100 protein-coding genes and 1 riboswitch (2 of these 101 cut by a window edge) are annotated in these 115,343 nt (G+C 35.3%); of the genes, 41 read left to right on the top strand and 59 right to left on the bottom strand.

Features of this window, described 5'->3' with window-relative positions; genetic code table 11:
• Nucleotides 1-236 carry the beginning of a hydroxyethylthiazole kinase gene (thiM, locus tag PBT89_RS10040; RefSeq protein WP_270061779.1) on the bottom strand. The gene continues 559 nt to the left of window position 1, outside the view, so only the first 236 of its 795 coding nucleotides appear in the window; the start codon lies at nucleotides 234-236; the stop codon falls past the left edge of the window.
• Between the two features lie 64 nt (nucleotides 237-300).
• Nucleotides 301-394: riboswitch (TPP riboswitch) on the bottom strand.
• 197 nt (nucleotides 395-591) lie between these two features.
• Here thiM and PBT89_RS10035 point away from each other — a divergent pair.
• Entirely contained in the window at nucleotides 592-1,476 is an 885-nt protein-coding gene (locus tag PBT89_RS10035) for a sugar phosphate isomerase/epimerase family protein (RefSeq protein ID WP_270061778.1), read from the top strand.
• A gap of 81 nt (nucleotides 1,477-1,557) precedes the next feature.
• Here PBT89_RS10035 and PBT89_RS10030 read toward each other — a convergent pair whose 3' ends face one another.
• The gene (locus PBT89_RS10030; RefSeq protein WP_270061777.1) at nucleotides 1,558-2,205 is read right to left on the bottom strand and encodes a DUF2652 domain-containing protein; all 648 of its coding nucleotides are present in this window, start codon (nucleotides 2,203-2,205) and stop codon (nucleotides 1,558-1,560) included.
• A gap of 186 nt (nucleotides 2,206-2,391) precedes the next feature.
• Here PBT89_RS10030 and PBT89_RS10025 point away from each other — a divergent pair, with 186 nt between their 5' ends.
• From PBT89_RS10025 to PBT89_RS09995, 7 genes are all read left to right on the top strand, one after another.
• A complete protein-coding gene (locus PBT89_RS10025; protein ID WP_270061110.1) occupies nucleotides 2,392-2,742 on the top strand; it encodes a winged helix-turn-helix transcriptional regulator in 351 nt (116 codons plus the stop codon).
• Nucleotides 2,743-3,097: 355 nt separating this feature from the next.
• On the top strand, nucleotides 3,098-3,742 hold the full coding sequence (locus tag PBT89_RS10020; RefSeq protein WP_270061776.1) for an HD domain-containing protein: 645 nt from the start codon (nucleotides 3,098-3,100) through the stop codon (nucleotides 3,740-3,742).
• Between the two features lie 62 nt (nucleotides 3,743-3,804).
• Complete coding sequence (locus tag PBT89_RS10015) at nucleotides 3,805-4,437, top strand: Crp/Fnr family transcriptional regulator (protein WP_270061775.1); 633 nt, start codon at nucleotides 3,805-3,807, stop codon at nucleotides 4,435-4,437.
• A 78-nt stretch (nucleotides 4,438-4,515) separates the two neighbouring features.
• Nucleotides 4,516-5,331 (top strand): sulfite exporter TauE/SafE family protein, encoded by an 816-nt coding sequence (locus PBT89_RS10010; RefSeq protein WP_270061113.1) that lies wholly within the window; start codon nucleotides 4,516-4,518, stop codon nucleotides 5,329-5,331.
• Between the two features lie 210 nt (nucleotides 5,332-5,541).
• Nucleotides 5,542-6,843, top strand: a complete 1,302-nt coding sequence (locus tag PBT89_RS10005) for a cytochrome ubiquinol oxidase subunit I (RefSeq protein ID WP_270061774.1) — start codon at nucleotides 5,542-5,544, stop codon at nucleotides 6,841-6,843.
• Between the two features lie 2 nt (nucleotides 6,844-6,845).
• On the top strand, nucleotides 6,846-7,889 hold the full coding sequence (locus tag PBT89_RS10000) for a cytochrome d ubiquinol oxidase subunit II (protein WP_270061773.1): 1,044 nt from the start codon (nucleotides 6,846-6,848) through the stop codon (nucleotides 7,887-7,889).
• A gap of 78 nt (nucleotides 7,890-7,967) precedes the next feature.
• Entirely contained in the window at nucleotides 7,968-9,023 is a 1,056-nt protein-coding gene (locus tag PBT89_RS09995; protein ID WP_270061772.1) for a glycoside hydrolase family 43 protein, read from the top strand.
• 51 nt (nucleotides 9,024-9,074) lie between these two features.
• Here the strand turns inward: PBT89_RS09995 and PBT89_RS09990 are convergent, their stop codons facing one another.
• Both PBT89_RS09990 and PBT89_RS09985 read right to left on the bottom strand, forming a co-directional pair.
• Entirely contained in the window at nucleotides 9,075-9,269 is a 195-nt protein-coding gene (locus PBT89_RS09990; RefSeq protein WP_084841532.1) for a helix-turn-helix transcriptional regulator, read from the bottom strand.
• Nucleotides 9,266-9,679, bottom strand: a complete 414-nt coding sequence (locus PBT89_RS09985) for a hypothetical protein (protein ID WP_270061118.1) — start codon at nucleotides 9,677-9,679, stop codon at nucleotides 9,266-9,268. The genes PBT89_RS09990 and PBT89_RS09985 overlap by 4 nt, the downstream gene beginning before the upstream one ends.
• A gap of 174 nt (nucleotides 9,680-9,853) precedes the next feature.
• Here PBT89_RS09985 and PBT89_RS09980 point away from each other — a divergent pair, with 174 nt between their 5' ends.
• The 3 genes from PBT89_RS09980 to PBT89_RS09970 all read left to right on the top strand — a co-directional run bounded on the left by PBT89_RS09980 (nucleotide 9,854) and on the right by PBT89_RS09970 (nucleotide 14,935).
• Complete coding sequence (locus tag PBT89_RS09980; RefSeq protein ID WP_270061771.1) at nucleotides 9,854-10,885, top strand: MBL fold metallo-hydrolase; 1,032 nt, start codon at nucleotides 9,854-9,856, stop codon at nucleotides 10,883-10,885.
• A 39-nt stretch (nucleotides 10,886-10,924) separates the two neighbouring features.
• On the top strand, nucleotides 10,925-14,326 hold the full coding sequence (locus PBT89_RS09975) for a VIT domain-containing protein (RefSeq protein WP_270061770.1): 3,402 nt from the start codon (nucleotides 10,925-10,927) through the stop codon (nucleotides 14,324-14,326).
• Between the two features lie 63 nt (nucleotides 14,327-14,389).
• Nucleotides 14,390-14,935, top strand: coding sequence for a hypothetical protein (locus tag PBT89_RS09970; RefSeq protein WP_270061769.1), 546 nt, complete (start codon nucleotides 14,390-14,392; stop codon nucleotides 14,933-14,935).
• Nucleotide 14,936: 1 nt separating this feature from the next.
• Here PBT89_RS09970 and PBT89_RS09965 read toward each other — a convergent pair whose 3' ends face one another.
• Both PBT89_RS09965 and PBT89_RS09960 read right to left on the bottom strand, forming a co-directional pair.
• Complete coding sequence (locus PBT89_RS09965) at nucleotides 14,937-16,499, bottom strand: M1 family metallopeptidase (protein WP_270061768.1); 1,563 nt, start codon at nucleotides 16,497-16,499, stop codon at nucleotides 14,937-14,939.
• Between the two features lie 101 nt (nucleotides 16,500-16,600).
• Nucleotides 16,601-17,593 carry an aldo/keto reductase gene (locus tag PBT89_RS09960; protein ID WP_270061767.1) on the bottom strand — a complete coding sequence of 331 codons (993 nt, stop codon included), beginning with the start codon at nucleotides 17,591-17,593 and terminating at the stop codon, nucleotides 16,601-16,603.
• A 203-nt stretch (nucleotides 17,594-17,796) separates the two neighbouring features.
• On the opposite strand from PBT89_RS09960, the gene PBT89_RS09955 reads away from it, so the two are divergent.
• The 9 genes from PBT89_RS09955 to PBT89_RS09915 all read left to right on the top strand — a co-directional run bounded on the left by PBT89_RS09955 (nucleotide 17,797) and on the right by PBT89_RS09915 (nucleotide 27,023).
• Nucleotides 17,797-18,678, top strand: coding sequence for a sterol desaturase family protein (locus PBT89_RS09955; RefSeq protein WP_270061766.1), 882 nt, complete (start codon nucleotides 17,797-17,799; stop codon nucleotides 18,676-18,678).
• Nucleotides 18,679-18,694: 16 nt separating this feature from the next.
• Nucleotides 18,695-20,032 (top strand): MBL fold metallo-hydrolase, encoded by a 1,338-nt coding sequence (locus PBT89_RS09950; RefSeq protein WP_270061765.1) that lies wholly within the window; start codon nucleotides 18,695-18,697, stop codon nucleotides 20,030-20,032.
• A gap of 304 nt (nucleotides 20,033-20,336) precedes the next feature.
• Nucleotides 20,337-20,822 (top strand): acetyl-CoA carboxylase biotin carboxyl carrier protein subunit, encoded by a 486-nt coding sequence (locus PBT89_RS09945; RefSeq protein ID WP_270061764.1) that lies wholly within the window; start codon nucleotides 20,337-20,339, stop codon nucleotides 20,820-20,822.
• Nucleotides 20,823-20,849: 27 nt separating this feature from the next.
• Nucleotides 20,850-22,304 (top strand): acetyl-CoA carboxylase biotin carboxylase subunit, encoded by a 1,455-nt coding sequence (accC, locus tag PBT89_RS09940; protein WP_270061763.1) that lies wholly within the window; start codon nucleotides 20,850-20,852, stop codon nucleotides 22,302-22,304.
• Between the two features lie 127 nt (nucleotides 22,305-22,431).
• Complete coding sequence (locus PBT89_RS09935; protein ID WP_270061762.1) at nucleotides 22,432-23,976, top strand: acyl-CoA carboxylase subunit beta; 1,545 nt, start codon at nucleotides 22,432-22,434, stop codon at nucleotides 23,974-23,976.
• 308 nt (nucleotides 23,977-24,284) lie between these two features.
• Entirely contained in the window at nucleotides 24,285-24,851 is a 567-nt protein-coding gene (locus PBT89_RS09930) for a helix-turn-helix domain-containing protein (RefSeq protein ID WP_270061761.1), read from the top strand.
• A gap of 140 nt (nucleotides 24,852-24,991) precedes the next feature.
• A complete protein-coding gene (locus PBT89_RS09925; protein ID WP_270061760.1) occupies nucleotides 24,992-25,894 on the top strand; it encodes an NAD(P)-dependent oxidoreductase in 903 nt (300 codons plus the stop codon).
• Nucleotides 25,895-26,045: 151 nt separating this feature from the next.
• A complete protein-coding gene (locus PBT89_RS09920) occupies nucleotides 26,046-26,606 on the top strand; it encodes a YeeE/YedE family protein (RefSeq protein ID WP_270061759.1) in 561 nt (186 codons plus the stop codon).
• A gap of 3 nt (nucleotides 26,607-26,609) precedes the next feature.
• Nucleotides 26,610-27,023, top strand: a complete 414-nt coding sequence (locus tag PBT89_RS09915; RefSeq protein WP_270061758.1) for a DUF6691 family protein — start codon at nucleotides 26,610-26,612, stop codon at nucleotides 27,021-27,023.
• A 226-nt stretch (nucleotides 27,024-27,249) separates the two neighbouring features.
• Here the strand turns inward: PBT89_RS09915 and PBT89_RS09910 are convergent, their stop codons facing one another.
• Nucleotides 27,250-27,879 carry a trimeric intracellular cation channel family protein gene (locus PBT89_RS09910; RefSeq protein ID WP_270061757.1) on the bottom strand — a complete coding sequence of 210 codons (630 nt, stop codon included), beginning with the start codon at nucleotides 27,877-27,879 and terminating at the stop codon, nucleotides 27,250-27,252.
• Nucleotides 27,880-28,063: 184 nt separating this feature from the next.
• Between PBT89_RS09910 and trxB the strand changes: the two genes are divergently transcribed.
• Nucleotides 28,064-29,044, top strand: a complete 981-nt coding sequence (gene trxB / locus PBT89_RS09905) for a thioredoxin-disulfide reductase (protein ID WP_270061756.1) — start codon at nucleotides 28,064-28,066, stop codon at nucleotides 29,042-29,044.
• Nucleotides 29,045-29,225: 181 nt separating this feature from the next.
• Here the strand turns inward: trxB and PBT89_RS09900 are convergent, their stop codons facing one another.
• The 5 genes from PBT89_RS09900 to PBT89_RS09880 form a co-directional block, all read right to left on the bottom strand.
• Entirely contained in the window at nucleotides 29,226-30,044 is an 819-nt protein-coding gene (locus PBT89_RS09900) for a GIN domain-containing protein (protein ID WP_270061755.1), read from the bottom strand.
• A gap of 362 nt (nucleotides 30,045-30,406) precedes the next feature.
• On the bottom strand, nucleotides 30,407-32,140 hold the full coding sequence (locus tag PBT89_RS09895) for a PspC domain-containing protein (RefSeq protein WP_270061754.1): 1,734 nt from the start codon (nucleotides 32,138-32,140) through the stop codon (nucleotides 30,407-30,409).
• On the bottom strand, nucleotides 32,133-32,477 hold the full coding sequence (locus tag PBT89_RS09890; RefSeq protein ID WP_013071826.1) for a PadR family transcriptional regulator: 345 nt from the start codon (nucleotides 32,475-32,477) through the stop codon (nucleotides 32,133-32,135). Before PBT89_RS09890 ends, PBT89_RS09895 begins: the two co-directional genes overlap by 8 nt.
• Nucleotides 32,478-32,547: 70 nt before the next feature.
• A complete protein-coding gene (locus PBT89_RS09885; protein WP_270061753.1) occupies nucleotides 32,548-32,943 on the bottom strand; it encodes a hypothetical protein in 396 nt (131 codons plus the stop codon).
• 5 nt (nucleotides 32,944-32,948) lie between these two features.
• On the bottom strand, nucleotides 32,949-33,443 hold the full coding sequence (locus PBT89_RS09880; RefSeq protein WP_270061752.1) for a DUF4870 domain-containing protein: 495 nt from the start codon (nucleotides 33,441-33,443) through the stop codon (nucleotides 32,949-32,951).
• Nucleotides 33,444-33,726: 283 nt separating this feature from the next.
• Here PBT89_RS09880 and PBT89_RS09875 point away from each other — a divergent pair, with 283 nt between their 5' ends.
• From PBT89_RS09875 to PBT89_RS09865, 3 genes are all read left to right on the top strand, one after another.
• On the top strand, nucleotides 33,727-34,188 hold the full coding sequence (locus tag PBT89_RS09875) for a DUF4442 domain-containing protein (protein WP_270061751.1): 462 nt from the start codon (nucleotides 33,727-33,729) through the stop codon (nucleotides 34,186-34,188).
• 68 nt (nucleotides 34,189-34,256) lie between these two features.
• Nucleotides 34,257-35,057: a TIGR00266 family protein gene (locus PBT89_RS09870; RefSeq protein ID WP_270061750.1), complete on the top strand. Its 801-nt coding sequence runs from the start codon at nucleotides 34,257-34,259 to the stop codon at nucleotides 35,055-35,057.
• 124 nt (nucleotides 35,058-35,181) lie between these two features.
• Nucleotides 35,182-35,379, top strand: a complete 198-nt coding sequence (locus tag PBT89_RS09865; protein WP_270061141.1) for a hypothetical protein — start codon at nucleotides 35,182-35,184, stop codon at nucleotides 35,377-35,379.
• Nucleotides 35,380-35,438: 59 nt separating this feature from the next.
• Here PBT89_RS09865 and PBT89_RS09860 read toward each other — a convergent pair whose 3' ends face one another.
• The 8 genes from PBT89_RS09860 to PBT89_RS09825 form a co-directional block, all read right to left on the bottom strand.
• The gene (locus PBT89_RS09860) at nucleotides 35,439-36,401 is read right to left on the bottom strand and encodes a LysR family transcriptional regulator (protein WP_270061749.1); all 963 of its coding nucleotides are present in this window, start codon (nucleotides 36,399-36,401) and stop codon (nucleotides 35,439-35,441) included.
• Nucleotides 36,402-36,568: 167 nt separating this feature from the next.
• The gene (locus PBT89_RS09855; protein WP_270061748.1) at nucleotides 36,569-36,997 is read right to left on the bottom strand and encodes a DUF2141 domain-containing protein; all 429 of its coding nucleotides are present in this window, start codon (nucleotides 36,995-36,997) and stop codon (nucleotides 36,569-36,571) included.
• Nucleotides 36,998-37,271: 274 nt separating this feature from the next.
• The gene (locus PBT89_RS09850) at nucleotides 37,272-38,600 is read right to left on the bottom strand and encodes a DUF58 domain-containing protein (RefSeq protein WP_270064256.1); all 1,329 of its coding nucleotides are present in this window, start codon (nucleotides 38,598-38,600) and stop codon (nucleotides 37,272-37,274) included.
• A gap of 2 nt (nucleotides 38,601-38,602) precedes the next feature.
• Nucleotides 38,603-39,616, bottom strand: coding sequence for an AAA family ATPase (locus tag PBT89_RS09845; protein ID WP_270061747.1), 1,014 nt, complete (start codon nucleotides 39,614-39,616; stop codon nucleotides 38,603-38,605).
• 55 nt (nucleotides 39,617-39,671) lie between these two features.
• A complete protein-coding gene (locus PBT89_RS09840) occupies nucleotides 39,672-40,910 on the bottom strand; it encodes a DUF4350 domain-containing protein (protein ID WP_270061746.1) in 1,239 nt (412 codons plus the stop codon).
• Nucleotides 40,903-41,670 carry a DUF4129 domain-containing protein gene (locus PBT89_RS09835; protein WP_270061745.1) on the bottom strand — a complete coding sequence of 256 codons (768 nt, stop codon included), beginning with the start codon at nucleotides 41,668-41,670 and terminating at the stop codon, nucleotides 40,903-40,905. Before PBT89_RS09835 ends, PBT89_RS09840 begins: the two co-directional genes overlap by 8 nt.
• Complete coding sequence (locus tag PBT89_RS09830; RefSeq protein ID WP_270061744.1) at nucleotides 41,667-42,530, bottom strand: hypothetical protein; 864 nt, start codon at nucleotides 42,528-42,530, stop codon at nucleotides 41,667-41,669. Before PBT89_RS09830 ends, PBT89_RS09835 begins: the two co-directional genes overlap by 4 nt.
• A complete protein-coding gene (locus PBT89_RS09825; protein WP_270061148.1) occupies nucleotides 42,520-43,485 on the bottom strand; it encodes a stage II sporulation protein M in 966 nt (321 codons plus the stop codon). The genes PBT89_RS09830 and PBT89_RS09825 overlap by 11 nt, the downstream gene beginning before the upstream one ends.
• A 38-nt stretch (nucleotides 43,486-43,523) precedes the next feature.
• Between PBT89_RS09825 and PBT89_RS09820 the strand changes: the two genes are divergently transcribed.
• The gene (locus PBT89_RS09820) at nucleotides 43,524-44,237 is read left to right on the top strand and encodes an RDD family protein (protein ID WP_270061743.1); all 714 of its coding nucleotides are present in this window, start codon (nucleotides 43,524-43,526) and stop codon (nucleotides 44,235-44,237) included.
• Between the two features lie 106 nt (nucleotides 44,238-44,343).
• Here PBT89_RS09820 and PBT89_RS09815 read toward each other — a convergent pair whose 3' ends face one another.
• Nucleotides 44,344-45,102, bottom strand: coding sequence for a peptidylprolyl isomerase (locus PBT89_RS09815; RefSeq protein ID WP_270061742.1), 759 nt, complete (start codon nucleotides 45,100-45,102; stop codon nucleotides 44,344-44,346).
• Between PBT89_RS09815 and PBT89_RS09810 the strand changes: the two genes are divergently transcribed.
• Together PBT89_RS09810 and PBT89_RS09805 are read left to right on the top strand one after the other, a co-directional pair.
• A complete protein-coding gene (locus PBT89_RS09810; RefSeq protein WP_270061741.1) occupies nucleotides 45,101-45,739 on the top strand; it encodes an NUDIX hydrolase in 639 nt (212 codons plus the stop codon). The genes PBT89_RS09815 and PBT89_RS09810 overlap by 2 nt on opposite strands.
• 100 nt (nucleotides 45,740-45,839) lie before the next feature.
• Nucleotides 45,840-46,652, top strand: coding sequence for a lysophospholipid acyltransferase family protein (locus PBT89_RS09805; protein WP_270061740.1), 813 nt, complete (start codon nucleotides 45,840-45,842; stop codon nucleotides 46,650-46,652).
• Between the two features lie 29 nt (nucleotides 46,653-46,681).
• Here PBT89_RS09805 and PBT89_RS09800 read toward each other — a convergent pair whose 3' ends face one another.
• Together PBT89_RS09800 and PBT89_RS09795 are read right to left on the bottom strand one after the other, a co-directional pair.
• Nucleotides 46,682-47,323: a hypothetical protein gene (locus PBT89_RS09800; RefSeq protein ID WP_270061739.1), complete on the bottom strand. Its 642-nt coding sequence runs from the start codon at nucleotides 47,321-47,323 to the stop codon at nucleotides 46,682-46,684.
• A 3-nt stretch (nucleotides 47,324-47,326) separates the two neighbouring features.
• On the bottom strand, nucleotides 47,327-47,821 hold the full coding sequence (locus tag PBT89_RS09795; protein WP_270061154.1) for an RNA polymerase sigma factor: 495 nt from the start codon (nucleotides 47,819-47,821) through the stop codon (nucleotides 47,327-47,329).
• 126 nt (nucleotides 47,822-47,947) lie between these two features.
• Between PBT89_RS09795 and PBT89_RS09790 the strand changes: the two genes are divergently transcribed.
• From PBT89_RS09790 to PBT89_RS09760, 7 genes are all read left to right on the top strand, one after another.
• Complete coding sequence (locus PBT89_RS09790; protein ID WP_270061738.1) at nucleotides 47,948-49,255, top strand: NAD(P)/FAD-dependent oxidoreductase; 1,308 nt, start codon at nucleotides 47,948-47,950, stop codon at nucleotides 49,253-49,255.
• A 152-nt stretch (nucleotides 49,256-49,407) separates the two neighbouring features.
• The gene (locus PBT89_RS09785) at nucleotides 49,408-51,558 is read left to right on the top strand and encodes a TonB-dependent receptor (protein ID WP_270061737.1); all 2,151 of its coding nucleotides are present in this window, start codon (nucleotides 49,408-49,410) and stop codon (nucleotides 51,556-51,558) included.
• A 100-nt stretch (nucleotides 51,559-51,658) separates the two neighbouring features.
• Complete coding sequence (locus PBT89_RS09780) at nucleotides 51,659-52,279, top strand: hypothetical protein (protein ID WP_270061736.1); 621 nt, start codon at nucleotides 51,659-51,661, stop codon at nucleotides 52,277-52,279.
• A gap of 56 nt (nucleotides 52,280-52,335) precedes the next feature.
• Nucleotides 52,336-53,673, top strand: coding sequence for a 2TM domain-containing protein (locus PBT89_RS09775; protein ID WP_270061735.1), 1,338 nt, complete (start codon nucleotides 52,336-52,338; stop codon nucleotides 53,671-53,673).
• 8 nt (nucleotides 53,674-53,681) lie between these two features.
• Nucleotides 53,682-53,954, top strand: a complete 273-nt coding sequence (locus PBT89_RS09770) for a 2TM domain-containing protein (protein WP_270061734.1) — start codon at nucleotides 53,682-53,684, stop codon at nucleotides 53,952-53,954.
• Nucleotides 53,955-53,969: 15 nt separating this feature from the next.
• Nucleotides 53,970-54,266, top strand: a complete 297-nt coding sequence (locus PBT89_RS09765; RefSeq protein WP_270061733.1) for a 2TM domain-containing protein — start codon at nucleotides 53,970-53,972, stop codon at nucleotides 54,264-54,266.
• A gap of 9 nt (nucleotides 54,267-54,275) precedes the next feature.
• Nucleotides 54,276-55,028, top strand: coding sequence for a LytR/AlgR family response regulator transcription factor (locus tag PBT89_RS09760; RefSeq protein ID WP_270061732.1), 753 nt, complete (start codon nucleotides 54,276-54,278; stop codon nucleotides 55,026-55,028).
• A gap of 277 nt (nucleotides 55,029-55,305) precedes the next feature.
• On the opposite strand, the gene PBT89_RS09755 is transcribed toward PBT89_RS09760, so the two are convergent.
• From PBT89_RS09755 to PBT89_RS09725, 7 genes are all read right to left on the bottom strand, one after another.
• Nucleotides 55,306-56,112, bottom strand: coding sequence for an anti-sigma factor (locus PBT89_RS09755; protein WP_270061731.1), 807 nt, complete (start codon nucleotides 56,110-56,112; stop codon nucleotides 55,306-55,308).
• Nucleotides 56,112-56,642 (bottom strand): RNA polymerase sigma factor, encoded by a 531-nt coding sequence (locus tag PBT89_RS09750; protein ID WP_270061730.1) that lies wholly within the window; start codon nucleotides 56,640-56,642, stop codon nucleotides 56,112-56,114. Before PBT89_RS09750 ends, PBT89_RS09755 begins: the two co-directional genes overlap by 1 nt.
• Nucleotides 56,643-56,743: 101 nt before the next feature.
• Nucleotides 56,744-57,355, bottom strand: coding sequence for a superoxide dismutase family protein (locus PBT89_RS09745; RefSeq protein WP_270061729.1), 612 nt, complete (start codon nucleotides 57,353-57,355; stop codon nucleotides 56,744-56,746).
• Nucleotides 57,356-57,576: 221 nt separating this feature from the next.
• Nucleotides 57,577-58,632 carry a sugar phosphate isomerase/epimerase family protein gene (locus tag PBT89_RS09740; RefSeq protein ID WP_270061728.1) on the bottom strand — a complete coding sequence of 352 codons (1,056 nt, stop codon included), beginning with the start codon at nucleotides 58,630-58,632 and terminating at the stop codon, nucleotides 57,577-57,579.
• A gap of 18 nt (nucleotides 58,633-58,650) precedes the next feature.
• A complete protein-coding gene (locus tag PBT89_RS09735; protein ID WP_270061727.1) occupies nucleotides 58,651-59,790 on the bottom strand; it encodes a Gfo/Idh/MocA family protein in 1,140 nt (379 codons plus the stop codon).
• 15 nt (nucleotides 59,791-59,805) lie between these two features.
• Complete coding sequence (locus PBT89_RS09730; RefSeq protein ID WP_270061726.1) at nucleotides 59,806-61,032, bottom strand: nucleoside permease; 1,227 nt, start codon at nucleotides 61,030-61,032, stop codon at nucleotides 59,806-59,808.
• A 14-nt stretch (nucleotides 61,033-61,046) separates the two neighbouring features.
• A complete protein-coding gene (locus PBT89_RS09725; protein WP_333474132.1) occupies nucleotides 61,047-62,012 on the bottom strand; it encodes a sugar phosphate isomerase/epimerase family protein in 966 nt (321 codons plus the stop codon).
• Nucleotides 62,013-62,196: 184 nt separating this feature from the next.
• Here PBT89_RS09725 and PBT89_RS09720 point away from each other — a divergent pair, with 184 nt between their 5' ends.
• Both PBT89_RS09720 and PBT89_RS09715 read left to right on the top strand, forming a co-directional pair.
• The gene (locus tag PBT89_RS09720) at nucleotides 62,197-63,903 is read left to right on the top strand and encodes a GMC oxidoreductase (protein WP_270061724.1); all 1,707 of its coding nucleotides are present in this window, start codon (nucleotides 62,197-62,199) and stop codon (nucleotides 63,901-63,903) included.
• 9 nt (nucleotides 63,904-63,912) lie between these two features.
• Nucleotides 63,913-64,566, top strand: coding sequence for a gluconate 2-dehydrogenase subunit 3 family protein (locus PBT89_RS09715; protein WP_270061170.1), 654 nt, complete (start codon nucleotides 63,913-63,915; stop codon nucleotides 64,564-64,566).
• A 262-nt stretch (nucleotides 64,567-64,828) separates the two neighbouring features.
• Here PBT89_RS09715 and PBT89_RS09710 read toward each other — a convergent pair whose 3' ends face one another.
• The 7 genes from PBT89_RS09710 to PBT89_RS09680 form a co-directional block, all read right to left on the bottom strand.
• On the bottom strand, nucleotides 64,829-65,722 hold the full coding sequence (locus PBT89_RS09710) for a hypothetical protein (protein WP_270061723.1): 894 nt from the start codon (nucleotides 65,720-65,722) through the stop codon (nucleotides 64,829-64,831).
• A 3-nt stretch (nucleotides 65,723-65,725) separates the two neighbouring features.
• A complete protein-coding gene (locus tag PBT89_RS09705) occupies nucleotides 65,726-67,066 on the bottom strand; it encodes a vanadium-dependent haloperoxidase (RefSeq protein WP_270061722.1) in 1,341 nt (446 codons plus the stop codon).
• A gap of 2 nt (nucleotides 67,067-67,068) precedes the next feature.
• Nucleotides 67,069-70,338 carry a VCBS repeat-containing protein gene (locus PBT89_RS09700; RefSeq protein WP_270061721.1) on the bottom strand — a complete coding sequence of 1,090 codons (3,270 nt, stop codon included), beginning with the start codon at nucleotides 70,336-70,338 and terminating at the stop codon, nucleotides 67,069-67,071.
• A complete protein-coding gene (locus PBT89_RS09695) occupies nucleotides 70,338-73,682 on the bottom strand; it encodes a VCBS repeat-containing protein (protein ID WP_270061720.1) in 3,345 nt (1,114 codons plus the stop codon). The genes PBT89_RS09700 and PBT89_RS09695 overlap by 1 nt, the downstream gene beginning before the upstream one ends.
• A 108-nt stretch (nucleotides 73,683-73,790) precedes the next feature.
• On the bottom strand, nucleotides 73,791-75,332 hold the full coding sequence (locus PBT89_RS09690; protein ID WP_270061719.1) for a RagB/SusD family nutrient uptake outer membrane protein: 1,542 nt from the start codon (nucleotides 75,330-75,332) through the stop codon (nucleotides 73,791-73,793).
• A gap of 9 nt (nucleotides 75,333-75,341) precedes the next feature.
• Nucleotides 75,342-78,425 carry a SusC/RagA family TonB-linked outer membrane protein gene (locus tag PBT89_RS09685; protein ID WP_270061718.1) on the bottom strand — a complete coding sequence of 1,028 codons (3,084 nt, stop codon included), beginning with the start codon at nucleotides 78,423-78,425 and terminating at the stop codon, nucleotides 75,342-75,344.
• A 284-nt stretch (nucleotides 78,426-78,709) separates the two neighbouring features.
• The gene (locus PBT89_RS09680; protein WP_270061717.1) at nucleotides 78,710-79,606 is read right to left on the bottom strand and encodes a diacylglycerol/lipid kinase family protein; all 897 of its coding nucleotides are present in this window, start codon (nucleotides 79,604-79,606) and stop codon (nucleotides 78,710-78,712) included.
• A gap of 48 nt (nucleotides 79,607-79,654) precedes the next feature.
• Between PBT89_RS09680 and PBT89_RS09675 the strand changes: the two genes are divergently transcribed.
• Nucleotides 79,655-80,623, top strand: a complete 969-nt coding sequence (locus tag PBT89_RS09675; protein WP_270061178.1) for an App1 family protein — start codon at nucleotides 79,655-79,657, stop codon at nucleotides 80,621-80,623.
• Between the two features lie 74 nt (nucleotides 80,624-80,697).
• Complete coding sequence (locus PBT89_RS09670) at nucleotides 80,698-82,824, top strand: Tex family protein (RefSeq protein ID WP_270061716.1); 2,127 nt, start codon at nucleotides 80,698-80,700, stop codon at nucleotides 82,822-82,824.
• 63 nt (nucleotides 82,825-82,887) lie between these two features.
• Here the strand turns inward: PBT89_RS09670 and PBT89_RS09665 are convergent, their stop codons facing one another.
• The 6 genes from PBT89_RS09665 to PBT89_RS09640 form a co-directional block, all read right to left on the bottom strand.
• Nucleotides 82,888-84,084 carry an IS256 family transposase gene (locus PBT89_RS09665; RefSeq protein ID WP_270061650.1) on the bottom strand — a complete coding sequence of 399 codons (1,197 nt, stop codon included), beginning with the start codon at nucleotides 84,082-84,084 and terminating at the stop codon, nucleotides 82,888-82,890.
• A 146-nt stretch (nucleotides 84,085-84,230) separates the two neighbouring features.
• Nucleotides 84,231-85,115, bottom strand: a complete 885-nt coding sequence (locus PBT89_RS09660) for a hypothetical protein (RefSeq protein WP_270061715.1) — start codon at nucleotides 85,113-85,115, stop codon at nucleotides 84,231-84,233.
• Between the two features lie 33 nt (nucleotides 85,116-85,148).
• The gene (locus tag PBT89_RS09655; protein ID WP_270061714.1) at nucleotides 85,149-85,346 is read right to left on the bottom strand and encodes a hypothetical protein; all 198 of its coding nucleotides are present in this window, start codon (nucleotides 85,344-85,346) and stop codon (nucleotides 85,149-85,151) included.
• 318 nt (nucleotides 85,347-85,664) lie between these two features.
• Nucleotides 85,665-87,017, bottom strand: a complete 1,353-nt coding sequence (locus PBT89_RS09650; protein ID WP_270061713.1) for a M28 family metallopeptidase — start codon at nucleotides 87,015-87,017, stop codon at nucleotides 85,665-85,667.
• Between the two features lie 227 nt (nucleotides 87,018-87,244).
• Entirely contained in the window at nucleotides 87,245-87,535 is a 291-nt protein-coding gene (locus tag PBT89_RS09645; RefSeq protein WP_270061182.1) for a YtxH domain-containing protein, read from the bottom strand.
• A gap of 125 nt (nucleotides 87,536-87,660) precedes the next feature.
• On the bottom strand, nucleotides 87,661-89,868 hold the full coding sequence (locus PBT89_RS09640; protein WP_270061183.1) for a bifunctional alpha,alpha-trehalose-phosphate synthase (UDP-forming)/trehalose-phosphatase: 2,208 nt from the start codon (nucleotides 89,866-89,868) through the stop codon (nucleotides 87,661-87,663).
• Between the two features lie 95 nt (nucleotides 89,869-89,963).
• On the opposite strand from PBT89_RS09640, the gene PBT89_RS09635 reads away from it, so the two are divergent.
• Nucleotides 89,964-91,763, top strand: a complete 1,800-nt coding sequence (locus PBT89_RS09635; RefSeq protein WP_270061712.1) for a glycoside hydrolase family 15 protein — start codon at nucleotides 89,964-89,966, stop codon at nucleotides 91,761-91,763.
• 21 nt (nucleotides 91,764-91,784) lie between these two features.
• On the opposite strand, the gene PBT89_RS09630 is transcribed toward PBT89_RS09635, so the two are convergent.
• The 9 genes from PBT89_RS09630 to PBT89_RS09590 form a co-directional block, all read right to left on the bottom strand.
• The gene (locus tag PBT89_RS09630) at nucleotides 91,785-92,882 is read right to left on the bottom strand and encodes a mechanosensitive ion channel family protein (RefSeq protein ID WP_270061711.1); all 1,098 of its coding nucleotides are present in this window, start codon (nucleotides 92,880-92,882) and stop codon (nucleotides 91,785-91,787) included.
• Between the two features lie 20 nt (nucleotides 92,883-92,902).
• Entirely contained in the window at nucleotides 92,903-94,672 is a 1,770-nt protein-coding gene (locus PBT89_RS09625) for a mechanosensitive ion channel family protein (protein WP_270061710.1), read from the bottom strand.
• A 106-nt stretch (nucleotides 94,673-94,778) separates the two neighbouring features.
• Nucleotides 94,779-96,587, bottom strand: a complete 1,809-nt coding sequence (locus PBT89_RS09620) for an acyl-CoA dehydrogenase family protein (protein ID WP_270061709.1) — start codon at nucleotides 96,585-96,587, stop codon at nucleotides 94,779-94,781.
• A gap of 56 nt (nucleotides 96,588-96,643) precedes the next feature.
• Complete coding sequence (locus tag PBT89_RS09615) at nucleotides 96,644-96,997, bottom strand: four helix bundle protein (protein ID WP_270061708.1); 354 nt, start codon at nucleotides 96,995-96,997, stop codon at nucleotides 96,644-96,646.
• 51 nt (nucleotides 96,998-97,048) lie between these two features.
• Nucleotides 97,049-98,242, bottom strand: a complete 1,194-nt coding sequence (locus PBT89_RS09610) for an acetyl-CoA C-acyltransferase (RefSeq protein ID WP_270061707.1) — start codon at nucleotides 98,240-98,242, stop codon at nucleotides 97,049-97,051.
• Nucleotides 98,243-98,290: 48 nt separating this feature from the next.
• Nucleotides 98,291-98,647, bottom strand: a complete 357-nt coding sequence (locus PBT89_RS09605; RefSeq protein WP_270061706.1) for a four helix bundle protein — start codon at nucleotides 98,645-98,647, stop codon at nucleotides 98,291-98,293.
• Between the two features lie 56 nt (nucleotides 98,648-98,703).
• Nucleotides 98,704-101,109: a 3-hydroxyacyl-CoA dehydrogenase/enoyl-CoA hydratase family protein gene (locus PBT89_RS09600; RefSeq protein ID WP_270061705.1), complete on the bottom strand. Its 2,406-nt coding sequence runs from the start codon at nucleotides 101,107-101,109 to the stop codon at nucleotides 98,704-98,706.
• Nucleotides 101,110-101,160: 51 nt separating this feature from the next.
• Complete coding sequence (locus tag PBT89_RS09595; protein WP_270061704.1) at nucleotides 101,161-101,619, bottom strand: MarR family winged helix-turn-helix transcriptional regulator; 459 nt, start codon at nucleotides 101,617-101,619, stop codon at nucleotides 101,161-101,163.
• A gap of 162 nt (nucleotides 101,620-101,781) precedes the next feature.
• On the bottom strand, nucleotides 101,782-103,560 hold the full coding sequence (locus PBT89_RS09590; RefSeq protein ID WP_270061703.1) for an AMP-dependent synthetase/ligase: 1,779 nt from the start codon (nucleotides 103,558-103,560) through the stop codon (nucleotides 101,782-101,784).
• 313 nt (nucleotides 103,561-103,873) lie between these two features.
• Here PBT89_RS09590 and PBT89_RS09585 point away from each other — a divergent pair, with 313 nt between their 5' ends.
• Nucleotides 103,874-104,479: a DUF4136 domain-containing protein gene (locus PBT89_RS09585; RefSeq protein WP_270061702.1), complete on the top strand. Its 606-nt coding sequence runs from the start codon at nucleotides 103,874-103,876 to the stop codon at nucleotides 104,477-104,479.
• Between the two features lie 69 nt (nucleotides 104,480-104,548).
• Here the strand turns inward: PBT89_RS09585 and purL are convergent, their stop codons facing one another.
• From purL to PBT89_RS09570, 3 genes are all read right to left on the bottom strand, one after another.
• Complete coding sequence (gene purL / locus PBT89_RS09580) at nucleotides 104,549-108,214, bottom strand: phosphoribosylformylglycinamidine synthase (protein ID WP_270061701.1); 3,666 nt, start codon at nucleotides 108,212-108,214, stop codon at nucleotides 104,549-104,551.
• A 167-nt stretch (nucleotides 108,215-108,381) separates the two neighbouring features.
• Nucleotides 108,382-109,800, bottom strand: a complete 1,419-nt coding sequence (locus PBT89_RS09575; protein ID WP_270061700.1) for an endonuclease — start codon at nucleotides 109,798-109,800, stop codon at nucleotides 108,382-108,384.
• A gap of 256 nt (nucleotides 109,801-110,056) precedes the next feature.
• On the bottom strand, nucleotides 110,057-111,271 hold the full coding sequence (locus PBT89_RS09570; RefSeq protein ID WP_270061699.1) for an RsmB/NOP family class I SAM-dependent RNA methyltransferase: 1,215 nt from the start codon (nucleotides 111,269-111,271) through the stop codon (nucleotides 110,057-110,059).
• Between the two features lie 83 nt (nucleotides 111,272-111,354).
• On the opposite strand from PBT89_RS09570, the gene PBT89_RS09565 reads away from it, so the two are divergent.
• Nucleotides 111,355-112,431, top strand: coding sequence for a WD40/YVTN/BNR-like repeat-containing protein (locus PBT89_RS09565; RefSeq protein WP_270061698.1), 1,077 nt, complete (start codon nucleotides 111,355-111,357; stop codon nucleotides 112,429-112,431).
• 99 nt (nucleotides 112,432-112,530) lie between these two features.
• On the opposite strand, the gene PBT89_RS09560 is transcribed toward PBT89_RS09565, so the two are convergent.
• The 4 genes from PBT89_RS09560 to PBT89_RS09545 all read right to left on the bottom strand — a co-directional run.
• Complete coding sequence (locus tag PBT89_RS09560) at nucleotides 112,531-112,977, bottom strand: hypothetical protein (protein ID WP_270061198.1); 447 nt, start codon at nucleotides 112,975-112,977, stop codon at nucleotides 112,531-112,533.
• A gap of 5 nt (nucleotides 112,978-112,982) precedes the next feature.
• Nucleotides 112,983-113,513, bottom strand: a complete 531-nt coding sequence (locus PBT89_RS09555; RefSeq protein ID WP_270061697.1) for a hypothetical protein — start codon at nucleotides 113,511-113,513, stop codon at nucleotides 112,983-112,985.
• A gap of 32 nt (nucleotides 113,514-113,545) precedes the next feature.
• On the bottom strand, nucleotides 113,546-114,091 hold the full coding sequence (locus PBT89_RS09550; RefSeq protein WP_270061696.1) for an RNA polymerase sigma factor: 546 nt from the start codon (nucleotides 114,089-114,091) through the stop codon (nucleotides 113,546-113,548).
• Between the two features lie 188 nt (nucleotides 114,092-114,279).
• A protein-coding gene (locus PBT89_RS09545; protein ID WP_270061695.1) for an ABC transporter ATP-binding protein crosses the window boundary here: on the bottom strand, nucleotides 114,280-115,343 show its 3' portion. Its footprint extends 766 nt past the window's final position; the window shows 1,064 of its 1,830 coding nt (coding positions 767-1,830); its start codon lies off the right edge, out of view; the stop codon is at nucleotides 114,280-114,282.

The following is a 115,343-nucleotide window of genomic DNA, read 5'->3' as shown; positions in this document are numbered from 1 at the left end:
GCTTTAATCATGCTAATGCTCCAGTACTCATCTAAAGTTCCTATGTTAATCACTAGCGCCTGGCAGATGCTTACCATATCTTCAATTTCAGATTGGGCATGGGACATAATAGGAGAAGCTCCAGCTGCCAATAAAGCGTTTGCAGTATTATTCATCACTACATAATTAGTAATGTTGTGAATTAATGGCACCGATTTTTTTAAATCTTGAATATGTTGCCAAAGAATTTTTTTCATAGTTGGGTCAGTTTTTGGCTTTAGAGAAAACTGCTTAGAAAAAATAAAGGCAAGTACACGAGCCTAAGTTTGGCAAACTTTTTCCTACGACGATTTTATCGTATCAGGTTCAAAGGGACTCTCTCAATTCTTCTTTCAGAATACCCCTAAAGCATCGTAAAATTAAGGTAAAAATGAGGGCTGATAAAATTTTTGATGAATTAAGTTTACCAGGTTTATTTTTTGAGCAACGTTTCTTTATTAAACATTAAATATTCTATATTTAGCAAGAATATTCGTTAAATTAGGTAAACCGGAGCACTAGTTCAATATTTAAAATGGTATTGCGGGCATCCTTTTTCTAAAATGTAATTATATGAAAACTCTTAAAAATCTTCGCAGTACTTTACTAATTTTATCGCTACTTGCTTCTTTCCCGATTTTGGTGCAGCGACAATTTGGTGCAGCTACGCTTTATACGGTTAGGGAAGAGATGGCAAAATCGCCAGAGGAAACTATCGATGAAGTTGCAGATATTGGATATTTATATATAGAAGCTGCTGGTTATAACGATGGTCTGTTTTATGGAATGAAGCCTAAGAAATTTAAAAAATTATTAGGTAAATATCACACCAAACCATTAAGCTCCCATCAAGGTGGCGTAACCATGGAAAATGTAGATCAGATGATAGCTGATGTGAAAAAAGCCGGCTTTCAATATTTTGTGATTCCTGTACCGCCAATGGGTAAGTTTACTTTTGATGAGCAAACTCAGACTATGGGAATGGACGATGATCTTGATTTTTTAGTCGATATCTTTAATACTATAGGTGAAAAATGTAAAAAAGCCGGGATAGAATTATTGTATCATAATCACGATTTTGAGTTTAAGAAAAACGAAAATGGAATAGTACCAATAGAATATTTCTTAGAGAATACAGATCCAGATTTGGTGAATTTTCAGATGGATTTATTTTGGGTAACAAAAGCTGGTGCAGATCCTGTAGCTTATTTCGAGAAATATCCTGGCCGTTTTAAATTATGGCATGTAAAAGATATGGATGAAGCAGGTAATTTTACTCCGGTAGGAGAGGGAACTATAGATTTTGAGAGGATTTTAGAAAAAAGAAAGGAATCTGGGATGAAGTATTATATCGTAGAGCAGGATAATACATTCGATTTAGAACCTCTTGAAGCCATTAAAATTAGCCATGAAAATCTTCGCGATTTTGGATTCGACAAAGTGAAATTTAAAAAATAAGATTTTGATACATATAACTAAAAACCCTCTGACATTCTCAGAGGGTTTTTCTTGTTGTAATAACTTCAAAAAAAATGTAAGCTATTCCAAAAGGTATTTCTTACTGCGATTATTTTCAAAGTCAAAAAAGGTATAGCAAATTTCCTTAAAACCGTCATAGATCTCACAAATTGTATTTTCTATAAATTGGCTGATATTCTTTAATTCTGAATTTTCTTCGGAATTTAATAATTCTTCTGAAAGTAATACATAGCTTTTACTTTCAACAGAATTTTTGAGTAAGTGATGAGCTTCAACAACAGTTTGTCCATATAGCTTTTCGAATTTACCTATATTATATTGAGCAAGTGGCCCGTAATGTGCAATTAATTTTAAGGATAAATCGATGTCTAACTGAAATTCTTCTTCTAAAAAAACAATTTCTTGATGGAATCCTTCTTTCATCAAACAAAATTGATGCAGAATCTCTTTTGCGGTAATACGTTTACCGTATTTAAAGAAAAGAACAGCATCACCTTCAATTTCTGAAATTTTAAGATCAAGAGTGTTACTCTTAATAATCGCGTTGAGCAATTTCGAAATTATAAGTTTTCCGGTTTCAAAATCTGTATTTTCAACAAAACGACTAAAACCACTTATATCTGGGATAATAACAGTTCCTTTTAAGACTTTTGGTTGATAAACTCCAGGATTAACAATATAGGGTAGTTGTGTGATTTTGTTTTTCATTATTGATTTTTATACAAACAGGCTAAACTCATATTTTAGCTCAAGCTGTTTACCTCATTTTGGTCTATTTTAAAGGTCCAAGCTTACAGTGCTCGCAAAAAATACTGCTAAAAATAGTATATTTGCTTTACTAAAGTTAGTTAATTAATAAAAAACAAATAAAGCTATTTTGCAAACGTCAATTTTATGGGACAATTATTAGAAAAAAAGGCTTGCGAAAGCAAGCTTGGAGCAATAGATGATGCGCTTTATGCAATTGGCGGGAAGTGGAAATTGAAAATCATAATCGCGCTTAAGGAAGGTAATAAACGTTTTAACGAATTACAACGAGCTTTAAATATTTCAGCAAGAATGTTATCCAGAGAGTTAAAAGATTTAGAACTAAACGGCTTTGTAGACCGAAAGGTTTATACCGAGGTTCCGATTGTGATTGAATACGAATTGACAGATTACAGCAATTCTCTTTCTGAAATACTGGAAGCATTAAGTTCTTGGGGAATCAAACATCGTCAAAAACTAATTGATGAACGTTCTTAAATGTATTGAATCATCATTTTTTTTGAAAATAATTTTGGTACTATATAATAAACCGTAAAAATTACCGTTATTTTTTGAAGAGTTCATATTGGTGAATTTTTCATTATAGATTAACCACAATTAGCCTAATCAAAAGTGGTATTATAAAGCCTTTCTATAAGAAAGGCTTTTTTTGAATATAAAGTAAATCTTGCGATGAATTTTTTTTAATAAAATTTAATAATATTGATTAAAATTCCTCCTAATTTTCAAATTTATTTTTGGTGTTACAATAATTTCCTTAATTTCAACCTTATTAAATCTTTGCATAATATTTTGGCAAAATACTTGTTATAGATAAGTCCCAAATTACCCAATGATGTTGCTAGAAATGCTGAATTATAGATATAAGGAGGATACCTCTGTGATAAGAGAAGCGATGGATTATTGCCATAAGCTTTTAAAAAATAGTAGATGTTCTAAGCTGCCTTATCATAATATTCAGCATACCTTCGAGGTTTATCAGTATACAAAGAGGATTGCAGATTATGAGAATTTGTCTGAGGAAGATCGAGAAATTGTGATTTTAGCCAGCTTGTTTCACGATACGGGAAATAGTAATTCTTTTAAAGAACACGAAAAGATTAGTGCTAAAAATGCCGAAGAGTTTTTATCGAAAATAGATTACCCGCAGGAGAAAATTGATCAAGTGGTTTCTTGCATTTGCGCTACCCAAATGCCGCAGGCTCCTAAAAATAAAATTGAAGAGGTGTTATGTGATGCAGATTTAGCTCATTTAGGGACTAATTCTTTTCGGTCAAAAAATAAATTGCTGAGATCAGAATGGTTTAAATGCTTCAATAAAAATTATAGTGATATCGAATGGTTACAAAATAATATTTGTTTTCTAGAATCTCATTCTTACTTTACAAACTACGGGAATGATATTTTACTTCCGAAGAAAGAAAAAAATCTGAAGTTAGTAAAAAAGGCTTATGCCAGATTAATTGCCAACAAATAGTATCTGAAGTTGAGTAAACTTATTGCTATTAGCTTTTCTAATATTTAAATTTCTAGAATAAAATGTTTGAAGAATTAAAAGAAGCTTATCATTTTGTTTTTGAAAAGGAATTATTGGAAGAAATTAACAAATCTGGTTACCTGAAAGAATTTAAAGAAGGCGATGTGATCATCGAAATAGGGGATCATTTAAAATCTATGCCACTTCTTTTAAACGGAGCAATTAAGATTTTACGCGAGGATCAAGACGGTGACGAACTTTTACTTTACTTCTTGGAACGTGGAGATACCTGCGCAATGACGCTAAGTTGTTGCCTTGGAAATACCAAAAGCCAGATAAGAGCAGTTGCAGAGAGAGATACCAGTTTAATTATGGTTCCTATTCAAAAAATGGATGAGTGGACTGCCAAATTTAAAAGCTGGCGATATTTTGTATTTGAAAGTTATCAAATGCGTTTAACTGAAATGCTCGATACCATAGATACCATCGCATTTTTAAACATGGATGGACGAATTTTAAAATACCTTCAGAATAAAGCTAAAATAAATCAAGATAAAAAAGTTAACAGCACGCACCAACAGATAGCCTACGATCTGCATACTTCTAGAGTCGTGGTTTCCAGAATTCTAAAAAAAATGGAGATTGAGAACAAAATTAAATTATTTAGAAATCAAATCGAAGTTTTAGAATTATAGCTAAAAAAGTTAATTTTTGTAACAAAGGTTACCGCTTACTTCCAGTGTGACTAGTATATTTGCCGACAAATTGCAATAATGGAGCTAGTTCAGATTATAGGATTTATAGGTGCATTAATTATTGGTTTGGTATTGGGACTAACCGGTGGTGGTGGCTCCATTCTTACCGTACCTGTATTTGTATACATTTTACATATAAATCCAGTAACAGCTACGGCTTATTCTCTTTTTGTAGTGGGATCCAGCTCTGCTGTGGGGGCTATAGATAATTTTAATAAAGGAAGAATCGATTTTAAAAGTTCTGTGATTTTCGCACTTCCTGCGGTAATTGCAATATTTTGTACTCGTAAATTCTTATTACCAGCTATACCACATCATATTCTAAATATAGGAACTTTCGAGCTTACAAAAGATTTGATGATCATGATCTTTTTTGGAATATTAATGCTATTGGCTTCCTTTTCCATGATATTCAAAAAAGACAAAACTTGTAAAGATGAATCTGATAGCAACTCTAATCCTATAAATTTATTGATGATAATTTTGGGTGCTTTAACTGGTATTGTTACCGGTTTAGTTGGTGCTGGCGGAGGTTTCATTATCGTTCCTATTTTGGTTTTCTTAGCAGGATTAAGGATGAAAGAAGCTGTAGGTACTTCGCTTTTTATAATTTCAATAAACTCTATTATCGGTTTTCTTGGGGATTTAGGGCATTTACGGGTTGATTGGGTTTTTCTTTTAATCTTTACATTTTTATCAATAATCGGTATTTTTTTCGGAATATATTTGAGTCGGTACATTAACTCTCGGAAGTTGAAAAAAGCTTTTGGATACATGGTTTTGGTGATGGGTATTTATATTCTTTGGAAAGAACTTACCGCCAGTAGCATTTAATATATTAAGTAGTTCTATACAAAATCGTCTACCAAATTCTCACAATTTTTGGATCATAAGTTAGAATATATGATTTAACAAAAATCACTTTAAATTTTCTGCTCTCCAATAATGCTGTAGGAGTATTATTACTTAAATTTAAGGGTAATTATAAAGCTTTTCATTATCACGATAACACGCTATTTTAAAGGCTGTTTCAAAAATTACTAAATGGAAAATTTAGATTACGCTCGTCTTCAGATGGCCTTTACTTTAGGCTTTCATATTATTTTTGCTTGTATAGGTATGGTCATGCCATTTTTTATGGTTGTGGCTCACCATAGGTATTTAAGAACCCGTAATCCGGTTTATTTAAAACTTACCAAAGCCTGGCTTAAAGGAGTCGCTATTTTCTTTGTGACCGGTGCCGTTTCGGGTACCGCCCTTTCTTTTGAATTGGGAATGTTATGGCCAGAATTTATGAAACATGCCGGCCCAATTATAGGAATGCCTTTTTCGCTGGAAGGAGCTGCCTTTTTTGTAGAGGCCATAGCATTGGGATTCTATCTGTATGGCTGGGACAAACTGCCAGAAAAATTTCACTGGTTTACCGGCGTAATCATAGGAATTTCAGGTGTGCTGTCTGGTATTTTGGTGGTGGCGGCAAATGGCTGGATGAATGCTCCAAGCGGATTTGAATATATTAATGGAGAATTTACCAATGTAGATCCAGTTGGCGCGATGCTAAATCCTGCATGGTTTACCCAAGCCCTGCACATGACGTTGGCAGCTTTTGTAGCAACTAGTTTTGGAGTTGCCGGGATTCATGCGTTTCAAATATTAAGAGGCAAATCTTTGGAAGTGCATAAAAAGGCATTTCAAATTTCTATATTTTTTGGAGCAATTGCCGCGCTTTTACAACCGCTAAGTGGAGATCTTTCTGCCAAGGATGTAGCTGAACGACAACCAGCTAAATTAGCCGCGATGGAAGCTCATTTTGAAACCGAAAAAGGTGCACCACTGTTTGTAGGCGGAATAGTAGATGAAGAAAATAAAGAAGTAAACTATAAAATAGAAATCCCAAAAGCACTTTCTTTCCTTGCTTTTGGAGATTTTGATGCTGAAGTAAAAGGGCTAAACGAATTTCCTGAAGACGAAATTCCACCTGTTGCTATCGTACATTATGCTTTTCAGGTGATGGTGGGGATCGGCACTTTGCTCGCCTTAGCCGGTTTGCTATTTTTTATAAGTTTAAAAAAGAAATCCTGGATGGATAGCAAAAAATACTGGTGGTTTTTTATGCTTTTGGCTCCCCTTGGATTTCTAGCCTTAGAAGCAGGTTGGGTAGTTACTGAAGTTGGTCGGCAACCCTGGATTATTTACCAGATCATGAGAACCAGTGATGCCGTTACACCAATGCCGGGAATGAAGTTTAGTTTTTTTATGTATGTCGCCGTTTATATTTTATTGGCGATTACGGTAACCTGGTTAATGCAACGACAAATTAAAGCCCTAAACACCCAAAAAGATTAAGTATGTTATACGTAGTTTTATTTTTCTTACTGTTTTCGCTCTTGCTGTATGTTCTTTTGGGAGGAGCCGATTTTGGCGCCGGTATAGTAGAACTTTTTTCTTCCAGAGAAAATAAAAAAGTAAATCGTGATACCATTTATAGAGTAATGGGACCAATTTGGGAAGCCAACCATATTTGGTTAATTATCCTTATTGTTATTTTATGGATTGCTTTTCCAATATACTTCAATATTATTATTATCTATTTGCATGTGCCTTTAACTTTAGTGCTTTTGGGAATTACCATGCGTGGTGTTTCATTTATTTTTAGGCATTACGATGCATTCGAAGATAAATCTCAACTGGTTTATAATAGTTTATTTCGATTCTCAAGTTTTGTAACACCGGTTTTTTTAGGGATGTGTTTCGCTGCGCTTGTTGGTGGGGAATTGATAGTTACTGAAGATTATACCAATTACGGCTTTTACGATCTTTTTATGCAGCCTTGGTTTAATGGATTTAGTATTTTGATGGGATTATTTTATGCTTCACTTTGTGCATTTTTAGCCTCAACTTTATTAATAGGCGAAAGTAAAGGTGATATAAGAAATATGTATATCCGAAAATCAAAAATCTTTACAGGTATTCTAGTAATTCTTGGGTTTATTTTAATCGCTTACGGATTTTTTAATGAGATTGCTTTTATAAGGGATTTTGTAACAAATCCAATCTCTATTGTTTGTATTATACTTTCAGGAATTTTATTATTTCCATTGTGGAAATATATACGTTCTGGTCGTAGAGTTCTAAGTAGGTATTTTGCCGGTCTTCAAGTGGTTTTAGTACTTTTTGCAGCATTGATCGCTCATTTTCCGTATGTTATCATTACTTCAGAAGAAGAAATCAGTCTATTAGAAAATATATCACCAGATAGTGTAATTATGGTTTTAGGAATATCTTTGATTATAGGAGGTGGAGTGATATTGCCGGGATTATTTCATTTAATGAAATCTTTTAAAATGATTAAAATTTTTGAAAGAGATGAGCAGCAATTTCAAGAAAAATAATTAAGTGTAAAAACTGCACTTAACTTTTGTTTTTTGTCAAAATGTTAGATATTAGACAATAAATCTATAATCTTTCAAATGTCATTTAAATTTAACATTTCAAGCTATCTTTTACTAGGGATTGTTTTTGCTTCATTTAGTAGTTGTAAAAATGCTGAAGTTTCAGATCAGCAAAAAGCTGATATAAAATCAGAATCTCAACAAATCACCTACCATAATCCAATTGTAGCGCAGCGTGCCGATCCATGGGTTTTAAAAGCTGCGAATGGTACTTATTATTTTATTGCTACATCGCCAGAGTACGATCGTATAGAAATGCGCCAGTCTAAAACGATAAATGGGCTAGGAACTGCCGAACCCAAAGTAATCTGGACAAAGCATGAAACCGGTAAAATGGGAGCTCATATTTGGGCTCCGGAGCTGCATAAAATTGACGGAAAATGGTATGTCTATTTTGCTGCAGGAGAAGTAGAAGATGTATGGAAAATAAGAATGTTCGCGTTGTCTAATGACTCAGAAGATCCTATGGAAGGCGATTGGAAAGAAGAAGGACAAATACAAACCAATAGAGATTCCTTTTCTTTAGATGCAACTACTTTTGAGCATAATGGAGAACATTATTATGCATGGGCACAAGCCGTTAGAGAAGAAGGAGGAACTTCAATTTTGTTATCTAAAATGGAGTCTCCCACTAAACTTAAAGGTGAAGAAATTGAAATCACAAATCCTGAGTATGATTGGGAGCGTATAGGTTACCTGGTTAATGAAGGACCGGCGGTTATTAAAAGAAACGGAAAAATTTTTATGACTTATTCTGCAAGTGCAACAGATGCGAACTATGCGATGGGGTTGTTATGGGCAGAGGAAGACGCCGATCTAATGAATCCAGATTCATGGCACAAATCTGAAAAGCCTGTTTTCTCTACAAATGCTGAATTAAGACGATTTGGTCCCGGCCATAGTTCATTTACAGTTGCTGAAGATGGTGAGACCGATGTTCTAATTTATCACGCAAGAGTTTACGAAAAAATAAGAGGTAATTCTTTATATGATTTTAATCGTCATACAAGAGCAAGAATCTTTACATGGGATGAAAATGGTTTCCCGGATTTCGGGCAGGATATAACAGACTAATTTTTAATATGATAATAAACAAAAAATCGCCATTCGGCGCTTTTTTTGTTATTACTCTTCATCCTGAAAAATGTCTTCAATTTTCAGATTAAATAATCTGGCGATTTTAAATGCCAGTGGCAAACTGGGATCAAATTTGCCTTTTTCGATTGCATTTATGGTTTGCCTAGACACTTCAACGCGATTGGCCAATTCTGCCTGCGTAATGTTTTGCTCGGCTCGTAATACTTTGATTCGATTTTTCATTTGTAACGAGCATTTCCAATTAACATTGCAACCAAATAAGTGATTCCCATGACGAAAACCAAATGAGAGATTTCAGCATTAAAGGAGATCAGGTTAGTGGTATCTAACATAGAGTAACTAATTCCAACGATCAATGTAATTCCTAAAGTTATAGCCATAGCATCCATACTTATTTTACGCTGTAAGGGATCCTGGCTGTTAAGATGTTTTCGATTGATTAATATCATACCAAACCCTACAAGAGCGTTTATTATGATCATTACAATGGTAATGATTTTATTTTCGTTCCAGATAAATTTTGGGCCAAAGGCAACAAATGCCAAGGTGAAAACCCATAAAAATGTCCATACAGCCAAAGCATTAGTGTTCTTTTTTAATTCACTGCGCCAGTTATTTTGTTTTGCTTTCATAAGTAAAATGTATTTAACTAAAAGTAAAGTTTGTTTTACAAATATAGGCTGGTTTTTTAAAATGTCAAGTTTTGTTTACATTTTTATTTTTTCTGAAATATTTAATAAGTCAATCCAACCTTAATAAATACCTTTATACAACAACTTCAGATTCATTGTTATACCCTATAAATTATGATCAAGCAATTTGGAAAAGCCCCATCTGGTAAGCGATTAGCAAGAATGCAAGAATGCAAAAATTTTAAAGATGGAAGATTTCAGAACATAGAAGAAACCTCGGTAAACCCTAATAACGTATCGATGTTCGCAATGATGGAGGATATGCGAAATCGCCCAAAATCGGTAAATCCTTCAAACAAAATCCCTTCTGTAAAGACCAATCTTAACACTATAGAAGCTGAAGAGCCTTCTTTTGTATGGTTTGGACATTCTTCTTATTTACTGAAAATAAAAGAGTATACTATTTTGGTAGATCCTGTATTTAGCGGAAATGCTTCACCGGTTTCTTTCTTCGGAAAAGCTTACGATGGCGCCAATGAATATGGAGTAGAGGACATGCCTGAAATTGATATTTTACTGCTTACGCACGATCATTACGATCATTTAGATTATCCAACGATAGAAAAGCTAAAACCGAAGGTAAAACGAGTGGTTTGTTCCTTAGGAGTTGGTGCGCATTTAGAATACTGGGAATATTCAGAAAGAATGATTACCGAATTAAATTGGTGGGAATCTGAAAAAATTAATAACAATTTTAAAATTACCGCTACGCCTGCCCGTCATTTTTCAGGGCGTTTATTTAAGCGTGGCAATACGCTGTGGTCGTCTTTTGTTTTTGAAGTTTTCGGATACAAATTATATTTAGGTGGTGATTCAGGATATAGTCCGCAGTTTAAAGAAATAGGAAATAGCTTTGGAGGTTTTGATTTGGCAATTATGGAATGTGGACAATACGGGAAAAACTGGCCGCAGATTCACAATTTTCCAGAAGAAATGGTAAAAGCTGCAAACGATCTACAAGCCAAAAAAGTAATTCCTGTTCATTGGGCAAAATTCACCCTTTCTACCCATCCATGGAATGAACCTATAAAACGTTTTACAAAAGCGGCTAATAAGGAAAAGCTTGCTTATGTAAGTCCGAAAATTGGCGAATTATATCAATTGAATCAGGAATTTAAGCAGGAAGTTTGGTGGGATTTTGAATAATTTCGATTAAATTCATAGGATATATCATACTCCTTACCTATGAAAAAATTGATATTATTTTCTTTTCTGATGTTTCAGGCAAGCCTGACATTGTTTTCTCAGAACCCACCAGAAATTAAGGTTGGCAAGAAAAAACTGGATCTTGCAAAACTAAACTTAGATGTGAAAATTGCCGGAAACCTAGCCACCACAACATTCGAATTATTTTTCTACAATCCAAACGATGAAAGACTGGAAGGTGAGTTAAATTTCCCACTAGGCGAAGGCCGGGAAGTAAGCCGGTTCGCCTTAGATATCAACGGAAAGCTAAGAGAAGCGGTAATTGTTGAAAAGGAGAAAGCTCGCGTAGCTTTTGAAAGTACGGTTAGACGACGTATCGATCCTGCATTGCTTGAGAAAACACAGGGAAATAATTATAAAGCACGAATTTTTCCTATTGAAGCGAAATCTTATAAACGTGTAGTTTTGGCTTATGATGAAGAATTGATTCTGAATAAAGGTGAGTTATTTTATCAATTACCGTTAGAATATGATTTAAAACTCGATAATTTCAACTTAAAAATTAGCGTGGCCGGTATTGATGATGCTTCTATTTTAAAATCAAACTTGAAATTTGAGAGTTCTGGTGGAAATTTAGTTTCAGAAATTGAGAAGGAGAACTTTAAATTAGATCAGGATTTTATTTTCAGAATTGCTAAAAATGATTCAAAACCAACATTTGTAGCTCAGGATGACTTTTTTTACTGGTATAATTCTATTGAAGCCAAAGAGCGCATCAGGCCAAAACCTTCAAAAATCAGTATCTTTTGGGATGTTTCGTATTCAGAAAAAGATAGGCAAATTCAAAAGGAAATCGATCTTCTAAAAAGCTATTTTGAGTATTTAAGAAAAGTAGAAGTCGAGATAATTACTTTCGACTATAAAGAGCGAAAAAAATCTACTTTTAAAGTCGAAAACGGAGACTCTAAAGCACTTTTCGAATTTTTAAAATCTCTAATTTATGACGGTGGCACGGCTTACAATAAATTAGATTTTAATAGTGAAGATAGTGAGGCTATTTTATTATTTAGCGATGGTTTAGACAATTTTGGAGGTTTTAAGGAGGAATTTAATAGTCCAATTTTCGCTATAAACAGCAAAACCTCAGCAGATCATAAAGAGCTTCAACAGGTTTCTTTGCAATCTGGCGGAAATTATATCAATCTTAAAAATTCGGGCTTAGAAGAAGCAATTTCAAAACTGAAAAATCAGCCTTTGTTATTCTTAGGAGCAACTTCAGAAGATAATTCGCTTGAAATTTATCCAAAAGAGAAAAAAATACTCAATAAAGATTTTACACTAACCGGTAAAGGTTTTGAAAATACAACGATCACTTTAAAATTTGGGTTTGGTAATGAAGTAGTGAATACGATCGAGATTAATCCTGTGGATGCGATCGATGTTAAAGATTGGGGAATCGATAAGAAATGGGCGAATCAAAAAATTGATTTCTTAAATGTCCAAAATGAGGATTTAGAAGCCAAAATTGTTGAAGTTAGCGAAGATTATCAGGTACTTTCAGATTATACATCCTTGTTGGTTTTAGATCGACTTTCAGATTATATCGAGTACGAAGTCACGCCACCAGACGAAATGTTAGCGGAGTATCAGGATGCGATGCGTCGTAAAAAATCCAGTCTTGCAAATCACCAAAATAACCTGAAAGCAAAACGTTTATTGATTATTGATGGATATAACGATATTCAAAAATGGTACGGGAAAACGCCCAAAATCGATATTTCAAAAGATACTATTTCTCAAAGAACCAACGATCCTGTGACTAACGTAGTAGATTCAGGCGAGGAAGCTCCAGATCGTGAATCAAGTTTAAATTCAACATCTAATTCAAATTCAGGAGAAGATATTCCCGGTAATGAGAATTCAAATCATTTAGTAAAAGGAAACGTAAAGGCGGCAGGAGATGATTTTGCTTTACCGGGTGTGAATGTTATTGTTAAAGGAACCTCAAACGGAGTTCAAGCCGATTTTGACGGAAATTATCAAATTTATGTAGACGAAGGTGAAAAATTGATTTTCAGCTATATTGGTTTTGAAACTCAGGAAGTAGTTGTTACAGGAGATCTAATTGATGTAGAATTAGAAGAAAATGCTTCAACTTTAAATGAAGTAGTGGTTATGGGTTATGAGAGCGAATCGTCAAATACTAGGACGAGTGCTGTAACCGAGTTACAGGGTAGGATTGCAGGAATTCAGGTAGTAAACGATGAAGAAGAAATTGTAAGTATAAGAGGTGCTGCTAGTTTATCTAATAAAAACCCAATTTATATTGTAAATGGAAATTTAGTTAGTGAAATGCCCAATTTGGATGCTGATGATATAGCCGAGTTTTACAATATAAATTCAGAAAATGCCACTAAACTTTATGGTGCTCAAGCGGCCGGCGGTGTAGTTGTTATTAAAACCAAAGAGCTTTCAAAAAAGGAAAAAGATAAAATAACTGAATTAGAATTAAAAATTAAAGACGAACTGGAATTAAAAGGATGGAATCCAAATTCAGCATATATTAGGCAACTCAAAAGAACAAATTCTGCGGAAGAAGCCTATCAATTATATCTCCAATTAAGAGAAGAATATAATAATATGCCATCTTTCTATATGGATGTGGCCGATTATTTTCTGAGCCAAAAAGAAACTGAAAAAGCCTTCAGAATTATTTCTAATATAGCTGAAATCGAATTGGATAATTATGAGTTGAGCCGAGCCTTAGCTTATAAACTGGAAGCGGAAGGAAAAACAGGAATGGCCGAGTATATTTATACCAAAGTTTTAGAATTGCGCCCTGAAGATATCCAGTCTTATCGTGATATGGCATTAATTAAAATTGAAAATGGGCATTTTCAGGAAGCTTTAGAATTGCTTTACAAAATTGTAAGTGGTGAATTAGTAGAAAAAGATGAAGCACGCAGATTTTCTGGAATCGAGGACATTTCTTTTGTTGAAATGAATAACCTAATCACGCTTCATAAAAATGAACTGGATTTATCGAATATTGATAAAAAGTTTATTAGTCCAATGAAAATGGATCTTCGCGTGGTGGTCGACTGGAATCACAACGATACTGATATTGATCTTTGGGTGATCGATCCTAAAAATGAAAAATGCTGGTACAAAAGTAAAAAAACAAAAATAGGCGGGAAACTTTCTGATGATATGACCGAAGGCTTTGGACCTGAGTCTTTTAAATTAAAAGAGGCTATAAGCGGTAATTACGAGATGTTTATTGATTATTATAGCGATAATGTTCAGAAAATATCTGGGCCAACATTTTTAAAAATCACAGTTTTCAAAAATTACGGAACCAAAGATCAGCAAAAAACATTAAAAGTTTATAGATTAGAAAATAGTGACGACGAGCTAAAAGTCGGCGAAATAAACTTCTAAAATTTGCTAAAAACTAGGTATTTAACTGGATTGGGATTTTTGGCTATCGGTTTTTTGCTTAAAATGCTTTTTACGCATTTAATAGATTACTGGGCATTAATAAAACATGTAAGTGTTATTTTTATTTTTTTAGGCTTATGCTTTTTATTTGCAGGAATTTTTGTGCGATCTGAAAATATAGAAAAAGGAACTTTCAAAAAAGATCCTGTAACCTATAGCATGGTAACATTAATGCAAATACTACTTATAGTTGGGGTAGCTGGCTTTGCAATTGTAACAGAGCACATTGCCGAAGGAGCAAATTACTATCTTACTAAGGCAATTATTAAAAATTCTTACCAAAAAACAACAGCTAGCGTTACAGGCGAGCAAGCAATCAAAACAAATATTAGTGACAAAGGCTACGAAAAGTTTGCAGTTTTCCAATACCCGAATAATTACGGTACCATCGAAAACCAGGGCATTAAGTTAAATCCTAAACTTCGGAAGAAATTAATACGAAGATCTATCAATTATCGAAATGGTCAATTTAGTACGAGATTGCAGGGACAGCAGTTTGTGATACACTATTCCACCAGGTTTCCTTCTATGTTTATAATCGCTGAATAACTTACAGTGCTTCCTCAAATAGTAAATTAGTGTTTGGATCTAAATCTATCGATACCGGTTTTTCTGAAACTTCAATCTCAAAAGTTTCTTTCTTTTTAGTAATATCAAATTCGATAGTTTTTGGCTCCTTTGTGGCAAAATTTAGTTGAAGCTCTAACGGAAATTTAAATTGATTTTTCTGAAGCTGTATAACCGTAATTTTAAGTGTTCCATTTTTAAAACTTTGATCGATTTTCAATTTCGGCTGGCCGTATTGCGTGGTCCATTGCTCAAAAAATAGATCTAAATCTTCTCCTGAAGCTGCTTCAAATTCAGCTTGTAGATCTGCTGAAGTCGCATTACTGAATTTATATTTTTGATAATATTCTCTAATAGCATTCCAAAAATTATCGTCGCCAACTTTTCTGCGAAGCATATGCAACACCCATGCACCTTTTTGATAGGAGTTTGGATTCAGCAATTCCATTAAATCGGTTCTGGAACTATCGATTACCGCCGTTTTTGTCGTTTGACTAAAACCGATTACCTGACGTCGTTCTTCCTGTAATTTCTCGTCTAATTTTGATTTTCCGTATTTATGCTCAGCATACAGATCGGTAAAATAAGTGGCAAAACCTTCGCTTAGCCAAAGATGCGACCAGTCAATTTCGGAAGCGGAATCTCCAAACCACTGATGTGCAATTTCGTGTGCTAAAAGAAATTCTGATGAACGTTTCCCATCAACCGAATTTTCAAAATAAAAGATATTTCCGGCGTTTTCCATTCCGCCATATCGAGTGGTCGATTGTACATTTGCCAATTTTGTAAACGGAAAAGGCGCAATATTTTCAGTAAAAAATGATAAGATTTCTTCTGCTTGTGCATAATCGTAAAAACCAGCTTCCTTATTTTCAGGGTACACCCAAGATGAAAGCGGAATTTTATCAATTTCTCCCAAATGCTGTACGGCAAATTCAGCCACGCCAATCACCATCACTTTGGTAGGTAAGTTTAATGGCGAAGAATATACATAAAGCGTTTTCTCTTCGTTAAGATTGGTCATTTCTTGAAGTGTTCCTGTAGCCACAACCTGATATTTTGAAGGTGCAGACACATAAAAAGAAACCTTCGCTTTATCTGAAGGATGATCGATTACCGGCAACCATAGATGTGCTCTATTTGGCCAGTTATCACCAAAAAAAGTACGGTCTCCATATTTATTTTCACTAATTATGAGTCCGTCTTTTGGCACCCCATGATAATAGATCGTAATTTCTTCTTCAGAAGTAGTTCTGATGCTTAATTTCTCTTCGGAATGTTTGAAATCTAGAATTTTACCATTTTGAAGAATACTGTCTACACTCATTCCTTTACCATTTTCTTCCGAAGCAAAATCCAGCGCTAAAACATCTGAATCTTCTGTGTATTTAAAATCGATAAGTGTTTTTCCTTTAATGACATCATTATTATCATTCAGGTCCAGATGAAATTCATATTCTAGGATATCTACTTTTGGGTTCTGAGCTAATAAGAGAGCAGGTGCCAGAATATTCAGAAAAGAGAGAAGAAAAAAATTACGTTTCATTTTATCGATTTTGGTCGTTAAAATTAATGTTTTCATAGTAGCTAGAAAATAAAAAAGCCGTTTCATTACTAAGAAACGGCTTTTTCGAGATTAATTATTTTTTAGAATTGCGGAGTTTCACAACGCTCGTCAATTAATCCTTCGCTTTTAAGATCTACCCAAAAGTCTTTTGGGATTTTCGCATTAAAAGCTTTCATGTTTTCGATGGTTTGGTAAGGCTTGCTGGCTCCGGCTAAAACGGTGTCGACAACCTTTGGTGCATAAGAAAACTGTATCGCAGCTTTCGCAAGATCAACATCGTAATTATCTGCAATTTTGATCATCTTTTTATAGCGAGCGTCAACATCTTCCGGCATTTCCCCAGCATAGTTGTAGCGCTTTTGTCCGCCTAACAACCCTGCATTAAAAGGAGCTGCTACAATTAGACCAACACCGCTTTCTTCAACTTTAGGAAATAAACGGTCTAAAGAATCTTTATGGTCGATCAAGGAATATTGTATTGCAGATAGAAACAAATCTGGATCTGCATAATCAATTGTTCTTAAAATAGGTTCTAACGTGTTTACGCCGAGTCCCCAACCTTTAATTAATCCTTCTTCGCGCATTTTGCTAAGTTCTGGCATGGCACCTTTTTTAGCAATTTCAAAATGCTCTTCCCAATCGCCAAGATCGGCATTGTTATCTGGAGAAAGATCGTGGATAAATGCATAATCTATACTTTCTACGCCAAGTCGCTGCAAACTATCCTCTACAGATCGTCGAACAGCTTCCGCCGAATAATCATAGCGATAATCAAATGGAGAAGGGTCTACCCATTGTGTATCTGGAATATTTTTGGTTGGAGTAAACAAACGACCAACTTTGGTCGATAAAATATAATCTTCTCGTTTCTTATTTTTTAGAAAATGCCCTATACGGCGCTCGCTTAAACCCAAACCATACCAGGGAGAGGTGTCGTATTGTCTAATGCCGCATTCCCAAGCAGCTTCAAGCGTTTCCCAGGATTGTTTGTCACTCACTTTTTCAAAACCGTTACCAACAGCAACGCCACCAAATGCCAGTTTTTCAAGTTTTAAATTTTTCTTCTTACTCATTTCCTTCTTTTCTTTAATCTGAATTTAGCGGGAAATTACTAAAGAATATTTTTATAATGCCTATGTTTAACGGCTTATAACACTAAAAGCTTTTCGCGTGTTAAGATTTCGTTGACTTCTATAACTGTATAAAACAGCATTGTAACAAAAGTTACTGGTCTTGCTTAAGGTTTTATTTACTTTTGCTCTGGAAGAAATTAAAAATGGACAAATACGTAAAAATAATTCAGGATTCGTTTACCGGGTATTTTGATTATCTGGTGCAGGAGATCATTAATCCTTCCTGGACCAATTATTTTTATTGGTTAATTGCCATTTCGTTATTTGTCTGGATTTTGGAAATTGTACTGCCCTGGCGTAAAGATCAGCCGATCTTAAGAAAAGGTTTTTGGCTGGATGGTTTTTATATTTTATTCAATTTTTTCCTGTTTTCGTTGATTGGTTACAATGCCTTATCAAATATTGGTGTAGCGCTTTTCAATGATTTTCTGGGACTTTTTGGAGTTGAAAATATAGTGGCCTTAAATATCCAAAACCTTCCTGTTTGGGGGCAGTTGATGATTATGTTCGTGATTGCCGATTTTATTCAGTGGAATGTTCACCGCCAGTTGCATAGGCGTTCCTGTTTATGGCAATTTCATAAAGTACATCATAGCGTAAAACAAATGGGGTTCGCAGCGCAGTTCAGGTTTCATTTTATGGAAACGATTGTTTATAAAACCGCACAGTATATCCCGTTGGCGATGATAGGTTTTGGGATTCAGGAGTTTTTTATAGTGCATATGTTTAGTGTCTTGATTGGGCATTTAAACCACGCAAACGTGGGCTGGAATTATGGATTTTTAGGCTATATTTTTAATAACCCAAAAATGCATATCTGGCATCACTCCAAAGCTTTACCAAAGTCACATCCCTATGGAATGAATTTCGGACTCAGTTTGAGTATTTGGGATTATCTTTTTAAGACAGCCTATATTCCGAAGAGCGGAAAAAATATCGAATTGGGTTTTGAAGGAGACGATAATTTCCCGGAAAGTTTTAAAGAGCAAATGGTTTTTCCGTTTAAAAATAAAGAAGTGAAATAACGAAAGAATATAAAAAATGATTATAAAACAGTTTAATGACGAGGCTTTAGCACATTATTCGTATGCAATTATAAGTGAAGGTGAAATGGCGCTGGTAGATCCGTCTAGAAATCCCATGGTGTATTATAAGTTTGCTGAAGAACACAATGCGAAGATAGTAGCGGTTTTTGAAACCCATCCTCATGCCGATTTTATTAGCAGTCATTTACAAATTCATGAAGAAACTGCAGCAACTATTTTTGTAAGTAAATTGGTAGGTGCAGATTATGATCATAAAAGTTTTGACGAAGGCGATACGTTCGAATTAGGAAAAGTTACTTTTAGCGCTTTAAACACGCCAGGTCATAGTCCAGATAGTATTACGGTCGTTGCCAAGGATGGAGAAGACACTGCGCTATTTACCGGAGATACCTTATTTATAGGAAATGTTGGCCGGCCAGATTTGCGTGAAAACGCCGGGAATATGAAAACCAAGCGTATCGATCTTGCCAAGCAAATGTATAACACCATGCAAACTAAATTTAACGATCTGCCAGATGATGCTTTGGTATATCCGGCACATGGAGCAGGCTCGTTGTGTGGTAAGAATATGAGTAGCGATTCTTCCAGTACCTTAGGAAATGAACGTATGGGAAACTGGGCGTTCAAAGAACAAACGGAGGATGAATTTGTAGACGAAATTCTAAAAGATCAGCCGTTTATACCATCTTATTTTGGTTTTGATGTAGATATCAACAAAGCTGGAGCTTTAAACGTACAGAAAGCAAAATATAATGTTCCGGTTTTTCTAAATGTAGATGAAGTTGAAGAAGGTTTAACGATCGTGGATACACGAAGTGTAGACGATTTTAAAAAATCCCATTTACCGGGAAGTATCAATATTATGGCGACATCGCCTAAGCAAAAGTTTGAAACATGGTTAGGAGCGATCATTCAGCCAAAAGAAGCTTTTTATTTAGTGGTGGCTTCAGTCGAGGATATTGATGTCTTATTAGAGCGTGTTGCAAAAATTGGTTACGAAAAATATCTAAAAGCGATCATTACTGTTGCTGAAGATCTTGAAGGTTCTACCGAATTTTTAGATGTAGAGGCTTTTAAAGAAAATCCCTCAGCATATACCATTTTGGATATTAGAAATATTTCTGAAGTTGAAGAAGGAAAGTTTTTTGAAAGTGCGATTGCCATTCCACTAAACGAATTAAGAGATCGTACCGAAGAAATCCCTACCAATAAACCAATCGTTGTGCATTGTGCCGGTGGTTATCGATCTGCAGCCGGTAGCAGTATTGTAGATAAACAATTAAGCGGAATTAAAGTTTTTGATCTAAGTGATGCTGTAAATGATTTCAAATAAATAAAATTGATATTTTCTTTTATAAAATTTTGAGGTAGTCCCAATTTCTAATTGAAATTGGGATTTTTCTTTATACTGAAATTCGATATTGTAATTTCTATATTCGTCATTCCGGACTTGATTCAAAATCTCATTCAGATTTTAAAATAGCACTCTGAGGATGAGACCCTGAATCAAGTTCAGGGTGACGGTTCTTGCATGGTTTGTTATAATTTTAATAAATTATTATTCATTAATTAAAAACCTTATTAATTTTCTATATTTACAAGGCTTGTTGCTTAAAATGAGTAATAATTGATAACGTATGAGGAAAAAGTTTAAGATTAAAGTGAATGAAGCATCAGAATTTGAATTTACCGAAGACCAGATTTCAGATTTAGACATTCAAACTACTGATAATGCAAGTTTTCATGTACTTCATAAACATAAATCTTTTAAAGCTTCCGTAGAAAAAAGCGATTTTCTAAAAAGGCAATATTCGATAAAAATCAACTCCAATATTTACAATATCAATATCGCAAACGATTTAGATCTGTTAATCGAAAAGATGGGGCTTTCACTGGGGTCTGCGCAATTGATCAATAACATTAAAGCGCCTATGCCGGGATTGATTCTGGAAGTGAACGTTCAAGAGGGCGCAGTAGTGAAAGAAGGTGATTATTTACTGGTTTTAGAAGCTATGAAGATGGAAAATACAATTACAGCGCCAAGAGACGGAGTAGTAAAAAGTATCCAGATCAAAAAAGGCGAAACTGTAGAGAAAAATCAATTGCTTATCGAAATGGAGTAATCTCTATTCCCCTAAAACCCATGATAAATGAAAAAAATATTAGTAGCAAACCGTGGAGAGATTGCTCTTCGAGTACTTAAAACTATTCAGAAAATGGGCATTAAAACCGTGGCTATTTTTTCTGAAGCAGATAGAAATGCGCCGCACGTAAAATTTGCTGATGAGGCGGTTTGTGTTGGCCCTGCACCTTCTAATCAGTCTTATTTATTAGGAGATAAAATTATTGAAATTTGTAAAGAATTAAATGTTGATGGTATTCATCCCGGCTACGGATTTTTAAGTGAAAATGCCACTTTTGCCGAAGCAGTAGAAGATGCCGGTATCACGTTCATCGGTCCGCGTAGTAAAGCTATACGAATCATGGGCAGCAAGCTCGCAGCCAAAGATGCGGTAAAGAAATACGATATTCCGATGGTTCCCGGAATCGATGAAGCGATCAGAGATACCGTAAAAGCTAAAAAGATCGCTGCAGAAATTGGTTATCCTATTTTGATAAAAGCTTCCGCAGGTGGCGGCGGAAAAGGAATGCGAGTGGTAGAGCAGGAAAAAGATCTGGAAGATCAAATGAAACGTGCCATTAGCGAAGCCGAATCTGCCTTTGGGGATGGTTCTGTTTTTATCGAAAAGTATGTAGCTTCTCCACGACATATCGAGATTCAGATTTTGGCCGATATGCATGGGAATACATTGCATTTATTTGAGCGAGAATGTTCGGTACAACGTCGGCATCAAAAAGTGATAGAAGAAGCTCCATCTATAGTTTTAGATGAGAAACTTCGTGACGAAATGGGAAAAGCAGCCGTTCGCGTTGCAGAAGCCTGTGATTATGTTGGAGCGGGTACCGTGGAGTTCTTATTCGATGAAAATCGAAACTTTTATTTTTTAGAGATGAATACAAGACTTCAGGTAGAGCATCCCGTAACCGAATATATCACAGGAGTAGATCTAGTTGAAGAGCAAATTAAAATTGCAAGGGGAGAGGAACTCAACATCAAACAGGATGATCTGAAAATTACTGGTCATGCGCTAGAGTTGCGTGTTTATGCTGAAGATCCTATGGATAATTTTCTACCAAGCGTTGGAAAATTGGAGAAATATAAAATTCCTAACGGAGAGAAAATTCGGGTGGATAATGGATTTGAAGAAGGGATGGATGTACCGATCTATTACGATCCTATGCTGGCAAAATTAATTACCTACGGAAAAAATCGAGAAGAAGCGATCCAATTAATGATCAAAGCGATCGATGATTACCAGGTGGAAGGTGTTTCTACAACGCTGAGTTTCGGGAAATTTGTTTTTGAACATGAAGCTTTTACTTCAGGAAATTTTGATACCCATTTTGTAAAGAAATATTATTCCCCTGAAAAGCTTCAAAATGAAATTGAAGAAGAATCCAAATTGGCCGCTTTAATTGCTTTAAGACAATATTTAAAAGATCAGGAAAAACTAAGATTACCAATTACTGAAGCCAGAGAGTAAGCGCAGTAGGCAGTTATCAGTTAGGGTAAATTTGAAAATGTGCTAATTTGTCAATTTGGAAATTCTAATCGATAGCATTACTACTGAAAGCTGAATGCTAGCAGCTGACAGCTAAACATTAAAACCCATGAGTAAGAAAAATATAGAGCAATTAAATCAAAGAATTGAACAGGCGCATCTTGGCGGTGGTGAAAAACGAATAGCGAAGCAGCACGAAAAGAAAAAGCTTACTGCAAGAGAACGGGTTGATTATCTGCTAGACGAAGGTTCTTTTGAAGAAATAGGGATTTTGGTAACACATCGTACAACCGATTTTGGAATGCAGGATCAAAAGTTCTATGGCGATGGCGTTGTTACGGGTTACGGTACGATTAATGGCCGACTGGTTTATGTTTTTGCTCAGGATTTTACGGTTTTTGGTGGAGCGCTGTCTGAGACTCATGCTGAAAAGATCTGCAAAGTAATGGATCTGGCGGTTAAAACCGGCGCGCCGATAATTGGTTTAAATGATTCTGGTGGAGCGCGAATTCAGGAAGGTGTTAGATCTCTTGGTGGTTATGCCGATATTTTTCATCGTAATGTTAAAGCTTCAGGAGTGATTCCGCAGATCTCCGCTATTATGGGCCCTTGTGCCGGTGGAGCGGTGTATTCTCCCGCAATGACCGATTTTACAATCATGGTAGAGGATACCAGTTATATGTTTGTGACCGGGCCAAATGTGGTGAAAACGGTAACTAATGAAAATGTAACTTCAGAAGAGTTGGGCGGTGCGAGTACGCATTCCACAAAATCTGGTATTACTCATTTAACGGCCAATAACGATATTAGCTGTTTAGAGGATATCAAAAAGCTGATTAGTTACATGCCTCAAAACAACAAACAAAAGACCGAAAAGTTGCCTTTTGAACCACAGGATGAGATTCGTCAAAAACTGGACGAAATTATTCCCGATAGTTCTAATAAACCTTATGATATGCATTTGGTTATTGAAGGGATTATCGATGCGGATTCTTTCTTTGAAATTCATAAGGCTTATGCCGATAACATCATCGTTGGTTTTGCAAGATTAGGTGGTAGAAGTATTGGTATTGTTGCTAATCAGCCAATGAGTTTAGCCGGAGTTTTAGATGTGGACAGTTCTAAAAAAGCGGCTCGTTTTACACGTTTTTGCGATTGTTTTAATATTCCGATATTGGTTTTAGTTGATGTACCTGGATTTTTACCGGGAACCGATCAGGAATGGAATGGGATTATTCTAAATGGTGCTAAATTGTTGTATGCGCTGAGTGAAGCGACCGTGCCAAAAGTAACCGTGATTACCAGAAAAGCTTATGGTGGTGCTTACGATGTTATGAACAGCAAACATATTGGTGCCGATATGAATTTTGCCTGGCCAAGTGCTGAAATTGCCGTTATGGGAGCCAAAGGTGCAAGTGAAATAATTTTCAGAAAAGAAATTAAAGAAGCTGAAGATCCCGAACAAAAATTAACCGAAAAAGAAGCTGAATATGCAGAAAAATTCGCTAATCCTTTTGAAGCTGCACAACGCGGATTTATTGATGAGGTAATTATGCCAAAAGACACGCGCAGAAAATTATTAAAAGCCTTTAGTATGCTCGAAAATAAAGCGGTTCTAAGACAAGATCGTAAGCATGGGAATATCCCATTATAGAGTTTAGACGGCTAAGCTGTTAGATTTGAGATATTAGATCGCTCTGTTTTTAGAATCTGGATTTTTTTATTTTGAATGCTGAATGCTGAATGTAATCTCGACCTTGTGGAGAGATCTCTTTTATAGCAAAAGAATAATATAAATTCAATACTTTAATTATAACCATAAATTAAAAACTCAGGATTTGATCTAGCTTAAACCCTTAATTTTACTGGTATTGGCAAATATGACGTAGATATGTCGTAAGCTCGACGCAAGCCTTTTTAATCCCTGAACATAGATTTGCTGAAAGATTTAACTTTGTAATTATGAAAAACAGCAAACTCTCTGAAAGAGTAACCGAGCTACGTAACCGAAAAGGATTTTCACAAGAAGTTTTAGCCGAAGAATCTGGATTAAGTTTGCGAACCATTCAGCGCATCGAAAATGGCGAAACAGCGCCACGCGGTGATACTTTACAGCGAATAGCAAAAGGACTCGGGGTTACTTCCGAAGATCTTATCGATTGGAAACTTCAAAAAAACGATAGTTATTTAGCGATTCTTAATGCGTCGGCACTAACATTTATATTCTTTCCTCTTTTAGGGATTTTGATTCCTATGCTCATGTGGATTTCAAAAAGGAAAGAAATCGCTAATGTTGAAAAAATGGGAAAGCTTGTTCTTAATTTTCAAATTAGTTGGTTTATAACTTATTGCGTATTTTTTTTAATAGGTGTTATGAGTAAAATTATGCACTATAGTTTTGCCAATAAAGCGCTAATTTTCATTGGTGTTTTATACGTTTTCAATGCTATTTTGATCTTATTCAATGTAAAAAGAGCTAAAAATGGTAAAAATGTAAACTATTTTATTTCAATACCTTTTCTACGGTAGTTATATATTAAGTTTCAGGAGCAACTGCTGTAAACCGTCAATCGTGAACTATTTCTTTTCATTCCACAGCTGTCAGCTAAAAGCTGAATGCTAATGGCTAAAAATCTTCGAATTTTTCTTATGTTCCCAAAAAATTATAGATGAAATTCAAAAAAATCGCCTGTGTCGATTATACAAAAATGAACGATGAAGCTATTGCTCAGCTTCAGGAATATTCCGAAGAAAAAATAATTCATCCTGATGATTTCCCGGAAACCGATGAGGAAATTTTAAATAGAATTGGTGATGCTGAGGTGATCTTTGTTTCCTGGAAAACGCAGATCACAGAAGAAATTATTCAAAAAAGCCCTAATCTTAAATATATTGGGATGTGCTGTAGTTTATTCGATGATGCGTCAGCCAATGTTGCAGTAGATTATGCACGCGATAACGGAATTACGGTAACCGGTATTTTTGATTATGGCGATCCCGGAGTAGCAGAATTTGTGATTTCAGAATTGATCATGCTTATCCACGGTTATGCTGAAAAGCAGTGGAAGGAAATTCCGCAAGAACTTACCGATCTTAAAATTGGGATTATAGGTCTTGGTGTTACCGGGCAGCTTTTGGCCGATTGTTTATTGCCTTTTGGTGCCGATTTGTATTACTTCAGCAGAAGCAGAAAACTTCAATACGAACAAAAAGGACTGGAATATTTAGAGCTGGATGAACTTTTAGAAACGATAGATGTAATTTCTATTCATCTTCCCAAAAATCTGGAGATTTTTCAACCAGAACATTTTGAGAAATTTGGTAACGGAAAAATATTTATCAATACTTCTTTAGGAATGCCGTTCGATTTAGAAGCTTTTCGAAATTGGATAAAATCGACCTCAAATTTTGCGATTTTCGATGGAGATGCTAAAAAAGATGTTCCGCAGGATATTCAGGAAAGAAAGAATGTGGTGATCGGGAAGAAAAGCGCCGGCTGGACGCTGAAAACGCAAGAGCGATTATCGGAGAAAGTGCTGAGTAATTTTAAAGAATACCTTCAGGAAAATTGATGTAATTTTAGAAATGAATCATAATATGAAATTCCGGATCAAGTCCGGAATGACGAGAATATCAAATCTTAGATTTTATGTTTATTCAATAGTGTAACTAATGTTACAAGCTGTTTCCTTAATTTCCGGTTTATTTGCACAAAAGAAGATTATGAATTGGATTTTTGAACCCTGGCCGTGGTATGTTTCTGGGCCATTGATCGCATTTACCATGTTTTTGCTCCTATTTATGGGCCGTCAGTTTGGAATGTCTTCCAACCTGCGAACCATGTGTAGCATGTGTGGTGCAGATAAGAAAGCAGATTTTTTTAATTTCGATTGGAGAGCACAGCAATGGAATTTACTGGTATTGCTAGGTGCTGTAATTGGTGGCTTTATCGCACATTTTTATTTGAGCGACGATCCAACTACCGTTGCGATTTCTTCAGAAACAGTTCAGGATTTAAACAATCTTGGTTTTGAAAGTGCCGGGAAAGCCTATTTACCAACTGAATTATTTTCAACAAATGTTTTTTCTGAACCGCTTACGCTTTTTGTGCTTTTAATAGGTGGAATTTTAATTGGATTTGGAGCAAGGTATGCCGGTGGATGTACTTCTGGACATGCGATTTCAGGATTAAGCAATCTGCAATTACCATCATTAATTGCCGTAATTGGCTTTTTTATTGGTGGTTTGGTAATGATTCACTTTTTATACCCATTAATATTTTAAGCAATGAGACAGATAGGATTTTTAGTGATAGGAATATTTTTTGGAATTGTGATGTTTAAGTCTGAAGCTGCTTCGTGGTTTAGGATTTACGAGATGTTTAAATTTCAGTCGTTCCGCATGTATGGAATCATTGGTTCAGCGCTATTTTTAGGGGTGATTGGCGTTCAGATAATTAAGAAAAAGAACCTTAAATCTTTCTTTGGAAAGCCAATAACCTTTGTTCCGAAGAATAAAAGCTTTAGCCGCTATATGTTTGGCGGAATCATTTTTGGATTAGGTTGGGCATTAGCAGGAGCTTGCCCGGGACCAATCTACGTTCTAGCAGGCGCAGGTTATTGGCCAATATTAGTGGTTTTTGCCGGAGCTTTGTTAGGAACTTTTTTATACGGACTTCTTCGGAAGAAATTACCACATTAGGAATTATAGCAATTTGGTTTTTATCAGCAATTAGTTCCCTAGAGCTAATTGCTTTTTCTTGGAATCGCCAAATGATCTAAGGCTCAAGGCTTTTCTCGAAATCGAAACTTTCTCTATACTGAATGCTTCGTGGTGATGCCCAAAGTAATTTACTAAGCGAAATTTGAAATTATGGAGATGAAATTTTAGGTGGAGATTTTATGGATTCTTCAACTAAACTTTCAAGTTAATTTTGCTCTTTTTCAGGATAAAAATCAGGGAGTGTGATGTGATATTTTACTGCAAGTAATCTTAAGATTATTACAGTTAGAGACGTTACCAGGTAAGTAATATCAGTATTGATATTTTGATCGTGCATTATAACGAAAATGAGTCCGCCTACCAGACAAGCCGTCGCATAAATTTCTTCTTTTCTAAAAATTACGGGAATTTCGTTACAAAGAATATCCCGAATTACACCACCAAAAGCGCCCGTCATTCCACCTAAAGCAATAGAAATTATAGGATCTAGTTCATTTCTAATTCCTATTTCTACGCCGGTGATTGTAAAAACTCCAAGACCGATCGTATCGAATAAGAAGAGTGATTTCTTTAGATGATTTAAATAATTTCTGAATAAAATGGCCAATATTGTCACTACGCTAATAAGGTAGATGTAGAGTGTGTTTTCCATCCAGGTAACAGGAGTATTACCAATCAAAACATCGCGTAATGTGCCACCACCAATAGCAGTTACAAATGCAATGATAAAAATACCAAAGAGATCTAACCTGCGGTTCATGGCAGATAATGCACCAGAAATCGCAAAAGCTGCGGTACCAAGAATATCGAGTAAATTAAACAGGCTAAACTCCATAATTGGCAAAGGTAATTTTATTGTTTTAAATTTGTAGAAACGCAGTAAGTAATTATTAGTCAGTTAAACAGACTAATATGCTGTAACTATCGATATATAGTAAATCTATATGTGATTTACTGTAAGTTTTTAATTGAAGTTACTACTTTTACAATCGAAATAAAGAATAAGATTTAAAGAACATATGAGCGAGACAATCGAAAGAATTAAGTGTTTGATCATTGGGTCTGGTCCTGCCGGATATACCGCAGCGATTTATGCTTCAAGAGCAGATCTAAAACCAATTATGTATACCGGGATGGAGCCTGGTGGGCAGTTAACTACAACTACCGAGGTTGATAATTTCCCTGGTTATCCTGAAGGTATCGATGGACCGGCCATGATGATGGATCTACAAAAGCAAGCTGAACGTTTTGGTACAGAAGTTCGTATGGGAATGGTTACCGAAGTTGAGTTTAGCAAAGAAGCTGGTGGAATCCATAAAGCTTGTATCGATAATTCTAAATGGGTAGAAGCTGAAACTGTAATTATATCTACAGGAGCTACTGCGAAATATTTAGGATTACCTAGTGAACAAAAATTAAGAGGAGGCGGAGTATCTGCCTGTGCGGTTTGTGACGGATTCTTTTACAAAAATCAGGATGTAGCGATTGTTGGTGGTGGGGACACTGCTGCGGAAGAAGCAACTTATTTAGCAAATATCTGTAGAAAAGTTACGATGTTGGTAAGAAAAGATGAAATGAGAGCTTCTAAAGCGATGCAACATCGTGTAAATAACACCAAAAATCTGGAAGTTCGTTACAATACGGAAGTAGATGAAGTAATCGGTGAGCAAGTGGTTGATGGTTTACGAATGATAAATAATGAGACTGGCGAGAAAGAAGAAATCGAAATCACCGGTTTATTTATCGCGATTGGTCATAAACCCAATACAGATATTTTTAAGGGGCATTTAGATATGGACGAAACCGGTTATCTAATTACTCAGGGAAAATCTACAAAAACAAATATCCCCGGAGTTTTTGCCTCTGGAGATGTACAGGATAAAGAGTATCGCCAGGCAATTACTGCTGCCGGGACTGGTTGTATGGCTGCAATGGATGCTGAACGTTATTTAGCTGAAATCGAAACCACAGAAGAAGAGCAAAAAGAAGTTACTGCCTAAGTATAAGTAGTAATTTACTCATAACTATCAGCAAGGCCGGATTTTAATATCCGGCCTTGCTATTTTAAAATATTTACTCGATAATCATCAAAATTAAATGCTCCGAAGCTTGCCTCCAAATAATAAATAATTTTCTGATAAATGTCTCATGGACTTGCACTGAGGTAATTTACTTGAAATATTAAAACTCAGCTTTCTTTAAAACAGCTTCTCCTGTAAATTTTGCGATTTCGATCTTTGGTGTATTAAAAATGATGGTTTCGCTGCGATCTTCAGCGGTGATGCTTAAATTTTCGGTTACTGAAATTTCGTTTTTAGAACGACCTTCTGCAATAAGCTTAGCATTCGTTGCAGTAAGATTTTTACCCTCAAAAGAGCTGGTGTGTTCTGTTCTTAACTGAAAATCTTCAACTGCTCCTTCAATTTCAGCCTCAGCACGTTCGTAATTATCTAATTTAAAAATTGGAGCATTAACCAAAGCTTTTATTTTACTACTTCCATTTAGTTGGAAATAAGCTTCTTTAGCTTCCAGATTTAATTCAATTTGAGCATCTTCGCCATTTTTAAGCTTAAAATTTGTGGCATTTAAGGTTAGAAATAACTTGGACTTACCCATGGTTTCAATTTCAACATTAGAGAGATTTAAACCTTTTGAAGCATCTAACTCAGCATCTTCTTCAAGTGTAATTTTGGTAATGGTTTCTGGAAATTCAACTTTTATCTCCTGTCGTTTAGAACGTTTAATTTTTTTTGCCGGTTTAATAAAAAGAACCCCATCTACCACATCGGTACGAATTAGATCATGGAGATTCTCGTCGGCCTCAACTTCTGCAAAAGCCGAATTTCCTCTTGCCAGGCTTACCTCAAATTCTCCAGTGATGTGGATTTCAGTAAAATTATCAAGATTTCTCTTTTTATTCACAACATTTCGGTTTCCCACAACTTGCGCTTGTGAAATGAACGTAGCTAAAAACAGTAGGAGACTAATACCTTTTTTCATAATTCTATTTTTCATTCAATAAAGCAATATCAAAAAGAACGCCATAAAACAGATTGTATGAAAACTAAAATACGAAATATCTAGCGGAAAAAAATTAAAGCCTCTTTAGCTAACTAATAGAGGCTTTAAAATAGTTCAAATTTTATTTAAAAAATCATTTTCTTTATAACTACATTCAATCTTATTGGAAACTTCAAGAATTTTATCCTTTTGTCGTGCAATCTCCAATCGAGAGGAAAGTACAAGCATAAGAAAACCGATGATCAAATTTAAAAGACTAATCATGATTGGTTGGTTTTTGATTGATGCTTAAGTTTTAGCAATGATATTTATACATTTTCTTAGTATAAGAAACTAACGCATCAGAAATCATCTGAAGCGTCAGTTGGATCATCCATACCTTCAGGGTCTTGTTCAAATCGCTTTTTTTGTTCCTCGAGATACTTTTTCTCTTCTGCTGTGGTATTAAAACCATCATCTTCTGTATCGAAAACGTCCTCATCTTCTTCTTCGATTAATTCTACAGGACAATCTAAGCAAACAGCATTGTCGTTTTCTACACGTAGTGTGTAACCTTCCTGTCCATTTTGTAAAATATCGTAGGAAGAATAACTGTTTCTGTGATAGGCTGCTACATTTTTATCTACAATAATAAAGCTTTGTTCTGGCAGCCATAGCACTAGATCGATTTCCTGATCTCTGGCTTTTAGATCTCCCTTTACCAAAAAATAACTATCTAAATAGAGCGTTTTATCTGAAAATTCGAAGTGATACTCGATATTTTCTGCTCTTTTCTTGGCATCCAAAATACTTCGACCTTCAGCAGATTTGATAATATCCAATTTTGCGACAGTGTCTTTAGTAGAGCGAATTACTAGATTTAGATCTTCATTGTAAAGTACTTTATTTTCATTTTCATCGTATTTCAATTCAAACTCATCAGAATTCCATCCAAAATGAGAGGAATATTGTGAATTGTTTCTCATAGCTACCATTAACGTATCTTGTGCCTTAGTGGGAACAACATAAGTTTCCGTCACTTCTTCATCAAAAGCTCTACTGGTGGCTTCTCTAATACCAATTATTGCTAATCCTATAACCGAAAGTATCCACAATCCTAGCAATACTAATTTTGCTGTGGTTCCAATTGATTTTAGATTTTTTACCAGAATTTTTAATCCTAATATAAACAGAAAAAACAAAGGAACTCCTGCAGCAAAGAAGCTTAGTATGGCGCCTACCCAAATGGAAGTTTCTGAGATATGCATCATTAATTGATCATTCCAGGGAGCTTCGATTATTCCAAATGTTCCAACAGTAAATAGACTAATAAATAACCCAATTAATCCAGAACCTGCAGTTAACAGTATCACTATACCTACAAAGGCTACGATAATTTTAAGAATTACATTAATAATAGATCCAAAAGCGGTGGCAGCCGTACCTGCGCCAGCTTTTGCGCGATTACCATATTTTTGATAATCTACATTTTTTACTTTTTCTGAAACATTATCAAATCCTTCTCTTATTTTCTTTTCTATATTCGAAATGGTAACATCTTCACCACGCATAGAAAGTTTTTCGGCAGTGGTTTTAGCTTCTGGAGTAAAAATCCAAAAAGCAATATAGACAAATAGAAAAGCTCCGCTTGAAGCTATGGTAAGTACCACCCAAATTAAACGAATCCAGATAGCATCGATTTCTAAATAATGGCCTAAACCACTACTAACACCACCGGCATAAGAATTTTCTGTATCTCTATAAAGTCCTTTGTTTGAAGATTTTTTAGTTTTAGTAGCACCAGCTTCTGGCTCGTCCTCAAAGATATCTTCATCTACCATATAATCTTCAGGTTGCCCCATTATGGCAATTACTTCATCTACATCCTTTAAACTGATTACCTGACTTTTATTTGCTCTCTTTTCAGCAAAAAGTTCAGCAATACGAGCTTCAATATCCATTATAATTTCATCACGTCCCTGATTATCGGTAAACGATCGCTTTATGGCATCTAGATAGTGTTGAAGTTTGTTAAAGGCATCCTCATCGATGTGAAAGAAAATGCCCGCAAGATTTATATTTATTGTCTTATTCATGATTTTTCTTTTTTTGAGTGGTTACAATGTTTACTGCGGTTTGCAGCTCATCCCAGGTCGAGGAAAGTTCAGTTAAGAACAATCTGCCAGTTTCGGTTAATCCATAATATTTTCTTGGTGGCCCACTGGTAGATTCTTCCCAACGGTAGGAGAGAAGTCCGGCGTTTTTAAGTCGGGTTAACAAAGGATATATGGTTCCTTCAACCACCAGTAATTTGGCATCTTTTAAGGTGTCTAAGATTTCAGCTACGTAAGCATCTTCATCTTTTAAAACCGAAAGTATACAATACTCCAGTACACCTTTACGCATTTGTGCTTTGGTGTTCTCTATCTTCATAGCGCTTGGTTTTGAATGTTGTTAAAATGTTCATTTTTTGATTGATGATTATGTTTGATAAATTGGATGACTAATTTACTTTATGATAGACTACATCATTTAGGGTTATAAAGGCTTCATCGTCTATACTTTCGTATTGAATTGGAATTTTAATTTTTTTCCCGTTTTTAAAATATTCGATGGTTGGGATACTCTTAGTAGTGGTTTTGGTATAAACTATTAAATCTACTGAAGAGGAACTGGTCGTGGTTAAGGTTAGTTTGCCATTAATCGTTTCGCTGTTTTTCTTCAGAAATACTTTGTTGTTATTGAATACAATATTTTTTATTGCATTTTCTCCATCGTACAATTCCCAATTTCCGTCTAGTTTGTAATTCTCGGTATCTGCAACTTCATTTTTAATTTTAACGCAAGAAATGTTTAAGAATAACATTAATATTAGGCTGAAGCTTAGAAGTTTTTTCATGATGATTATTTTGATGGATGGTTTTCGGTAATATCTTCTTTGATGAAGTTGATACATATTGGATAAGTATATTCTTTTCCTTCACTTGCATTTTTTGCGGCGCTAATTACTGCATACAGTTCTAGAACTATCAGTCCAAAAAGGAAGAAGCCGCCGGTAATAAGTGTGACTAGCAAAGGAAGAACCTGCTCATTATCTACAGTATCAATCCTGATATTGTATTCATTAAATTCTAAAAATTCTAGAGGAATTCTGGCAACAAAAATAAGTAGTGCGATAATGAGTAGGCATGCAATAACGAGATAATACAGGACTAAACTTAACTGAAAGTTTACGGCATTTCGACCATGATGATTTACAAATTTCTTCTCTTTATTTACCAGCCAGATAATCACCGGAAAGATGAAATTGCCAAAAGGGATAAATAATTTTGAAAAAACCGAAAGGTGGATGATCGTGGCCAGGGTTTGATCTTGTTTTTTGATTGCTGATGATTCCATTGCGTTTTCTTTTTTAATAAACCGGACTTAAAATGATGGTTGTTTGATGGTTTTAAGTCCGGTTTCAATATCCTGATGAAGGATGTTTTTTGATTGATAACTTATTATAAAGCTTAACTAATTAAATGTAATAGTACTATACCAGTTAATTTCTTATACAAATATATGGTTAAAAGAAGGTATTTTGCAAAGCATAGTACTAAAATTTAACATTTAATTATCATTTTAATCGTGATTTACATGTGAAATAATTTAAATATCTTTAAAAGAAATAATTAAGAATATGCAAATAACGCCTAAGAAACTCAATCAATTTTTAATGCTCAAGTTACCAAGTGCATGGATATGTGGGGTAAGGGTGAAAGCAATTTCTAAAACAGATTGCAGTGTTGGGGTAAAACATAGATGGATCAATCAAAATCCTTTTAGAAGCATGTATTTTGCGGTTCAGGCAATGGCTGCCGAATTAAGTACGGGCGCTTTAGTGATTTCGAAAATAAGAGCACAAAAACAACCAATTTCGATGTTGGTAGCTCAAAATAAGTCTGTGTTCAGCAAAAAGGCAACTGGAAAGATCACCTTTAAATGTGAAGACGGTGCTTTAATAGATAATGCGATAGCTAAGACATTAGAAACCGGAGAAGGACAAACCTTTTGGATGAAATCCATAGGAACTAATGAAGATGGAGTAGAGGTTTCTACTTTTGAATTTGAATGGACGGTTAGGGTAAAGGCCAAAATATAAACTTTAATCTAGTTTGTAACATTTTAAGATTTTTCAACTCTAATTATAAAACCACTAAAACTTAAAATATGAATGCCCACGAAATAGATTACGAAATATTTGGAGAAGAAATGCAATATGTAGAGCTGGAGTTAGATCCACAAGAAGCTGCAATTGCAGAAGCCGGTAATTTTATGATGATGGATAATGGTATTAAAATGGATACCATTTTTGGTGATGGAAGTAAAGATAATGAAGGTTTTCTGGGTAAAGTGCTTGGTGCCGGAAAACGATTACTTACCGGAGAAAGTCTTTTTATGACGATCTTTTCGAATATGGGGCAGGGAAAGAAGAAAATTAGTTTTGCATCTCCTTATCCCGGGAAAATTATCCCTATCGATCTTACGCAATTTGGCGGTAAATTTATTTGCCAGAAGGATGCATTTTTGTGTGCAGCAAAAGGAGTTTCTATAGGAATTGAATTTAGCCGAAAACTTGGAAGAGGCTTTTTTGGGGGTGAAGGATTTATAATGCAAAAAGTAGAAGGCGATGGGATGGCATTTGTGCATGCCGGCGGCACTATGGCTAGAAAAGAATTAGCTATAGGAGAAACCTTAAAAGTAGATACGGGATGTATTATTGGTTTTACACAAACTGTTAATTATGATATAGAATTTGTAGGCGGAATTCGTAATACGATCTTTGGTGGTGAAGGACTTTTCTTTGCAACACTTACAGGTCCTGGTGTGGTTTATATACAATCATTACCATTTAGCAGGTTAGCGAATAGAGTTTTACAGGCAGCACCGCAAGCTGGCGGAAAAGATAAAGGAGAAGGAAGTATTTTAGGAGGTTTCGGGGATATTATTAGTGGTGATAACAGATTTTAAAAGTTAAAATAATGTTTACTCTTAAAGTAAGCATCGATTTTTATTATATTTAAGCATCTAATTATTTCAGCTTATAGAAAAAATTACATTATATTAATTCAAGTATTTTTAAAATTATCAAATTATGGCGAGAGCGATGTTTGATTACACAAAAGTCATCTTAAATAAGGTGAGTTTTGATGCTAATTTATTCTGTAAAGAAGTTCAAAAAGCAATTTCTAGATTATTACCTCATGAAGTTGAAGAACTCAAAATTTGGTTAGAAGCGCTTACTAAGCAGAATCCGGAACTAAACCAGTGCTTAATCTATTTAAATTCGTAAAATGATAAAACATTAAAAGCGGCTTTTAGCCGCTTTTTCAGTTTAATATCACTATTTGTCTAATATTGTAATTCGTTCTTTTTCTTTTGTTGTGTGGGACTTATAATTTCTACATTCTGGAATGCAATCGCACCTTTCACCACAGATCCTATTACTTTACGCATCGCATCTATTATTTGCATTTTCAATTCACTACGATTGTAAATTAAACTCACCTCTCTGGCCGGTACAGGATCTTTAAACATTCTCAGATTATTTTTATCCTTATCAGGAAGGTCCAATGTGTGCAAATAAGGCAATAACGTCATTCCTAAACCTTCATTAGCTAATTTGATTAGGGTTTCGAAACTTCCACTTTGGAGTCTAAAATGTTCGGCTTCAGTAGATTTTACAGTCTTACACAAATTGATGATTCCATCTTTAAAACAATGGCCGTCTTGTAATAATAAGATGTCATCAATATCTAAATCTCCTACATCAATTTTATGATCTTTGTGCAATCGATGGCTGGGTGGTATATAACCTACAAAAGGCTCATAATACAACACATTCTCTTTAATTCCATCAATGCTTAGTGGTGTAGCAGCAATAGCGGCATCAAGATGCCCTTCCTTTAGTTTTTCAATAATAGCTTCAGTATGTAATTCTTCTATTTGAAGTTTAACCTTTGGATATTTTTTAATGAAGTTATTGATAAACATGGGAAGCAGGGTAGGCATAATCGTTGGAATAATTCCGAGGCGAAAAGCACCACCAATAAATCCTTTTTGCTGATCTACGATATCCTGAATGCGATCACTTTCATTTACGATATTCCTTGCTTGGGTCACAATTTTCTTTCCGGTTTCGGTCAGTTCAATCGGTTTTTTGCTTCTATCAAAAATTTGAATATCCAGCTCTTCTTCCAATTTTTGTATTTGCATACTTAAAGTAGGTTGGGTAACAAATACTTTTTGTGCAGCTCTGGTAAAATTTTTATGCTCTGCAACCGCAAGAACGTAGTGTAACTGTGTAATCGTCATAATTTGTGAACAATATTATAGTGTAAGTTTGATGCTTAACTTTTTATCATCACTACAAATATATTAGTTTTTTCTATTGAAATTATATAAAACCTAAAGTTTATCTATGCAAAACCCCATAATTGAAGTTCATCAATTATGGGGTTATTTAAAGATTTATATGGAGTTTAGAGTTTGATGCTTATTTCTTTGGAAGAACCATCAAAGCCAAACTTACCATCATCCCAGGTTGGTGGGCCATAAGGATTAATTTTATTGTTCGACATACCATAATCTTCTTTCGGCATTCCATTGGTTTCAAAATCCATTTGATCGTTATCATTTTTGTCATGGTAACATATCACGGCATATTCTCCTTCAGGAATTTCATCAAATGTAATTGTCGATTTTCCATCGTTTATTTTTGCAGTTTTAGAATATTTTGGATTTTTCATAAAAGTGTCTTCGGTATAAAGACCGTATGAAATCTTACCCTTATCACTGCTAATATTTACAATTTCTACAGTAATGCTTCCGGTAGCACCTTTTGATGTTTCCTGGGCCTTGGAAGATACTCCAGTAATAAGTAGGACTAAAATAATTGCCAAATTTTTCATAATGAGATAGTTTTATTTAGTTGAACACTGTAAAAGTAGAAAAGATGTTCTATGAAATAGCAAGTAACCTACTGAACTGTAATTTTTTACTGCTGAATTGTATTTTTGGGTTTACAGTTGCCAGTGAACATTAATAATTAGCGAGAACTGGAGTTCAATTTAAAACTTAAATGTGTTAAAGCTTAAAGCTTATGGTAATATGGTAGGAGAAGTAAAATGCATATTCTCAGCATTCAAAAGATCTAAAATACCAACGATCCCATATTCGAATAATTTAAATCAATCCTCGTGCTTTAATTTCAAGATATTTATTAATGGTATTTACGCTTAATTCTTTTGGTTTTGTAAGTACGGTTTGGATACCGTTTCGTTGAAGTTCTTTAGCCATTTTTATTTTATTTTGGCTAAATTCTTCAGCAATTCCCTGGTGTGCGCTTTCGCTAAGATTTTCAGGGTAGGAGTGCAGCAATTTTGTGATTTCGGTATTTTCAAAGAAAATAACCACTAAAACATGGCGCTTATTTATCGCTTTTAGATAAGGTAATTGTCGTTCTAAAGCTGATGGATGCTCAAAATTAGTGTAGAGCATTAGTAAGCTGCGATGCGTGATAAACCTATTAATACCGGCGTATAAACTTCCAAAATCAGATTCCTTAAAATCGGTATTTACATTATAAAGACTTTCCATGATTCGCTGTAACTGACTCATCCTGGAGGAATCTTTCAATATTTTTTCAACTTTAGAAGAGAAACTAATTAGTCCTGTTTTGTCTTTTTTCCGTAGGGCAATATTTGAAAAAGCCAGACTACTATTAATAGCATAATCCAGCAAACTAAGTCCTTCAAAAGGCATTTTCATCACTCTGCCCGTATCGATCACTGAGTAAACAGGTTGTGCTTTTTCATCCTGAAATTGATTAACCATCAAATTTCGATGTTTGGCGGTGGCTTTCCAATTAATGGTTCTTACATCATCGCCATTTACGTATTCTTTAATCTGCTCAAACTCCATCGTATGCCCCAGGCGACGTATTTTTTTGAGTCCAGATTGCGAAATTCTATTATCAATCGCCAAGAAATCCAGCTTTTTCATCTGGATAAACGAGGGATAAACTTTTACCATTTGTTCAGCATCAAAAACCTTCCTGATTTTGGCTAATTTCAGTATGGTTTGGGCGTAAATATTTAATTTTCCGAAGATATATTCCCCACGTTCTAAAGGCGTAACTTCATATTCAAATTCGAAGTTTTTAGTAGGTTTTACTTCGGAAGTATATAAAAAATCTCTTTTTTGAAACTGAATTGGAAGCTCGTCGATCACTTCAGCAAAAACCTTAAAAGAATAAGCATTTTTAATCTGAATTTTTACTGAATTCGCATCAGAATTACTGAATTTTTCTGGTAAAATTCGTTTTGCAGTCAATCCTTTTCCCTGAAATAATGCAATAATATCAAATAATAAAGCAATGCTTAAAACCACCAATATCACCCAAATAACGGGATAGATTGCAGGTATCCAAAATGAAAATAGGAAAAGTACGGCAATAGTAGCGATCGCGTAAAAGAAACGCTTAGTTAAATATAAGGATTTTAGAAATTTGATCACTATCGCGGAATTTCTACAGATTGGCTAATCATTTGAATTACATCTTTGGTTTTCATGCCTTCCATCTCACGATCTGGCGAAAGGATAATACGATGTCCTAAAACAGGATTTAGTGATTTCTTAATATCTTCAGGGATTACAAAATCACGCCCATTTATGGCAGCGAAGGCTTTTGCTGCATTCATTATCGCAATCGAAGCTCTTGGAGAAGCACCTAAATAAAGATGCGCATGCTGGCGCGTTTTACTTACAATCTCGGCAATATAATGCAATAACTTTTCATCAATTTTGATATCGAAAATTTGCGTTTTTAGTTCATTTAATTTTTCAGGTGAAAGGATGGGAGTGATGTTACTTTCAGGTTTTTGGCCTTTTCGTTCGTTGTGACCTTTAAGAATTTCAATTTCTTCTTCTAATTTTGGATAATCGACTTCAATTTTGAATAAAAAACGGTCTAACTGTGCCTCTGGTAGGGCATAAGTTCCTTCCTGTTCTACGGGGTTTTGAGTGGCCAACACCATAAAGGGATCTTGTAATTGGTGGCGTTTTCCATCGATTGTAACTTGTCGTTCTTCCATGACCTCAAAAAGAGCGGCTTGTGTTTTTGCAGGTGCACGGTTTATCTCGTCGATAAGAATGATATTTGAGAAAACCGGGCCTGGTTTAAACTCGAAGTCTGAGGTTTTCATATTTAATACCGAAGTTCCCAAAACATCACTCGGCATTAAATCTGGCGTAAACTGAATTCTGCTGAAATCGGTTTGCAGACATTTCGCGAAAAGTTTTGCTGTTATCGTTTTTGCAACGCCGGGAACACCTTCTATCAAAACGTGGCCATTAGAAAGTAAGCCTACAATAAGCAATTCTACAAATTCGGTTTGACCAACAATTATCTGCGAAAGTTGAGATTTTAAATCTTCGACTGAATTTTTTAAGTCTTCTAGCGGAATTCGATTGTCAAAATTCAGTTCTTTATTTTGGTCGTTTTCTGGTTGTATATTTTGTTCTTCCATTGGGTTTCGGTTTTTCTTCTTTCGAAGTTTTATTTTCAGTTGATTTTATAGAAAATCAAACGATATTTTTGGTTTTTCTGGCATTCGCATATTTAAATTTATGGATGCCTTTACTTATAGTTTCGTAATCCTGTGCTGTAGCTTTCTTACGTTCTACCGCCTCTATATTTTCGAATAATTCCTTTATAAAATCTATAGAATTTCCTGTTTTATCAGCTAAAATTGGATAAAATTCATCTCCTTTTTTATCGGGATCCAGCTTCATTTCTGTACGAATATATTCTTTAAAATGCTGAATACGCTTTTTTGTCAACTCGTCTACCTGCTTTTTTTCAAGGTAAAGATCGGCAATCGTTTGTGTGTATTCGTAAGACTGATTTTTTAAAGGTTTTACCACCGGGATTGCGCGCTGCTTTCGTTTTCCTTCAAAAATAATGAATAGCAGAGAGGCAATGATCATAAGATAATAGGCCCATTTTAATGGCTTGTTTTGCATGATGATATACAATAGACTTGTAGGTTGGGCTTTACCGGTTTTGTAATAATTATCCCAATAAATAGGCTGATTTCGATCGATATAAGCCAATACATTTTCAGCATATTTAAAATTGTTGTTTTTCAGTATAAAATAATTTCCAAAAGCTTCTGGCGTACTATGTAAAACGATTTTTCCTTCTCCGAATTCAGTTTCAATAAAATTTATTTGCGGCTCAGTTATCGTATCGTCATCATATTTTACGGTTCCCAGAATAGTCGTTTTTAAGGTATCTATTTTACTGAAATAAATAGAACTAAACTCATGCGGAACTTCGAATGGGCCATCCTCGCTAAAATTTGGGTTTACCAGGTCTAATTCCGTTTTGGGGATAAAAGAAATTTCATCCTCAATTTTCTTGTTGTAAGGCTTCGTGTCTAAATTGAGTGTGTCTAAGAAATGCTCACCAAACACATCTGAAGCTATAAAGGCTGTATTTCCTTTTTCAACCCAATTCAGTAATTTATTTAATTCATCTTCATCAAAACTCACGTAATTATTTAAAAAGAAATAGGTGCCATTCTCAATACCGGTACTATCGCTTAGATACTCGAAAGGAGGGATGTTTATCTCTTTAAAATTATCTGGATTGCTGGCTTTCCAGTTTTCATAAAAAACATAAGTTCCTAGAGGGATTTTATCTTGTTTAGCGTAGCTGGGATACCAGTTTATGGGCGTAGGCTCGATAGCTTCTAAATAGGTGAGAAAGGCTATTAAGAAGATAAAAACACCAAGTGAAATTTTATAAAATTTACTCATTTTTGGTGTTTTTAATATTCGTATTTAATTCTGAAAAACCTTTCTCTGCTAACAAAAAGTCTTCTTTAGAAACCTGAAAATCGCCGTACCAGATAAAGTTATAAATGCGGGTAACTTTTTTAAAAATGTTGTTTAACTGCGTATTGCTTATTTCTGAAATATAATCGTCGTTGGTTTTTTGCGCTTCAAAATCGATAACGTTTTTGAGATCTAATTCTTTTAACGCCTGAAGGTAATAGTAACGAACAGCCATGCGATATTGGCCATTTTCAATAGCTTCTTTTATTAAAGCCGGGATATCTGCATTTTGGATTATTTCTTCTTCGTTATCTAGATTTACATTTGCCGCTTTTGGTTCTTGTAAAATATTTTTACCGGGATTTATTCTCGTAAATAACCAGATCACCAAAATGACGATACCAACTAGGAGGATATAAGGAATTATTTTTATGATAAGCCCAAAAAAGCTGCCGGCATCATAATCTCCAAATAACCAATTGAGGAATTGCTCATATTTTTGATTGATCCACTCTTTAAATTGCTGCCACCAGTTTTTATGTTGCTCTTCTTCTAAATAATTAAAATCTTCATTTTGTTTTAGATTTTCAATCGTTGTTTTTTCAAACTTAAGCGGACTTATATTGCTATTTTCATCATAACGTACGCTTTTACTTTCAGGTTCAGATTGGACAATAGAATCTTGCTGCGAAAACGCAAAATGGAAATTCAGCAATAAAAGAAAATAAATTAAGAGTTTCATTCGCGATCGCTACCAAGCTTATCAATACTTTCAAAAGTTCCGGTAAAGTTTTTCTCTTCGTGTAAATGAAAATATAGCAGGCTAATAAATAATGGTGTGATAATGTATAATACGTATTGCGCTATAGAAGAAAGCACAGATAGTATTATTAGAATTGGATCTTTACTTCGCATATTTTCGGCAACTGTTGTTACTCCTGCATCAAATCCAGAGATCATATTTACCAGCATGTAAATAATTAAAGGAAGTTGGAAAACTACATTAATCACATACATGATAATTCCAAAAACAATTAAAAGACCAAAGGTCATCCACCAATTATCTTTAATTAGTTGGAAGCAAGAGGATATCGTATCTCCCAAACTTTTCTGTTCAAAAACTAATATGGGTAAAGCCAAAGTAAAGACCACACCTAGGTATATACTTGGTAAGACTAAGAAAAGAAAGGCTATAAAGATAGATATGGCAACAACTAAATTTAATGCCATACCACTGCCTAAATCATTTTTTAGACCTCGTTTTACATCTTCTTCACTTACGATACCGTCATTTGCTATATATGATTTTATATAGTTAAATACGCTTAAATAAAGTGCGGTGATATAGACAAAAAGAGCGAGCATGTTTATGAGCGCCGGGATCAAAAATCCTGTTAAATTTGTATAACCTTCAAAGCCAGTGCCAATGGTCATATACGTATAATAGGCATTAGTCAAGATTAATGCCACCAAAAATGGAGCACAAACTTTTAAATTTATACTGAAAAAGTTTTTAGCATTTTCCCTTAAGAATTTGAAAGTATCACTTAGTAAGTCTCCAAAATCTCTGGTTTTTCTAAATCTGAATATATTATTTTCCATCAACAAATTTTTTATGTAAACGATGTGGTAATATTACGTAATACCAAAGGATTAAAATAAAAGATAAACTTATAATTAAAATAGCCAGCGCATCTGGCATTTCTGTATGTCTTGTTACAAATCCTTCTAAAAATCCGGCAATAATAAAAAAAGGAACGGTAGAAATTATGATTTTTAATCCGTCTTTAATACCGGTAACAAAAGAGTGCAATCGGCTGTAGGTTTTTGGGAATAAAATACTTTTTCCGACAACCAAACCGGCGCATGCTGCGATAATTATTACTGAAATTTCTATGGTACCATGTATCCAAATGGTTCGTGCTGATTCCCAAAGTAAGCCTTTATCGTAAAAGAAATACTGAAATGAACCTAACATGATTGCATTTTGCATGATTATTACCAAGGTTCCTAAACCGCCAAGAACGCCAAGGGTAAAAGCCATTAGGCCAACCCTAACATTATTTATGGTGATCCCCAAAAACATATCGGTTTCTGAAGCCTGCTTGTAAACAGCCATGGGGTCGTTATTCTCAATATTATTTAGCGTCGCGTTTACATAAGCATCACCTAAAACTGCACGAACAAAATTAGCATCACTTGCCGCAGAAAAAGCACCAATTATGGCAAAAATCGCAAATACTAAAAAACTAAATAAGAGTTGTTTCTGGTACTGATAAAAGAATAACGGAAACTCTTTCGTATAAAATAAAAGAAACTTATTCTTCGATTCCTTTTTATTTTTATAGATCATTCGATGCGCAGAAGATGCAAGATCGTTAAGATAACGAGCTGTATTACTTCCCGCATAAAAAGTATTAGCGTAGCTTAAGTGATCGGTAATTTCTACATAAAAAGCAGAGAGCTGATCCGGAGAAATATTACTATTATTTTTCAGGAGACTTTCAAACTTAAGCCATTTATCTTTATTTTGCTTCACAAAAGCAGCCTCGCGCATATTCAGGATTAGATTAGATCCTCAAAGAAACATATTTAATGGATAATTTTCAAATTGAAACCGCTCAAAATATCGGAATTCAGCAAAATTCGGCTTCTATCGGCGATCGAATTTTAGCATTTTTAATAGATCTTTTTATAATTGCCGCCTACGGTATTCTTAGCATGCTATTATTGGCAGGTTTAGAAGCCGATCGTTTTGGCGAAGGCGTGTATTATGTGGTGATAGGTTTGCCTATTTTTCTTTATTATTTATTATTTGAAACTTTTTGGGACGGTAGAACTCCTGGGAAGTCTGCATTAAAAATACGAGTGGTGAAATTGGATGGATCCCGGCCTGCTTTTTCAAATTATCTTATCCGATGGTTATTGCGAACTATCGATATTAGCTTAGGAAGTGGTAGCATCGCTGTAGTTACTATTTTACTTAATGGTAAAGGACAGCGTTTAGGCGATATGGCCGCAAAAACCACAGTAATTTCTGAAAAAAGAAAAGTGAGTTTAGCGAATACCTTAGCTGTTGAAATCCCTGAAGATTACAGTCCAAAATATCCACAGGTAACAGTTTTAAACGATCGGGATGTACAAGAAATTAAAGAAATTTACAGAAAAGCAAGAATGAATGGAAATCACAATGTGATCATTGCTTTAGCTGAAAAATTATCGAACTTACTCGGAGTGAAATTTGAAGAAAAACCAATGATTTTTGTAAAACGAGTGATCGAAGATTATAATTATTTTACGCAACAGTAGGCTAGAAATTAGATTTACGATAGTATAGCCTAGAAACTAGAAGTCAGACTTTTTTCAAATAGACAAAACCTTAAAAATTGTTTATTGATCACTGCCTACTAAAAAGCTACTTAATAATCTCGACCTTCATTTCGATATTATCGATTGGCCATTCTGATTGTCCGGTTTGGACTTTAGAAATTTTATCTACAACATCCATTCCTTTGGAAACATACCCAAAAACAGTATGTTCATCGTCCAGATGATGCGCTCCATTAGGATTTAAAACCACGAAAAATTCAAACGGACTCGATGCTTTGCTGGTATTCTGCTCGGCATACTTTGCTGCAGAAAACGCTCCACGATTATGGGTGTGGCCTGCATTTAATTCATTCGGGATTAAATAATCTCCAATAGCGTATCTTTTTTTATTAGTAGAAGCATTATCTGAATTACCTCCCTGAATCACAAAATTGGGCGCTACACGATGAAAATAAGTATTATTAAAATAATTGTTTTTAACAAGCATAATAAAATTGGCGCGATGCAGCGGCGTATCACGATATAATGTCACCTCAAATGCTCCAAAAGAGGTTGTTATGCGTACTTTATTCTCTGGATTTTTCTTTCCATATTCGGTTAAAAATGGTATCAATTTTTCTTGCGGAATAGGAAAGGCGGTATCTTTTTCTGTTTTATTTTTCTCCTGTTTATTTTCAATTTCGGAAGAATCTACTTTATTTTTTACCGAATCCTCGCTTTTTATGCTATTTTTAACGGCTGCCGAGCTGTTTTCTGAATTATTATCGCCTGAAGTTTTCTTATCTTCACAACTTGCGAAAATACTAGCAACCAAAATTGCGATTACTGAGATACGTTTAAACATGGAATTTTTTGAGTTTAAAAATAGAATTTCAAATTTAAAAAAAATTGAACTGCCTGGCGAGGCTGCACACAATAAATTAGCCCCTTCTATTAGAGTTCAGGAACTTAAAAAAATTGACTTTTCAGCAAAAAGAACAAATAAAGCGGGAGTAATGGCGGTTTTTTACCCAAAAAATGGTCAAACTTATTTTGTGCTGATTCTAAGAAAAACTTATAAAGGTGTTCATTCAAATCAAATTGGTTTTCCCGGCGGAAGGGTAGAAGAGGAAGACGAAAATATAGAAGAAACGGCTTTACGTGAAACTGAAGAGGAAGTTGGTATCCCTCGAGATAAAATTAAAGTGATAAGAGGATTAACAAATCTGTATATTCCGCCCAGTAATTTTTGGGTATATCCTTTTGTAGGAGTTATGACTGAAACTCCACATCTTATTCCGCAAGAAAGCGAAGTAGAAGCTATATTGGAAGTAAAACTTGAAGACTTTTTAGATGAGAAAAATTTTGTGACCGAGAATTTGAGTACTTCTTATATGGAAAATATTGATGTTCCAGCATTTTTATTGAACGAACAGATCGTTTGGGGCGCAACAGGCATGATGCTTGGTGAACTTCGAGAAATGCTCCAGGAAATTCTATAAAATCGAAATCCTTATATTTGTGGGTTTTTCAGAAAAAATGAAGAGGAATTTTTAGTTTTCGTTAAAATAGAACCATTGCGACCAATAGACCAACTAAATTATGGGATTATTCAAAAAGAATCCATTTGGACATATATTATTTATTAAAAAATGGCTTATTCGAGTTTTCGGATTAATGACGCATCGTCGTTATAGAGGATTTAACGAATTAAATATAGAAGGTTCAGAAATTATTAAAAACCTTCCAGACAGAGGAGTTTTATTTGTTTCTAACCATCAAACATATTTCGCCGATGTTGTGGCCATGTTTCACGTTTTTAATGCCAGTTTAAGCGGAAGGGTAGATAGCATAAAGAACGTGGGGTATATCTGGCAACCCAAAATGAATATTTACTACGTTGCAGCTAAAGAAACAATGAAAGCCGGATTGTTGGCCAGAGTTTTAGCATATGCGGGGGCTATTAAGGTAGAACGAACCTGGCGATCTAAAGGTAAAGAAGTAAAAAGAAAGGTAAATCCAGATGATTCTAAAAATGTGGGAGTCGCTTTAGATGATGGTTGGGTTATTACCTTTCCACAAGGTACCACAACTCCATTTAAACCTATAAGGAAGGGGACAGCTCATATTATTCAACAATACAAACCCATTGTTGTGCCTATTGTTATAGACGGTTTTAGACGTTCTTTTGATAAGAAAGGTCTGCGTATAAAAAAGCGAGGCATTTTACAATCATTTCAGGTAAAAGAACCTTTAGAGATCGATTATGATAATGATAGTATTGAGGATATAGTTGGAAAATTAGAATATGCAATCGAACAACATTCTTCATTTTTAAAGGTAATTCCAGCAGAAGAACTGGAAGAGATAGAACATCTAAATGAAAAACGCCGCTATTCTTATAAAGAAGAATAGCAGCGTTCTTATTCAGAATTATAAAGGTGTTAATCGCAGTCTAAATTTTTTAACTGCGTATAGTTTTTCTTTAATCGCCTTAGTAAAATACCATAAATAAGACGATAAAATAACCAGATCCCGCCAAGAACAATACTAACAACAATTATGATTATCCCGATGAATTTAAAATAATCGATAGTGTCGAAATCTTTTATTGGATTATTTTCGATATGAGTTTCATGCAAATAATGATAAAAAATAAGGAAAGAATACATGACGATTACAAAAGCGCTTGAGATCAACATATAACCAATGTAATGCTTAACAGTTTTCCTGGTTTTTAAAATATTTTGCATCAATTTTTTGGTAGAGCTGGTAGAGGATATTCTTTGGTAGTTTTTATAGAATTTGTACACAAAAAATAAACAGATAATTAGATTAATACCATTTAATGCGATGGTAAACTCTCTTAAATCTACCTTATCCAGATTTTTCCAATAATTATCATCCATTACAAAGAAGTTAAGTGCAATACCAAGCACAAACTCAAATAGACTAATAACAAACAACCACTTTACGATCGAAGAAGATCGTTTCCAGATCATTTTATAAAGATCGTCATAGGAAACTTTGGGAAGATTCACTTCCTGGTTTTTCCAGTCTTTTTTTAATAATTCTAATCCATCCATAGTTTACGGATTTAAAACACTTTTAAGTTTAGTTTTTATTCGATTCATTTTCACTCGCGCATTCACTTCACTTATTCCTAAAGTTTCCGATATTTCTTTGTAATTTTTATCTTCTAGATAAAGAAAAACCAATGCTTTTTCAATATCATTTAATTCTTTAATAGCACTATACATCAATCCTAATTGCTGTTCGGTTTCATCGTCATAATCTTCCGCTTTTATTTTAAAATGAACAGTATCAAAATCCTGAGTTGCAATACCACGTTTTTTCTTTCGGTATAAGGTAATTGCAGTATTTAAAGCTACTCTGTACATCCATGTGCTAAATTTAGCATCACCCCTAAATTTAGGATAGGCTTTCCATAGTTGAATAGTGATTTCCTGAAACAAATCGTTATGCGACTCTCTATCGTGCGTATATAATCTGCAAATTTTATGCGCAATATTTTGATGTCGCTCTAAATTTGTGACGAATTGATGTTCTAATTCTTTCTCCACATTGATTGATTAGCTTCTATAGGTAGCAATAAACTATTTTTTGTTACACAAAAACTTTAAAATACCGTTAATGCCCTTCTTTTTTATGGTTTAAGCCGTAACTTTACGGTAAACCAATCAATAATTATGAATATACCCAGAACCGAATTGCCCAGGGTGGTCATCATTGGTGGCGGTTTTGCCGGAATTTCCCTGGCAAGAAAGTTGTTAAACGAAGAAATACAGATGGTCTTGCTAGACCGTAATAATTATCACACTTTTCAACCCCTTTTATATCAAGTATCAACCTCTGGGTTAGAGCCAGATTCAATTGCATATCCCTTAAGAAAAGTTACAAGGAATTCGCAAAAATGCTTTTTTCGAAATGCAGAAGTGGAATCTATAGATGCCGAAAATAATATTATTCACTCTAATATTGGAGAACTCGTTTACGATTATCTGGTGATTGCTACCGGATCTAAAACGAATTTCTTCGGAAATGAGAGTGTAGAAAAGAATGCCATGTGGATGAAAACGATCCCGCAGGCATTAAATATTAGAAGTCTCATCTTAGAGAATTTAGAACAGGCTGTAATTGAAACAGATCCAGAAAAGCGTAAATCCTTATTAAATTTCGTTTTAGTTGGGGCTGGTCCTACCGGAGTTGAATTGAGCGGAGCTATAGCCGGCCTTAGGAATAATATTGTGCCAAAAGATTATCCCGATCTTAATCCAGCAGAAATGAATATTCACTTGTTAGAAGGTTTAGGGCGTGTACTTCCACCTATGAGTGAAAAATCTTCTGAAAAAGCTCAGAAATTTTTAGAAGATTTAGGAGTGAAAATTCATTTGAACACCATGGTAGAGAATTATGATGGTCATTTGGTTACCACAAATACAGATCTAGCTTTAAAGACAGAAACCCTAATATGGTCTGCCGGGGTTACCGGTGCTCCTGTAAAAGGTTTAAATGCTTCTGCTATGATCGAAAAAGCAAATCGCTACGAGGTAAATGCATTTAATCAGGTTAATGGTTACGAAAACATATTTGCCATTGGCGATATTGCGGTTATGCAAACTGAAGAATACCCAAAAGGGCATCCAATGGTTGCACAACCAGCTATTCAGCAAGGGAAGCATTTGGCAAAGAATCTTAAGAAATTAATTAAAGGTGAGAAATTAGAACCTTTTGATTATTTTGATAAAGGGAGTATGGCTACAATTGGAAGAAATAAAGCCGTTGTAGATCTTGGAAAATCAACTTTTGGAGGATTTTTTGCCTGGTTTATTTGGATGTTTGTGCATCTTTGGTTTTTAATAGGTTTTAGAAACCGATTAGTTACCTTTTGTAATTGGGTATACAATTATATTAATTTCGATCGCGCGGCAAGGCTAATTATAAGGCCTTATAAATCAAATAGAGAAAATTTGGAAACCGATCAGAAAAAGATATAATATTATAAGATAGAATAAAAAGATAAAATAAACCCGAATCGAAAGATTCGGGTTTCGTTTTTTCAATTGGTCGGTAAAAATTTACAATTCAGTTTTCTTTTTTATTAGAGTTGATCTTCCTGAAGCATTTTTGATGTATAAATCAATCAAAAATGAACTTCAACTACTACCTTTTTCTATTCGTCTTTATTTTTATAAGTCAATCGTCATTCGCACAACAGGAAATTTCTGGTGTGGTAACCGATAAAAAAGAGCAACCAATTGCCGGCGCTAATATTTATCTAAAAGGAACTTACGACGGAGCTATTTCAGATGAAAATGGTCATTTTAATTTCACTTCTGAAGAAACCGGGACGCAAACCCTAATTATCTCTTTTCTTACTTTTGAAAGTAAGGAGATTTCAGGAGAAATAAATAGCTTCAAAAATCTCCAAATTCGACTTAATGAAAAGTTTGATGCTTTGGGAGCCGTGATGATCAATGCAGGAAATTTTGAAGCGGGAAGCACTTCAGAAGCTTCCGTTTTAAAACCTTTGGACATTGTTACAACTGCTGGGAGTGTTGGGAATATCATCGCTGCGCTCGAAACATTGCCCGGCACGCAAAGCGTTGGCGAAGATGGTCGCTTATTTGTTCGAGGTGGTGACGCTACAGAAACACAAACATTTGTAAATGGACTTAGAGTGAGCCAACCTTACAATGCCTCGGTTCAAAATGTGCCTTCCAGAGGACGATTTTCACCTTATTTATTTAAAGGAATGTCGTTTTCTACCGGTGGTTATAGTGCTGAATATGGTAACGCGCTCTCCAGTATTTTAGTAATGGATACCCAGGATGAAGCTGAAGAAGATAATACCGAACTAAGTTTTATGAGTTTGGGTTTGGGAATTGGAAAAACCAAGAATTGGGAAAAAAGTTCAATCACTTTAAATGCTAGTTACACCAATTTAGGACCTTATCAATCACTAATCGATCAAAATATTACATTCGATAAAGCATTCCAATCCATTGCAGGAGAAGTAGTTTATAGAAATCAGTTGAAAAATGGCCTATTAAAAGTTTACACGGCATACGATTACACTTCTTTCAATGTAAATCAGCCAAAAGACGGCACTCGCCGTCAAGTGAATTTGAAAAATAATAATTTTTATCTCAATTCTTCTTACGATCATTCCCTAGGGAATAAGTGGCATTTATTTAGCGGAATAAGTTACGGAAACAGCCAAAACGATATAAATTTGGATACGGAAGCTATAGATGATATAGAGAATAGTTTTCATTTAAAGGCCAAGCTCAGCAAAAAGTTTACCGATAAGATTAAACTGAATTTTGGAGCTGAATATTTTAATACCGACTTCGATCAATCATATTTTTCCGAAGACGGGAATTATAATCCTAATTATACTTCAGGATTATTTTCAGTATTTTCTGAAGCGGATGTTTACTTTACACAAAATCTTGCAGCTAAAGTTGGAGTTAGAGCAACACAAGATGCTTTGGCAGAAGAGATTTTTGCTAGTCCGCGTATATCTTTAGCATATAAATTAGATGAAAATCAACAAATTTCAACTGCTTTTGGAAGTTTTAAGCAGCAAGCCTCTCAAGAATATTTAAAATTCAATCAGAACTTATTTCAGCAAAAAGCAACACATTATATTCTGAATTATCAGTATTCTAAAGGCTCAAAAACCTTAAGAGCAGAAGCTTATTTTAAAGAATATCGTGACTTACTAACTTATACTGGCAAAGAAATTACCTACAATTCCAACTTTAGCAATTCAGGTTCGGGATATGCTAAAGGAATTGATATTTTTTGGCGAGATGAACATTTTAAAAATTTAGATTATTGGATTTCTTATTCCTTTATAGATTCAGAAAGAAGATATCGAAACTATCCAACGCAGGTTACTCCTAATTTTGTAGCGAATCATAACCTATCGATCGTAAGTAAATATTGGATTCAATCTTTAAGAAGTCAGGCAGGATTTACATATAATTTCAATTCAGGCAGACCGTATAATGATCCTAATACTTCAAATTTTATGGCTGCAAAAACGAAATCTTATCATAGTTTAAATTTTAATTGGGCATATTTAGTAAGCAAACAACAAATTTTATACGTGTCCATTTCCAATGTTTTAGGAACCGAAAATATTTTTGGATACGAGTATTCCGATTATCCAAATGCGTCTGGAAGATACGCTGCAACGGCCGTTAGACCTTTGGCAGATCGCTTTTTCTTTGTTGGTTTCTTTTGGACGATTAGTGATAATAAAAACCGAAATCAGCTAGACCAACTTTAAAATACAATTCAGTATAAAGTTTTGACGGTTCAGTAATCTATTCTTTAAAGTACAACTGTATTTATTCAATTTTACACTACAAATAAAATCAATCATAAACATGAAAACACTTATTATCCTATTATTAGTTACGGCTGCAGAAGTAATCTCGGCGCAAAAGTACCAAGAAGCGATGCAAAAAGGCATGCAAAACTGGCAAGAAGGGAATATCGAAAGCGCTAGCGCTCTTTTTGAACGTATAGCCAGCGCTGAAAAAGAAAACTGGTTACCAGATTATTATTTAGGACTGGTGAATATTACGGAAGCATTTAATACCAAGGACAAGAAGAAAGTTGAAGCTCAACTTAAAAAGGCGGAAGGTGCATTACAATCTGCGCTATTAAAAACTGAAGAAAACGCAGAGCTATTAGTTTTGGAAGCATTGATTTATACGGTGAAAATTACTCAAAATCCCATGACTAACGGACAAAAATATATGCCGAAAATCAATGAAATTTATGCCAAAGCTGAAAAACTTGAGCCAAACAATCCACGGGTGAAGTTTGAAAAAGCGCAATTTGCCATGGGGAGCGCAAAATTCTTTGGAAACGATCTCGAACCAATTTGCAAAGATATTGAGGCCTCTATCCTTCTTTTTGAAGAATTTGAAAACGATACACCATTTTACCCGAACTGGGGAAAAGACCAGGCTATAAAAGCTTTGGAAAGTTGCCAGCCATAAATCAGATAGAGTACAATTAAAATTTATAGTATTTTTAAAACCATAACATTTCGCTTATGCAAAGTTTACTTAAAATTTTCAAGATCAGTATTGTTGTATGTATTCTGGTTTTTGTTATTAACTTAATATTTAATGATTTTGATATCGATTTTTTTCGAGATATAAAAAACTGGGGAGTGATGGTTTTTTATAGTGTATCGATCACTATCGTTAATGTTTTGTATGCCGATCTTTTTGAAAAATATGTTGGTTGGGAAAATGCAGGAACAAGGCGAATATTCTATTCGGCCTTAGGTGCCATTATAGTTACACTTGTTGCTTATTTTTTGTGTAGGTTAATACATCTTGTGTGGCTTGTGCCGACAAAAACAATAGCCCAGTTTGTTACCGAAGAAAAATTAAGATATTATTTATTTCCTCTTTTGTTTAGTACCGCAATAACCCTGTTTTTTCATTTGATTTATCTTTTTAGGGCTCGACAGGAAGAAAAAATGAAGGAGCAAAAAATTATAGCGGGTACAGCAACCTCAAGATTCGATGCGCTTAAAAACCAACTAGATCCTCATTTTTTATTTAACAGCTTAAATGTGCTAAGCTCTTTGATTGATGAAGATCCAGAAAAGGCGCAGAAATTCACCGGTTCTCTTTCTAAAGTCTATCGCTACGTTTTAGAGCAAAAAAGTAAGGAATTGGTCACAATAGAAGAAGAGCTGAAATTTGCCAATGTGTATATGAATCTATTAAAGATGAGGTTTGAGGATTCTATTATCTATAATTTTCCTGAAAAATTAACAAATCCTGATGCTAAGGTGGTTCCGCTTTCGCTTCAGTTATTGTTAGAAAATACTGTAAAACATAATAAGATCACCCCAGATTCTCAATTAGTGATCACTATTTACGAAGCAGATAAAGTTTTGGTAGTTAAAAACAACCTTCAGCCAAAAGAAATTTTAAGAAATGGTAGCGGTGTTGGTCTTGCAAATATTAAAGAGCGCTATAATTTACTTACCGAAAGAACCATGGAAATCATTAAAACTGAGGATGAATTTATGGTACGTCTTCCATTATTAACTAAAAAAACTAATCAAAAACCAATTATTAAAACTGAAAATATGAAAAGTTTAGAGCTAGAAAATAAAGATTATTTAAACGCTAAAGAGCAGGTTAAAAAAGAGAAAGATTTTTATGGGAACTTAACCTCATATTGTATTATAATTCCTGTTTTAGCGGTTTTCAATTATTTGACTACAGATTTTTTCTGGGTGTTATTTCCGGCTTTAGGTTGGGGACTGGGACTTCTTTTTCATGGTCTTTCAGCCTTTAATTATAGTCCATTTTTAGGAAGAAAGTGGGAAGAGCGTAAGATTAGAGAAATAATGAATAAAGAAGATTAAAATAAGCGATGAGAAATTCAGAAGAAAAATATCTTTCGGCGAGGGAAAAAATGAGAAATATTAAAAAGTTCTATGCTCATGCGATATCCTTTATTCTCTTTAATGTTGTTTTTTTGAGTTTAAACTATCACGAAAACTATATCGAATTTCCGGAGGTTTTATGGGGAACTTTTGGTTGGAGCATAGGTTTAGCTTTTGATTATATGCAAGCATTTGATAAAAATCCGCTTTTAAGGAAGGGCTGGGAAGAACGCAAAATTAAAGAAATATTGGATAAATAAAGATAATTATAGATCATGCAAGATTCAGAAGAAAAATATATAGAAGCACGTAAGAAAGTAAAAAAGATAAAAGATTTTTATACCCACTTAATGGTGTTCATCGTAGTAAATCTTTTTTTATTCGGTGTAAATTGGTACACTATCGATCTACAATATCCTTGGTTTTTGTGGGTTTTATTTGGATGGGGAATAGGTTTGGCATTCGATTATCTAAAAGCTTTTGACAAAAATCCAATGTTCAATAAAGATTGGGAAGAGCGCAAGATCAATGAATACATGAATAAAGAACGTGAACAGCAGCGTTGGGAATAAATTACATAAATGAAAATAGTTATCGTAGAAGACGAGAAGCCGGCCGCACGAGGGTTAAATCGTTTACTGAATAAAAAAGGCTTAGAAGTAGAAGTGATGCTGCATTCTGTAGCTGAAGGTATTTCTTGGTTTTCTGAAAATGAGCATCCAGATCTTATATTTTTGGATATCCAGCTTAGTGACGGATTATCGTTTGAAATTTTTGAAGCCGTAAAGGTGAAAAGTGCTATTATTTTTACCACCGCTTACGACGAATATGCACTTAAAGCATTTAAACTTAATAGTGTAGACTATTTACTGAAACCGATTGATGATGAAGAATTAGATGAAGCAATTGATAAATTTGAAAATACATTTCAATCTAAATCGGTCAAACTAAATGTAGATGATTTTAGAAATCTGCTTAGTTTATCTTCCTCTGATAATTACAAATCCAGATTCACTATTCAGATTGGGCAGCATCTCAAAATTATAGATATAGAGGAAGTAGTTTGTTTTTATTCTGAAAATAAAGCAACTTATATTCACAATAAAGAGGGTAGATCTTATTTAATGGATTTTTCCCTAGAACAACTTGAAAAAGAGCTAAATCCCAAGCTGTTTTTCAGAATTAATAGAAAGTGTATTGTTCAATTAAAAGCTATTAAAGATATTATCTCTTACACAAATTCGAGGTTAGAACTGAAACTTACGAACTTCAATGAATTTCAAATGATTGTAAGTAGAGAGCGCGTTAAGGATTTCAAGAATTGGATTTCTTAATAAATGCTGCTTAAATGTTAAAAATCAAACTTTTAAAAACCGCGATGGTTTTTTATACGTAAATATAAATGAGGAGCAAAGTGAGAAATGCTTCTCAGGCTTGAATCATTTTTTTTGGTCGAATTTTTGGTTTGAGTTTTTGATTTTTTTTGGTTGGTTAGAATGAAAGGCTTGCTTCGGCAAGCCTTTCAGTTTGTCTGAAAATGGAATGATAAACACCTATGAAAAAAGCCCGGCAATTGCCGGGCTTTTTAATTTTATAAAATTAAATACAATCTTAAGGTGCAGCAACTGTCCCTAAAACATATAATTGATCCATCGTTGGCGTTTCACTACCACCTTCTGGCTCTAACGTAATACCAAAGGCTTCAGATTGATTTGCATTTTGTAGACTAAAGATTTTATTTTCATCGCTAGCAAAATCATCTAATAATCCTAAGCTAGTAGGAGTGAGCGGTTGCATTGTTAAAGACCAAACCTGATAAACCTTACCCCTTGGAGGTTTTGGTAAACCTTTAGCATCAATATATGCAGTATTATCTATATCGTTCCAATACACAGTTGCGTAAGCATCAGAAAAACCTTCTTGGCCCTGTAATGGGATTCTCGAGATATTATTATCTCTTATTGCTGCTAAAATTTGTTTGGTATTTTCAGCTTCGTTACGTATATCTGCGATTTGCTGTTCGATAATACTGTTTTTCGTTTCAGCTTCAGTTAAAGATCTTCTAAGTTCACTATTTTGTTGGAATAAAAAGAATAGTCCGATCAAGAATACTAAACTTGCGGCCCATCCTATATAATTAACCCATCTTGTGCGTTGTCTACTTTCAGGGCTTAATTGCCTTACTGGAGTACGTGCAGATAATTTAGATTTTAAGGTCGACAATAGTGCTTCCGGATTGTATGGTGCAATACCGGCGGCTAATTTTTGTAAGGCATCTTCAATTTCTTCAACTTCTTTTTCTACTTCAGGGTATTCTTTTAACACCGCCGTTACTTCCCGACTTTCTTGGTCTGTAAGTGCGCCGTAAACATAAAGTTCTAGAATTCCAGATGATATATATTCTTCGATCTCAGCCATTAGTTTCCTACAATTTCTCTTAATTTATTTATACAGGCTCTATTTCTGGTTTTTACAGTTCCCAGAGGCATTTCCAATTCTTCAGCGGTTTCTTTTTGAGTATATCCTTTGAAGAATAATAGGTCGATTAATTTTTTACAAACTGGCTTTAGAACTTCAATATATTTTTTCAATCCTATAGCGTCTATAGTAGCACTAAAATTAGTTTTTGATTCTAATATATTTACGAAATTATCTGCAGCTAGGTTTTGTCGTTTATTTTTAAAGCTTTTTGACCGTATTTTATCTATAGATGCATTTCTTGCAATGTTTAGTACCCAAGTGAAAAAACGGCCTTTATTAGAATCGTAAGAGGCTGCATTTTCCCATATTTTCATAAATACATCCTGTAAAACTTCTTCGGCAACATCTTTTTCACCGATAATACTAAAAATTATTCCATAAGTACTTTCTGAGTAGAGCTGGTAAATACGCTCAAAGGCTTTTTGATTCCCTTTTTGTAACTCAAGAATAAGCTCATCCTGCTGCATAAATCTGAATGTGGTTAGTTTCTTTAAAAATATATAAAAAAATAAAAGCAGCTATATGAATAGCTGCTTTTATTTAAAATATTGTAGTATTTCTACTAAAATTATTTCATCTCAATAACTCCACATCCTACACGAGTACCAGCGGCACCTGAAGGTTGAGAAGTGAAATCGTCCACACCGTCATGTACGATAATTGCTTTTCCTAGAATATCTTTAGTATCATCTCCACATCCTATACACCACTCATCTGTAGTCACTGTTATTGTTCCTTTTCCGCTAGAATCTACCTCAAAGTTTCCAATATCTCCTTTGTGGTATCCTTCTTCAGATCCCCATTTACCATGAGGCTCATTAGTAGGATTCCAGTGTCCGCCTGCTGAAGTTCCATCTGCTGCAGAACAGTCGGCTTTTTGGTGAATATGGATTGCATGTTTACCTTCTGAAAGTCCCATGATAGTCGCTTCCATAGTTACTTCACCGTTTTCTTCGGTAAAAGTTACTTCCCCAGAAAGATTGCTATCACTTTTAGGTTCTAAGGTTACCATAACTTCTTTTTTCTCAGAAGATTCGGCATCCATATCTTCGTCCATTTCAGAAGTCATTTCTGTGTTTTGATCATCTACTTCTACTTCTTCGTTATCTTTTTTCTCGTTCTTACAACTAGTAATAAAAAGTGAAGCGCAGAATAGTAGCGATAAGCTAATACGTTTCATAATAATGATTGGTTTTGTGATTATAGGCACTAAAGTACTTTGAATATAGTGCTTTCGCAAAGATTTAAGTATAGCTTAACATTGCGAAGGTTCTTTATTCACCTGCTGTCATCATTTGTCTAGAAGTTAATAATACAAAATGTTTATAGCTAACTATTGTAAAATTAACGCAATTAAAACTATTAACGATCTTCTTATTACTGCTTATGTTTAATTGAAATTTATTGAATTCCTAAAATGGATTTCAAGCGATTTTGATCGATTTCGGATCCTGCAAAATCGTCAAATTTCTTCTGAGTAGCTTCAATAATATGTTTTTGTATAAAAGGAGCTCCTTCTTTAGCTCCTTGTTCTGGTGATTTTATACAGCATTCCCATTCCATTACTGCCCAAACATCGCATCCATATTGAGTTAATTTAGAGAAAATGGTTTTAAAATCTACCTGCCCGTCACCGGGGTGGCGATATCTACCTGCGCGGTTTATCCAATCGTTATAACCACCAAAACTTCCTTTTTTTCCGGTAGGATTAAACTCTGCATCTTTAACATGAAACATTTTAATGAATTCATAATAGTGATCGATATAGGTTAAATAATCTAATTGCTGAAGAACAAAGTGACTTGGATCGTAAAGAAGATTTACTCTTTTATGATTATTGGTTTCAGCTAAAAAGCGTTCGAATGTGTCGCCGTCGTGGAGATCTTCACCAGGATGGATTTCGTAACAAAGATCCACTCCGTTTTCATCAAAAGTATCCAAGATAGGTAACCAGCGATTTGCTAACTCTTTAAATCCAAGCTCTACAAGACCATCGGGTCTTTGTGGCCATGGATGAGCGGTATGCCATAAAAGCGAGCCACTAAATGTACCATGCACATCTAAACCAAAATTCCTACTGGCTTTCGCGGCACTTTTAAGTTGTTCTACTGCCCATTGCGTTCTGGCTTTTGGGTCACCTTTATATTTATCTGGAGCAAAATTATCAAACATAATATCGTAGGCCGGATGTACAGCAACTAGTTGTCCCTGTAGATGTGTACAAAGTTCGGTGATTTCTAATCCATAAGATTCCACTTTCCCCTTAAGCTCATCGCAATAAGTTTTACTTTCTTCGGCTTTTTTAAGATCGATCAAAGCTGACTCCCATGTAGGGATTTGTATTCCTTTATATCCTAAATCTGCTGCCCATTTACAAAGACCGTCCAAGCTATTAAATGGAGCTTTAGAATCCATAAATTGAGCTAAATAAACTGCAGGTCCTTTTATAGTTTTCATTAGTTAGTTTTTTGAAGGTTAATTATCTATGTTTACCCAAACATTGCCATTTTTATGGCTTTCTACTGCTTTTTCGATAAAATTCATTCCGCGTAAACCATCGTTAATCGTTGGATATTCGCCATCATAAACTTCTTCTTCTAAAATAGCTTTAGCAACACCGTGATAAATATTTCCCATAGAATCGAAAATTCCTTCAGGGTGTCCCGGTGGTAATTTTGTCCCGCTTAAAGAAAAGTCGCTGTTGTAAGCATGTCCCGGTTTTAGAACCTGTAATGGCTTATTTTCTTCCAAAAAATATAGATAATTAGGATTTTCCTGTTCCCATTTAATACCAGCTTTATCACCATACACTTTTACCGTAAAGTTATTTTCCTCGCCGGTAGCGATCTGGCTTGCTCTTAGCACTCCCTTAATTTGATCTTCAAATCTTAATAGAACTGTACCATCGATATCCATTGAATTATCCTCGTACAGGTAATTGAGATCTGCAAGGATTTTTTTAACTTCCATACCAGTAACATATTCGATCATATCGTAAGCATGCGTACCAATATCACCAATACAGCAACTGATTCCAGATTTTTCTGGATCTAAGCGCCAAATGTTATTACGCTGTTCTTTATCATGGATGATAGGATTGATCCATCCCTGATAGTACTGAACATCGATCTTCTGAATTTTGCCAAGCTTTCCTGAGGTGATCATTTCTCGCATTTGGCGCACCATTGGGTAGCCAGTATACGTATAAGTGACAGCAAAAACTTTCCCTGCTTTATCTTTAACTTCTTTAAGAATTTGAGCTTCTTTCAAAGTCGTGGTCATTGGTTTTTCACAGATCACGTGAAATCCACCTTCCACGAGCTGTTTTGCCATAGGAAAATGGAGAAAGTTTGGGGTAAGTACTGAAACGACCTGTATTCTATCCTCTTCTGGTAATTTGTTTTCTTGTGCTATAAAATCCTCCAAATTTGAGTAAATGCGATCTGTACCAATACCAAGATCTTCAGCGAATCTTTTACTTTCATCGAAATCTGTATTGAAAGCACCACCTACAACTTCAAACATATCGAACATTGAAGAGGCAACACGGTGCAATACTCCAATTAATGAATCACTACCACCACCAAGGATGCCTAGTTTTATTTTCTTTCCCATTCTATTTTTTAAATTTTATTCTGAATATTCAACTTTTTCATTGCGGAAGAAGATAGAAAAAACAATCATCACCACAAAGGCAAAACCAGCTGGTACGATCCAGATATTTGTCCAGTCATGGCTACCATCTGCATTAAGATACATATCACTAATTTGTCCTGCTACCCAAAATCCTATCAACATACCAACACCATAAGTAGCCAGAGTGATTAATCCTTGAGCGGCACTTTTAATTTTTGGACCTGCTTTAGAGTCGGTATAAATTTGTCCCGATACAAAGAAAAAATCATAACAAATTCCATGTAATGCAATGCCTAAATAGAGCATTATAACTGTTTCATCTGCGTTTCCATAAGCGAAAAGTAAGTATCGAGTCGTCCATGCTAGCATTCCTGCAATAAGGGTTATTTTAAACCCATATCTTTTAAAGAAAAAAGGAATCAGCAATAAAAATAATGCTTCAGAAACCTGGCCTATAGCCATTTTTGCAGTAGGGGAACCCATGCCAATTTCAGCTAAAAATGGATTTGCATTTTGATAATAAAAAGCAAGCGGAATACAGATTAATATTGAAGATAAAAAGAACATAAAGAAATTTCGATTTTTAAGTAAACCTATGGCTTCTAAACCCAAAATGTCTTTGATCGTAATTTTTTCTCCTTTACCAGAAGGCGGAGTTTTAGGTAAGCTGAAACTAAAAAGTCCTAATACTGTTGATGCAATAGCCACCATTAAGAACGTATTCTTAAGCATACCTTCAGCTCTTGCCGCCTCAGAGTCCCATGCAAAAACATAACTTATTACCAGTCCAGAAATAATCCACCCAATAGTTCCAAAGACCCTAACATTTGAAAATTCTTTAGATGGATCTTTCATCTGGGCAAAAGAAATGGAATTTACCAAAGCTAAGGTTGGCATGTATAAAATCATATAGCTTAGCACATAGGGATAAAAACTCCCAAAATCTACCGAGCTGTACATCATATACATCAATACAGCCCCCATTATATGAAGCACACCCAAAATTCGTTCAGCATTAAAAAATCTGTCGGCAATTAATCCAATAATAAAAGGAGCAACTATGGCTCCCCAAGATTGTGTAGAAAATGCCATTGCAGTTTCTGCTCCCGTTGCGCTTAAGTTATCGGCCAAAAATGTTCCCAGAGTTACAAACCAACCACCCCATATAAAGAATTCTAAAAACATCATTAGCGATAATTGAAATCTTACAAGTTTCTTCATAGCGTGTAGTTCGTTTAAAGTTTTTCAGCTTCTTTGAGTAATAGTTCTTTAGTTTTTAAAATACCTTCTTCTGGAGCCAAACCAGTGCCTTCATATTCTACACCAATCCAACCATTATAACCCGCGTCTTTTACTATTTTCAAGATTCGGCCAATATCCAATGTTGTTTCTTTACCATTTTCATCAAACTCGTAAGTTTTTGCACTTACTGCTTTTGCATAAGGGATCATTTCTTCAATCCCTTGATAAGTAGGGTATTCTTCAACACATTCTGCACCCCACATTTCACCGTTTTTTCTACGAAGACAAAAATTGCCAAAATCGGGTAGTGTTCCACAATTAGGAAGATCTACTTCTTCCATAACTTCGGTTAGAAGTTTAGCATTGCTGGACAAACCGCCATGATTTTCAACCAATACATTTATACCTTTCGTTGCAGCATATTCAGATAATTCGCTTAAGCCTTTTACAGCGTTCGTCTTCCAGGCTGCTTCTTGATTGCTTCCAAATAAATTTACTCTAATCGCATGACAACCCAAAAATTGTGCAGCATCCACCCATCTTTTATGCTTTTGGACAGCTTCTTCTCTTTTTCCATCTTCTATCGATGCTAAATCGCCCTCATCATCAACCATAATCAAGACATTTTCAACTGAAAATTCTTCACTTTTAGCTTTTAGAGTGTCTAAAAGCTTGGTGAAAGCAGCTTCTGGATCTTTAGCATCACGATATTTGCTGAAATAAAGTTGGTTTACATATTCAATACCATGAAATCCTAATTGATTTGCTTTTTCAGCAAAATCAACCGGATCTAATTCGCCACTATGAATTGGCTTTTCTAAAGACCACTGAGCTAAACTCAGTTTGAAGAAAGGTTTATTGTTTACAATAGAATCAATAGGAGTAGAGATTTCATCTTTATTTTCTGCTCTTTTATTTTTACAAGATAGCAGTGATAAATTGAATATAAATACTCCCAAAAGAATGATTTGAAACCTGGAAATTTGACTGTTCATAAATTATGTTAATATAGTATTGAAAATTATGATATTTATTTTATTTCAGTCATAAATTTATTGTTTTTTTTAAATATGCGAAATTTTAACCAATAATTTATATATTTGAGAAGATTCGATTATCTTATTATTAACCAATAACATTATCGTGAGCAAAAGTTATTATCAAAACGAAACCTACGATGCTATAGTGGTGGGTACAGGAATTAGCGGAGGTTGGGCTGCTAAAGAGTTGTGTGAGAAGGGCTTTAAGACCTTGGTGTTGGAAAGAGGGCGTATGATAGAACATGTAAAAGACTATCCTACGATGAATGATGATCCCTGGGATTATAAATTTAAAGGTCAGCAAACACGAGAAGAAGTTGCGCGCCAACAGAAGCAAGCTCGTACTGGCTATTCCACAAATAAAGCAAGTGCACATTGGTTTGTGGATGATATTGATCATCCTTATAACGAAACTAAAAGATTCGATTGGATGCGTGGTTATCATGTTGGAGGTAGATCAATAATGTGGGGGCGTCATAGTTATCGCTTAAGCGATTTGGATTTTGAAGCAAATAAAAAGGAGGGGATTGGTGTAGACTGGCCTATTCGTTATAAAGATATTGCTCCCTGGTATGATTATGTAGAGTCTTACATTGGAGTAAGTGGTCGGAAAGAAGGTTTAAGTCAGTTACCAGATGGTAATTTTTTACCTCCTATGGATTTAAATTGTTTAGAGGAACATGTAAGAGATCGAATCGCAGAAAATTTTGAAGGTCGCGTTTTAACTGCAGGCCGAGTAGCGCATATTACCGGAGATAAAAAATTTGAAGGTCGTTCTAATTGCCAATTTAGAAACCGCTGTATTAGAGGATGTCCTTACGGAGGTTACTTTAGTAGCCCTTCTTCAACTTTACCGGCAGCAAGCAGAACCAATAATATGACTTTAAGACCTTATTCAATTGTTAGTGAGGTTTTATACGATCCAGATACCAAGGAAGCGACCGGGGTTAAAGTAATAGATACTGAAACTAAAGAGGAAATGGAATTTAAGGCCAATGTAATTTTTCTTTGTGCCTCGTCGATGGCTTCTACCAGTATCCTAATGCAATCCAGATCTGATAGATTTCCTGATGGTTTAGGAAATGATAGTGGAGAGTTAGGACACAATATTATGGATCACCATTTTCAGGTAGGAGCATCAGGAAAATTTGATGGTTTTAAAGATTCTTATTACAAGGGCAGAAAACCAAACGGAATTTATCTTCCGCGTTTTCGAAACCTAAAAGATAATGAAGGATTAGGTTTTAGTAGAGGCTATGGTTACCAGGGAGGTGCAAGCCGTAATAATTGGCAGGAAACCATTGCAGAATTTGGTTATGGTCAAAAAATGAAAGAAGCAATTACCAAACCGGGAGGATGGACGATGGGCCTTGGTGCTTTTGGTGAATGTTTGCCCTATCACGAAAATAAAATGACATTAAATTACGATAAGCTTGATAAATGGGGAATCCCTACGATAACTTTCGATGCGGAATTTAAAGATAACGAGCTCAAAATGCGCAAAGACATGAAAGAGCAAGCTGTCGCCATGTTGGAAAAATCGGGGGGTTATGATATTTCTCCCTATGATAATTTAGGAGCTCCAGGCTTAGGAATTCATGAAATGGGAACGGCAAGAATGGGCCGTGATCCTAAAACTTCTGTTTTAAACGGAAATAACCAGATACATAATGTCAAAAATGTTTATGTAACCGATGGTGCATTTATGACTTCTTCTGGTTGCCAAAATCCATCATTAACATATATGGCCATGACTGCCAGAGCTGCAGATCATGCTTCCAAAAACTTCAAAAATTCGTCTAACGCATAAACAAAGATCATGAATAGAAGACAGGCCTTAAGAAATATAGGATTGGGAGCTGGAGTGATGGTCGTTGGCCCCAGTACTTTAAGCTTACTGCAAAGTTGTAAAAGCGAACCTTCTTACGACTGGCAGCCTATATATTTAACTGCATCTAATGGATTTATTCTGAAAGAAGTTTTGGAAATTATTTTGCCTAAGACAGATACCGCTGGTGCAAGTGAATTAAATATAGCTGAATTTATCGATTCTTACATGAATGAAGTGGCTCCAGAATCCCAACAGAAAGATTTTAAAAAATCTGCTGATGCTTTTGCCAGTGCTTTTGAAAAACAATTTGATAAAAATCCGGGAAATGGAACTGCAGAAGAATACGATCAAATAATAGCTAAATATTTAAAAGCGACTTCTGAAGAAAAAGAAAGTTTTAGGCCAAAACGAACTACTGAAACTCAAGATCCACAGGATAAAGATCCAGAGGAAGAATTAGAAATGAATCACGATTCTGGTGCTCTGGCATATTTAGAAACTGTAAGAGATATGGGAATCTGGGCGTGGCAAACTAGCGAGCAGATTGGTGAAAACGTACTTTGGTATGACCCAATTCCGGGAAAATATATTCCTTGTGGTCCTGTAGAAGAGCTAGGTGGTGGTAAAGCAATGTCCCTTTAAAATTCAAATTACTTTAATTTAAAATAGATTATAAGTGGAAATTGGGATTAGACTTTAAGAATTCATTTTTTTAGATAAATTGATGTAATTACTAATTATCCTGAAAAAGCTGTCTTTTAAAAAGAGACAGCTTTTTTATTACATTTAGATTTTAATCTTTCCGAAATAAAGAAATCTTTTATAGATCTAAACTCTAAAAATTACACTAACAAAGCAATAATTTAATCTTTCTAGCTGATATTTATAATTATCTCATCAATAATTATCTCATCAAGGTGTAAATGTCAGTTTTCCAGTCGATAGAATTTCCTCCCATTTCAGGGTTATGATTAAAAATTTCTAAAACTTGTTCGCTTAAATTGAGATCCTTGAATTTTGCATAATCCTGAAGTTTATACCAACCATAATGTGTAAAAAGATAATTCCCGTTAAACACCACATGCATCGAATTAAAAGATGGTAGCCTTTTTAACTTGATTTTGTCGGTTTCTGGTAAACCTTCTTTTTTTACGATCGGAAAACAAAAATCAAACTTAATTTCATTGGTTTCTTTATCCCAGCTTTTAACTAAAACTCTTGGTTTTGCCGGCATTTTTAGATCGTGTTTTAAAACATAATCTGATAAATAACCAATATTGGTCATCATAAGCATAGCTTTTTGCTGTAGTTGGCCTTTTAAACTCATACAGGCACAATATGTTTTTGGTGCTTTTGCTTCGCCAACGATTTCGATACTGTAATTGGTTTTGTCGCCTTCCAAAGATTCCCTCAGAATCTCGAGTTCAGCTTTGACACTGTCCTGTTCTTGATTTTTTCCGGTTAGTAAAGCAAACCGATTAGAAATTAGATTTCCAGGATGATTTACAAGTGCTTTTACTTGATTTACCGAGTCATTTATAGGTATAATATTCCAATCGATTAGCAAGGATTGATCTTCAAAATTGAGATTATGAGTTACACTTTCATTCAATTTTTCCTCAACGATTTCAGAATTATTAAAATGATCATATTTCCAATACTGTATTTTTTCATAAATAATACCGCTGGGAGTATTGGTGGTAAATGTAATGCTATAATCGTAGGGCTTCAGAGCAAGGTACCAGATAGAAATACCAACTAAGGCTACTATCAATAGTCCCAAAAGTAATTTCTTCATCAATTATAATGCTTTTACGTTAAGAGTTTTTACGACATGCTTTCCAAGATCGATTCCCTGGTCTAATCCATTTTCGATTGCTGCACGATAATGGATGCCGCCATAAAGCCTGCTTAAAGCTGCCTCCTGTGCTGCGTTTCTAAACGAAGTGTATTCCCTTTCCGGCAAACCATAGCGGACTTCAGTGTCATCTGAGAACTGAAATCGATCACCAAATAATCGCGTTAAAATCTCGGCCGAAGCTCCGCTTACCACAGAATGTCCACTGGTGTACTCAGGGAATGGTGGAGTTTGTAAAACCGGTTTCCACTGGTCGTCAATAAATTTATTGATTAATGTTTCCGGCCGTACTAGGTTACTGCGGTATTTTTCGTCCCAGCAACTAATAAATGCGTCGGCGATTCCCATGCTTGTTGCCGTATAAGCGTAAACAGTTTTATCAAAATCGAGATTTGCTTTTTGACTGGCAATTTTTGTGATACCAATCCAATGACCACCCGGAGTGATTTTTTTAGTAGCAAACATTAAATGTCCTCTTTGGGTAGAAACATAAGGATTACAATCCCAAAATTTAGCGATCTGCATTTCTTCAGATTTGTTTCCGGTTTCATCCATTTGGTTACGCACTTCATAAACCTCTATCAGCTCTTTATAAAAATCAGATCCTTCTTCCATAGAAAATTCCGGATGAGGTTCTGGTTTAAATTGTGAAGCCGAATCTAAAGTAAACGGCCTAATTTTCATCCAATGTGGCTCAATCCCATCCATATAGGTTGGGGGAGTAGGTTGCCAACGCGAAACATCTTCAGTATATACTGAAAATTTAGGCATTGTACGCGTTTCTTTATAATTGTCTTTATCAATCCAGTTCTTAAAAGCATCTGCCACCTGCATTCCGTAGGTTTTAGAATTTTTAAAGATTTCTTCGTTATTTTCTTTCCAGCTTACAAATAAGCTGTCACTGTAATTGGTAATTTCAGCTTCAGAAAAAATAAGCGTTTTACCAATTTCCAATTGTGCAATCAAGGCTGCCATTCTGTAATCGATCGCTTTGCTGGTATCTAAGACAGGGATAGAAATTTCTGCGTTTATAGTTTTTGTAAGCGATTCAAAATTAGGATTATGTTGTGCTACGATCTCATAAGCAGCGAGGTTAGCATACGAATAAATTCGGCTTGCTACCGGAGGCGAGAAAATATCATGCACCATAATATTGGTGATCTGGTCTAGAGAGGCGTGATAATCTGAAGCACTAATATTTATAGCTTCAACATTGGTATTCTTATCATCTGCGCAGCCGCTAAGAATTGCAATACTTAATAGAAATATTAGTGCTTTTCTCATGCTTAGTTAATTTTATAAACTTCTGGTTTATTATTGTTGTAAGTGACCAGCAAATATTCGTGATCTTTAAAATTTAAAATATCAATACTAATTACTGCTTTTTGCGTAAAATTAATACCAAGTTCTTTAGCTTCGATATAAGAGTCGACAGATTGCAGAATAATGCCGGCAAATTGATCGAATTTTCCGTGGTATGGTATTGTTCCAAAATAATTACCGCCAATCAACATTTCGGTTTTACCGTCTTTATTAAAATCGCGCTTTAAAAATGCTGTTATTGGCGAAATTTGCAATGGATTTTCAAATGCTTTAAAACTAAAGTTTCCATCATCATTTAAAAGATATCCTGAAGCCAGTGTTTCAACTTCTAAAACCTCCGCTTTTTCTAGTTGTTCTTTATCGAAAATCTCTTCGATTGTTTTTCCTGCAAAACTTTTATAATTAGGGAACTTTTTGCGCAGATAAGACAATTGTCCTACCAACATATCTAAACCATTTACAGGATAATATTTACCATTTTTCTCCTGGGCGAGAATGGTCTCGGTGCTTCCATTCTTATCAAAATCAAGATAATACATTTTAAGCGGATTTTCCTTGTTTGCAACCAGTTTTGTATTTAATCCCCAGTTTCCCAAAAGGTAATCTTTGTCGCCATCGCCATCGATATCAAACGCAGCGATACTTTGCCATAATCCCTTTAAACCAGCTTCAATTTTATACGGTTTAAACTTTCCATTTTGATTTTCGTAGAATTTTGGTGCCATCCATTCGCCAACTACAATAAGATCGATTTGCCCATCATTATTAAAATCGGTCCAGATCGCATCGGTAACCATTCCTATCTCGCCAAGCTCATTTTTTTTATCTATACTGAAATTCCCTTTGTTATTTTTCAATAAAAATGATTGCGGAATTTTACCAAAATCGTTAGAAACCGCTGCACCGCCAACAAACAAATCTACATCCCCATCACTATCATAATCGGCTGCTTTTACAACGCTTCCATTTTCAAAATACTCGGGAAAATCGTTTTTGCTGAAGTTTCTATTTTTCTGAAGGTATAATCTGTCCAATAAAGCTTTGTTTTCACCGTAATATTCTCCGCCACCAGAAACTACCAATAAATCATTCTCACCATTATTGTCAAAATCTTCGATCACTGCGGAAATATCTTCTGAACGAATATCATCCTTTAAAGCCGAAATTGTTTGTTTTTCGAAACCATTTTTAGTTTGAAAATATACAGCCGATTGAGTGAATTTCGCACTTCCGAAGAAGATGTCATCTTTCCCATCGCCATTAATATCTTTTACCACCACCGCGGGACCGCGATCTGAAATTTGATACGGAATCAATTTTTGGCGATCAAAATCCTGATAGCGATTTTCTTTATGCTCGTAATCTAAACCGGGTAAAGAATCTACTTTTATAAACCAGGCTTTTTTCTTCGGAAACAAATGGGCATAATTTACTTTTTTAAGATTTTCAGCTTGATTTATGTAAAGCGTTTGTCCCAAAGCGATATTCGATAATTTTTGAATCGAATTATCGGGCAATATAATTAAAAGAGAATCTATATTTTTTGAATGATCAAAACCAAAATGCAACAAAGCTTCAGAAGCTGATTGAAATCCGCGTGTGGTGAATAATTGCTTTACCTGTCGGTTACCATTTTGATAAACAATAGCTTTACTGCCAATCGCCTGGATATTTGGGTTTTTATACTGCAGTTTTATTTTTAGAAAATTCTTATTGTTTTCAGTAATACGATTTTCATAAATTCGCGCCGGTGCATTGATATTGTTGACGATAATATCAAGATCGCCGTCGTTATCCAGATCTGCATAAGCCGAGCCGGTACTCATAATACTATCTTTCGAGATCCACGCGCCAGAAAGATCCTTAAAATTTAAGTTTTCGTTTCCTTTAAAAATTCGGTTAGCAACCGCGCCAGAAGGCATCATTTCGATCGCTTTTTTATCGATTTTGTTTCCCTTGCTTAACTCTTTTTGAATCTGATTATTCGAAACATATTTTATATAATCGTAGTCGTTTGGGCGTTTTGGAATTCCGCTAGAAATAAATACATCCTGGATGCCATCCAGATCGTAATCTGCAAATAGCGCACTCCAACTCCAATCTGTAGCTGCGAGTCCGCTAATTAATCCCAAATCCTGAAAGTATTCACCACCTTGATTTATTTGCAGCATGTTTCGGCTAAACTGCTCGTGATAATGCAGGCGCTCGCTTTTCATTTTATGAATATCTGGAGAATCGTCGCCCATGCTCGCTTTGATTACTTTTTCATCATCAGGCAGCATATCTAAAGTTAGAATATCCAAAAATCCATCATTATTAACATCAGCCGCATCGCTGCCCATCGAGAATCTGCTGGTATGCCCAAATTTAGATTTTAAACTTTCAGTAAACGTTCCGTCGCCATTATTCAGATAATAAAAATCATCTTCATGAAAATCGTTACTAATATAAATATCTGTAAAACCGTTGTTATTAAAATCGGCTGTCGCAATTCCTAATCCGTAACCATTTGGCCCACCGTAAATTCCGGCTTCTTCGCTAACATCGGTAAAATAATCGCCATCGTTTCTCAATAATTTATCGCCGCTTTTTTTGCTTCGATTTTCTCGAATTTCAGCAGGGCCGTAGGTGTTCACGGTATGCACCGCATGATTCAGTAAATATAGATCTAGATCGCCGTCATTATCATAATCAAAAAAAGCTGCGTTGGTACTATAATTCTGAAAATCTAAACCATATTCTGAAGCTTTTTCAGTAAAAGTTCCATCACCATTATTGATAAAAAGTTCATTTTTTCCTTTTAATCCATTAATACCCACCACCGCACAAACATAAATATCGAGAAAGCCGTCGCCATTAATATCGACGATTGCAACACCCGTATTCCAATCTGAATTGCCAGCAACTCCGGCAGTTTCAGTAATATCTTCAAATTTCAGGTTTCCTTTATTCAAAAATAATTTGTTAGGAACCTGGTTTCCCGTAAGAAAAATATCGGGCAAACTATCGTTATTGATATCGCCAATCGCCACGCCGCCACCATTGTAATAATACAGGTAATCTAAAATATTGAGACTATCGGTTTCGGTTAAGATGTTGCCGAAATCAAGATTGGTGATTTTAGCATCTAATTCTTTAAAAAGGGAAGGAGTGGCGGTTTCCTGGACTTCTTTTTCGTTTTTAGAACAGGCGGCCAAAACAGCAAATATCAATATGGAGCAAAGATTTTTCATTACTGAAGTTTGTACAATTGCGGTTTCTCGTCGTTGATTCCAACCAATAGTCGCTTTTCGCCTTTTTTATTCTGAATTATTTTGAGATCACGAACCTGACCTTTAAAAAATAACCCCGTTTTTTCTGAAGTTTCAGCTTTAAAGCTGCCATTACCGTCGTTCATTAAAACTAATCCATAATTGGCATCTAATCTCGAAAATTGAGGTTTTAGATCGTAATCATTTCCTGCAATAATAATATCCAGATTACTATCATTATTTATATCCATGGTTTCGATGGCGTGGATAGAACTAAATTGAGCCTGCGCCGGCATCTCCTGAACTTCAAAATTTCCGTCGCCTTTATTTATCGCGATAATACTTTTAAAACCGCTAATTTCTTTAACCAATGCTTCATCTAAAACATCTTTTGAAAATAACTGATCTATAGATTTTGTCGCATACTCAGCGAATTTTAGGTTTTGTTTTTTTACTGAAGAAATCTGTCCAGAAAGTTCTCTTCTTAAATGAATAGGAACATCTTTTCTGTTGATCGTTCGGGTAAAAATTTGCTCGGTCGTCCCATTATGATCAAAATCGCTGATGTAAACTTTCACCGGATCTTTTTTACTGGCATTATAAAAAGAATTAGTGCCACGATTTCCCAAAATTAGATCTGGCAGCCCATCTTTGTTAAGATCTGTAATCTTCATACAATTCCACGCTCCGGCATATTCGCTAAGATTTGAGCTTATTAGACTTAATTTTTTATCCTGAATTTTAAAAATTGTAGGAGCCATCCAATCGCCGATTACAATCAATTCAGCTTTTCCATCATTATCGATATCTGCCCAGGATGCATCGGTGATCATCCCCAGATTATCCAAATTTGAAGTGTCTAAAGAAGTAAACTTGCCATTGCCTTTATTTTTTAATAGTTGATGGCTTGGGTTTATTCCGTAAACTCCAGGAACGCTTCGATATCCAATAAATAGATCGATTTTTCTATCTTTATCAAAATCATTCGCGGCGATAACGGCCGCATTTTGATCATTGATTGGTAATTCTGAATCACTTTTACTGAAATTCCCTTTCCCGTCATTCAAATAAATTCGGGTTTCATATTGTTCTTTTTCAGCATAAATATTATTTCCGCCAGCAATTAAAATTAGGTCTTTAAAACCATCATTATCAATATCGGTAAAAACGGCACCGGTCTCTTCAAAAATCTTTGATTCTTCGGTTTCATCTATAATGCTTTTTAAAAATTTACCGCTAGTTTGCTGAATATAAAGTACACCTGACTCATTTCTAGCTCCGGCCACGTAAAAATCATCATTTCCGTCGTTATTTACATCAGCCACAGCGATTGCGGGACCTTCGCGAGAAAGCATTTTATTTATCAAGCCTTCGTAATCGTAATCTATATAGTTGTCTTCTTTATGTGCGGTAAAATCTGTATCGATTTCTTTAAAATATTGGCTGGATTTAATCTTGGGAAGACTAAATTCTTCAGCTTCCTCCTGATCGAAAACCACAAGTTCATTAATGTTAATATTAGTCTTTAATGAAGCACTTTTATTTGGCCAGATTACCAGAATTGAATCGATCTTTTGGTGTGTTCCCAATCCAAAAGTGAGGTTGTAATCTGCTGAAGATTGAAAACCACGAGTAGGAATAAGCTGTTGTGTTAATTGATCGTCTTCGGTATAAATTGTCACTTTACTGCCAATGGCAAAGGTGTTTTTATCGTTTCCTTTAAGCTGAATTTTAGTCCAGTTGTGATCATGTTTTTTATCAGTTTCGTTACGATAAACAAATAATTCCATGTTTACATTATTCACGATAAGATCTAGATCACCATCGTTATCCAAGTCGCCATAGGCCGAGCCATTGGAGAAACTTGGTGTGCTAAATCCCCAATCTTCTGTAGTATCGGAAAAACTTAAATCGGCATTATTTTTAAAAACATAATTAGAAATGGGGGTGCTTGGCATTTTATTCAGAATAGAATCGAATTCTTTTTTTTGCCCTGTAATTACCATATCCTGAAGAATATCATTAGCAAAGAAATCCATAAAATCCTGGTTGGTAAGATCGTGATAGATGCCATTGCTCACAAAAATATCCTTATAACCATCATTGTCCATATCGAAGATAAGAGCGCTCCAGCTCCAATCGGTCTGCGCCACACCGCTATAAAAAGCTATTTCAGAAAAGCTATTATTTCCATTATTCAGCTGAAGGCTATTTTGCATGTACTGATGATAAAAATCACGATCTTCTTTTAATTTATAAAGATCAAAGCGTTCAAATTCGCTGGTGTTTTTTAAACGTTCATCATTTTTTGGGAGCATATCGGTCACAAAAATTTCGGGTAAACCGTCGTTGTTAATATCTGCCATATCGGCTCCCATGGAAGACAAACTTAAATGCGCTATCTGATTTTTGATATCTTCGATAAAGGTGCCATCACCATTATTGATGTACAGGTAATCACGCTCATAAAAATCGTTAGATACGTAAATATCCGGGAGCATATCACCATTAACGTCACCAATAGTTACCCCAAGGCCAAACCCAATAAGACTTCCATAGATGCCGGCTTCTTCGCTAACATCGGTAAATTTTCCATTATCGTTTCGTAATAGTTTATCTCCACCGCCTTTAAAGACTTCAGGTAGATTCCAATCTTTTCCGCGGAGTTCTCTTTTGTTGTTGTACCCAAGACTGGATACAGGGATAAAGCTATTGTTCAGTATATAAACATCGAGATCGCCATCCAGATCGTAATCAAAAAATGCAGCGTGAGTAGTGAAGCCGTTTTCATCTAAATTATATTCTGAAGCAACTTCACTGAATGTAAGATCACCATTATTGATAAAAAGTTCATTACGGCGATCGTCACCTGCGATGTTGCCAGCGTTAGATACATAAATATCTAATAGACCGTCAACATTAATATCTACTATGGTAACCCCGGTAGACCATGATCTGTTTCCTTGCGTTCCTGATGATTCAGAAATATCTTTAAATTTAAAGTTTCCCTGATTTAAATAAAGCTTGTTTTTTCCCATGTTCGAGGTAAGATATACATCAGGAAGACCATCATTATTAATATCTCCTATACCAACACCGGCACCGTTATAGAAATTACGATACCTGAAAATATTGAATTCTTTTTCGTTTCTTACCTGATTTATAAAAGAAATACCTGTAGAATCTGCTGGCATTAGAGTAAAAAGAACATCTTTTGGTTCTTCTTTTTTATTTTCTGAAGTTTTATTACAGGAATAGATTAAGGGAAAGAGCAATCCTATAAGAATTATCTTAGTTAAGTTTGAAATTGATGATGAATTATTCATATTGGGGTAAGCTGATTAAATAAGTTTTAATAGACGTTAAACGCTAAATAAAAGAGACTTAAGTGACGTTAGGGCGCCTCTTAAGTCTCTTAAAAAGCCTGACTTATCCTAATATCCCGGATTCTGCGTCAAATTTGGATTTGAAGTTAGAGCCACAGAAGGAATAGGGAAAAGCACTCTAAATTCTTCAGTATTGTCTTTAAACTCCCAAGTAGAAGTAAAGGTTCCAAATCTAATTTGGTCCTGTCTTCTCCAGTATTCAGTATATAGTTCGCGTCCACGTTCATCTAGCATATCTTGTTCAGAAAGGGAAGGAAGAGGACTTGCTTCTCTAAGCTCGCGTAGATCGTTAACCATAGTTAAAGCATCTTCAGAACTTGAGCCACCTCTCATAATAGCTTCGGCTTTCATTAAATAGGCATCTGCAAACCTAAATACCACTACATGACCAGTATAAGCACCATTTGATGGATGATATTTAAGTACACGAATTCCGTTTCTTTCGTTGTTGCCTAAAAGACCTGGGAGATCTTTGGTAAAAACTAATGGATTACCAGCTCTATCGGTAAGCTCGCTACCATCGGCAGCATATTGCTGATTTATTAGAAAACCTTTGCCTATATAAGTACCAGTCGAATTACCATTTAAAGGTACGTAACCGCGTCTTTCTTCCTGTCCAGATCCTGGCGTATTTACGTTTTCGTCACCTTCAAATAGATCGTAGAATTCTGCTAAAGTTGAGAATCCATTCCATCCACCAGCGGCATTATCATCTGTTCCCTGCGCATAATGAAGCGTAGACCACATACGGTTTCCGGCACTAGAAGTTGTATAAAGAATGGTCTCTGTATCATCTGAAGGTTCAAAAATTTCAAAGAAACCTTCCTGGAGTTCAAATCCTGCGCCTATAATTGCATCAACATGATCTATAACCGCTGTCATGTCTGCCGCTTCAGCAGATGCCATCGCTAAATAAATATGCTTATTAAGGTATAATTTGGCCAATAAATAATGAGCGGCTGCTTTAGAAGCCTGTACTGTACCATTACCAGGACCTATACTTGGTAAATCTGGCATAGCTTCGTTAAGATCCTGCATAACAAATTCAAAAGCTTCACTTCTTGTCATTACTCGAGGATTTACATCTGGACCTTCATCAACTTCTCTAAAAGGAACCTGTCCATAAAGATCCATTATCCAGTACATATGAAATGCTCTTAAGAATTTTGCTTCTGCGATTTGTTGTGCATTTGCATCGCTCTCTGGAGCAATTATTTCAGTGAGATTGAATATAGCAGAATTAAACTCGTTCCATGTATTTAGAACAAAGTTGTGGTTCGCATCCCACGTATGCTGATGTAACGTTCTCCAAACTCCATTATCCCCCCAGTCAGTTCCTCTGGTAGGAATTAATAACTCGTCTGAAGTACCTTCATTAAGTCCGTATAAATTTTCATGGGTTTCTACATTTGTTCGAAGGCTATTGTAGGCGTTACTTAAAGATCCAGCAACATCAGAAACACCAGTAAAGTCTCCAGTAGTCTGCACGCGCGATACAGAATCTGTGTCTTCTAACTCCAGGTCTGTACACGCGATAAAAGATCCCAGTGCTACTAAGAGTATTGAAAGTTTTATAAATCTATTTTTCATAATAATTTTTTAAAATGATACGTTCAACCCAAAAGTGAATGTTCTTGGCTTAGGATAAGCAGTATAATCGATACCGGCAGATGGAATTCCGTTCAATGCTTTGTTAGTATCAACCTCAGGATCTAAACCAGAATAATCTGTGATTACAAATAGATTCTGTCCGTTTAAGTATAATCTTAAAGTCTTGAACATGCTATCTTCGTTAAGATCGAAGTTATACCCTAAAGTGGCATTTTGCATTCTTAGAAAATCTCCTTTTTCCAAGAATCTTGTAGAAACATCTGGAGCGTTTGAAGCAGATTCACCATTATCAACTACATTGCGTGTCACATTACGACCATTATTTAAGGCTCCTTTTGTGAAAAATGCGTTTTCAGTATTATTATAGATATAGTGACCGTACTGTCCTGCCATAAATAGGGAAAGATCCCAATTTTTATATTCTACTCTTGTTGAAATACCAACATTAGTTGTTGGAAGTGCACTTTTTCCTATAAAAGTTTGAACATCACCATTAGGATAAATACTTTGCCCATTCTCATCAAAACCACCAAATTCTCTTAAGTAGTAGGAGAATAAAGGTTGTCCACCAGCGAGTAATTGAGCAAATGCACCGGTAAGCCCCTGTCCATTAATTTCTCCTGTTCTGTTTTGTCCTGCATAATCTTCAACCATGTTGTCATTGTAGGCTATATTAAACCCGAAGTTCCAATACCAGTCTTCGTTATTTATTATGTTATAATCAATAGCAAATTCAACACCTTTATTAATTACATGTGCATCTAAATTTTGATAAACGAATGGTTGAGGTGAAGGCTGCGCAGAGAATACCTGAATAAGTAGATCTGTTGTATTTTTATAATAAAAGTCTAAAGATCCACTTAATCTATCCTGCATAAAGCCAAAATCTAAACCAAGGTTGGTCTGGCTTGTTTCTTCCCATTGCAAATCTGGATTGGCAAAGGATACTTGCGTAACACCTGGGCGATTAATATTTCCATTATCCTGAATACCAAAATCGGCATATCGTTCTCTAACAGTATATTGATTATAAGGAATTTCTTGATTTCCGGTGATACCATAACCTAATCTAAGCTTAAGAGTAGAAAAGGCTTCAGGAATGAAGTCTTCTTCTGCTAATTGCCATGCGAAAGCTCCAGATGGGAAAACACCATATTTATTGTTACCTCCAAATCTGGTAGAACCATCAGCTCTTACCGTAGCTGTAAATAAATATTTTCCTGCCAGCTCAAAATTTACTCTAGCAAAATAAGACTGTAGTTCATCTGTAATATTAAAACTATCGTAAGCTACAGAAGTTGGCCCAATTCCTGAAGGAGATGTCAAATCTTCCGTTGCAATGTTTGGGAACAATCTGGTTACAAAAAAACCGTTAGGATCGTATCCATATTGTTGGTAAGAACCAGATATATTATTTCTTAAGATGTTATTTGCATCATTTAAACTACTGGTCATTTCTCCTAAATCTTCACTCTGGAAACCAAAACCACTTACATTATAACCTTTTCTTTCAAAATCTTGGAAAGAGTATCCAGCCAAAGCTTCAAACTTCGAGTTCTCAAACATCTTTTCGTAATTCAAAGTAAATTCCATCAAACGGTTTGTAGCTTCAACTTGATTTAGCGCGCCTCTACCATTATCTGGTACGCCAGATTGAATCCCGGTTAAACCGCCAGATATTGCTGCTTCTCTGTTCGACTCAGAAGTATCATATCCAAAGTTTATTTTAGCATTTAAGCCTTCAATAACTTCATAATCGGCAGAGAAATTTAGAAGCACTCTATCGGTTTCCGATTCATCTGAAAAGTATTTTAAAAGTGATAAAGGATTTATAATGCTTCCCTGAGGCTGAAAATCTGGATCTGCTGGGAAAGTGGGATTAGCCTGATAAGCTGCGCCTAATAAATCTCCTTGAAATCCTGCGTTATTAGAAATTGGTGCTCTGGTATCGTTTACTCTTGATAGAGTAGACTGTAAATTCAATTTTAATTTATCGTCAAACAAACGCTGAGTAATATTGAATCTTCCAGAAAGACGCTCTAGAGCAGAATTTTCTACAATACCTTCTTGATCTGCATAACTTAAAGAAGCGCGATAATTACCACTATTATATGAGTCGGAATACGACAAATTATGAATCTGAGAAAAAGCCGTTCTGGTAATTTCGTCTTGAAAATCGGTATTTGCGCCTTGGTCTAAGATAGCAAGATCTCCACCTAATTCAGATACAGCTTCTAAATACTCATCTCTATCCAATAAATCATACGTATTGGCGGGAGAGGCTAAACTTAAGGTCGTACCATAATCCAGTCTAGACTCAGTTCCTCTACCAGTTTTGGTAGTAATAATTACCACTCCGTTCGCACCACGAGAACCGTAAATGGCGGTAGCAGAAGCATCTTTTAAAACGCTCATACTTTCAATATCTGAAGGATTTAAAAAATTAAGCGGATTTTTTGCTGAACTTGATCCAAAACCTACATCTTCACCACCAGAAGAAACATCGTTCCCTGCTAATGGCACACCATCTACAACAAATAATGGATTGTTGCCACCTCTTACTGATGATGTACCACGAATCCTTATGTTTACTCCGCCGCCGGGTTCACCACTAGTGGTGGTAATTTGTAAGCCTGCAGTTTTCCCTTGAATTAACTCTTCGGGAGAAGAAATAACCCCCTGGTTAAAATCCTCTGCAGAAACGGTTGCTACAGCGCCAGTTGCGTCTTTAACGGTGGTAGAGCCATAACCAATTACAACAACTTCGCTTAGTGCAGCTGCATCTTCAGATAAAGTTACATTAATTGTTGATCTTCCATTAACAGCAACTTCTTTCTGTGTGTATCCAACAAAACTAAAAACCAATGTTGCATTTTCTGCAACATCCTTTAGGCTATAGTTTCCGTCAAAATCTGTCGTGGTTCCATTGGAGGTACCTTTTACCAGAATGTTTACTCCTGGAATTGGCAGAGAACCATCTGTTACCGTTCCCGAAATCGTTTGCGCTTTTGCAAATGAAAAACAAAGCGCTACAAATAGGAACAGACTTAACCTGAGTAATCCTTTTTTCATAAAAATAATTTTACAATTTGATTAACTAAACCTTATAATTTCCAGATATAAATTTAGTAAAATATTAATCAAAAAATAAAGATTATTTAGTTTTAGGATCAATTCTTTAATTAAAAGTTGTAAAAATACTTTTTAAAATATGAATATGATAATCGTGTTGATTTAACACTTATTCGAAAATCGTAGTATTTATGGGCTTTTAGCGGATTTTATTGAGAAATAAATGTATTTAAAACGCTTAAATAGAATTTTTAATAACAAAAATAATATTTTTTATTAATTTTCTATTTCACGGCGATTTTTAAGCTTTTTGAAGCAATATTTACCTCTATATTCTGCGTATTTTCGATAAATTCTCCATCAATTTGGAAGGCTATAGGTTTTTTGCATTTAATTTTTGCCTGGCTTGTAGAAATGATCTCTGCAAAATCGGTGTTAAATTTCACATCTTCCCGAAGTGTTCCTAAAATTTCAGCAATATCAAGATTTTTGAAAATTAAAATTTCAAATTTCCCGTCATCGTGCATGCCTTCAGGATTAATTTTAGCGCCTGTACCATATTTTTTGCAATTAGCTATGGCTAGCATTATTCCTTTATGATGGTAGGTACTCCCGTCAATTTCAACTTCATATTCATAAGGATATTTACTTCTTATTAGCGTAGGAATAGTTTGCATTAAATAACCAAATTTGCCACGAATAGCCGCCGTTTCGTAATTTTCAATTAATTCGGCATTAAGGCCAATATCGCTTAGGTGCAAACAAAGTTGACTGTTAATTTGCAGTACATCTAAATTTGTAAAGTTATCTCCTAAAGCAATCTTTATTTGTTCTTTTCTATCTTTTGGGATGTCTAGATTTAATGCAAGTCCATTTGCAGATCCCGCAGGGAAAATAGCTATAGGTAGTTCTTGATGTAATAAAGCTTCAGCAACCATATTAATGGTGCCGTCACCACCAACTACGAGCATTCGTTCTGGTTCAACTTTCTTTATTTCTTGTTGGATTTTTTCAATATCGTTTTCTCCTTCAGTTTTAAAAAGATGAAATTTCCAATTCTTATTTTGCACTTCTTTTTGAACATCAGCGATTAGATCGTCTTTTTCTTCGCCGCCCGAAATCGGATTTACAACCATTAAAATATTCCTAAAGTCTCCCATTTTCTTTATAGTTATATTCAAAATTAACTAATTTGGAGCAGGCCTACTCTTTATAAAAAATTAAATATTTTGAAACTTGACTTAAAACTTTACCGTGGATACGCTAACGACAAAGAACTGGTGGTTTTTGGCCACCTTTTTAAAAGCTGGGCTCCCGATAAATATCGCTTAGATAGAAAGGGAATAAAACATACCTCTGCCATTATTCATAAATTTAGAATAAAGCCCTTATCTAATTACGAACTTCATCTGTGTTTTAAAGGAAAAGAATGGAAAACCAAAACTATGGAGGATGGTTATTTTAGATTCACAGTTCCTTACGAAGAAAATTTGCAAAGTGGTTGGCACGAGTACGAGGTGATTGCAAAAATGGAGGATCATTTTGGTATTATCGAAAAAGGTGAATTATTAAAGCCTTACGAGAGTAAATTGGGAATCATATCAGATATCGATGATACTTTTTTAATCTCTCATAGCAATAGCTTCTTTAAAAAGCTTTATGTGATGTTATCTAAAAATGTAAACCGAAGAAAGATTTTTGAGGATGTGGTAGATCATTATAAATCTTTAAGTAAAGCAGGGCAGGACAGTGAAGAGGCATCGAATTCTTTTTTTTATGTTTCGAGTAGCGAGTGGAATTTGTATGATTTTATTGCTGAATTTGCCGACATGCACGAACTACCAAAAGCGGTTATTAAGTTGAAGAAAATAAAAACAGGAATTTCAGATTTTGTTAAAACAGGTAGGGGAAGTCACGATCATAAATTTCAGAAAGTAAAGGATATTATCTCTTTTTATCCAAATTTAGAATATGTTTTATTAGGAGACGATTCGCAGCAGGATGTTCATATTTACGAACGAATCTGTAAAACATATCCCACAAATGTGCGATCTATTTACATAAGACAAACCGAAAAAAAGAAGAATAAAGAAGTTACGGCTACATTAAAAAATATCGAAAGTCTGGATGTCGCAACCTGTTATTTTAAAGATAGTAATACGGCAATTGCACATTCAGAAAAAATTAATATTATCTAAGCTTAAATTGCCTAATTTGAAACTTACTTTTTATAAGCGGAATACTATCTTCGCATTCCGCTAAATTTTCTAATGTGAGTTTACAACAGTTTATTATAAAAAAGCTCGGCCTGCCGGCTAAGAGCATTCAAAATACAGTACAATTACTTCAGGAAGATGCTACAGTGCCTTTTATTGCTCGCTACCGCAAGGAACAAACAGGCAATTTGGATGAAACCCAAATTCAGCAAATTTCAGAAGAACTTTTATATTTTCAGAATTTAGAGAAACGCAAGCAATCTATTTTAGAAACAATTGAAGGGCAGGGATCACTTACAGATCAACTGAAATCAAAAATAGAAAATGCTGAAAATCTTACAATTTTAGAAGATTTATACCTTCCGTTTAAGAAAAAGCGAAAAACCAAAGCCGATACTGCCAGGGAGAACGGTTTGGAGCCATTGGCCAAAATGATTATGGCGCAAAATTCGCCAGATATTTTCTCGGCAGCCTCCAAATTCGTTAAAAATAAAGTGAATTCTGAAGCGGAAGCACTAGAAGGTGCGAAACATATTATTGCTGAATGGATTAACGAAAATCAATTTGTAAGAAAGCGAATTAGACAATTATATTCCAGAAAGGCTGAAATATCTTCTAAGGTAGTGAAGGCAAAAGCTGGGGAGGATGATGCGCAAAAATTTCAGCAGTACTTTGATTGGAGTGAATCTCTTAGAAGAATTCCGTCGCATCGATTTTTGGCCATTTTTCGGGGTGATAAAGAAGGAATTTTAAAACTTAAAATTGAGGTCGAAAAATCGGAAGCTTTGCGGATAATTACCGAATCGCTTATTAAAAATAGAAATTCTGAATCTGCCGATCTAATTGAAGAAGCCGCGACAGATGCATTTTCCAGACTCCTAAAACCTTCTTTCTTCACTGAATTTTTAAATGAAACAAAGTTAAAAGCAGATGAAGAAGCTATAAAAGTCTTTTCGCTAAATCTAGAGCAGTTGCTTTTAGCACCACCGTTGGGAGAAAAACGAATTTTGGCGATCGATCCCGGATTTAAATCGGGTTGTAAAGTTGTTTGCCTAGATGAAAACGGAAAGCTAGAACATAACGAGAATATTTATCCGCATCCTCCACAAAGAGAGCAAAATGTTGCTGCGAAGAAAATTGAATCACTAGTTAAAAAGTATAAAATTGAAGCAATTTCTATTGGTAATGGTACGGCGAGCCGAGAAACCGAAAAGTTTGTAAAATCTCTTTCGTTTGATCGTGAAATTGCGATTTATGTAGTAAACGAAGCTGGAGCTTCGGTATATTCGGCATCAAAAGTGGCTCGAGATGAATTTCCTAATTATGACATCACGGTTCGAGGAGCGGTTTCTATTGGAAGAAGACTTAGTGATCCTCTAGCAGAATTGGTTAAAATAGATCCAAAATCTATTGGAGTAGGGCAGTACCAACACGAAGTAGATCAAAATTTACTGAAGCAACGTTTGGATACCGCCGTAATGAGTACGGTAAACAAAATAGGTATAAATTTAAACACGGCGAGTAAAGAACTGCTTTCTTATGTAAGTGGATTAGGACCATCGCTTGCTGATAATATTATAAAAACAAGAACCGAAAATGGCGCTTTTGAGTCTAGAAAAGATTTAATGAAAGTACCAAGATTAGGCGCCAAGGCTTTTGAGCAATCGGCTGGCTTTCTAAGAATCAAAAATCCTAAAAATCCATTAGATAATTCTGCTGTACACCCAGAAAGTTACTTTATTGTAAATAAAATGGCAAAGGATCTCTCTGTAGAAATTTCAGCATTGATAGGCAACAAAAAGAAACTTCAGGAAATCAAGTTGGAGCAGTATATTACCGATAATATTGGATTACCAACTCTAAAAGATATTCTTGCTGAATTGGAGAAACCGGGCGTAGATCCCAGAGATAAGATTAGTGCGTTTTCTTTTGATGAAAATATCCGGGAAATTAGCGATTTAAAGCCCGGAATGAAATTAGCGGGATTGGTAAATAATATAACTAATTTTGGATGTTTTGTAGATATTGGATTGAAGCAAAGCGGACTTGTGCACATCTCGAAATTATCAAATACTTACGTGAGCGATGTTACGCAGATTGTTCGCTTAAATCAAGAAGTTGAGGTTACTGTTTTAGAGGTGGATTTAGAGCGAAAAAGAATTCAGCTTTCTTTGATAGATTAAAAAAACTCCGACACTATCCCGTAAAGTGTGTAAGTTTTAAATAAGGGGGTTTGGCTTTATTACTTAAAGTCGAACCCTTTCTTCATATATAGTTAAGAACTGATTGAGGATAATTCCCCAGTTTCTAACCGGCATAGTCCACTTTTTTGTGGCTTCCCTTAATGCCAAATATACTGATTTCATAACAGCATCATCTGTTGGGAAGGATAATTTATTCTTGGTGTACTTCCTGATCTTACCGTTTAAATTTTCAATCAGGTTGGTGGTGTAAATGATACGCCTGATCTCGAGTGGGAATTCATAGAAAACTGTAAGATCTTCCCAGTTGTCTCTCCAGCTTTTAATAGCATAGGAATACTTGTCATTCCAATTGCGTGCAAAATCCTCTAGGGCAGCTTCTGCGGCCTGTTTGGTCGGAGCATCATAGATGAGCTTCATATCCTTTGTAAAGGCTTTTTTATCTTTCCAGACCACATACCTGCAAGCATTCCTGATCTGGTGGACTACACATATTTGCGTTCTGGATTCCGGGAATACGTTTCTAATGGTATCGGTAAATCCATTCAGGTTATCTGTAGCGGTGATCAGAATATCCTCCACACCACGGGCTTTCATATCAGTAAGTACGCTCATCCAAAAAGCCGCAGATTCATTCTTACCCAGCCATAGGCCAAGAACCTCTTTCTTTCCATCCCTCCTAAGACCTACTGCGATATAAATCGTTTTGTTGACTACCTTGGAGTTCTCTCGTACCTTAAACACAATCCCATCCATCCAGACAATAAGATAAACCGGCTCTAAAGGGCGGTTCTGCCAGGCGACAATATCATTGCTAATCCGGTCAGTTATTCGGGATATGGTGGAAGTAGAAACATCAAAACCATAGACTTCAGAGATCTGTTCTTCGATATCACTATTGCTCATTCCTTTGGCATAAAGAGAGACAATTACATTCTCGATTCCATCAACCATATTCTGCCGCTTTGGAACAATCATGGGATTAAAGGATCCGTCCCTGTCTCTTGGAACCTTTATAGAATCTTCTCCATAGGAACTGCGAACCTTCTTCTGGGAATAGCCGTTGCGGGTATTACCTTCTTTAGATCGCTGGTTTTTCTCGTAATCAAGGTGACCATCAAGCTCACCTTCCAGCATTTTTTCCAGACCACGCTTTTGGAGTTGTTTTAGGAAATTACTGAGTTCTTCTCCGGATTTGAACTGCTTTAAAAAATCATCGTCAAATAAATCTTCTTTTTTCATTACTGTGTAAATATTAGAGGCCTGAAATTACAGGCAAGATTAAAAAAATATCGGGGTTTGCAAACCCCGATATTTTCTACTTACACAGTTTTTGAGATAGTCCCAAAACTCCCGGTTTTTCCGGGAGTTTTTTAAAATGCTTAAGATTATTGATCTCTTCTTTTAAATTCGCTACGATTGTAAAAATCGTCTTCAGCTCTTAATCTTTTTCTTTCTCTAGATTCTATTTCATCTTCAGATAGAAAATGTTTCTCACGGTTCCAGTTGGTATCGTCGTCGTAAGTTTTTTCTGGCCGAATACCTTCTTTAGAAGTTGGAGTATCGTGAATCGATTTTGTCTCTTTTGAATAGTTATTTTCTGAAGAGGTTGCTCTTAATTGGGCTCTTTCTCTCTCCATTTTTTCTTCCCGGCTTTCTGTTCTTTCACGATCATGAAGCGTCTCAGATTTATAATGAAGATTTGCTTTTTCTTCAGCAATGCGTTTTTCTGTACTGCTGGGTTTATGAGCACTTTTTCTTGCACTATATTCATCTACTACATATTCATCATCAGTCAATTTTGCTTTTTTGCCTTGTATTTCATTAGGCGTATAATTTCTATTGTATGATGAAATTATATTTTTTTCGTAATCTCTAGAGATAGGATCGCCTGTGCGATATCTTTTGGTTTCAGAAAATATCTTATGATCTAAAGAATCGGTATGAATAAATTTTTCATCTACGTTAATATCAATTAATCCAATTGGAATGATGATATGGTTTTCACCTTCTTTATTAATAAATTCTTTAAATCCTGAATTATTATCTGGTGAGTATGGATCGTGGTTTTTATCGATAATAGATTGGTTAACTTCTACATCTACATACACAACCCTATCCAATTCTTTATTCACGATAAGATTGTCTACTTTACCTATGCTCATGTAATCACGATCCTTAACTTCCCAATTTCGGATGTCTGGATCTTTGCTTGATATTTTATAATTTCCAAGCTCGTTTAGATAATATAAATGCTTCTCTTTTGTTTTCATAACATACAAGTTTAGGATAATTAAATAATAGAATTAAACTTCAAAAATTAAGCTATCTGAGGCTTTTCTTGAAGTATGGATTTGTCCAATTTCCTCCATTTCGGTATTGTTTTCAACATCATCATCGGAAGTACTTCCGTAGAAATATAGAAATGCTAATACAGCTACAATGATGATAATGATAATCCAGGGCCAAATTTTTTTCTTCTTTTCAATTTTTATCTCTGCCATTGGTTTCGATTTATTGGTTAATTAGAAACTAAGGTAGAGTTGAAAAGTGCCAATTATACTTAAGTAAAAAGTAAACTATTGTTAATTAACTAAATATGTAAATGTTAAGCTTATCCAATTTTTGATTTTTTCTTTTGATATAGATAATTTTCTAAATGCAAGGCTTGTAGTAGCGATGATTTGCGCTTTAAAAAGTATGTATTTCTTTACTGCCAATAAAAGACAAAAAAATGAGAAATACGCATTTAATTTTGAGATTTGAACATAAAAAAAGGTTCTATCTATAGAACCTTTTGCTACTACTAATTATAGTAATTTTTATCTAAATGTACCTGAAGGAAATACGATTACGCTTTCGTGTCCGTTTTCACTAACAGCAGAAACTCCGAAGAAAAAGTTATCGATTACTACACCATCTAAGGTGAAATTAGTTACATTTTTACTTACAAATCTAGAATGTTGCCACTGTGGAGCTGTAGTTTCTCTCCAATAAATTTTATACCCTGAAATATTACCTTCTACGGCTTCCCATCTCAGCTTAGTATCGGCCTCAACTATTCCGCCAATCTCTACTTTTGCTGGAGCAGGCGGAGCCCACGCGAGGCTTGCAAGATTTATGGCATTAACGGCAGTAAGCTTTTTTGCGTAATCAAAATTAACACCTTCAATTACATCACCATATTCAATTCCATTTTCAGTTCTTATATCTTGATGTTGGCGATTATAATTTTCATGGGCTTCCATAATTCGTACTCCGGCAAAACCAAGATCGTTAAAAGGTCGATGATGCCCTCCACGCCCAAACCTATCGAGTCTATAAATCATCATAGGATTCATTTCTGGCATATAGGTTTTGGTGGTTTTGTGGATATATCTTGCTAATTGTCTTGAAATTCCATCAACTTCGCCTCCGTAAAATCTGCGCATATTACGTTCTTTCTCAGTTTCTGTAGGCGGAACGGGTTCAGAAAAAATTCTAAAATCACGATTACTAATCACGCCATCTACCCCTTCGATATTCCCTATCATATCGTTATTTAAAATACCAATGATATCCCAGTTGTTCTTTTTAGCGTATTGGGCTAAACCTTTACCGCCAAAAAGTCCCTGTTCTTCACCGCTAAGACCCACGTAAACAATACTATTCTCGAATTCATACTGAGATAAAACACGTGCAGCTTCCATGGTACCGGCCATACCACTCGCGTTATCATTAGCTCCAGGTGCATCAATTTTAAAATCCATTGTATTACTCGCACGAGAATCGATATCACCACTCATAATAATATAGCGATTAGGATATTTTTTTCCCTTCTGAATAGCAACAACATTTACAACCCAGGCATCTTTTGGGATTCTGCTGCCATCTTCTTTTTTAACGAAGTCTTTCTGATAGAAAACATCCATACAATTACAATCTGAAGCTATATTATCGAATTCAGATTTTATCCATCGACGTGCAGCACCAATCCCACGTTTATCAGAAACGGTATCACTAAAAGTATTTCTGGTACCAAAATCCACTAATTTTCTTATATCAGCTTCTATACTATCTGCTGAAATTTTATCGATGATATCATATATTTTAGGATCTGTATTTTGAGAATATAAAGATCCTAAAGAAAAAAAGATAATTAGTAGGAGAGAAGTAACTGGTAATTGTTTCATCATAAGATTAGATTATTTTAAATCTGTAATTTAATCAAACTTTGCTTTTACAAACAAATGCATTTACTGTTTTAACTGAATTAAAAAGCTAATAGTGAATACAAATTATGATATAACATCGCTAAAAGGAATAGCGAGCTGTTTGAAGATTTTCTATATCCATCATTCATTTTAAAACATAAAAAAGCCTCGAAAGATTCGAGGCTTAGTAAAACATATTTATTTAAGATTTAGCTTGCTTTCATCTCGTGGATTTCAGCTTTTGCTTCATTTATCTTTTCTTCAGATTTAGAATTGGTAAGGTTAGCTTTTGTTCTAGCCTTAAGAGCATCTATTTTGTGATTAACAGCATCTGAAAAGTCTGTTACTTTACCCTTGGCTCCTTTATAATAATTGTCACTTGTTGTAGCAATTGATTTTCTTGTATCCTTACCCTTTTTAGGAGCAAATAATAAACCTGCTGCAATTCCTGCTGCAGCTCCAGATAATAATCCTATTAAAATTTTTCCTCCTGATCTCATAGTTTCGTTTTTATTGGTTCGTAATTAATTGAGATGTAAAATTACTTATAAACAGACTGATAGCCTCACTTAACGAGTTAATCTTGATATAAACTTTCTCATTATTTCTCAATAATTTTAACAAATTAGTCTAAAAAGGATCTCAAAATCTCTCTAACTCTTTTTGTATCGTTTACGTAATAATTGGCACTTGTCTTTTTGATACCCACTTTTACGGTGTACGATTTTCTTGGTAATTCTTCGAACATGTATTCATCTGTCCAATCGTCTCCTATTGCAAAAATGAAATCGTAATTATCACCCACCAATTTTTTGGAAGAAGCTTTACCTTTATTTACCCCACTGCTTTTAATTTCTAAAACTTTGTTCCCTGCCAATACACTTAATCCTCGATTAGAAACTAATCCTTTTAATGTATTAGAAAGCTCATTTGCTCTAAGATCACCAAGGTCTGGATCTGCTTTTCTATAATGCCAAGCTAAGGAATAGTTTTTTTCTTCTAAAAATGTTCCGGGAGTACGATCAACAAAACTTTCTATAACCGGTCTTACGGCGTCCATCCACTCGTTTTTTACATTTTCAGATAATTCCCATTCGCAATTTTTTTGACGCATCCATGCACCATGCTCAGAGATAAGTTCAATAGATGTTCCTTGCCACCAATCCCCAAGTGTTTCTTTATCTCTACCACTAATTATTACTACATCGGTTTTTTCCTGAGCGTTTAGCTGGGTCACTAAATCAATTAGTTCTTTATCGGGACGCGCTTCTTCAGGTTTATCTTTAAAATCGACTAATGTCCCGTCATAATCTAAAAATAATATTCTTTTTTCTGAAGTTTTATAATCTTCCACTAATTGATCGGCAATTTTGGGAGTTATACGTATAGACTCAAAAGATTTGCGATTATCTTCAGTATGTTCTAAAGCACTCATAAAATCTTTAGCCCATTTTTCAACATTGTATCTTTTTAATCTTTTCTGAAGCGTTTTATTTCTTTCAATTTGTTCTTCTTTGGGCATTTCAATAGCTTGTTTTAGGGTGATAGCTATTTGCTCAAAATTATTTGGGTTAATGATTAGTGCTTCGTTCATTTCGTGCGCAGCACCTGCCATTTCACTTAAAATAAGAACGCCGGTATGATCTGTTCTGGTAGCAATGTATTCTTTTGCGACCAAATTCATCCCATCTCTAATAGGAGTGAGTAGTGCAATATCGCAAGATGTATAAAGATCAATAAGATTATCGAATGGCATAGAACGATAGAAATACCATATTGGCGTCCAGCTTACGGTGGAAAATTTACCATTTATTCTACCAACTAATTCATCTATTTCACGCTTCAGTCTTTGATACTGCGGAACATTAGATCTGGAAGGTACGGCAAGCATTACAAGACGTACTTTTTCTATAAATTCTGGATATTTATCCAGAAAATATTCGAATGCTCTAATTCGGTTGGCAATACCTTTAGTATAATCTAGCCTGTCGATACTTAATATTAGTTTGGCATCTGGAGTAGCTTCTAAATGTAGATCTAATCTTCGCTGCAATTCTGATTGTTCGTCCTCGGTTCCTCGGAAGTGGTTAAGTGCAGCATCCTCGAATTTTTTATAATCAATTCCCATGGGAAAAGAATCTACCTTTACAATTCTCTCTGGCAATGTTACTTCATTAAAATCAACCTGATGGCGTAAAATCCTTGTAACTGAACTTAAAAAGTGTCGTTCGTAATCGTAGGTATGAAATCCAATTAAATCTGCACCAAGCATTCCTTCTAAAACCGATTCACGCCAAGGTAAGGTTCTAAAAACTTCGTAAGAAGGAAAGGGGATATGATTAAAGAAGCCAATTACGGCTTCTGGTTGTTCATCTCTTATAAGTTTAGGGACAAGTAATAATTGATAGTCGTGAACCCAAACCCGATCACCTTCCTCGTAATATTTAAGGACTTCTTTGGCATATTTGATATTTACCTGCTTATAAATTTCCCAGGACGAGTGCTCTGCTTCAGTAAATTCCATAAAATAGTGAAATAGAGGCCAAATGGTACGGTTACTAAAACCGTAGTAAAAACCATCCACTTCTTCTTCACTTAGGTTTACCGCAACACATGCTTCAGCCTTTGCTTTTTCTTTAACGTCGTCTACTAAATGATCTGGAATTTCTTCTTCAGTTAAACCACTCCAACCAATCCAAATACTATCACCATCACGGTGAAAAGATTTTAATCCAGTTGCAAGTCCACCGACGCTCGGCGTGACTTCAAGATCATCGTCTTTTAAAGAAATTTTTAGGGGTAGACGGTTAGAAATAATAATAGTTTTACTCATAATTATATGCTAAGACTGTTGTTGCCAATTTGAATTTTACTAAATTTCGGGAATTCATTTTAGAATACCATTCTTTTAAAAGAAATTTAAGATATATGGACAATTTAGATTACGGAATAATCGGAAATTGTAAGAGTTGTGCGCTAATATCCAAAACTGGATCTTTAGATTGGTGCTGTTTGCCGGCATTTGATGCTGCTGCTGTTTTTGCCAAAATTCTCGACGAGAATAAAGGAGGTAGTTTTGAGTTTAAAGTTAGTGATGATTACAATATTTCGCAAGAATACCTTTGGGAAACAAATATATTATCTACCGTTTTTGATAATGGAGAAGATGCTTTCCAATTAATAGATTTTATGCCGAGATATCCAAGGGACGATGGTTCTTATTATTCTCCACCAGATATTATTAGATTTTTGAGATTACTTAAAGGTAAACCAAAATTTAAAGTCATTTATAATCCAAGATTGGATTTTGCCAGAGAAGAAACGTACAACGAAAATAAAGGAAATTATATTAAGAGTTATACTACCGAGGGCAAGTATGATTCGTTATTCTTTTATTCTAGCCTTGATCTGGAAGATATTTTACAGCAACGCGAAATTACACTTACCGGTAACGCCTATTGTTTAATAGGATACCATGAAAAATTGATCACGCAATCCTTAGATCGTTCGTATCTTAAATTCCAGAGAACAAAAACTTACTGGATGAACTGGAGTGAGAAAACCACCAGGTATTCTCATTACAGTAACGAGATTATGCGTAGTGCTTTAGTGTTGAAACTCCTTAGCTATAAAAAATCTGGTGCCGTTTTAGCAGCAGCAACCACCTCTTTACCTGAAACAATAGGAGAAGAGCGAAACTGGGATTACCGTTTTTGCTGGATTAGAGATGCTTCGATGGTAATTAAGGTAATGGCCGGTCTAGGTCATGTAAAATCTGCAAAAGACTTTTTACAATTTATTATAGATATTATACCAGACAAGGATGAAAAAATCCAAATTATGTATGGTATTGATGGACAAAAAGAACTTACCGAACATATTTTGGATCACTTAGACGGTTACAAAGGTTCTAGCCCTGTTAGAACTGGTAATGCTGCATATATCCAAAAACAAAATGATATCTACGGAATTTTGATGGAAGTAATCTATCAACAATTTCTACAATTTGAAACTTCATTAGAAAATAGTGAGGAATTATGGACTGTGGTTCGTGGTATTGTAATGATTGTTGAGGAAAACTGGCAAAAACCTGATAAAGGAATTTGGGAATTAAGGACTGAGGATCGTCATTTTGTATTTTCCAAACTTCTTTGTTGGGTCGCGATAGATCGAGCTATTAAAATTGGTGAAGTCTTAAGAATGGGGATTAACGATACACATTGGAAAGCACTTAGAGCTGAAATTTACGATGATATCTATAACAAAGGTTGGAACGAAGAGAAACAAGCTTACACGCAGTTTTATGGATCATCAGATTTAGATGCTAGTACTTTATTAATGGAATCTTATGGATTTATAGATGCTAAAGATCCTAGGTTTATAAGTACAGTACAAGCCACAGAAAAAGAATTGTGTAATGATGGTTTAATGTATCGTTATAAGAATAAAGATGATTTTGGTTTACCATCATCGTCATTTACCATTTGCACTTTTTGGCTTATCAATAGTCTTTTTAAAATTGGAGAAGAGCAAAAAGCTAAAGCTATATTTGAGCAGTTGCTTTCTTATAGTAATCACTTAGGATTATTTAGTGAGGATATTGATTTTGAAACAAAAAGACTTCTAGGGAATTTCCCGCAGGCTTATTCACATTTAGCGCTAATTGAAACAGCAGCAAACTTCAGTAAAGGTCATATTTCTGAAGAAAATGCATTTAGCGGTTTTTAATAGTTGAAATAAATAAAATAATCAAATTGAAGGTGGTGTTGTTTCAGTAGGATTCTGATCTTGCTGAGGGAGCACCACTCTTGTTTTTGGTAAACTATGTGGATAATTTTTGCGGATAAAATCGATGATTTTTTCCCGAATATAAACTCTAAGATCCCAGGCAGTGGGCGAGTCTTTAGCACTCACTAAAATTCTAATTTCTACGGATTTTTCAGTAGCATCGGTAACCTGAAGCACATTTACCTTTCCGTCCCATAAATGAGTGCCTTCCAATAATCTTGTTTGTTCTTCTCGAATCGCATCAAATGAAACATCATAATCGGTATATATAAAAACCGTCCCCATTAAATCAGCGGATTTTCTCGTCCAATTCTGAAATGTGTTTTCAATAAAATATGTAGAAGGAACCACCAATCTTCGTTTATCCCAAACTTTTACGACCACATAAGTAAGCGTAATTTCTTCGATCCAACCCCATTCTCCTTCAACGATAACCGCATCTTGAAGTCTAATTGGCTGTGTAATGGCTATTTGTATTCCGGCTAATAGCGTAGCAATTGCCTTTTGTGCGGCTAAACCTACAATAATACCGGCGATTCCTGCAGAGGTTAATAAACTAACTCCGACCGACCGAATACTTTCAAAACTCATAAGCGTAATACCAATGGCTAATATCACTAAAATGAAAATAATAATATTTTCAAGGATAGTAAATTGAGTATAAACTTTTCTAGCTTTTAAGTTATCTGAAGAAGAAACATCATACTTACGAAGCATCCGTTCTTTAAAAACCTTTAAACAAACAATCAAAAACCAGGTAATAGAAATAGTTAATAGTGCGATTATGACATGCCTGGCAACGTATTCATATTCTTCGGAATTTGAGAAATCTGAGATATTACCAATCCATAACAATATAGCCAATAGAAAAAGCAAAAGAGGTATGCGTATTCTACGCGCAAAATTAACCGGCAGAATATTACGCGGATCTTTTCCGATTTTTTTTATAAGGTATGATGCTAAGTAGAAACTAAGCATCAATCCAACAATACCGTAAATTATATATTTCAAGCTATTGCGGGTTAGAGCGTTATCTTCAACAATAAGTGTTATAATCATGTGGGGTGATTTATTTAAGTTTACTTATTTTTGTGGGGAAATTCCTGAATTCTTACTCGAGATGTTGCCAGATGTTCACCATCTTCGAGGTCTGCTATAAACCGAACTAAATCTTCTCTTAAGCTACAATGCAGATCCCATGTTGTAAATGCATCTTTCGCACTACAAAGGCATCTTATTTTTATAGCATTTTCAGTTACTTCTGATACTTGTACAACGGGCGGTTTTTCCTCGTCCCAATCATCAGAAGCTTCTAAAAGTTCTTTAAACTTTTTTCTTACTTTTCCTACATCGATTCGATAATCTGCGTATAACGTAATTGGTCTAATTTGATTGGCGGCAGTAATAGACCAGTTTTCAAAAGTATTAGAAATTACATATTTTAAAGGAACAACTATGCGTCTCCAATCCCATGTTCTAACAATCATGTAAGTAAATCTGATATCTTCTACGTATCCCCAGTTATCTTCTATAATTACGGTATCTCCAATCCTTGCCGGTTTCGTAATTGCAATTTGTATTCCCGCAATGATATTTCCTAAAGTACTTTGCGCCGCAATACCTAAAATTACGGTGGCAACTCCGGCAGAAGCTAATAGCGAAATGCCTAATTTTTCTAAAGATCTAAATTGAGAAAGTACTATTGATGCTCCAACAATTATTACTACAAAAGTTGCTACCCTTCTGGCAACCGAGATATAAGTTAACATTCTGCGAGCATCCGTATTTTCTTCCAAGCTGGTGTCGCCTATTTTTTTCTCGGCGGCATTGAGCATAAAGTAGTCGATAATTCTCATGAAGAACCATGTAATGGAACTTATAACTATGACTAACAGCAGAGCATAAATACTGCTGGCGAATGTGCCTGCAAACGAAATTAGGTGATTTAATAATAAGTAGAATGTAAGGACGCCTACCGCTAAGCCTGCCGGTGCTGCTAGTTTTGTGGCGATATCCTGAATCCAGGTTTTTTTTGATTTAGAAAGTAGTTTTCTTATGCCATACGCAGTTATTCTTCCTAAAAAATAGCATAAAAAAGCAATTATGAGAGTGCTAACAAACTTCCAAATAGGAATACTCCACAATTTAATTCTAGCCCAATCTGGGAATATTCGATCTAATTTTCTGGGGCCAAACTCTGCGTAAATTGCATCGATGTTTTCTACCGTATTTTGTGAAATTAGCCAAAAAGCGCCGTAATCTTTATATTTTATTCTCTGAACGCGCATTATGATATCTCTACCATCCAATTCAACTTCTCCAAATACAATACTTCTTCGCGGCTTTCCTGCTACAGCTTGATTGGTGGTCGTTTGAACATCTATTTGTCCATCGGGTCTATCTGGTAAATCGTCCCAGCGAATATTTACGCGCTGATTGATCACAAAATAGAGTTTTTCAGCTAAAGTAGCTGCTTGCTCTTTTGTAGTAGTATCTGGCAGTAAATTTAAATTTAATGCGTAGGCTGCATCTTCATAATTTTCATTTCGACATTGAATAATAAAGTGTTCTAACGTAGCTTGCGGAGTTTGCAAATTGAATTTTGTAGGCGCAAGTCCTGTGATATTATTCAGTCTATTTAAAACATAATAGGCTTCGTTATATTCTTTAACTGCATTAGATCCAAAATTACCATTTTCAGGAACTGTCTTTTCATTACTTGGTAGCGTTGTAGGATCCTTCTTTACTTTTACTGAATCTTCTGTTGCTTTTTGTTGGGCTTGGACGAAGTTATAATTCAATAAAAATAGTACTATAAAAATCTTCGAAATAGAAAGTTTTCTTGACATATCCGACAAGTTACATTCATTTCATAATAGATTTTATTATCGTTTTGTTAAAATAAAAAGAGCTGCCTTTGGCAGCTCTTTTTCGATTTAAAAATCTCAACTTAACTTAAAAACAATACTTATTTTCTGCGATTAATTTATCGGCAATTTGAGTTCTTAATTTGACTACGTTCGGGAAGTTGTCGTATTTCGTGAAACGTTTCAATCCCATTAACATCATTTTTAATTCGTCACCTTCAGCAAAAGAGATTATTCCTTCTTTAGCTTTTGCGTTGATTTTTTCAACGGCATTATAAAGGTAAAGCTGAGCCATGGCTATTTGTTCTTTCTGACTTTCTTCACCAGAACGTTTGGCGTTCTTTTCGGTTCTTAAAATAGCCGATTCCGCCATATACACTTCAATTAAAATATCTGAAGCTGCTAATAACAATTGCTGATGTTCTTCCAGCTGAGGTCCAAATTTCTGAACAGCGCTACCGGCAACCATTAAAAATACTTTTTTCAGCTTTTTGATCATTTCTTTTTCTTCCGCAAATAATTCAGCATAATCCGGTTTGTCGAACGACGGAATTCCCATTAATTCTTCTCCAACGGCTTGTGCGGGTCCTAAAAGATCTACGTGACCTTTCATCGCTTTTTTTACGAGCATACCAACACTAAGCATTCGGTTAATTTCGTTGGTGCCTTCATAGATTCTAGAAATACGAGCATCTCTCCAAGCCGCTTCCATTGGTGTATCGGCAGAGAATCCCATTCCTCCAAATACCTGAATTCCTTCGTCTGAACAATTTTGAATATCTTCGGAACAGGCTACTTTCAAAATTGAACATTCTATGGCATATTCTTCAACACCTTTTAATTCGGCTTCAGAATGAGAATTACCACTTTCTAGACGAAGGTTAATTCGATCTTCGATATTTTTAGCCGCTCTATATGAAGCCGATTCTCCCACGTAAGCAGAAGTTGCCATTTCTGCTAACTTCATTTTAATCGCTCCAAATTGTGCAATAGGCGTTTTAAACTGAACTCTTTCATTGGCATATTTTATCGCATTGTTCGTTACGCGACGTTGCGCATCTAAACACGCTGCTGCCAATTTAACGCGACCTACGTTTAAGGCATTCATAGCAATTTTAAAACCTTCACCGCGACCCGCTAACATATTTTCTACCGGAACTTTAGTTTCGTTAAAGAAAACCTGACGGGTAGAGGAGGAGTGAATCCCTAATTTCTTTTCTTCCTCTCCAAAGGAGATTCCGTTGTCACTATCGTTTTTTACGATAAATCCGGTGATGTTTTTATCATCTTCAATTCGTGTAAAAACAATAAAAACATTCGCAAAACCGGCGTTAGAAATCCACATTTTCTGTCCGCTAATGCTGTAATGTTTTCCATCTTCAGAAAGTACGGCTTTGGTTTTTCCTGAATTGGCATCACTACCCGCTCCCGGTTCTGTTAAACAATACGCACCAAACCATTCTCCGGTCGCTAACTTAGGCACATATTTTTTCTTTTGCTCTTCGGTACCGTAAAGCGTGATCGGCATAGTACCAATTCCGGTGTGCGCTCCAAATGCAGTAGCGATAGATCCGGTTGCTCCAGAAATATAATCGCAAACCAACATGGTAGAAACAAATCCCATTCCGAGTCCGTCATATTCTTCCGGCACAGCAACACCAAGAAAACCAAGTTCTCCGGCTTTTTGCATCACCTCTTCGGTGAGTTTATAATCTTTCTTTTCGAAGCGTTCTCGATGTGGAATAATTTCACGTTCTACAAATTCTTGTACAGAATCTTTCATCATTTTCTGCTCCTCGTTAAAATCTTCCGGAGTAAAAACGTCTTCGCATTTGGTATCTTTTACTAAGAATTGACCACCACGAAGAATATCTTTTTGTTCAGTTGTATTACTCATTTTCTTTAAGTTTAAATTATTAAAAGAACAGAGAGAAGAGATAATAGAAAAGAGACTTATAAATTGTTTTGAAAGCTCATTGCCATTTTCTGAAATTCTTCAATTTTATGTTCAATTTTGTTTAAGGTTTCTTGATCTATATAATTTCTATGTTTTGCCACTAATAATTGTGTTCCTAACTCGAATGATGAACCAAGAGATATATTAATAAAATGACTGAATGATTTATCTGAGCGAGAAGAGCCTTCAGCTAAATTACTTGGTATAGAAACTGAAGCGCGGCTCATCTGTGAGCTTAAATCATATCTTTCGTGAGTGGGAAAATTGCATAATACATCTGAAATATCATTGGCAATTTCTAAACCTAATTTCCAGATTTTTAAATTCTTATAATTATGCCTTTTCGCCATTAATTTTATGTCTAGTCTATTATCTATATTCTCTACTCTATTCTCTATTTTCTAATTCAAAAATTCATAAACCCCCGCAGCACCTTGTCCGGTTCCCACACACATGGTTACCATAGCGTATTTGTTGTTGAGGTTGCGTTTGCGCATTTCATCAAAGATTTGCACCGATAGTTTTGCTCCCGTACAACCTAAGGGATGTCCCATTGAAATGGCCCCACCATTTACATTTACTAAATCTTGATTCAATCCTAATTCACGGATTACCGCTAAGGACTGAGAGGCAAAGGCTTCATTCAATTCGATTAATGAAATATCATCTTGCTTTAATCCGGCTTGTTTGATGGCTTTCGGAATCGCTTTAACCGGTCCAACCCCCATAATTCTTGGCTCTACACCCACAGCGGTATAACTTACCATTCGGGCGATAGGTTCAAGATTGAGTTCTTTGACCATTTCTTCGCTCATCACCATTACAAAAGCAGCACCATCACTCATTTGTGAAGAGTTTCCGGCGGTGACACTTCCACCTTCTGCAAAAACAGGGCGTAGTTTGTTCAACACCGCTTCAGAGGTATCTTTACGCGGACCTTCATCTTTAGTTACGGTATAGCTTTTAGTTTTCTTTTTTCCATCAGCATCTACATAGGTCTGATCAACTGTAATTGGGACAATCTGATCCTGAAAACGATCTTCTGCTTGCGCTTTTATCGCTTTTTGATGCGAATTGTAGGCAAATTCATCTTGATCTTCCCGAGAAACTTTGTACTGATTGGCTACCGCTTCCGCCGTTAAGCCCATTCCCCAGTAATAATCTTCGTGACCTTCTTTTGCGAGTTTATAATCGGGAACCGGTTTGTAACCACCCATTGGAATGTAACTCATACTCTCGGCACCACCGGCGATAATACAATCGGCCATTCCACTTTGAATTTTTGCCGAAGCAATGGCGATGGTCTCCAATCCAGAAGCGCAATAGCGGTTTACCGTCATTCCGGCTACGTCTTCGGTTTTTAATCCCATTAACGAGATTAACCGACCTACGTTTAAACCTTGCTCCGCTTCGGGCATTGCATTCCCTACAATCACATCGTCGATACGATTCTTGTCAAATTCCGGAAGTTTATCCATCATATATTCGATGGTTTCCGCTGCCAGTTCATCTGGTCTTTTAAATCTGAACACACCTCGAGGAGCTTTCCCCACGGCGGTTCTGTATGCTTTTACTATATATGCTGTCTTGCTCATTTGTTTTATTTTAGAATTTAGAAGCTAGAGACTAGAGTCTAGACTTTTCTATTTAAGATTATCAATTAGTTTTCCTAACATTTTTTGTAATTGATGAATTTTATCTTCTAGGTCTTGAAAAGAATTTTCATCAAGATAACTTTCATTATATGCAACAATCAATTGCGTTTCCCACTCATAAGCAGAGCCTAAACTCGTTTCTAAAAATTGCTTAAAATGTTTATCTGAACTTTTACTAGATCCTTCAGCTATATTCGATGGAATCGATACGGCGCATCTATTCATCTGACTAACAAGATTGAATTTTTCAAAATCTGGGAATGTCCTTGTTAACCTGTAATTTTCGCTAACAAGATAAATTCCGTCTTGCCAAACTTTTAATTTCTGAAAATTATGTCGAGCCATATTGAACTGGTCTAGCTGTCTAGTATCTATTCTCTAGAGTCTTTAATTACCAAATATTAATTCCTTAGTGGTTTCCCCTTCTGCAACATATGCTGAAGGCGTTCTAAAGTTTTACGTTCTCCGCAAAGGCTTAAGAAAGCTTCACGTTCCAAGTCTAATAAGTATTGTTCACTAACGTAAGAAGCTTCAGATAGGTCTCCACCAGCCATTACGTAGGCTAACTTATTGGCGATTTTCTTATCGTGGTCGCTAATGTATTTTCCGGCATTCATTTGGTCGGTTCCTACATAAAAAGCTCCTAATGCTTGTTTTCCTAAAACTTTTATATCGTTTCGTTTGATAGGCTGTGTATATCCATTATCAGCCATTAGCATTGCGTGCTGCTTAGCGATTGTTAATAGATTATCACGATTCACTACTACAATATCTTTTCCTTTTTGAAGAATATTAGTATCGTAAGCTTCATAGGCCGAAGTAGATACTTTTGCCATCCCAATCGTCAAGAAATTCTCACGTAATCGGTTCAACTCTACATCATCTTTCTGGTAGGTATCAGCAGCTCTTAAGGTCATTTCTTTAGAACCGCCACCGCCGGGAATTACCCCAACACCAAATTCCACTAAACCAATATAGCTTTCGGCGTGAGCCACCACTTTATCGGCGTGAAGCGAAAGTTCGCAACCACCACCTAACGCCATATTATGCGGCGCAGCAACGGTTGGAATGGAGGAGTAGCGCATACGCATCATCGTATCTTGGAAGTATTTGATCGCCATATTCAGCTCGTCATATTCCTGTTCAACCGCCATCATAAAAATCATCCCAATATTGGCACCTACCGAGAAATTTTTTCCGTCGTTAGACACTACGAGTCCGCGGTATTCTTTTTCAGCTAAATCAATCGCTTTATTGATTCCGTCTAAGACATCACCGCCAATCGAATTCATTTTACTGCGGAATTCTAAGTTAAGAATGCCATCACCTAAATCTTCAACGACTACACCGCTATTTTTAAATACAGCCTTAGATTCGCGAATATTATCTAAGATGATATAGGAATCTTGCCCCGGAACTTTTACGTGTTCTTTCTTCGGAATTTCATAATAATAGGTGTTTCCTTCTTTTACGGAATAAAATGAAGTAATGCCGGTATCAACCATTTGGGTCACCCAAGCTGCAGGCTTGTAACCTTCAGCTTTCATCATTTCGATTCCTTTTTCTACACCAATGGAGTCCCAAACCTGAAATGGGCCGTGCTCCCATCCAAAACCGGCTTGCATCGCATCATCGATCTTGTAAAGTTCATCAGTAATTTCCGGGATTCTGTTAGAAGCGTAAGCAAATAATGCGGAGAAGTTTTTGCGGTAAAACTTTCCTGCTTTTCCTTCATCTTTAATTAAAACTTTATAGCGATCGCTAAGTTTATCGATGGTTTTGGTTTGCTCTAAAACATTAAATTTCGCGCTTTTTCGATCGCGAAATTCCATCTTATTTAGATCAAGCGATTTGATTTCGCTGGATCCATCTTTTTTCTTTTCTTTTTTATAAAAACCTTGCCCCGTTTTGCTTCCCAGCCATTTGTTATCCATCATGGTTTGGATAAAATCGGGTAGCGCAAAAAGATCGTGCGCTTCATCTTCGGGAACGTTTTCGTAAAGACCGTTAGCGACGTGAACCAAGGTATCTAAACCAACCACATCGACGGTACGGAAGGTAGCTGATTTTTGTCGACCAATTACCGGTCCGGTTAATTTATCGACTTCTTCAATGGTCATATCCATATCTTTTATCATATGGAATAAACTCATAATGCTGAAAATACCAACGCGGTTTCCGATAAATGCCGGAGTGTCTTTAGCGATCACTGATTTTTTACCGAGGAATTTTTTTCCGTAGTGATTCAAGAAATCTAACACCTCTTTGGAAGTATCGGGTCCCGGGATAATTTCGAATAAACGTAAATAACGTGGCGGATTGAAAAAGTGTGTTCCGCAGAAATGCTTCTGGAAATCTTCACTTCTTCCTTCGTTCATAAATTTAATAGGAATCCCGGAAGTATTGGAAGTGATTAAAGTTCCCGGAGTTCTATGTTTTTCAAGTTTTTCAAAAACCTGTTTTTTAATATCTAATCGTTCTACCACCACTTCGATGATCCAATCGACTTCAGAAACTTTAGCGATATCATCTTCTAAGTTTCCGGTGGTTATGCGATTGGCAAAATCTTTATGGTAAATAGGAGAGGGCTTCGATTTTAAAGAATTTTGTAACGAGTCGTTAACAATACGATTGCGCACTTCTTTATCTTCTAAGGCAAGTCCCTTTTTCTGTTCCTTTTCATTGAGTTCTCTAGGAACAATATCGAGCAATAATACCTCGACGCCAATATTGGCGAAATGGCAGGCAATACCGCTACCCATAATTCCTGAACCAATGACAGCAACTTTATTGATTTTTCTGTTCATAGTATAAGTTCTGGTTTTAGAAAACTTCATATTTAGAATATTGAAGTCTGGTTATTTATTCTTTAATTCAATCTCTTGATTATATATTTTTTTGTTTGCTATAAGATCAGTAATAGTATTTGCTACTTCTGTAAAGGTTTTTAGATCCTGTTCGCTAACGTTTTCTTTTACAGCTTCATCAAACCTTAGAACCACTCCTTTAGAGAAATCTCTCATTTCTAATCCAAATTTGGTTAGATAAATTAATACGCTTCTACCATCGTTAGGGTTTTTTCTGCGCTCGATCAATCCTTTAGTTTCCATAGTTTTGAGCATCCTGCTTAAACTGGTAGCTTCCATTCCCATTTTTGGTCCGAGGGATGTAGAGGGTGTTCCTTTTTCGGGATCTATGCTAAGAAGTGCGAAACCTGTAGCCATTGTGCTACCTGCTTTACCTGCTTCTTCATTATACATTTTAGAAACAGCCATCCAGGTTGCTCTCAACACATAATCTATTGTTTTTTCTTTCATAAATTGTTCTAAGCCAATCAAAGATAATAAAATATATTATGCATGCATAATAAGTAAATGTGAAAATTGTTAATTCTTCATTATATCTTTTTCAAAATATAGAATAAATAAAAAACTCTCCTTATAAGGAGAGTTTTCTGTGATAATAAAATAATCAATTTTTTATCTGTCGTAAATTTGATCGTATAAATGACGATACTTTTCTATTACATTTTTCCTTTTCACTTTCATAGTAGGGGTTAAAAGGCCCTCTTCCACACTCCATATTTCTGGAGTTAATTTAAATTTTTTAACCTGCTCCCAGCTACCAAAATTTTTATTATAAAAATCGATTTCTTGCTCTATACGATCATTCACCATTTTATTCTCTGTAATCTCTGATAGAGAACCTTCGCCTAAATCGATATTCTTTCTTGAAGCCCATTCTTTTAAAAAGTCGAAGTTTGGCTGAATCAAAGCAGCCGGCATTTTCTCTCCTTCACCTACAACCATAATTTGGTCTATAAACTGTGATTGTTTCATGGTGTTTTCCAATATCTGCGGAGCTACATATTTGCCGCCAGAAGTTTTGAACATTTCTTTTTTACGGTCGGTAATTTTAAGAAAACCGTCATCGTCGATTTCTCCGATATCTCCTGTGTGGAAAAAGCGATCTGAAGTTAATGCCTGATTCGTTTTTTCTTCATCTTTATAATAGCCCATCATAACACTTGGACCCTTGGTGAGAATTTCTCCGTCTTCTGCAATTTTTACTTCTGAATTCTTTATTGGTTTTCCAACGGTTCCAATTTTAAAGTTATGATCTCTTTGATCGTTTACTGCAATAACCGGTGAAGTTTCAGTAAGTCCGTATCCTTCCATAACAGGAATTCCTGCAGCAGCGAAGACTCTGGCGAGTCGAGGTTGTAATGCAGCACTACCAGAGACAATTAATTCAATATTTCCGCCTAAACCTTCTTTCCATTTAGAAAATACGATTTTTCTGGCTAAATTCAATTTGAACTCATACCATGATCCATTTGCACCGTAAGGTTCATATTGATGTCCTAATGCTAAGGCCCAATTGAATAAAGCTGTTTTTATACCACCGGCAGAAGATCCTTTGGCAACAATCTTGTCGTAAACCTTTTCAAGTAAGCGCGGCACAGCTGTAATCACATTAGGTTTAACTTCTTTCAGGTTTTCACTCAGCATATCGATCGATTCAGCAAAATAGATCGATACCGCATAATATTGATATAGATACAAGATCATTCTTTCAAAAACATGGCAAACTGGTAGAAAACTAAGCGCAGTATATGTTCCAAAATCAAATGGAACCCTTGGAGCACTTCCCAAGACATTACTCACTATATTTTCGTGAGAAAGCATAACGCCTTTGGGTTTCCCCGTAGTTCCAGAAGTATAAATCAACGTAGCGAGATCTGTCGTTTTGATCGCATCCATACGCTCCTGAACCTCTTTTTGATTACCTGTGTCTTCTCCTAACTTCAGGACTTCTTTCCAATTTTTGCAATCTTCAATTTCATCAAAACTATATACTTCTTTAAGCTGAGTATTAGCTTTTATTGCATTGATTTTGCTTAATACCTCTTTATCAGATACAAAACAATATATTGCTTCACTATGATTTAAAACATATTCATATTCCTGTTGGGAAATCGTTGGATAGATAGGTACATTTTGAGCACCTATTTGTAAAATTCCGATATCTGTAATATTCCATTCATTACGATTTGTAGAAGAAATAATCGCAATTTTATCGTTGGGTTTAATGCCCATTCTTAGCAAAGCGCGGCTTACTTTATTAGCTTCATCGATATATTCGTTAGTAGAAATTTTCTTCCATTCACCATTGTACTTTGTAGCTAAAGCAGTTTGCAGCGGATAATTTTTTTGCTGAAAATAAGGGAAATCAAAAAGACGTTTTATAGTATTCATCTACTTTTTCATTATCAGTATATTGCAAAATAGCAAAATACAGCAGTTTTTGGACTGAATATAACAAAAAGAATAGAAAAATTATTAGAATTTTATAAAGTTTTTATTTTGTTTTCTCTTAATGGCGGTTTGACTAGTGCGGCACGATATAATTATTTTGATCTGAAAAGCTTGAAGATTAACTTCCATTATAAAAAGATTTAAACTTTTACATTTTTTATCTCAATTTTAGCGCAATCAGTTAAAATGATTTTAAAATCAATTCAAAATTTTCTTTTACGTTATTGGATGTTTAGTTTCACGTAAAAATTTTATGAAAAATAAAAACATTTTTATTCCAATTTTAATTGCTATCTTTTGTTATGCCTGTGGATCTCAGGTAAAAACTGTAAATCCGGATAAAAATAGCCTCAAGAATTATAAAAGCTTTGCCTTTTTACCCAATGCAAATTTAAATACGAATACGGACGAGCAAGATGTGAGTAAAATAGTGGTTGAAACTATTAATGAAAACATGAAGAGGGCTGGTTACACGTTAGATTCAGACAGTCCGGATCTTTTGGTACTTATAAGTTCTAAAAAAGCGATAGAACCTACAGCGCAACAAAATCCTGCACTTCAAAAAGATTATGCCTCTTATCCTTATACTGATGGCGTAGGTAGAGTAAACCCGGCTTACGGTAATTATTATTATGGTGGTTATGGTAACTTCGGAAGAATTACCGGATATGATACCGATTCTTATGAATATGAAGCTGGTGCTGTAATTATCGATTTAGTAGATCGTAAAACCAAAGAAACAGTTTGGAAAGGCACAACAAAGAAAAACCTTGTCGATCAAGCCGATTTAGAAGCTCAGGAAGAAATGGTAAATCTTGTATTTAGTGAATTCCCGGCATTTCAGAAAGATTCAGAATAATATTAAGTCAAATTATTAAAAAAGCCGCTGAATTTTCAGCGGCTTTTTTATTTAGTAATAATCCTAAGATTATTTATTTTCTAACCATTTTTTAGCATTCTCAAATGCGCTAAGCCACGGCGTTACTTGATCGTTTTTTCTATCTTCAGGGTAATATGCCCAGTTCCAAGAAAATGTAGAACGTTCTAAATGCGGCATCATCACTAGGTGTCGACCAGAGTCGTCGGTTAGCATCGCGGTATTAAAGTCAGATCCGTTTGGATTGGCAGGATAGCCTTCAAAACCATATTTTCCAACGATATTATATTTAGATTCTTCATACGGGAAACTAAATTTACCTTCACCGTGAGCTGCCCAGATTCCTAATTTACTACCTGCAAGACTGCTAAGCATAACCGAATTGTTTTCAGCAATTTCTACGGAAGTAAAATTACATTCGAATTTATGCGAATCGTTATGCAACATTTTTGGTTTTTCTTGATGAGTCGGATTGATCAATCCTAACTCAATAAATAACTGGCAACCATTACAAACACCAAGCGATAATGTATCGTCTCTTTTGAAGAAATTGTCTAAAGCTGTTTTGGCTTTTTCGTTGTAAAGGAAAGCACCTGCCCAACCTTTAGCACTTCCTAAAACATCGGAATTGGAGAAACCTCCAACCGCTGCGATAAACTGAATATCTTCTAAAGTTTCACGACCGCTAATTAAATCGGTCATGTGTACATCCTTTACATCGAAACCGGCAAGGTGCATGGCACGCGCCATTTCTCGTTCAGAGTTTGATCCTTTTTCACGAATAATGGCTGCCTTAATTTTAGGCTTATTCGGATCGATTTCAGGAAGTTTTCCGGTAAAGTTCGCTGGGAATTTATAAGAAAGTGGCTGATTTTTATAGTTCTCAAAACGTTCTGCCGCTTTTTCTTTTCCGCTCTGCTTTTGGTCTAATAAAAATGAAGTTTTATACCAAACATCACGTAATTCAGCAACATCGAAATTCAATGTTTCCGAAGTGTTTTTTATAATCAGTTTACTGCTTTCAGAAACTTCACCAATCTTAAAGAATTCAATTCCGTTATCGGCTAAAACTTTTTCCGCAGCATCATCATTCGCCTGAAAAACAACCGAACTGTTTTCGTTGAATAACAGTTTTACAAGATCGCTTTCTCCTAATGCTGAAAGATCAATGTTTGCCCCCAGATTTTGATCGGCGAAACACATTTCTAAAAGCGTAGTGATTAATCCGCCTGAAGCCACATCGTGGCCGGCAGCGATCATATCATTTTTAATTAATCCCTGAAGGTTATAAAAAGCATCAGCGAATTTTTTATCATCTTTAATCGTAGGAACTTCATCACCAATTTTATTAAGAATCTGCGCAAAAGAAGAACCGCCTAATTTTAACGAATCTTGCGATAGATTGATATAATAAATTGAACCTGCGTTTTTCTTGAAAACCGGTTCTACAATTTTAGTAAGATCATCGCAATGTCCTGCAGCCGAAATAATTACTGTTCCCGGAGAAAGTACATCGCCATCTTTATATTTTTGCTTCATTGAAAGCGAATCTTTGCCCGTAGGGATGTTAATCCCCAAACTAATAGCAATATCAGATACCCCTTGTACCGCTTCGTACAAACGAGCATCTTCACCTTCATTATTACAAGGCCACATCCAGTTTGCAGATAGCGAAACAGATTTTAAACCTTTTTCTAGTGGCGCCCAAACAATGTTTGTAAGGGCTTCAGCAATTGAGTTTTTTGAACCTGCAACCGGATCTACCAAAGCCGAGATAGGAGAGTGGCCAATAGAAGTAGCAACGCCATCTTTCCCTTTATAATCTAACGCCATCACCCCAACATTGTTAAGAGGCAATTGTAGTGGCCCCGCAGTTTGCTGCTTGGCTACACGTCCGGAAACACAACGGTCAACTTTGTTGGTTAACCAATCTTTACAAGCTACCGCTTCTAATTGTAAAACCTGTTTTACATATTCCTGAATATTATCTGCGGAATATACTAGTTTTTCATATTGTCTGGAAACCGTTTTATCAGTCATTATGGTTTTTGGTGAACTTCCAAACATATCTGAAAGATCCAAATCCATAGGTTTATTACCGCTTTGTTTTCCTTCGAAAGTAAAGCGATGTGAACCGGTAACATCACCAACATTGTACATGGGTGAACGTTCTCTATCGGCAACACGTTTTAGGGCTTCAATATTTTTTTCTCCGATAACCAATCCCATACGTTCTTGAGATTCGTTACCAATAATTTCTTTTGCAGAAAGCGTAGGGTCTCCCACCGGTAGTTTATCTAAGTCGATATCTCCGCCGGTATCTTCTACCAATTCACTTAAGCAGTTTAAGTGACCACCGGCACCATGATCGTGAATAGAAACAATCGGGTTTTCTTCCGCTTCAACCATACCACGTACTGCATTGGCAGCACGTTTTTGCATTTCTGGGTTAGAACGTTGGATGGCATTTAATTCAATTCCGCTACTAAATTCTCCGGTATCAGCAGAAGAAACGGCAGCGCCACCCATCCCGATTCTATAATTTTCACCACCAAGAATAACGATTTTATCCCCTTTTTGTGGAATATCTTTTTGCGCTTGGCTTGCTTTGCCATACCCAACACCACCAGCTTGCATAATTACTTTATCGTAACCTAATTTACGGCCGTGTTCTTCATGCTCAAAAGTTAAAACAGAACCAACAATTAAGGGTTGTCCAAATTTATTACCAAAATCTGAAGCTCCGTTAGAGGCTTTAATTAAGATATCCATTGGCGTTTGGTACAACCATTTACGCTCGTTCATGGCTTTTTCCCAAGGTCGATTCTCTTCTAATCTCGAATACGAAGTCATGTAAACTGAGGTTCCTGCCAAAGGGAGTGAGCCTTTACCACCGGCTAGACGATCACGGATTTCACCACCACTTCCAGTCGCAGCACCGTTAAAAGGTTCTACCGTGGTTGGGAAATTATGTGTTTCCGCTTTTAGTGAGATTACAGAATCGTAATTTGTATTTTGATAGAAATCCGGCTTATCGGCAGATTTTGGTGCAAATTGCTCCACGTTTGGACCTTTTACAAAGGCGACGTTATCTTTATAAGCTGAAACAATTTCGTTTGGATTTTCTTCGGAAGTTTTTCGAATCAGCTTAAATAGTGATGAAGGTTTTTCTTCACCATCGATCACGAAAGTTCCGTTGAAGATTTTATGGCGACAATGTTCAGAATTTACCTGAGAAAATCCGAACACTTCAGAATCTGTTAATTTTCGACCTAATTTAGTAGCTAAGCCTTGTAAATAAGCTACTTCTTCGGTATTTAAAGCTAAACCTTCCTGTTGGTTATAAGCTTCAATATCTTCGATTTCCTGAATGGCTTCCGGCTGAATGTCAATTTTAAAAATATCCTGATTTAATTCAGCATATTTTTGAGAGAGCATAGGATCAAAATCGTTAAAATTTTCATCAATTTTATAGAACTCTTCGATTCTAATAATTCCATCGATGCCCATATTTTGGGTGATCTCTACCGCATTGGTGCTCCAGGGAGTGATCATTGCGGCACGTGGACCAACAAAAAAATCTGCCAAAGCAGATTCGTTATATTTTTGCGCGCCTCCAAAGAGCCAGTTTAATTTAGAAATATCTTCAGCTGTTGGCTGAGAGTGCATTTGCACGGCATAAACCTTGTTGGTTTGAGTTCCGAAGAATAGGATCATCCTAAAGAAGTTTTGTGTTGTTGTTGAAAGCGCAAATTTACTTTTTTAAACTGAATATTGAAACTTATTATCAGAAAGCTAAAATTGATTTTCTTTAATTTCAGAATATTTATTCTTTAAACTTAAAAAAGCTCCTTAAGGAGCTTTTTTAAGTTTCAGAGAACATTTTAGTAAGTTCCGATATTTTCTACATTGTTTTTGTCGAATGTTTCCCATTCGTCTTCATCATAAGTTGTAGCGGGTCCATCTACTGTAGACTTTCTTCTTAAAGTAACATCTTTACCAAAATCAACATCACCTGATACACCAATCATATCGATTAATGTTCCGTTATTAAATAAGCCAACAGGATCATCTCCATTAAAATCCATAGGAGCACCATTTTGGGTAATGTCAGCTTCATCTAATAATTGTTGTAGATCAGATTGGGCATTAATTATGACAAATACTTCGCCTGGCGAAAGAGAACCTGATAGTTGCAGTTCGTTACTCCATTCCCCGTTTCCGTTTACTTGCTTTTTAATACTAAAAGCAGTAAGATCGGCAGTTTCCTCAGACATATTTAAGATTTCGATGGCTTTATTGTTTCCGCCACCTTCAACATATTCAGAAAACATCAAGATTGCATTTTCGCTTCCTTCGTTATCGCCACCTGTATTGTCATCTTCCTCTTCATCATCATTTTCACTGTCTTCAGAATCGTCAGAATTATCGGTGTATTCTTCAGAGATAGGTCCGCTATAGTTGGTAGTCCATGTATTTACAGCTTCATCACCTCCCCAAATAACTGTTGCTAAATATGGATTGTCTATAAATGGATTACGGTTTCCTTGCGCTTCTTCAATTGCATTATTTTTCTGTACTTCTAATTCTGAAACAGGATCGGCAGCATTCCATTCTAAAAATAGATCTAAATTTCCAACTTTTTCGAAAGTTTGAGCGTAACGAATATTCATATACATTACTATTCTTGCGATATCACCTCTCCAATCGTCTCCAGGATACCAACTAGTACCCATAGAAGAGTAAGATCCATCACCTTCAGCAAAAGGATAGTTTCCTCTACTAGAATTAATGCCGATATCCGCAGGGTAGAAGTTGTGAAGATCAGATTCACCGGTTTCTACAGTTATTTTAGATCTAGGATAAATATGCTCGGTATTGAAAGTTTGCGTCGAATTATCGTTGTTTCCCGATTGATACTGATTTTTAGGTCTGCTTTCACCAGAGTATACTAGGATAACATTATCAGGGTTGTTTGGGTCTTCTGTAGCATTGTATAAATAGTCGTGACGTTGCCAGTACTCTAAAAAATTGGTATGCTTGTCTGAAGTAAGATTTACTAATTCTTCCTTTAATTCTTCTACAGTTACGTCAAAAGAAACTTCACTGTAATAATCAGCTAAGTTCTCAGAAATTGTAAAATCAAGATTTAGAATTTCATCTTCATTAGATTCTTCATCAGGATTAGAAGGTAATTCTGTCTCTTGATCTGGTTCTTGCGTAATAAAATCATCGTCTTCACTGCAGGCAGTAAAAGACATTAAAAATAAGCAAAGTAAAAAGTAATTAAATTTTGAAATCATTCTTTTGGATTTGAGTTTCGGTTTATAATCGTTTCAATCTCCCAGAGGGATTGGGGGCGCAAAAGTACTGAAGAAGTTTTGATTCCAATTTTAAGAAATTGTTACCAGTTTTTATTGTTAAAAATCGCAACTGAAAACCTGTTCGTTAGCCATTTTTATTTTGTTGAAATTATAAGAATTAGAGAAATAAAAAAAGCCTGAAAGATGCTAATAGCAACTTCAGGCGATTTTGAAATATTTTGGAAATCAATTTTATTTACTCACTTTTTTCCAGCAGCGCCATATAAAAACCATCATAACCAGTTTCTGAAGAAAGGATTTTTTGATCTTCAATCAATTTGAAATCTTTTCCTTCTTCTGAAGCTAAAAAGTCTTTTACCTGCATTTGATTTTCTGAAGGTAAAACCGAACAGGTTGCATAAACCATTCTACCACCATTTTTAACGATTTTGGAGTATTGGCGAATAATTTCCTGTTGCGTTTTACGAATACGGTCTAAAAACTCGGGTTCCAATTTCCATTTGGCATCTGGATTACGGCTCAAGACACCAAGACCGCTACAAGGTGCATCGATCAAAACTTTATCGGCTTTCCCATGAAGTTTTTTGATCACTTTATTCGTATCGATCGCACGGGTTTCAATATTATGGGCACCGGCACGTTTAGCACGACGTTTTAGTTCTTTTAATTTGTTTCCGTAGATATCTAAAGCAATAACCTGACCTTTATTTTCCATTAAAGCAGCCAGATGTAATGATTTTCCACCAGCACCAGCACAAGTATCTACCACACGATCGCCAGGTTGCACGCCAAGAAAATCGGCTACAAGTTGTGAAGACGCATCTTGAACTTCGAATAAACCTTTTTGAAAACTTTCGGTTTTAAAAATATTAGCGCGTTCTACCAATTGCAATGCGTCTGGATAATCTTTAAGATTTATGGTTTCGAAACCTTCTTCACTAAGTTTTTTCTTTAGTGCAGTTGCATCTGTTTTTAGTTTGTTGGCTCTAATAATAACTGGCGCCTGTTTATTTAGCGCACCAATTTCTTTTTCCCAGGTTTCTTCACCAAGTTCAGCAACACCAAGCTCGTCTAACCAATCTGGAATCGATTCTCTAAATTTTCTAATTTTACTAAGCGCATCGAAACGTCCCTTAATACGGCGTGTTGGTGTGTCTTCGATTTGTTTCCAATCGGGTAAGGTAATTCCTTTTAAAGTGGCCCAAACCGCGAATAGTCTAAATAGATTTTCTCTGGAAAAAGGTTCTTTAACTTCAGCAATTTCAGCATACAGGCGTTTCCATCTTACGATATCGTAAGTCGTTTCAGCAATAAAACTACGATCTCTGGCTCCCCAACGCTTATCTCGTTTTAGAGTCTTTTCGATCACCTTATCGGCATATTGGCCTTCGTTAAAAATTTCTTTTAGGGCATCTATAGTTGCAAAAACTAAATTTCTATGTAAACGCATTGCTAAAATTTAAGGGCACAAAGGTAATCTTTTTTATTGCCGAAACATTTATATTTGGAGGAAATCCACCAAAAACCAACCAAATGAAGAAAGTCTGGATGATGGCTTTATTAGCTTTCGCTGCCTGTAAAAATGATACTAAATCAACTGAAAAAAGTTTAAACGAAAAAAAAGAAATAAGTGCTCATGATACTTTTGAGAGTTTAAAAATCGAGCCTATTTTAGAAAATGATTCTTTAAGTATAAGGGCAATCGAAGTTATTGGGAATAATCTGGCTTTTGCAGCAAATAATGGGACTTACGGTCTATATAATTCTGCCACAGGTAACTGGAAGTTATCTCAGCAAAAATATGATTCTTTAATGCCAGAATTTAGAGCAGTAGCCAGTACAAGTACAGATTTTTTTATGCTGAGTGTTGCTAATCCGGCGCTGCTTTATAAAACCGGTGATGACGGTAAGATGAAGTTAGTTTATAAAGAAGAGAACGAAAAAGTGTTTTATGATGCCATTGCTTTTTGGAATGATAAGGAAGGAATGGCCATGGGCGATCCCACTGAAGATTGCCTGTCTGTCATTGTAACTAGAGATGGTGGTAATTCCTGGGAAAAAATTGAATGTGAGAAACTTCCAAAAGCGGCTGAAGGCGAAGCGGCATTTGCAGCTAGTAACTCTAATATTGCAATAGAAGGCGATCATGTTTGGATCTTAAGTGGCGGAATGAAATCACGAGTTTTCCACTCTGCCGACAATGGAAAAACATGGGAAGTTGCAGATACTCCGCTTAAACAAGGAAAACCAACTTTGGGCGGTTATAGCATGGATTTTTATGATACTAAAAACGGAATAATCATTGGCGGAAATTACGAAGATCCAGATGGAAACACCGGAAACAAAGCCATCACAAAAGACGGCGGGAAAACATGGAATCTTATTGCTGACGGTGAAGAACCAAATTATAAAAGTAGTGTGCGCTATGTGCCAAATAGAAACGGAAAAGAAATTGTAGCAACTGGTTTTACAGGAATTTCTTATTCTAAAGATGCGGGAGAAACCTGGAAAAAGTTAAGCGATGAAGGTTTTTATACTATTCGGTTTTTAAACGATTCGACTGCTTTTGCGGCTGGATCTAAACGAATTGCGAAAATTTATTTTCAATAATAATTGTTTAACTGACTAAAAAAAGAATTCCGGAGAACAAATGAATGTTAACCGGAATTCTTACTACTAACTAACCAAAAAACTAAATTATAAAAACTTTTATTCTTCGTTATTTTTTCGCTCTTTTTCTTTACGGGCGCGATATTCTTTTATCAATTTTCTATGGAAATCTTCTTCAAGCTGATGAAGCTTTACGATTTCTTGTGCAGAAAGAATAGACTTTAAATCCTGATAATACTTTTTCTTAAGTTCGTAATCTTGCTTTTCAATTTCAATTAATTCATCAATAACCTCCTGCGCTTTATCTTCAGCCATACAATCTACATTCTCTATATCTCGATGTTCCCTTCGAAATAATGCTCTACGTTTCTCATCATATTTATCGTAGATAGGCCAAAATTTTTGCGCTGTTTTATTACTAAAATTTAATTCCTGAGTTATAAAAGCAGTTTTTAAAGATTTAATTCGTTCTTTCTCGTTATCATCCTGTGCTTGTGCTGTTGCAAAGCCTAAGATCAATAAGAGTATTAATGCAATCTTTCTCATAGCAATTATTCTAAAATATAAGAGGGATCTTCAACATTTTCATCAATGTATTGAAATACAGCATCGCTATTCATTGCAGCAAAATCTGATTCTTCTACAATGTACCCATCTTCAAAGATCATATTAGAAAATTCAGTATCCGATAAATCAACGTATCCATCATCAATATAATCTTCGATAGCCGAAAGTTCTACATCATCCCAACTAGCAGATTGCTCGTTTCCTAATTTAAAAAACGTGGTGTATAAAACAACAAAAATAGCGGCGATAGCAGCGGCATAATAAAGTGTTTTTCTAAAATTTACTTTAATTAATTTTGGTTGTTTCGGTTCGATTTTTTCAACCAAACGATCTTCAAGACCATCAAAGTAAGCTTCAGGAACTTTAAATCCTGTCTCTACCGGTAATTCTATTTCTTGTATCTGCTTTCCTTCATTTAAGACCGTATCAAATAGCTGCTCCTCTAGATTTTCAAAATATCCAGAAGGCACTTTAAAGCCAGAGGCGCCACGATATGGTATTTTCTCTTCCTTCATTTGATTATTTGACTTTTAAAAATCAAAAAGGTTTAATTTGTTTTTAAAAATTCTTCAATTTTTTTTACAGCAATATGATAAGAAGCTTTAAGAGCACCTTCACTGGTTTCCAAAATTTCTGCCATTTCCCTATACTTCAATTCTTCAAAATATTTCATCGTAAAGACCTGTTGCTGTTTTTTGGGTAAACTAGCTATAGCTTTTTGAAGTTTTAGCTGAATCGCGGTTCCTTCAAAATAAACATCGCTTTCAAGATTATTAATTATAGCATCCTGAAGCTCGTCTGAAGAAATTTGTTGAAGTTTCGCTTTTTTATTTAAGAATGTAATCGATTCGTTTGTGGCAATTCGGTACATCCAGGAAAATAATTTACTATCTCCTTTAAATTGATCGATATTTCTGAAAACTTTTATGAAGGTATTCTGAAGTACATCATGAGAATCATCATGATCTTTAACCATATTTCTAATATGCCAATACAAACGCTCCTTATATTGAGATACAAGTTTCCTAAAAGCTTCCTGAGAAGTTTTTTTATCTTTTAATTGATGTATAAGTAAATCTTCGGCTTTTTCCAAGGGAAAAAATTTAGTTTACAATCCCTTTAAGATGATTTAGCTAAAATATAGAAAACTTTAAAGCTGGCTAATTATTGCATTATAATTTTACTTAGACTGCTAGATTCTAATTGATTTTTGCTCTGAAAAATTAAAATCTTGATGATTAATCGAAGATAAAGGGAAAGGAAATTTTAATTTAAAGTTTTCTACGCAAAAGATTGCATTTCGACCAGTTTTTGATAGGTTCCTTTCTTAGCCAATAATTCTTCGTGTTTTCCTTGTTCTACGATTTGACCGCGCTGCATTACAATAATATTATCGGCATTTTGAATAGTGCTTAAGCGATGAGCAATAACTACGGAAGTTCTATTACGCATCATATTTTCTAAAGCCTGCTGAACTAGTTTTTCACTTTGGGTATCTAAAGCAGAAGTAGCTTCATCTAAAATCATAATCGGCGGATTTTTAAGCACTGCTCTCGCTATAGAAAGCCTTTGTTTTTGCCCGCCACTTAATTTATTACCAGAATCTCCAATATTGGTATCCAGGCCTTGTGGCATTTTTGAAATAAACTCCCAGGCATTTGCTATTTTTAGTGCGCTGATAATTTCCTCTTCTGTAGCATTGTCTTTTCCCAAAGCTACATTGTTACGGATGGTATCGTTAAATAAAATAGAATCCTGAGTTACCAGTCCCATTAAATTTCTTAGTGAATGTTTCGAGATTTCACGAATATCATAACCATCCACTTTAATGTTACCTTCATTAACATCATAGAAACGAGTAATTAAATTAGCGATAGTGGATTTCCCACTCCCAGATTGTCCAACAAGAGCAATAGTGTGTCCTTTGGGAACACTCATGCTGAAATTCTTTAAAACAAGTTCTTTTTCGTACTTAAAATTGATATTGTTTACTTCTATTCTAGAATCAAAACTTTCTTTTTTGATCGCATTTGGCGCATCTTTTAAGTTAGTTTCAGTTTCTATAATCTCCAAAATACGCTCTGCACTGGCGTTTCCTTTTTGTACGCTATAAGTTGCTTTAGAAATTGCTTTTGCAGGAGTAAGGATATTATAGGTTAAAACCAGAAAACCAATAAAAGTTGCAGCATCCATAGTTTGATCGATCAAAACCATTTTACCACCAAACCAAAGCACAACCGTGATCACCATAACTCCCAGAAATTCACTCATAGGTGAAGCTAAATTTTGGCGGTGAAGAAGTGCATTTAGAATATTATTTAATCTATTGGTACTTTCGTGAAATT

The organism is Zunongwangia sp. HRR-M8 (assembly GCF_027594405.1).
GTDB lineage: Bacteria > Bacteroidota > Bacteroidia > Flavobacteriales > Flavobacteriaceae > Zunongwangia.
The sequence above is the reverse complement of the archived record's forward strand: the minus strand, read 5'-3'. Positions and strand labels throughout refer to the sequence as shown.

What these genes read in the sequence shown, in the direction of transcription:
- PBT89_RS10035 (WP_270061778.1), top strand. Translation starts at nt 592, where the DNA reads ATGAAAACTCTTAAAAATCTTCGCAGTACTTTACTAATTTTATCGCTA.
- PBT89_RS10030 (WP_270061777.1), bottom strand. Translation starts at nt 2,205, where the DNA reads ATGAAAAACAAAATCACACAACTACCCTATATTGTTAATCCTGGAGTT.
- PBT89_RS10025 (WP_270061110.1), top strand. Translation starts at nt 2,392, where the DNA reads ATGGGACAATTATTAGAAAAAAAGGCTTGCGAAAGCAAGCTTGGAGCA.
- PBT89_RS10020 (WP_270061776.1), top strand. Translation starts at nt 3,098, where the DNA reads ATGATGTTGCTAGAAATGCTGAATTATAGATATAAGGAGGATACCTCT.
- PBT89_RS10015 (WP_270061775.1), top strand. Translation starts at nt 3,805, where the DNA reads ATGTTTGAAGAATTAAAAGAAGCTTATCATTTTGTTTTTGAAAAGGAA.
- PBT89_RS10010 (WP_270061113.1), top strand. Translation starts at nt 4,516, where the DNA reads ATGGAGCTAGTTCAGATTATAGGATTTATAGGTGCATTAATTATTGGT.
- PBT89_RS10005 (WP_270061774.1), top strand. Translation starts at nt 5,542, where the DNA reads ATGGAAAATTTAGATTACGCTCGTCTTCAGATGGCCTTTACTTTAGGC.
- PBT89_RS10000 (WP_270061773.1), top strand. Translation starts at nt 6,846, where the DNA reads ATGTTATACGTAGTTTTATTTTTCTTACTGTTTTCGCTCTTGCTGTAT.
- PBT89_RS09995 (WP_270061772.1), top strand. Translation starts at nt 7,968, where the DNA reads ATGTCATTTAAATTTAACATTTCAAGCTATCTTTTACTAGGGATTGTT.
- PBT89_RS09990 (WP_084841532.1), bottom strand. Translation starts at nt 9,269, where the DNA reads ATGAAAAATCGAATCAAAGTATTACGAGCCGAGCAAAACATTACGCAG.
- PBT89_RS09985 (WP_270061118.1), bottom strand. Translation starts at nt 9,679, where the DNA reads ATGAAAGCAAAACAAAATAACTGGCGCAGTGAATTAAAAAAGAACACT.
- PBT89_RS09980 (WP_270061771.1), top strand. Translation starts at nt 9,854, where the DNA reads ATGATCAAGCAATTTGGAAAAGCCCCATCTGGTAAGCGATTAGCAAGA.
- PBT89_RS09975 (WP_270061770.1), top strand. Translation starts at nt 10,925, where the DNA reads ATGAAAAAATTGATATTATTTTCTTTTCTGATGTTTCAGGCAAGCCTG.
- PBT89_RS09970 (WP_270061769.1), top strand. Translation starts at nt 14,390, where the DNA reads ATGCTTTTTACGCATTTAATAGATTACTGGGCATTAATAAAACATGTA.
- PBT89_RS09965 (WP_270061768.1), bottom strand. Translation starts at nt 16,499, where the DNA reads ATGAAACGTAATTTTTTTCTTCTCTCTTTTCTGAATATTCTGGCACCT.
- PBT89_RS09960 (WP_270061767.1), bottom strand. Translation starts at nt 17,593, where the DNA reads ATGAGTAAGAAGAAAAATTTAAAACTTGAAAAACTGGCATTTGGTGGC.
- PBT89_RS09955 (WP_270061766.1), top strand. Translation starts at nt 17,797, where the DNA reads ATGGACAAATACGTAAAAATAATTCAGGATTCGTTTACCGGGTATTTT.
- PBT89_RS09950 (WP_270061765.1), top strand. Translation starts at nt 18,695, where the DNA reads ATGATTATAAAACAGTTTAATGACGAGGCTTTAGCACATTATTCGTAT.
- PBT89_RS09945 (WP_270061764.1), top strand. Translation starts at nt 20,337, where the DNA reads ATGAGGAAAAAGTTTAAGATTAAAGTGAATGAAGCATCAGAATTTGAA.
- accC (WP_270061763.1), top strand. Translation starts at nt 20,850, where the DNA reads ATGAAAAAAATATTAGTAGCAAACCGTGGAGAGATTGCTCTTCGAGTA.
- PBT89_RS09935 (WP_270061762.1), top strand. Translation starts at nt 22,432, where the DNA reads ATGAGTAAGAAAAATATAGAGCAATTAAATCAAAGAATTGAACAGGCG.
- PBT89_RS09930 (WP_270061761.1), top strand. Translation starts at nt 24,285, where the DNA reads ATGAAAAACAGCAAACTCTCTGAAAGAGTAACCGAGCTACGTAACCGA.
- PBT89_RS09925 (WP_270061760.1), top strand. Translation starts at nt 24,992, where the DNA reads ATGAAATTCAAAAAAATCGCCTGTGTCGATTATACAAAAATGAACGAT.
- PBT89_RS09920 (WP_270061759.1), top strand. Translation starts at nt 26,046, where the DNA reads ATGAATTGGATTTTTGAACCCTGGCCGTGGTATGTTTCTGGGCCATTG.
- PBT89_RS09915 (WP_270061758.1), top strand. Translation starts at nt 26,610, where the DNA reads ATGAGACAGATAGGATTTTTAGTGATAGGAATATTTTTTGGAATTGTG.
- PBT89_RS09910 (WP_270061757.1), bottom strand. Translation starts at nt 27,879, where the DNA reads ATGGAGTTTAGCCTGTTTAATTTACTCGATATTCTTGGTACCGCAGCT.
- trxB (WP_270061756.1), top strand. Translation starts at nt 28,064, where the DNA reads ATGAGCGAGACAATCGAAAGAATTAAGTGTTTGATCATTGGGTCTGGT.
- PBT89_RS09900 (WP_270061755.1), bottom strand. Translation starts at nt 30,044, where the DNA reads ATGAAAAAAGGTATTAGTCTCCTACTGTTTTTAGCTACGTTCATTTCA.
- PBT89_RS09895 (WP_270061754.1), bottom strand. Translation starts at nt 32,140, where the DNA reads ATGAATAAGACAATAAATATAAATCTTGCGGGCATTTTCTTTCACATC.
- PBT89_RS09890 (WP_013071826.1), bottom strand. Translation starts at nt 32,477, where the DNA reads ATGAAGATAGAGAACACCAAAGCACAAATGCGTAAAGGTGTACTGGAG.
- PBT89_RS09885 (WP_270061753.1), bottom strand. Translation starts at nt 32,943, where the DNA reads ATGAAAAAACTTCTAAGCTTCAGCCTAATATTAATGTTATTCTTAAAC.
- PBT89_RS09880 (WP_270061752.1), bottom strand. Translation starts at nt 33,443, where the DNA reads ATGGAATCATCAGCAATCAAAAAACAAGATCAAACCCTGGCCACGATC.
- PBT89_RS09875 (WP_270061751.1), top strand. Translation starts at nt 33,727, where the DNA reads ATGCAAATAACGCCTAAGAAACTCAATCAATTTTTAATGCTCAAGTTA.
- PBT89_RS09870 (WP_270061750.1), top strand. Translation starts at nt 34,257, where the DNA reads ATGAATGCCCACGAAATAGATTACGAAATATTTGGAGAAGAAATGCAA.
- PBT89_RS09865 (WP_270061141.1), top strand. Translation starts at nt 35,182, where the DNA reads ATGGCGAGAGCGATGTTTGATTACACAAAAGTCATCTTAAATAAGGTG.
- PBT89_RS09860 (WP_270061749.1), bottom strand. Translation starts at nt 36,401, where the DNA reads ATGACGATTACACAGTTACACTACGTTCTTGCGGTTGCAGAGCATAAA.
- PBT89_RS09855 (WP_270061748.1), bottom strand. Translation starts at nt 36,997, where the DNA reads ATGAAAAATTTGGCAATTATTTTAGTCCTACTTATTACTGGAGTATCT.
- PBT89_RS09845 (WP_270061747.1), bottom strand. Translation starts at nt 39,616, where the DNA reads ATGGAAGAACAAAATATACAACCAGAAAACGACCAAAATAAAGAACTG.
- PBT89_RS09840 (WP_270061746.1), bottom strand. Translation starts at nt 40,910, where the DNA reads ATGAGTAAATTTTATAAAATTTCACTTGGTGTTTTTATCTTCTTAATA.
- PBT89_RS09835 (WP_270061745.1), bottom strand. Translation starts at nt 41,670, where the DNA reads ATGAAACTCTTAATTTATTTTCTTTTATTGCTGAATTTCCATTTTGCG.
- PBT89_RS09830 (WP_270061744.1), bottom strand. Translation starts at nt 42,530, where the DNA reads ATGGAAAATAATATATTCAGATTTAGAAAAACCAGAGATTTTGGAGAC.
- PBT89_RS09825 (WP_270061148.1), bottom strand. Translation starts at nt 43,485, where the DNA reads ATGCGCGAGGCTGCTTTTGTGAAGCAAAATAAAGATAAATGGCTTAAG.
- PBT89_RS09820 (WP_270061743.1), top strand. Translation starts at nt 43,524, where the DNA reads ATGGATAATTTTCAAATTGAAACCGCTCAAAATATCGGAATTCAGCAA.
- PBT89_RS09810 (WP_270061741.1), top strand. Translation starts at nt 45,101, where the DNA reads ATGGAATTTTTTGAGTTTAAAAATAGAATTTCAAATTTAAAAAAAATT.
- PBT89_RS09815 (WP_270061742.1), bottom strand. Translation starts at nt 45,102, where the DNA reads ATGTTTAAACGTATCTCAGTAATCGCAATTTTGGTTGCTAGTATTTTC.
- PBT89_RS09805 (WP_270061740.1), top strand. Translation starts at nt 45,840, where the DNA reads ATGGGATTATTCAAAAAGAATCCATTTGGACATATATTATTTATTAAA.
- PBT89_RS09800 (WP_270061739.1), bottom strand. Translation starts at nt 47,323, where the DNA reads ATGGATGGATTAGAATTATTAAAAAAAGACTGGAAAAACCAGGAAGTG.
- PBT89_RS09790 (WP_270061738.1), top strand. Translation starts at nt 47,948, where the DNA reads ATGAATATACCCAGAACCGAATTGCCCAGGGTGGTCATCATTGGTGGC.
- PBT89_RS09785 (WP_270061737.1), top strand. Translation starts at nt 49,408, where the DNA reads ATGAACTTCAACTACTACCTTTTTCTATTCGTCTTTATTTTTATAAGT.
- PBT89_RS09780 (WP_270061736.1), top strand. Translation starts at nt 51,659, where the DNA reads ATGAAAACACTTATTATCCTATTATTAGTTACGGCTGCAGAAGTAATC.
- PBT89_RS09775 (WP_270061735.1), top strand. Translation starts at nt 52,336, where the DNA reads ATGCAAAGTTTACTTAAAATTTTCAAGATCAGTATTGTTGTATGTATT.
- PBT89_RS09770 (WP_270061734.1), top strand. Translation starts at nt 53,682, where the DNA reads ATGAGAAATTCAGAAGAAAAATATCTTTCGGCGAGGGAAAAAATGAGA.
- PBT89_RS09765 (WP_270061733.1), top strand. Translation starts at nt 53,970, where the DNA reads ATGCAAGATTCAGAAGAAAAATATATAGAAGCACGTAAGAAAGTAAAA.
- PBT89_RS09760 (WP_270061732.1), top strand. Translation starts at nt 54,276, where the DNA reads ATGAAAATAGTTATCGTAGAAGACGAGAAGCCGGCCGCACGAGGGTTA.
- PBT89_RS09755 (WP_270061731.1), bottom strand. Translation starts at nt 56,112, where the DNA reads ATGGCTGAGATCGAAGAATATATATCATCTGGAATTCTAGAACTTTAT.
- PBT89_RS09750 (WP_270061730.1), bottom strand. Translation starts at nt 56,642, where the DNA reads ATGCAGCAGGATGAGCTTATTCTTGAGTTACAAAAAGGGAATCAAAAA.
- PBT89_RS09745 (WP_270061729.1), bottom strand. Translation starts at nt 57,355, where the DNA reads ATGAAACGTATTAGCTTATCGCTACTATTCTGCGCTTCACTTTTTATT.
- PBT89_RS09740 (WP_270061728.1), bottom strand. Translation starts at nt 58,632, where the DNA reads ATGAAAACTATAAAAGGACCTGCAGTTTATTTAGCTCAATTTATGGAT.
- PBT89_RS09735 (WP_270061727.1), bottom strand. Translation starts at nt 59,790, where the DNA reads ATGGGAAAGAAAATAAAACTAGGCATCCTTGGTGGTGGTAGTGATTCA.
- PBT89_RS09730 (WP_270061726.1), bottom strand. Translation starts at nt 61,032, where the DNA reads ATGAAGAAACTTGTAAGATTTCAATTATCGCTAATGATGTTTTTAGAA.
- PBT89_RS09715 (WP_270061170.1), top strand. Translation starts at nt 63,913, where the DNA reads ATGAATAGAAGACAGGCCTTAAGAAATATAGGATTGGGAGCTGGAGTG.
- PBT89_RS09710 (WP_270061723.1), bottom strand. Translation starts at nt 65,722, where the DNA reads ATGAAGAAATTACTTTTGGGACTATTGATAGTAGCCTTAGTTGGTATT.
- PBT89_RS09705 (WP_270061722.1), bottom strand. Translation starts at nt 67,066, where the DNA reads ATGAGAAAAGCACTAATATTTCTATTAAGTATTGCAATTCTTAGCGGC.
- PBT89_RS09700 (WP_270061721.1), bottom strand. Translation starts at nt 70,338, where the DNA reads ATGAAAAATCTTTGCTCCATATTGATATTTGCTGTTTTGGCCGCCTGT.
- PBT89_RS09695 (WP_270061720.1), bottom strand. Translation starts at nt 73,682, where the DNA reads ATGAATAATTCATCATCAATTTCAAACTTAACTAAGATAATTCTTATA.
- PBT89_RS09690 (WP_270061719.1), bottom strand. Translation starts at nt 75,332, where the DNA reads ATGAAAAATAGATTTATAAAACTTTCAATACTCTTAGTAGCACTGGGA.
- PBT89_RS09685 (WP_270061718.1), bottom strand. Translation starts at nt 78,425, where the DNA reads ATGAAAAAAGGATTACTCAGGTTAAGTCTGTTCCTATTTGTAGCGCTT.
- PBT89_RS09665 (WP_270061650.1), bottom strand. Translation starts at nt 84,084, where the DNA reads ATGAAAAAAGAAGATTTATTTGACGATGATTTTTTAAAGCAGTTCAAA.
- PBT89_RS09660 (WP_270061715.1), bottom strand. Translation starts at nt 85,115, where the DNA reads ATGAAAACAAAAGAGAAGCATTTATATTATCTAAACGAGCTTGGAAAT.
- PBT89_RS09655 (WP_270061714.1), bottom strand. Translation starts at nt 85,346, where the DNA reads ATGGCAGAGATAAAAATTGAAAAGAAGAAAAAAATTTGGCCCTGGATT.
- PBT89_RS09650 (WP_270061713.1), bottom strand. Translation starts at nt 87,017, where the DNA reads ATGATGAAACAATTACCAGTTACTTCTCTCCTACTAATTATCTTTTTT.
- PBT89_RS09645 (WP_270061182.1), bottom strand. Translation starts at nt 87,535, where the DNA reads ATGAGATCAGGAGGAAAAATTTTAATAGGATTATTATCTGGAGCTGCA.
- PBT89_RS09640 (WP_270061183.1), bottom strand. Translation starts at nt 89,868, where the DNA reads ATGAGTAAAACTATTATTATTTCTAACCGTCTACCCCTAAAAATTTCT.
- PBT89_RS09635 (WP_270061712.1), top strand. Translation starts at nt 89,964, where the DNA reads ATGGACAATTTAGATTACGGAATAATCGGAAATTGTAAGAGTTGTGCG.
- PBT89_RS09630 (WP_270061711.1), bottom strand. Translation starts at nt 92,882, where the DNA reads ATGATTATAACACTTATTGTTGAAGATAACGCTCTAACCCGCAATAGC.
- PBT89_RS09625 (WP_270061710.1), bottom strand. Translation starts at nt 94,672, where the DNA reads ATGTCAAGAAAACTTTCTATTTCGAAGATTTTTATAGTACTATTTTTA.
- PBT89_RS09620 (WP_270061709.1), bottom strand. Translation starts at nt 96,587, where the DNA reads ATGAGTAATACAACTGAACAAAAAGATATTCTTCGTGGTGGTCAATTC.
- PBT89_RS09615 (WP_270061708.1), bottom strand. Translation starts at nt 96,997, where the DNA reads ATGGCGAAAAGGCATAATTATAAGAATTTAAAAATCTGGAAATTAGGT.
- PBT89_RS09610 (WP_270061707.1), bottom strand. Translation starts at nt 98,242, where the DNA reads ATGAGCAAGACAGCATATATAGTAAAAGCATACAGAACCGCCGTGGGG.
- PBT89_RS09605 (WP_270061706.1), bottom strand. Translation starts at nt 98,647, where the DNA reads ATGGCTCGACATAATTTTCAGAAATTAAAAGTTTGGCAAGACGGAATT.
- PBT89_RS09600 (WP_270061705.1), bottom strand. Translation starts at nt 101,109, where the DNA reads ATGAACAGAAAAATCAATAAAGTTGCTGTCATTGGTTCAGGAATTATG.
- PBT89_RS09595 (WP_270061704.1), bottom strand. Translation starts at nt 101,619, where the DNA reads ATGAAAGAAAAAACAATAGATTATGTGTTGAGAGCAACCTGGATGGCT.
- PBT89_RS09590 (WP_270061703.1), bottom strand. Translation starts at nt 103,560, where the DNA reads ATGAATACTATAAAACGTCTTTTTGATTTCCCTTATTTTCAGCAAAAA.
- PBT89_RS09585 (WP_270061702.1), top strand. Translation starts at nt 103,874, where the DNA reads ATGAAAAATAAAAACATTTTTATTCCAATTTTAATTGCTATCTTTTGT.
- purL (WP_270061701.1), bottom strand. Translation starts at nt 108,214, where the DNA reads ATGATCCTATTCTTCGGAACTCAAACCAACAAGGTTTATGCCGTGCAA.
- PBT89_RS09575 (WP_270061700.1), bottom strand. Translation starts at nt 109,800, where the DNA reads ATGATTTCAAAATTTAATTACTTTTTACTTTGCTTATTTTTAATGTCT.
- PBT89_RS09570 (WP_270061699.1), bottom strand. Translation starts at nt 111,271, where the DNA reads ATGCGTTTACATAGAAATTTAGTTTTTGCAACTATAGATGCCCTAAAA.
- PBT89_RS09565 (WP_270061698.1), top strand. Translation starts at nt 111,355, where the DNA reads ATGAAGAAAGTCTGGATGATGGCTTTATTAGCTTTCGCTGCCTGTAAA.
- PBT89_RS09560 (WP_270061198.1), bottom strand. Translation starts at nt 112,977, where the DNA reads ATGAGAAAGATTGCATTAATACTCTTATTGATCTTAGGCTTTGCAACA.
- PBT89_RS09555 (WP_270061697.1), bottom strand. Translation starts at nt 113,513, where the DNA reads ATGAAGGAAGAGAAAATACCATATCGTGGCGCCTCTGGCTTTAAAGTG.